Source organism: Caballeronia jiangsuensis, from assembly GCF_046030135.1.
In the GTDB taxonomy this organism is placed as follows: Bacteria; Pseudomonadota; Gammaproteobacteria; order Burkholderiales; family Burkholderiaceae; genus Caballeronia; species Caballeronia jiangsuensis.
On record NZ_JAQQDB010000033.1, the window covers coordinates 1 to 84,700 of the forward strand.

Here is an 84,700-nt window from a genome sequence, read left to right on the forward strand (position 1 = left end):
CGTCTAAGCCCGCGGTCACACGCACGTTGGCCATGCTTGCCAGCCGCCCGTGGCCCTCGCCTAAGTGTCGCCCTCGTAGGACTAACTGGGCTTGGCTCGCGCACGGTCTGTCGCCTCGTGCCGCTTCACTGACTGGTTCAGCACCAAATAGCTCCAGCCCGCTTCGCGGCCGACCGGTCAATCGGGTCTGCGTGCGCTTCTTCGACGGTTTCCCTTGCAAACCCAGCGGCAGCGCGCAGCGCTGTGCCGGAGCTGTTTCGTGCTGAACCAGCGCGCCTAAACGTCTAGCTTGTCAGACCGTGCACGAGCCAAGCCCGGTGGGGCCCTACGAGGGCGACACTTAGGCGAGGGCCATTGGCGGCTGGCAAGCGTGGCCAACGTGCGTGTGACTGCGGGCGATGAGAAGCTGCTTTCTTTGGTTACTTTCTTTGCAGCAGCAAAGAAAGTGACCCCCGCCCCGGGGAGGGGCAGTGCTAATAGACCACCGCGAAAGCAAGCTTCCACGAAACCCGAAGCACACTAAAACCAAAAACCCTCAATCCCTCGACCCACGATTCTTCAACTGATCGAGCAACACGGCAGCAAGCAAGATCGCCCCCCGCACGAGGTACTGATAGAACGCATCGATATTCAGAAGATTCATGACGTTCTCGACCGTGCCCATAATCAGCACCCCGATCACGACGCCAGAAATCGTCGCCCGCCCGCCGAGCAGCGAAACGCCCCCCAGCACGCAAGCCGAAATCACGTTCAGCTCAAAACCCTGAGCAGCATTCGGCTGCCCCGAAGTGATCCGCGAAGCGAGAATGACACCCGCCAGCGCCGTCACCGCGCCCTGAATCAAAAAGATCCAAACCCGCGTGCGCTCGACATTGATACCCGCAAGCCGCGACGCTTCAGGATTCCCGCCGATCGCCAATGTATTACGTCCATACACCGTCTGGTTGAGCAATACGCCAAAAACGATGAAGCACGCAAGCGTCACCCAGATAGGCAGGGAAATCCCGACCATCGACAAACTGCCGAGCGCGATGAACGTATCCGACGACACACCGACCGCCTGCCCATGCGACACGATGAACCCGAGCCCGCGCACGATCTCCATCGTCGCCAGCGTGGTGATCAGCGCGTTGATGCGCAGATAGGCGATCACCGCGCCGTTCACGAAGCCGATCACCGCGCCCGCCGCCACCGCCGCGACGATCGCGATCGCGGTGTTGTCGGTCGCGTTGAGCACCATCGCGCAAAGCACGCCGGCGAACGCGATCGTCGAACCGACCGACAAGTCGAAGTCGCGCGACGCGAGACAGAACATCATCGTGCACGCGACCATGCCGATCTGCGAGATCGACAACGCCAGACCGAGCATGTTCTCGATCGAGAAGAAGTGATCGACGGTCAGCGACATCGTCAGGAACATGACGACGAAGATCACAATCAGGCTGTATTCCGTGATCTGCTGCCACCACTTCTGCTTGTCGTTCTTTTGCGGGATCAGCGCGTTCGCGACGGTCTCGGTCGCCTGCCCCACGATGTTTTCTCTTGCTTCCATGATTCGCTCCTCTTGTCCTTACGCCGCTTCGGCGACGCTATCGCTCTGCGGCAGCGCGAGACTCAGCACCGCCTGTTCGTTCGCCTTGTCGCGCGGCAATTCGCCCGCGATCCGCCCCTGCCGCATCACGACGATCCGGTCGGACACGCCGAGCACTTCCGGCAACTCCGACGAAATCATCACGATCGCGCAGCCGCGCTCGGCGAGCTGATAGATCACGTTATAGATTTCATGTTTCGCACCGACGTCGATGCCGCGCGTCGGTTCGTCGAGAATCACGACCTTCAGATCCGGCTCCGCGAGCCAGCGCGAAAGAATCGCCTTCTGTTGATTGCCGCCCGACAAGAAGCGGATGCGCTGCTTGCGGCTCGGCGTCTTGATCTTCAGAAGCTGAATGAAGCGCTCGGCCGTCTGCGCCTCCTTCTTGCGATCGAGAAACAGCCCGCCGCGCAGATAGTGACGGCGGCACGAGATGTTGATGTTCTCCGCGACCGTCGCCATCGCGACGATGCCTTCTTCCTTGCGATCCTCCGGGCACAGCACGATGCCGTGACGGATCGCCTCGCCGGTGCTGCGAACCTTGATCTGCTGGCCGTCGAGCGTGATCGTGCCGTCCTTCTTCTTGTCCGCGCCGTAGACGAGATGCATCAGTTCGCTGCGGCCCGCGCCGACCAGACCGAAGAATCCGACGATCTCGCCGCGTTTCACCTCGAAGCTCACGGGCGCGCTCAATGCGTCACCCAGCACGTTCTTCACTGCAAAACGCACCTCGCCCAGCGGCCGCGCGCGATAGTCGTAGATGTCGCTGATTTCGCGGCCGACCATTTCCTGCACGAGCGTCTCGCGCGGCACTTCCGCAAGCGTCAGATGCGACGCGATCTTGCGGCCGTCGCGGAAAATCGTGCACGCGTCGCACAACTCGTAAATCTCGTCCATGCGATGCGAGATGTAAATCAACGCGCGGTTGTCCGCCTTGAGATCGCGCACGAGCTTGAACAGCACTTCCGTCTCGCGATGCGACAGCGAACTCGTCGGTTCATCCAGCGCGATCACGCGCGCGTTGCGCAGCAGCGCCTTGCAGATTTCCACCATCTGCCGCTGCGCGATCGACAGCTTGCGCAGCTTCGCGTTCGGATCGAGATCGACGCCCATCGCCGTCAGCCGCTCGCGCACGTGCGCTTTCGCCGCGCGCTTGTCGACCCAGCCGAGCCGGTTCGGCAGCGCGCCGAGCAGCAGGTTTTCGGACACGGTCAGGTCCGGCACGTACTGCAATTCCTGGTGAATCACCGCGATGCCCGACGCGATCGAAGCCGCCGCGCTCGCGAAATGTACTTCGGTTTCGTCGATGAGCACGCGCCCCGAATCGGGCTGATACTCGCCGCCGAGAATCTTGAGCAAGGTCGATTTACCCGCGCCGTTCTCGCCCATCAAGCCGTGAACTTCGCCGGCGTTGACGTCGAACGACACGCCGTCGAGCGCGCGCACGCCTGGAAACACCTTGCCGATATTGTCAAAACGCAGCGTCGCTGACACATCGCCTCCTGGTTTCTTGCGGGCCGCATCGTCGAGACGCGGCCCGCCATTGCACTTTTAGTTCGACGCCAGACCCATTTGCTGACGGACCGACGCCACGTTTTCACGCGTAGCCAGCATGCCGGTCGTGAGCGTGAGCGGCGGCGGCGCCTTGCCGTCCTTGATCCACGCGTACATCAGCTCGGACGTCTCTTCGCCGTGGCGCTTCGGGCTGATGATGACGGTGCCGTAGAAGCCCGTCGGGTTCGGCTTCTTGAACTCGTTCAACGCCGAGTCCGAACCGCCGATGCCGATGCCGATCATGTTGTCCGCCTTGAAGCCGCGCCCTTCCGCCGCGCGCACGGCGCCGAGCACGCCCTCGTCGTTGAGCGCGTAGGCAACCCAGTGCTTGTACTGCGGGTTCTTCGTGAGCGCGATGTTCGCGGCATTGAACGCGTTCTCGGTGTCGGTCTTCGCCTGCGGCGCGGCGACGATGTTCGCCTTCGGGAAGCCGGCGGCCACGAGCGCATCGGTCGCGCCGCTCGTGCGGTCATGCGCGGTCGGCAGCTGCTCGTAGGTCACGTCGATCGCGCCGACATCCTTCATGTCCCAGCCGCGCTTCTTGATTTCGGCGGCGATGCCGTCGCCGACCTGCTTGCCGATGTTGTAAGCCGAAATGCCCATGTGCGGCACAGCTTCGATCGGCTTGCCCGAACCGTCGACGAGGCGGTCATCGACCGTCATCATCTTGAGCTTGTCGGCCTTCGCCTTCGCGACGATGCCCGGCCCGAGCTTCACATCCGGCGTGCAGATGATGAAGCCCTGCGCCTTTTGCGCGGCGAGGTTGTCGATCGCGCTCATCACTTTTTCACCCGACGGCGCGCCGATCTTCACGAGCGTGAAGCCCTTCTCCTTCGCGGCCATTTCGGCGAATTTCCACTCGTCCTGGAACCACGGTTCTTCCGGCTGCTTCACGAGGAAGCCGATCTTGACGTCGTCGGCGGCCTGCGCGACGGGCGCCGCGATCATGGACGCGCTCGTGGCCGTGGCCGCGGCGATCAGCGTGAGGAACAGTCTGCGTTTCATCTTTTGTCTCCCGACTTTTTCCGTTATCTCAAAGATGCCCGTATGCGGGCGCTACGAAGGTGTGTGGCCGCGTTTTGTTGTCGTGATGTCGCACCGCGGCCAGTGCGTCATTCTTTTGTGCCTAGTCGTGATAGAGCGCGGAGCGCCCGCCATCGACCGTGATGCAACTCGCGTTGATGAACGGCGCCTCGTCAGATGCGAGGAACACCGCCGTCATCGCGACTTCCTGCGGCTGGCCGATACGCTTCATCGGCTGAAGATCGAGCGTCGCCTGGCGCGCGGCCTTCGGATCGGCTTGCGAATCCCACCAATCCAGCGTCAATTGCGTTTCGATGTAACCCGGCGCGATCGCATTCACGCGCACGTTGTTCGGCGCGTATTCGATGCCGAGTGCGCGCGTCAGTCCGATCACGCCGTGCTTCGCCACCGGATACGGAAAGCAGCCGGGAATGATCTTGAAAGCGTGCGTCGACGCGATATTCACGATGCTGCCGCGCTCGCGCGCGACCATGCCCGGCAGCACCGCGCGGCAGCCGTTCCACACGCCGTCGAGATCGACGGCGAAACAGCGACGCCAGTCGTCGTCGGTCATCGTGAGCGGATCGCAGAACACGTTGATGCCGGCGTTGTTCACGAGCACGTCGAGCGGTCCCAGCGAAGCTTCGATATGCCCGACGGCCTCTTTCACCTGCGCGCTCTGCGTGACGTCGGTCTGCACCGCGATCACACGCGCGCCGCTCACTTCCGACGAAATGCGCTCGGCCGTCGCGCGAGCCGTATCGATATCGAGTTCCGCCAGCGCCACCGACGCGCCCTCGCGCGCGAACGCCAGCGCGATCGCCGCGCCGATGCCGCGTCCCGCGCCCGTGACCATCGTCACTTTGCCGGCGAGCCGGTTCATTTGATTTCGCCTCGCGCTTTCGCGAGTCCGTCGATGAACGCCTTCGCGTGCGACGCCGTCACCTCCGCGCTCTGGCCCGGCTTGTACAGCGCGGAGCCGAGGCCGAAGCCGTTCGCGCCCGCGCTCAAAAACGGGCCCATGTTGTCCGGAGAAATGCCGCCGACCGGCACGAGCGGCACTTGCTGCGCGATGACCGCGCGCCATGCCTTCGTCACGTTCGGGCCGAGTTGTTCGGCGGGGAACATCTTCAGCACGTCCGCGCCGTTCTTCAGCGCGAGAAACGCCTCGTTCGGCGTCGCGACGCCCGGCGCGCACGCGAGACCTTGCGCCTTCGCGGCGCGCACGACATCGGCGTCGCTGTGCGGCATCACGATGAGTTCGCCGCCGGCGGCTTTCACGCTGTCGACGTAACTCGGATGCAGGACGGTCCCCGCACCGACGATCGCATCGGCGGGCAGCGCCTGACGGATCGCCGCGATGCTGTCGAACGGCTGCGGCGAATTGAGCGGCACTTCGACGATGCGAAAGCCCGCTTCGTACAGCGCGCGGCCCTGATCGGCGGCATCGGCCGGCGTCACGCCGCGCAGAATCGCGATCAGCGGGCACGCGGCGAACGCCTTCGCGAGACCGCCGTGCATGCCGTACGGCGCGGGCAGATTGATGGGAGGCTGCATTGTGTTGGCTCCTTCTCAGGCCGTGCGCACGGGCGCGGCGACGAGCCCGGCACGCGCTGCAATTCGATAAAGGCCGCGCTCGGTGGCCTGCGCGACGGTCGGTGCGTCGTGGCAACCGAAGCGCGCGAGCGCGGCGCGATAGCGGTCGCAGAGCGCGTCGTTGCCGATCAGGCGCAAGGTCTTGCCCGCGAGCGCGGATCGTTCGCGCGTGAGCACTTCGTTCAGGCCGCGCAGCTCGTGGCCGATCAACAGCCCCGACAGATAATCCGGCTGCTGCTCGCCCGTCAGCTGACCGGTGAGGCCGAGCGTGCGCGTGGTGAAGATCGTCGCGAGCACGCCTGCATGACCGGCATCGCGCGCCGTATCGACGCCGCGAATGAACGCCTGTTCGTCGTGCGACGCGCCCGGCTGCATCGTGCGGCCGAGAATCGAGTGATCGCGCAGCGCGGCGAAGGTCTCGCCCGTCATGAAGGTGTAGAAGCGCTCGATGCGCTCATCGCTCACGAACGCCCATTTCGCGTGCGTGCCCGGCAGGCCGATCAGCGCGCCGCCCGACGTTCCGAGCGACGGCTCGCTCGCCAGCGCGCCGAAAATCTGCGTCTCTTCGCCGCGCATCACGTTGGGCAACACGCCGCGCTCCAGCACGCCGGGCACGACATGCACCTCGACGCCGCGCGCCGCCTTCACCGTGACGATGCCCGCGACGAGCGCATCCGCGCCGGCCGGCGTTTCGACGTACGGCGCTTCCACCCAGCCCTGCGCGCTGCCGACCATGCCCGCCGCGATCACGGGCAACGGCGCGGCAAGCGTCGCATGCGCATCGAGCCACGCGCCGCAGGTTTCCTCGAACGCCTGATCGAAGCGGCCCGCGGGCAGATTCATGATGCCGGCCGGCGATGCGCGCGTGTCGAGCACGGCGCCGTCCGCGCCCAGCAGATAGGCGCGCAGCGATGTCGTGCCCCAGTCGAGCGCGATGAGCGCGGGCGTGGAAACAGATGCGTTCATCGCTTGATCCTGCGGGCCGCCAGCGGGGCGCGCCAGCCAAGTTCCTCGGAAATCGCGCGCGCCTCGCGCTGCACGACCGGAATCAGTTCTTCCATGCGTTCATGCGGCATATAGGGAATCGTGCTCGCCACCGACAAGGCCGCGACGATCGCGCCCGACGCATCGCGCACCGGCGCAGCGACGCAGCGGATCGATGCCTCGTTTTCTTCGAGATCGAACGTGAAGCCGCCTTGCGAATAACGCGTCATGCGCTGCAGGAAGGTGTCGAAGTCGGGGCGGTTGTCGGGCTTGAAGCTCGTTTTCGCGAGCACGCGATGCGACGCTTCGAGCAGCTTCTTCCACGTGTTCGATTCGAGGTCGAGCATCATTGCCTTGCCGATGCCCGTCGATGCGAGCGGCATGCGATGCCCGACGCGCGAGCGCATCTCCAGGCCGCGCGTGCCGGGAATCTTGTCGATGTAGAGGACGTCGTCGCCGTCGCGCACGCCGAGGTGAATGGTGTCGTGCGTGTGTTCAGCGAGCACCTGAAGGTGCGGGCGCGCGACCGCCGTGAGCGGCATCTGTTCGAGCGCGATCGTGCCCAGTTCGATGAGCTTCGGCCCGAGCAGATAGCCGCCCTGCACCTGGCGAAGATAGCGCGCCTGCACGAGCGAGCTCACGAGCCGATGCGTCGTGCTGCGCGTCGTGCCGAGCGCCGCGCCGAACGAGCGCAGATCGCGCGCGCCGTTCGCAGCGGCTTCGAGAATCGCGAGACCGCGCAGGAGCGTTTGCGTGCCGGCCTGCTGCGGCGTGACATCGACGAGCGCGCTCGGCAATGCGATCGCATCGGGATCGGGCGTGTGCTTCGTCCCGCTTGCGCCGTTGCGCTTCACGCTCGGGCCGCTCGCGTGCGCGGATTGCGCTTCGGCGGCATCGGTTTCAGGGTTCTGGAATTTGGTCATGGCGCGGTTCTCGATCACGATGCGCGTCGGCTGGCGCTAGCGGGCGCCGTGGCGCGCACTGCCGGACGAACGTGCGGATCGTGTGAAGAGGCCCGCGAGCGCGGACAGGCGATCGAGTGCATGACGTGTCTCCGTTGTTCTGGTCGTGCGCGCCGCAGAGTCTCTCCGGTCGTCGCTCGCATGTGCCGTTCAGGCTTTGGTCGGATTGTAGTTCGGGCTCTTCGAATTATTCAATATGTGATCGTCATGCTCAGATAATGGGAGAGAACGTGACCGCCGATAGCACTCCAAACACAAAAAAGCCCTGATATATCAGGGCTTTACATTGTTTAGTTTCGCAAACTGAATTTCATTGCGGCAACTCCGCCGCACCCATTCGGCGCGCGATGACGCGTGAACGCTGCGACAGATACGGCGCGTTGCGATGGTCGTCGAAATACTTGGGCCGCGGCAGCATCACGGCGAGCCGCGCGCTCTGCCCGACCGACAGATTCGCCGCCGACGTCTTGTAGTAATACTGCGCCGCCGCCTGCGCGCCGTACACGCCGTTGCCCCACTCGACCGAATTCAGATAGATCTCGAAGATGCGTTCCTTGTCCATCCAGAATTCGAGCATCCACGTGATGACGAGCTCCTCCGCCTTGCGCACATAGCTCTTCTCGCGCGACAGAAAGAGATTGCGCGCGAGTTGCTGCGAAATGGTCGAACCGCCCGCGACGATTTTTCCGCGCGCCTTGTTCTTCTCCCACGCCTGCAGAATGGCGTCGGTTTCGTAGCCGTTGTTGTTGACGAAGTTGGCATCTTCCGACGCGATGATCGCGCGCTTCAGATTGCGCGAAATCTGGTCGTACGGCACCCAGGTGCGCTGCAGCGACACGCCGGGATGCGTCTTCGCGAGCGTCCATGCATCGGAGCGCATGAAGGCCGTCGGGCCGGGATTCACGACCGTCCAGATGCCGATCTGCGCGAAGAAGTAAAGTTGCGTCGCAATGAATGCGATGCCGAGCACGGACACGCCGTACAGGATCCATCGCGCCGGGCCGAGCCGCACCGCCTTGTGCACGCGTGGCGCGCGGCTCCCGATCGGCGCGGTGGTCATATCAGGCTTTGGCTGCGAGCGTCTGGCGCAATTCGCGCAGCACCGCGCCGCCGTCCGGGCGCACGCCGCGCCAGATGAAGAACGATTCGGCGGCCTGCTCGACCAGCATGCCGAGGCCGTCCGATGCGCGCGCGCCGAGCTTCGACGCGTGCTGCATGAAGACGGTCGGTTGCGCGCCGTACATCATGTCGTAGGCGAGCGTGCCCGCGCCGAACGCGCTGTCGTCGCAATCGGGCAAGGCGGCGTCGAGGCTGCCCGCAGTGGCGTTGACGATCACGTCGTAGCGGCCCGCTTCCGCGCTGTCGGCGCCGCCGCCCGAGAAGCGCACGCCGCATTCGGCCGCGTTTTGCGCGAACTGCTCGACGAGCTGATGCGCCTTCGCCGCCGTGCGGTTGACGATCGTGAGCGCCGCCGGAGCGCGATCGAAGATCGGCAGCACGACGCCGCGTGCCGCGCCGCCCGCGCCGAGCAGCAGAATGCGCGCGCCCTTCAGGCTCACGCCGAGATTCACCTCGATGTCGCGCACGAGGCCGACGCCGTCGGTGTTGTCGCCGCGCACGCCATCGGGACCGAAGGCCAGCGTGTTGACCGCGCCCGCCGCCGCCGCGCGCGGCGACAGCGAATCCGCGAGCGCGTGCGCTTCGAGCTTGAACGGCACCGTGACGTTCATGCCGCGTCCGCCCGACGCGACGAAGTTCTTCACCTCACGCTCGAAGCCGTTGAGCGGCCCGAGAATGCGCCCGTATTCGACAGGCTCGCCGGTCTGCTCGGCGAACTTCGCGTGAATCCACGGCGATTTGCTGTGCTCGATCGGATTGCCGATCACCGCGTACTGGTCTTTCATGGCGTCGGTTCCTGCGCGTTGTCCGGCGTTTCCGGTTGTGGCTGCTCCGCCGACGCTTCCGCCTGCGCTTCGGCTTCGCTTTCGGCGGAAAGATCGTCGGTCTCGATGATTTCCTCTTCGGCTTCCTCTTCCTCGACCGGCGCGCTCGCGGACGGCGCATCGATGACATGCAGCAGACGGCAGGACGCTTCGACGGTCAGTTCATCGATCGACACGACTTCCAGCATCAGACGCGTGCCGCGCGCATGCACGCCGAGCCCCGGTACGTGCAGGATCAGCGGAATTTCCTCGAGCCGGACGAGATCATCCTTGATGACCGACGCCGGAACCTGTTTCCGGTTCTCCTGCTTCAGCCAGCGCAGACACCAGAAATACTCCATGCGGCGCTGATGATCGGCGTACGCGGTGTAGGTGTCGTCGAAGCCCTGCACGACGGCGAAGAGATCCGCGTCCTTCGGCTTGAATGGCGCGGCGAGCTTGGCCGTCACGCCATGCTGCACGCACGCGAGCAGTTGCCATTGATTGACGAGATCGACGTAGCGGCGCAGCGGCGACGTGCTCCACGCATATTGCGCGACGCCTAGCCCTTCGTGCGGCGCGGGCGTCGTCTGCATGCGCGTGCGCTTCGGACCGGGACCGCCGAAGCCGCGCTGCGAGCGATAGATGCCCGGCACGCCGTGATCGTCGAGGAATGCGCCCCACGACGAATTCGCGAGAATCGCGAGTTCCGCGACGATCAGATCGAGCGGCGAACCGCGACGGCGCGGCGTGATCGTGATGTGCTCGCCATCGACATAGAAGTTGAAGTCGTTGTTGCGCTGCACTTCGCGCTTGAGACCGTAACTCGCACGCGCCTGCTGACGCTTTTCGAAGAGCGCCTGCGCGAGCGGCCACAGCACCGCGATATCCGCCTTGTGCGCGTAATCGCCCGTGCCGGCGGCGAGGCTTTCCTCGGTGACGAACGCATCGAGATGGTTGTGGCGCAGGTTGCTCTTCACGAACACGCGTTCGGCGCGCGTTTCCGTCGCGACGATTTCCTGCGTATCGCGCTTCACGATGATGTACAGCGACAGCGCCGGACGCAGCCCGCCTTCGCCGAGCGTGAACACATCCACGACGTTGTCCGGCAGCATCGTGATCTTGTCGCCGGGCATGTAGACCGTGGAGAGACGCCCGCGCGCGATCGCATCGATCATGTCGCCGCGCGTGATGCCGAGCGCCGGCGCCGCGATGTGGATGCCCACGCGCACGCGGCCGTCGGAGAGATGCTGGACGGAGAAGGCGTCGTCGATTTCGGTCGTGGTGACGTCGTCGATGGAAAAGGCTTCGACATTCGCTTGCGGCAGATCTTCCGGCAACGGGCCCGGCTGCACCGAGGGAAAGCCGGTGCCATGCGGAAAGTACTCCGACAGAAAGCGCGCTTCGTGCAACGCGCGCGGCGACGCGATGCCGCCGCATTCGAGCATCAGCCGCGCCTGCGAAATGCCGCGCGCGGCCGCCGCTGCTTCGAGCGCCTTGTACTCGATGGAATTCTTGTCGGGCTTCGTGAGCAGGCCCAGCGCCTTGTCCTTCAGCGCGTCGGGCAACTTGCCCGCCTTCAGGTCGTCTTCGTAACCCTGCTGCACGAGCGCCTGCTGACGCTTGCGCTCCAGCCCTGCGAGCGCCATCTGCAATTGTTCCTGCGGCGCGCGCTGATACTGGCCGCGCCCCTTGCGCCGGAAATAGACCGGCGCGCCGTGCATGCGCAGGACGAGCGCCGCGCGTTCGGTCGGACCGAATTTGTCGCCGAAATAATCCGCGCCGAGCGCCGCGAACGGAAATTCGTCTTCGGGCGCGCATTCCCACAGAAAGTCGAGATCGATTTCCTGTGCGATGGCGTCGGCTTCCTGCATCAGATCGCCGGCCGCGGGTTTGTCGAATTCGATCAGCACGTCTTTCGCGCGCACCTTGGCGCGCCGCCCGCCCGGCAACTCGACCTGGAACGCGTCGCCCTGCTTGGACAACACCGATCCGGCCTTGAAACTACCCGATTCCTCGAAGAAAACGTTCACTCAATACTCTCGTAAGACGGTGGACCGGGCCGCGTGATTTGCGCCGGTGGTTGAATTGGTGTGACGCCGCGCGCTCACGCCGCCGCCGGGGCGACGAGCGGTGGCGGCGCCTGATCGCAAAACGCGATGACATCGGCGAGATAGGCCGGGAAGTCGCTGATCGCGTGATCGCCGCCCTGGATCAGCGTGGTCCGCACGCCGGGATAGTGGTCGAGCATCGTGCGGTAATCGAGCACTTCGTCGCCCGTCGCCGCGATCAGATAGTAGCGCTCCGGCCGCGTGATCGACTCGATCGCGAGCGCGCGCAGTTCGTCCAGATGACTCGGCAATACGGTGATGCTGCCGTCGCCGTGCCACAACGGCTGCTCGCCGAGATAGTGGCTCAGATCGCGATCGGGCATCACCGCCGGGTTGAGCAGCACGGCGCGCCAGCCGTGTTTCTCGGCGAGATACGTCGCGTAGTAGCCGCCGAGCGAACTGCCGACGACGATCACATCGCCCGGCTTCTCGTCCGCGACGAGCGATTCCGCCAGCGCGACGGCATCGAACGGCGACACCGGCAGCATCGGGCACTGCCATTCGCCGAGCCGCCCGAGTTCCGCGAGACGCGCGTGCATCACGCGCGCCTTGAAGGATCCGGGCGACGAGCGAAAGCCGTGCAGATAGAGAATCACGAGTGTCCTCCCGCGCCACGCGCGGATAGCGCGTCGAGCAGTTTCTGATGGACGCCGCCAAAGCCGCCGTTGCTCATCACGAGCACGTGGTCGCCGGGGCGCGCGGCGGCCGTGACCGCCTTCACCAGAGGTTCGATCTCGTTGAATGCCCGCGCCTTGTCGCCGAGCGGAGACAGCGCCTCGGCGAGATCCCAGCCGAGCTTGTCGCGGCCTTCACGCGCGCCGTAGCCGAATACCAGATCCGCGCTTGCGAGACTCGCGGGCAATTGCGCCTTCATCGTGCCGAGCTTCATCGTGTTCGAGCGCGGCTCCAGCACGGCGAGGATGCGCGCATCGCCGATTCGCGTCCTCAACCCGGCGACGGTGGTGTCGATCGCGGTCGGATGATGCGCGAAGTCGTCGTAGACGGTGACGCCGTCCACGCTGCCCTTCACTTCCATGCGCCGCTTCACGTTGCGGAAGCTAGAAAGCGCCTTGACCGATTGCGCCGCCGGCACGCCGACCGAGCGCGCCGCCGCGATCGCCGCGAGCGCGTTCATGCGGTTGTGCTCGCCCTGCACCTGCCAGTCGACGACGCCCTGCCGCTCGCCCTCCCAGTACACGGCGAAATGCTCATCGACGGTCGCGCCCTGCTCGACGGGCAACGCCTGCCAGCCGCCGTCGACGCCGAAGCGCTCGACGCCCGACCAGCAGCCGCGCGTCAGCACGCGTTCGAGCGCGATCTCGCGCCCGTTCGTGACGATGCGCCCGACGCCCGGCACGGTGCGAACGAGGTGATGGAATTGCGTTTCGATGGCGGCGAGATCGGGGAAGATATCGGCGTGATCGAATTCGAGGTTGTTGAGCACCGCCGTGCGCGGGCGATAGTGGACGAACTTCGAACGCTTGTCGAAGAACGCGGTGTCGTATTCGTCGGCTTCGATGACGAAGAAGCTCGAATCGGTCAGACGCGCCGAGATGCCAAAGTTGAGCGGCACGCCGCCGATCAGAAAGCCGGGATTCATGCCCGCGTCTTCGAGCAGCCACGCAAGCATGGAGCTCGTCGTGGTCTTGCCGTGCGTACCCGCGACGGCGAGCACCCATTTACCATTCAGCACGTGCTCGCCAAGCCACTGCGGGCCGGACGTATACGGCAGGCCGCGATCGAGAATGGCCTCCATCAGCGGATTGCCGCGCGTCACGACATTGCCGATGACGAACAAGTCAGGTTCGAGCGCGGTTTGCTCGACGCCGTAACCTTCGATCAACTCGATGCCCTGCGCTTCGAGCTGCGTGCTCATCGGCGGGTAGACGCCTGCGTCGCAGCCGGTGACCTTGTGGCCCGCCTCGCGCGCCAGAACGGCCAGTCCGCCCATGAAAGTGCCGCAGATGCCGAGGATGTGGATGTGCATAAACCGTGTCGCGCCGCGCGGGCGATTGAGATGCAAAAACAGGAACGGCGCCGTTTGTGGGCAAACCCGTGCAGAAAGGCGCCTGAAGGCGCATATTGTAACCGAGCACGCCTGGCGCTCTTCGCTGGCGCGAGCGTGCCGCACCGAGTCCGCAAAAGGGCCGTCCGAGCTTATCTAGTATCATTCCGGCATGGTTCGCAAATCACATTTCGATCCGCAGCGCGTGCGCGAGGAAATCGCGATTGCCGCCGCGAGAATGATCGCCGAGGACGGGCTCGACTACTCGACCGCCAAGCGCAAGGCTGCGCGGCAGGTCGTCGGCGAGGCGAAGATCGGCGGCGAGTTTCTGCCCGATAACGATCAGATCGAAGAGGAAATCCGCGAATATCAGGCCATTTTCCAGAGCGAGAGCCAGCCGGTCGTGCTGCGGCGCATGCGCGAAGTCGCACTCGAATGGATGGAACGCCTGAAACTCTTCGACCCGTATCTGACGGGCGCGGTGCTCAACGGCACGGCGGGCGAGCATTCCGACGTCCATCTGCAATGCTTCTGCGACAATCCGAAGGAAGTCGCGATTTACCTGCTGAACGCGAACATACAGTACGACGTATCGGAGACGCGGCATTTCGCCGGTCGCGGCTATGTCGAGACGCTGAGTTTTCTGCATCGGGTGCGCAACGAGGAGCCGACCGGCGTGCACATCGCGCTCTACGGCACCGATGATCTCCGCGGCGCCGTGCGCGCGGACGGTCGCGGACGCCTTGCGCGCGCGAACGCCGCGGCGGTGCGCACGCTGCTCGATCATCGCGATGATGCCCCGCCGCTGGAAATCGGCGGCTGATCTTTCTTCTGGACGCTCATGAAAAGCACACGCATTCTGGCGGCCCTCGTGGTCGCGGTCGCCGCGACCGTCGGCGGCTTTTACGCGGGTCACGTATTTACCGGCGGCGATAGCGTCGCCGCGACCTCGGCGAGCGGGAACGCCGTCGATCAGCTCTGGAAAGCAACGCCGCCGGGCGCTTCGGGCACGTCCGTGCCGCTCGCATCGTTCAAGGGCAAACCGGTCGTCGTCAATTTTTGGGCGTCGTGGTGCGGACCGTGCGTGAAGGAAATGCCCACACTCTCCGCCATGCAGCGCGACTACGAGAAGAAAGGCATCAAGTTCATCGGACTTGGCGTGGATAGCGAGAAGAACGTCAACGACTTCCTGAAGAAGGTGCAGGTCGCGTATCCCGTCTATGTCACCGGTTTCGGCGGCGCGGATCTTGCGCGTAGCTTCGGCAACAACGCGGGTGGCCTGCCTTTCACGGTGGTGATCGACGCCAAAGGGCAGATCCGCTCGACAAAATTGGGCGAAGTCGATCCGGCGGAGTTGAAGCACACACTCGACAGCCTGTAAAAATTCGCTGTCTGTAGGCTGCGACTTGCATTGAGTAAGCCGCAAGTTAGGGTACAGTACACCGATCTTGCGGGAAATTGAGTCGGTCATGCGGCGTGGAGCGGTAATTTGTCCCACAGTTTCGGAACGCGCCGCGCGGTAAAACTAGACAAAATTCTCTAAACGGCGATAAAGTGCGCCGAACTCCGCACAACCCGAAGCGACTATGACAACTCTGCCGGTGCCGCGTGGCCACCTCGCCGTCAAGTCCGACATCCGTGAAAACGATGACGGTCGCCGCAGGGCATCCGCAGGCGTCGTGCGCTGGCAGTTCGGGCGCGCACATCAAAGCGACCACGCCGAGGCGTTCGACATGAACGCCCGCGGTGTGCCGACCGATTCCGCCGCCGTCGTTTCCGTCGGCGCTTGCACGGGCGCGGGAGTGCGTGCGCGCGTCGGCCTGCTGGCCGCGCAGGCTCGCGGCTGAGCAGTTCAGAACACCCACAAATCAAGTCAAGCACCGGGCAACCCCGGTCTCCAAGTATTGAAAGGGGATTTTTCGATGGACCTTCGTAAACTGAAAACGCTGATCGACCTCGTCTCGGAATCCGGCATCTCGGAGCTGGAAGTGACGGAAGGCGAAGGCAAGGTTCGCATCGTCAAGAACGCCGCGCCTGTCTACATGCAGGCGCCGCAACAGTACGCGCCGCAAATGCAGGCGCCGGCCGCGCCGCACTTCGCGGGCGCGGGAGAAGGTGCGCCGGCCGCAGCGGCCGCGCCGGTGGCAGCCGTGCCGCAAGGTCACATCGTGACCTCGCCGATGGTCGGCTCGTTCTACCGCGCGCCGTCGCCGGGCGCGGACCCGTTCATCCAGGTCGGCGATACGGTGAAGGAAGGCCAGACCCTGTGCATCATCGAAGCGATGAAGCTCTTGAACGAAATCGAATCGGATAAGGCCGGCGTCGTGAAGGAAATCCTCGTCGAGAACGGACAGGCGGTCGAATACGGCCAGCCGCTCTTCGTGATCGGCGACTGAAGGCGCATCGGGCCGTGCGGCGGATGCGGTCTGCATCGCCGTCGCACAGCTTCACCGCGCCGGCGCGCAGAGCAGCATCGATCCGTCGAGAAGCGCGCCGCCGATTGGATCCCCGAGGGCCGCTCGCGCGAGCCCGTTGATGAGCCGACCCACTATGTTTGAAAAAATTCTCATTGCGAACCGCGGCGAAATCGCGCTTCGCATCCAGCGCGCGTGCCGCGAGCTGGGCGTCAAGACAGTCGTCGTCTACTCGGAAGCCGACAAGGAAGCGAAGTACGTCAGGCTGGCCGACGAAGCCGTCTGCATCGGACCGGCGCCATCCAACCTCTCGTACCTGAACATGCCGGCGCTCATCAGCGCGGCCGAAGTCACCGACGCCGAAGCCATCCATCCCGGCTACGGCTTCCTCTCCGAGAATGCCGATTTCGCCGAGCGCGTCGAACAATCGGGCTTCACGTTCATCGGTCCGCGTCCCGAGACCATCCGCCTGATGGGCGACAAGGTCACCGCCAAGCAAACGATGATCAAGACCGGCGTGCCGTGCGTGCCGGGTTCGGAAGGCGCATTGCCAGACGATCCGCGCGAGATCGTGAAGATTGCGCGCACGGTCGGCTACCCCGTCATCATCAAGGCGGCGGGCGGCGGGGGCGGGCGCGGCATGCGCGTGGTGCACACGGAAGCGGCGCTCGTCAACGCGGTCAACATGACGCGCGAGGAAGCGGGCCGCGCCTTCGGCAACCCGCAGGTGTACATGGAGAAGTTCCTCGAGAACCCGCGCCACATCGAAATTCAGGTGTTGTCGGATTCCTTCCGCAACGCGATCTGGCTCGGCGAGCGTGACTGCTCGATGCAGCGCCGTCACCAGAAAGTGATCGAGGAAGCGCCGGCGCCGGGCATCGCGCGACGTCTCATCGAGCGTATCGGCGACCGCTGCGCCGACGCCTGCAAGAAGATGGGCTATCTCGGCGCGGGCACCTTCGAGTTCCTGTACGAGAACAACGAGTTCTACTTCATCGAGATGAACACGCGCGTTCAGGTCGAGCATCCGGTGACGGAACTCATCACGAGCGTCGATATCGTCCAGGAACAGATTCGCATCGCGGCGGGCGAAAAGCTGTCGATCCGCCAGAAGGACATCCAGTTCCGCGGCCATGCGATCGAATGCCGCATCAACGCGGAAGATCCGTTCAAGTTCACGCCGTCGCCGGGACGGATCACGTCGTGGCATACACCGGGCGGCCCGGGCATCCGCGTGGATTCGCATGCGTACGCGAGCTATTTCGTTCCGCCGAACTACGATTCGATGATCGGCAAGCTGATTGCCTACGGCGCGACGCGCGAGCAGGCGATCAACCGCATGCGCATCGCGCTGTCGGAAATGGTCGTGGAAGGCATCTCGACCAACATTCCGCTGCATCGCGAGATGATGATCGACGCGAAGTTCGTCGAAGGCGGCACGAGCATCCACTATCTCGAGAACAAGCTGGCCGCGCGTCAGGCGGCGGTCGCCGAAGAGTCCTGAAGTACAGCGAAGCAAGAGAGCACGAGACACGAGCATGAGTTACCGGGAATTGATCGCCGAGCTGGATCGCGAGCACGCGGAAGCGCTGTCGGACGCGCTGCTTGACGTCGGCGCCTTGTCGGTGTCCGTCGAGGACGCCGACGCCGACACGCCCGACGAGCAGCCGCTCTTCGGCGAGCCGGGGCTCGTGCCCGAGAAGCGTGCGTGGAACCGCTCGCGCGTCGTGGCGCTGCTCGCCGAGGACGCCGATCCCGACGTGCTGCTCGCCGCGGCCGCGAACGAAATCGGCCTGGCGGCGACGCCCTCCTTTACCGTGCGCGATGTCGAGGAACAGGACTGGGTGCGTCTCACGCAGGCGCAGTTCGATCCGATTTCCATCGGCGAGCGTATCTGGGTCGTGCCCTCGTGGCACGACGCGCCCGACCCGAGCGCGCTCGTGCTCGAACTCGATCCGGGGCTCGCGTTCGGCACCGGCAGTCATCCGACCACGCGCCTGTGCATGGAATGGCTGGAGCAATCCGTGCGTCCGGGGCAATCGCTGCTCGATTACGGCTGCGGCTCCGGCATCCTCGCGATTCTCGCGAAGAAGTGCGGCGCGGACCCGGTCGTGGGCATCGACATCGATCCTCAGGCGGTCGAGTCGGCGCGTCAGAACAGCGAGCGCAATCGCGCGGACGTGACCTACGGTTTGCCCGACGCGTGCCCCGCCGGCGAATTCGATATCGTCGTCGCGAACATCCTCTCGAATCCGCTCAAGCTGATGGCGTCGATGCTCTCCGCGAAGGTGAAGCCGGGCGGCAAAATCGCGCTGTCGGGCGTGCTCGCACGGCAGGCCGACGAGGTCGCGGCGGTCTACGCCAAGTGGATCGACATCGGCGTCTGGCGCGAGCACGAAGGCTGGGTATGCCTCGCGGGAACGCGGCGCGAAAGCCTTTAGAATAGCGCCATCTTCCACGAATAGGCCGTCAGGCCAACGGCACTTCTATATGGCGCTGGCAACCCGCTGCCCTCACTGCGAAACCGTGTTCAAGCTGGACCCGCACCTGCTCGCGCCGCACGACGGCCGCGTGCGCTGCGGCCACTGCCAGGAAGTTTTCGATGCCGCGCATCATCGCTTCGAGCTTCCCGATGAACCGGCTGCGGCAGGTGTCGCTCAGCATGCCGCGATCATCGACGATGATGTCGCCGTCGGCCCCACCACCAGTTCGGGCGCCGGCCCCGCTCCCGATGTGCCGGCGCACGTGACGGCCTTGCCCGACGCTCCGCTGAAACCGCGGCCGTTCGCACCGCGCAATCTCGATCTCGGCGCAACCGGGCCGGCGAGACATGCCGCTACGCCTTCTCTGCCGGCGGGCGCCAAACCCTCCGGCGCGGATAGCGAACGCACGATCTACGGCGATTCCCCCGCGTTCGCGGGTGCCTCGGGGCAGACGCGGCCCACACCGCCGCGCACTGAGCCGGCGCAATCCGATGCCGCGAACGAGCCGTCCGCGCTGCCCGGCGAAGCGGGACGCCTGAAGCAGTTCATCCGCGTGGGCGCGCCGCATGCCGATGCCGCGAATTCCGCGCAAGGCGGCGTCGATGCGCCGCTCGGTGAGCCGCCCGTTGCGCCCGTTGCGCCGTTCGCTCCTGTCGACGATCGCGCCGAGCCGTTCATCGGACCGGTTCATGAGCAGGACACGCCGCCCGTGCAGCCGACGCCGGAACCGCCCGCGGCACCCGCATGGCGCGACGACGCGGAACCGGGCTTCGTCGGCAAGAAGCCGCCCGCGCCGGTTCGCCGTGTCAGCGCGAACGAAGCGTTTCCGGTCATCCGCGAATCGCGCGAGCAGCGAGAGTCGCGCGCGCTGGCGCGGGTCGGCTCGGGGAAAGCCATGCGCGTGGTGGGCATCATCGTCGCCGTGCTGCTGGGGTTGCTGTTGCTCGTGCAGCTCGCGTGGTGGCAACGCGAATCCGTGATGGTCTTCGTGCCCGCCTCGCATGCGCTCTATTCGGACGTCTGCGATCAGATCGGCTGCACGATCTCGCCGCCGCGCGACATCGACGGATTGCAGATCGAGAGCTCCGGTCTGCGTCAGGTCGACGGTCCGCACAAGCTCGAATTGAAGCTGTCGCTGCGCAATCGGCTGGATGTCGCGCTTGCGTATCCGGCGCTCGAACTCACACTGCTCGACGACAAGAACAACGTCGCGATCCGTCGCGTGCTCTGGCCGCAAGATTACGCGCGAGCGGGTACGATATTCGCCGTCGGCCTTCCGCCGCAAAGCGCGCAGCCGGTCGTCGTCCGGCTGGATACCGGCGACGCGGTCGCCGCGAATTACCGGGTTCAGGTCTTTTATCCGTGATCACGGCCTCGCGCCGTTCATCGCGCGCAAGGCTCCGAACCGAGTGCCACACGACGCGCGTCCCTGCCCTCACGGCTCGGCACGCGCGATTTTCCCGTCAGCATCTGACAATTCTCTGGAGCGCAACATGAGTCAAGTTACCCTCGGCGGCAATCCCATCGACGTCAGCGGCACCTTTCCGGGCGCAGGCCAGCAAGCGTCCGAATTCACGCTCGTCGGCGCCGATCTCGGCGACATCAAGCTCGCGAACTTCGCGGGCAAGCGCAAGGTGCTGAACATCGTGCCGAGCCTCGACACGCCGACCTGCGCCACCTCGACGCGCAAGTTCAACGAAGCAGCCGCCGGCCTGAACAACACGGTGGTGGTCGTCGTTTCGGGCGACCTGCCGTTCGCGGCGAAGCGTTTCTGCACGACCGAAGGCATCGAAAACGTCGTGACGGCCTCGACGTTCCGCGGCCACGAGTTCGCACAAGCCTACGGCGTCGACGTGACGAGCGGCCCGCTCAAGGGCCTGACGGCCCGCGCGGTGGTCGTTCTGGACGAGAACAACAAGGTGCTGCACTCGGAGCTCGTGCCTGAAATCAAGAACGAGCCGAATTACGACGCAGCGCTCGCCGCACTGAAGTAATTCTTTCGGCGGACCGCTCTCGACCGGAGCGGTCCGCGCATACGAGGCGCGGTGAAAAGCTCGCCGCGCCTCGTATGCGCATTTTTTTCCTCGGCACCAATTCTTAAGGACGTTCGCCTTGGCTACGCTCATCTGCGGCTCGCTCGCCTACGACAACATCATGACCTTCCAGGGCCGCTTCGGCGACCATATCCTGCCGGATCAGGTGCACATGCTGAACATCAGCTTCCTGGTGCCGACGATGCGGCGCAACTTCGGCGGCTGCGCGGGCAACATCGCGTATGCGCTGAAGCTCCTGGGCGGCGATCCGAAGATCATGGCCACGCTCGGCGCGGCGGATTCGCAGCTCTACGTCGACCGGCTCGACGCGCTCGGTCTGTCGACGGAATACGTGCGCGTGCTGCCCGATCAGCACTCGGCGCAATGCTTCATCACCACCGATCTCGCGAACAACCAGATCACCGCGTTCCACCCCGGCGCGATGATGGAATCGCACCTGAACCGCGCCGATGAAACGCGCGGCATCTCGCTCGGCATCGTCGCCCCCGACGGTGCGCGAGGCATGCGCGAACACGCCGAAGGACTGGCCCGCGCCGGCGTGCCGTTCGTGTTCGATCCGGGCCAGGGATTGCCGATTCTCGACGGTGTCGAACTTTGTCGCATGATTGAACTCGCCACCTACGTGGCGGTCAACGATTACGAAGCCAAGCTGTTGAGCAACAAGACCGGCTGGTCGATCGAAGACATCAAGAGCCGTGTCGATGCCCTCGTCGTCACACGTGGCGAACACGGCGCGCAGATCTATCATGACGATGGCGTGCTCGACGTTCCCTCCGTGAAGGCGCATCAGGTGGTCGATCCGACCGGCTGCGGAGACGCATTCCGCGGCGGCCTGCTGTACGGCATCGAGAACAAGCTTGGCTGGGAGAAAACGGGTCGTCTCGCGAGTCTGATGGGTTCGCTGAAAATCGAACATCAGGGACCGCAAACCTACGCGCCGACGCGCGCCGAAATCGAAGAACGTTTCAAACAGGCCTTCGGAAGCAGCCTGTTCTGAGTGATTGGAGTGAAGGAATGAAAACGGTAAGTCGTATCGCGCTGGCAATGGCGCTCGTCGGCTCGGTCGCGCTGACGGGCTGCGCCTACAACAGCAGTTCTTCGGACGTTTATACGGCGTCGCAGGCGCAGCGCGAGGAAACGGTGCGCATGGCCACCGTCGAAAGCGTGCGCGGCGTGAAGATCAGTTCGAACAACGGCCAGCCGACCGGCCTCGGCACGATCGGCGGCGGCGCGCTCGGCGGCGTCGCGGCGGCCAGCGCGATCGGCGGTGGCAATGGCTCGATCATCGCGGGCATCATCGGCGGGCTGGCCGGCGCTGTTGCGGGTAACGCGGTCGAGAACAGCGTCGCGATGAAGAACGGTCTGGAGATCACCGTGCGCCTCGATAACGGCGACATGCGCGCGATCACGCAGACCGCGAACGGCGAAGTCTTCCAGGCGGGCGAGCGGGTGCGTCTGTTGTCGAGCGGTGGCGTCACGCGCGTGACTCACTGAACTGAGGCGGCACTGACGTATTCGGCGGACGAATAGCCGCCGCAAGGCGAGCACGTCGCCCGGCGCGAGCGCATGTATCGAAAGATGCATGCGCTTTTTCTTTGGCCGCGCGAAACGAGCCGCAGGCGCGCGATGAAATTCGTTCGCCGAAACGAAAAACCCGCCGCCAGGTTTCCGGCGACGGGTTCAGGCCGGGTAGGCTTACCCGGACTAAGGGCACAGCGCACTGCGCCTGGGTGTCGCGTACTGCGAGAGCTTACGGACGGCTGCCCGTCGGGAACGGCCATGCCGCTGCCGGGTTCAACGCCGTCTTGACCGCAGCGGCCGGAGCCGGAGCAGGCGCCGATACGGTCGTTGCCGTCGTTGCGGGAGCAGCAGCCGTAGTCTTCTTCGCAGCAGCGGCCTTCTTGGCCGGAGCTTTTTTCGCGGGGGCCTTCTTCGCAGCGGGAGCGGCAGCAGGGGCAGGCGCAGCGGCTGCGGTCTTCGCAGCAGCCTTTTTCGCAGGAGCCTTTTTCGCAGCGGCCTTCTTCGCTGCGGCCTTCTTCGCGGGCGCCTTCTTCGCCGCGGCCTTCTTCGCAGGCGCCTTCTTGGCTGCGGCCTTCTTCGCGGCTACCTTCTTGGTAGCGACTTTCTTCGCAGCGGCTTTCTTCGCGGGCGCCTTCTTCGCCGCGACCTTCTTCGCTGCAACCTTCTTCGCCGCTACTTTCTTTGCTGCGACTTTCTTGGTTGCCACTTTCTTTGCTGCAACCTTCTTCGCCGCGACCTTCTTGGCCGCTACTTTCTTCGCTGCAACCTTCTTCACAGCGACCTTCTTGGCGGCAACCTTCTTCGCCGGTGCGGCCTTCTTTGCGGTGACTTTCTTCGCTGCAGCCTTTTTGGCGGCGGGTTTTTTCTTGGCAACTGCCATGGTTTTTCTCCTTCAGGTTTTCAGATGAGAGTCAGTTCAAACTACACCCTTCGTCAAAACCCGCTTCCCACGCGTCGCCTCTCACAGCGCACGCTACGAAGCGGATTATTCATCGGCGTACGCTGATCCCACCTGCTTACGCTAATGAATACGGCAAGGCGCGCCGTGCCCCGAGGCACCGCGCGCCAAATTGAGTCAGCACCGCATCTTCGCGGCGCCGGCCATCGCTTGATCGAGCCAGCGCGCATGCCGCTGGCATTTTCCGGGGGGAAGTTTGCCCATCCCATTGAAGGGATCGCAAAACGCCTGTCTTTCATTCGTGCCGATAATCGGCTCGCCAAGTCAGTAGGCGCACTTTGCATCGGGCGACCGTTCTCCTAAACCTTGTCGATCAGGCGCGCGTGAGCGACACGCTGCTGCCTGACCGTCCCATCGATTTCGTCTGCAACACGTCCTGGATTTTTATTATTCCCAGGTCAGCGCGCCGCCGGTTTGATACTCAATCACGCGTGTCTCGAAGAAGTTGCGTTCCTTCTTCAAGTCGATCATTTCGCTCATCCACGGGAACGGGTTTTCCTCGTTCGGGAAGAGCGGGTCAAGCCCGATCTGCTGGCAACGCCGGTTGCAGATGAAGCGCAGGTAGCTCTTGAACATCGACGCGTTCAGGCCGAGCACCCCGCGCGGCATGGTGTCTTCAGCGTAGCGATATTCGAGCTCCACCGCCTCCTTGAAGAGCTCGCGGATCTCGGCCTTGAATTCGGCGGTCCACAGTTGCGGCTCTTCGAGCTTGATCTGGTTGATGAGGTCGATGCCGAAGTTGCAGTGCATCGACTCGTCACGGAGGATGTACTGATACTGCTCCGCCGCGCCCGTCATCTTGTTCTGGCGACCCAGCGCCAGAATCTGCGTGAAGCCGACATAGAAGAACAGACCTTCCATGATGCAGGCGAACACGATCAACGACTTCAGCAATTTCTGGTCCGCTTCCAGCGTGCCGGTGGTGAATGCCGGATCGGTCAGCGTCTGGATGAACGGAATGAGGAACTCGTCCTTGTCGCGAATCGACTTGACCTCGTGATACGCGTTGAAGATCTCGCTTTCATCGAGACCCAGCGATTCGACGATGTACTGATACGCGTGCGTGTGGATCGCCTCTTCGAAGGCCTGGCGCAGCAGGAACTGGCGGCACTCCGGAGCGGTGATGTGACGGTACGTGCCGAGCACGATGTTGTTCGCGGCGAGCGAGTCCGCCGTGACGAAGAAGCCGAGGTTGCGCTTGACGACGCGACGCTCGTCGTCCGAGAGACCGTTCGGGTCTTTCCACAGGGCGATGTCGCGGGACATGTTCACTTCCTGCGGCATCCAGTGGTTCGCACAGCCGGCGAGGTACTTCTCCCACGCCCACTTGTACTTGAACGGCACGAGCTGATTGACGTCGGTCTTGCCGTTGATGATGCGCTTGTCGGCGACATTGACGCGCGCTTCGCTCTGCGCGGCGATCACGCCGGCGGACGGTGTAGCGGCTGCGGGCGGAACGAAGCCATCGGAGAAGATGTTCGTCGAGTTAGCCTGAGCAGTCTGATGGGTAGCTTGATGAGCTTGCGCGAATTGCGCCGTGCCTTGAGCGTTGCGCAACGTGTTCTGTTGCGAAGCGCTCGAGGGAGCTACGGCAGTGGTCTCGTCATCCCAGTTGAGCATAAATTCTCACCATCAATTTAGATCGGTTTGTACCATCTTTTCATGAGCGATAAAAGAGTTTGCTCATGAAAATTCTCGTTTTCATGCGATTTAGATTCGACGTTGCTACCTGCATACAACACTTGGCTCGCAGCCGTGTGTGTGAAGCTCGATGCGGCATCTGTTGAATCGTGTGTGAAGCGGTCCTGATCGAGTGACTTCGAAGGCATCGCAACGTGCTTGCGCGTGGCTTCATCGATGTCTTGAAAGCCTTGTCCCACGGTGCTTTGCGGCCGACGCACGATGCATGATGCGAAGCACGTCGTGTTTTGCTGCGAGCATGAGCTCGATGTCGAGTGTGCGATCTCGAACGCATCGAAGCGTGACTCGCTTCGCTCATCGATCGATGTCTCTCGACGACACTCGATGCGATGCAAAACATGTGTCGAGAAGCGAGCGGCTTGCTACCTTCACTCGCGCTCTTCGATGAGCTTCGATGCTGTTCATCGAACACGCGCCGCGTCACTCGAAACACCCTCGGACAAGTACGTCGAGGCGCCTGCTCTTGCCTGCCGCGTGCTTCGAATTCGTTGCCGAAGTTTAGCATTTGGCGTCTCTTGTTTCCACAATATCTTGTGCTTGCAAAACGTGTCGATACAACCTATAGCGCGTTTACGCGGCGATCCGTTTCGACGAAAAAACTCATCGGCCTCGCAACGGATCGAGCAGCGAGCGCAGGTTGTTATGGTCGATCTCATGCATCAACGCGAGCAGCTTGCCGAGCTTGCCCTCTGGAAAACCCTCACGCGCGAACCACGCGAGATAGTGACCGGGCAGATCCGCGATGAGCCGATCCTTGTACTTGCCATAGCGCATCGTCTGCGTGACGAGCCGTTGCAGATCCAGCGGGTCCATCGTTTCTTCACTCCTCGTTCAATGTTCATCGCAGCACGCAACGCGCTTCGATCGCTCAGCGACTGCTCCATATCGGTGCCATAATCGCCGCTCTTGCCGCCAAGAGTTGATCGCGATTCACCATGCCGCTTGCCGTCAAAGCTTTCATTGCCCCTCTCATCGTCGCGTGCGCGATGTTCATGGAAAGCGTCGACGCCAATGTGATCGTCACCGCGATTCCTGAAATGGCGCGTGCTTTCGGACGCGATCCCGTCACATTGAAAGTCGCCGTCACGAGCTATGTGCTCGGGCTCGGCGTCTTCATACCGATCTGCGGCTGGGTCGCTGACCGCTTCGGCGCACGCGCCGTGTTCCGCACGGCCATCGGCGTGTTCGTCGTCGGCTCGCTGCTCTGCGCGGCCTCCACGTCGCTCGGCCCCTTCACCGTCGCGCGCTTCATCCAGGGCGTCGGCGGCGCGATGATGGTGCCCGTCGGCCGCATCATCATCTTCCGCTCGGTGCGCCGCTCGGAGTTCATTCGCGCGATGAACTACCTCTCGGTGCCCGCAATGCTCGGACCCGCGGTCGGTCCGTTGCTCGGCGGCTTCATCACCACCTATCTGCACTGGCGCCTGATCTTCTTCATCAACATTCCGATCGGCATCGCCGGAATCTATCTGACCAACCGCTACATCGCCAACTCGCACGAGGACCATCCGGGCCGGCTCGACTGGTTCGGCTTCTTCCTCTCCGCGAGCGCGGGCGTGTTGCTGTTGCTCGGGCTCTCGCTCGTCGGCGGCGAACTGATTCCGCAACGCACGGCATTCGCGATGTGCGTAGCCGGCGCGCTGATGGTCGTCCTGTACTGCATCCACGCGCGCCGCTCGGAGAAGCCTTTGCTCGACTTGCGCTTCTTCCGCGTGCCGACGTTTCAGGCGAGCGTACTCGGCGGTTCGATGTTTCGCATCGGGCTCGGCGCCGTGCCGTTTCTTCTGCCGCTCGCGCTGCAGGAAGGTCTCGGCATGACCGCGTTCAAGTCCGGCGCGATCACCTGCGCGTCGGCGTTTGGCGGCATGTTCATGCGCTCGCTCGCGTCGCGCGTGCTGCATCGCTTCGGCTTCCGTCAGACGCTCTTCTATAACGCGGCGCTGTCGGGCATCGCCATCGCGGCGTGCGGCACGTTCTTCCCCGGCACGCCGACCTGGGTGATCTGGGCCGTCGTGCTGCTCGGCGGCTTCTTCCCTGCGTTGCAGTTCACGAGCCTCAACTCGCTCGCGTATGCGGAGATCGAAACGCGCGATGTCGGGCGCGCGACCAGCCTTGCCAGCTTCGTGCAACAGGTGTCGCTTGGTCTTGGCGTGACCATCGCGGGGATCACGCTCGAACTCTCGCAATATCTGAACGGTCATGCGAGCGTGCAATGGTCCGACTTCTGGCCTGCGTTCGTTGTCGTCGGGTTGTTCTCGTTTCTTTCGATGCCGATTACCGCGCGGCTCGCGCATGATGCAGGGACGGAGATTTCGCGTGGCACGCGGGGGTGAGGTTGTTGCTTCTGTTGTCCTGCTTCTTCCGTTATCTCGCCGCTTGTTCAGTAGCCGCCTCCCCGGCGGAGGGGTCACTTTCTTTGCTGCTGCAAAGAAAGTAACCAAAGAAAGCAGCTATCCCCAGCCTAAGCACTTCACACCGGCCGCGGCACAGGCGATTGGCCTAATGGCCCGGCTGTAGCGAGTGCCCCCACAAGCAGATAAGGGCTTGGACCGCGCACGGTCTGACTCATCGCGCCGCTTGCTTCACTGGTTCAGCACCAAATAGCTCCGGCCCGCTACGCGGCCGACCGGTTAATCGGGTCCGCGTGCGCTTCTTCTCGACGGTTTCCCTCGCATACCCAACGGCAGCGCGAAGCGCTGTGCCGAAGCTATTTGGTGCTGAACCAGCGCCCTGATACGTCTCGGGCGGCAGACCGTGCGCGATCCAAGCCCGGTTGGTCCTTCGAGGGCGACACTTAGGCGAGTGCCGCGGGCGGCTGGCAAGCAGGGCCAACGTGCGTGTGACCGCGGGCCTGAACGAGCTGCTTTCTTTGGTTACTTTCTTTGCAGCAGCAAAGAAAGTGACTGCCGCCCCGCACAGGGGCAGTGCCAATAGACCGACACGAAACCGGGATCCGGCGAAAACAACAGCGAAAACAACACCGAAACCAACGGCGAAAAAAAACCGGCACCGACGACTCCCTTCACGAAGAAGAAAGCACCCGGCACCGGTCCTCAGAGACCGCTTCAACCCAAGCTTATTGGCAAGCCTCGCACTCGTCGAAGCCAGCATCCCCCGGACGCATCATGCAGACGGGACCATCGGCTTCGGCAGCCGGCGCTGCCTCCACTGCAGCGGCATTGAAGCCACCCGCGTTCGACGCACCACCCGACACGCCACCGAACCCGCCTTGCGCACCCGATGCGCCCGACCCGCCATCGCCCGACGGCACGGCATTCAGCGCACCGTGCGCCACCGTCGACTTCTCGACGTGCGTCGCCGCCATCGTACGGAGGTAATACGTGGTCTTGAGGCCGCGAATCCACGCGAGCTTGTAGACCTCGTCGAGCTTCTTGCCCGACGCGCCCGCCATGTAGATGTTCAGCGACTGCGCCTGATCGATCCACTTCTGACGGCGCGACGCCGCTTCGACCAGCCACTTCGGATCGACTTCGAACGCCGTCGCGTAGATCGCGCGGAGATCCGCCGGAATGCGGTCGATGCGCGAGAGCGTGCCGTCGAAGTACTTCAGATCCGACACCATCACTTCGTCCCACAGCCCACGCGCCTTCAGGTCACGCACGAGGTAGTCGTTCACGACCGTGAATTCGCCCGACAGATTCGACTTCACGTACAGGTTCTGGAATGTCGGCTCGATGCACGCCGACACGCCGATGATGTTGGAGATCGTCGCCGTCGGCGCGATCGCCACGCAGTTCGAGTTGCGCATGCCGTAGGTCGAGATGCGCGAACGCAGTTGCGCCCAGTCCATCGACTCCGACGAATCCACTTCGACGTAGCCGCCGCGCGCGTCCGCCAGCAGCTTCAGCGAATCCTGCGGAAGAATGCCGCGATCCCACAGCGAGCCGCGATACGTCGCGTAACGGCCGCGCTCTTCCGCCAGTTCCGTCGACGCGTAGTACGCGTAGTAGCAGACGGCTTCCATCGAACGATCCGCGAACTCGACCGCTTCGCCCGACGCATACGGCGTGCGCAGCAGATGCAGGCAGTCCTGGAAGCCCATGATGCCCATGCCGACCGGACGATGCTTCAGGTTCGAGTTACGCGCCTTCGGCACCGCGTAGTAGTTGATGTCGATGACGTTGTCGAGCATGCGCATCGCCACGCTGATCGTGCGCTTCAACTTCGCGTGATCCAGCGCGTAGCTGCCGTCGGCCTGCTTCACCATGTGCGCGACGAGGTTCACCGAGCCGAGGTTGCAGACGGCGATTTCCGTCTCGCTCGTGTTCAGCGTGATTTCCGTGCACAGGTTCGACGAATGCACGACGCCGACGTGCTGTTGCGGCGAGCGCACGTTGCACGGATCCTTAAATGTGATCCACGGATGGCCCGTCTCGAACAGCATGCCGAGCATCTTGCGCCACAGTTGCGCGGCCGGCAGCTTCTTGAACAGCTTGATCTCGCCGCGCGCGGCTTTCTCTTCGTAAGCCACATAGGCCTTCTCGAAGTCCGCGCCGAACAGATCGTGCAGGTCCGGGCAGGTCGACGGCGAGAACAGCGTCCAGTCGCCGCCTTCGACGACGCGCTTCATGAACAGATCGGGAATCCAGTTCGCCGTGTTCATGTCGTGCGTGCGGCGACGGTCATCGCCCGTGTTCTTGCGCAGCTCCAGGAACTCCTCGATGTCGAGGTGCCACGACTCCAGGTACGCGCACACCGCGCCCTTGCGCTTGCCGCCCTGATTCACCGCGACGGCCGTGTCGTTCACGACCTTCAGGAACGGCACGACGCCCTGCGACTTGCCGTTCGTGCCCTTGATATGCGAGCCGAGTGCGCGCACGCGCGTCCAGTCGTTGCCGAGGCCGCCCGCGAACTTCGAGAGCAGCGCGTTTTCCTTCAGCGCTTCGTAGATGCCGTCGAGATCGTCGGCGACGGTCGTCAGATAGCACGACGACAACTGCGAGCGATGCGTGCCCGAGTTGAACAGCGTCGGCGTCGACGACATGAAGTCGAACGACGAGAGTACGTTGTAGAACTCGATCGCACGCGCTTCGCGGTCGATTTCGTTGAGCGACAGGCCCATCGCGACACGCATGAAGAATGCCTGCGGCAGTTCGATGCGCGTGCCTTCGACGTGCAGGAAGTAGCGGTCGTAGAGCGTCTGCAGGCCGAGGTAGCCGAATTGCAGATCGCGGTTCGCGTCGAGTGCGGCGCCGAGGCGCTTCAGGTCGAATTGCTGGAGCTTGTCGTCGAGCAGGCCGGCTTCCACGCCGCGCTTGATGAAGAGCGGGAAGTACTCGGCGTAGCGCTCGCCCATTTCGGCTTGCGTTACTTCATCGACGAGAATTTCGCGGCGAATCGTGTGCAGCAGGATGCGCGCGGTGACCTGGCTGTACGCCGGATCCTTTTCGATCATCGTGCGCGCAGCGAGGATGGCCGAGTCGTACACCTGGCTCATCGGCACGCCGTCGTACAGGTTCTTCACCGTTTCCGCGACGATCGGCTCGGCGGACACCGCGTCGCCGAGGTTCGCGCACGCGGAGACGATCAGCGCCTTCAGCGCGTCGAGATCGAGCGGGCGCGTGACGCCGTTGTCCGTCACGTTGATCGCGCCTTCGTGCGACTGCGCGTTCTGCGCTTCTGAGCGCTCTTGCGAACGCTGCTGCGTGCGCTTCTCGCGATACAGCACGTACGCCCGCGCGACGTTGTGCTCACCGCCGCGCATCAGCGCGAGCTCGACCTGATCCTGAATGTCTTCGATATGGAACGTGCCGCCATGCGGACGGCTGCGCACGAGCGCGCGCACGACGGCTTGCGTCAGTTGCTCGACGAGTTCGCGCACGCGCGCCGAAGCCGCGCCCTGGCCGCCGTTCACGGCGATGAACGCCTTCGTCACGGCGATCGCGATTTTCGTCGGCTCGAACGACACCACGCTTCCGTTGCGACGGATGACCTTGTAGTCGGCATACGTCGTGTTCGGCGCGAGCGCTTGTGCTGCGCCCGTGGCCTGCGCACCGCCCATCGGCTGTGCGGATGCGCCTTCGAATGAAGTCGTGGCGTTGTCGGTGGTTTGCATGTGCAAAACTCCTGGTGTTCGAATGGTGCGGATGATCCGCGGATTTATCACTTATGCCGCGCGCGTCACGAGTTCGTCATGAAGGTCACGCGGTGTTTTGGCGGTAAGCCAGGCTGTGAATACAGCAGGCTGGAAACACGAATCGCGGCGCTTACGGCCCGCATTGTTATTGGCGTCTCATGCGGTGCCCGCGTTGGCGCGCGGTGTCGGTCGACGCAATTCGCGCTTGCTTGCATGCCTTCTCCACGGTGCTGCTTGCTGGCGCCCGATGCGCCCGACGCCTCTCTCCTCGCAAAGAGAAACCGTCTCGCGCATCGCCCCGGGCCAGCCAAACTTCTCCACGCCGGAAAGCTGGCGGCGCCGGCTCATGGGAGCGGGCGCCGCTTCAACAACACAAGATATAGTGCAAAGTACGTCTTTCGGCACCAAGTATAGTGGACATCCGCGCAGTCTCAAAAAGGTTTATTTGCCTCTGGTCCGGCGTTGCGGGGTTGACTTTTGCTAGCGCAAAGCACGGCAAGGCATCGCGCGCGACCCTGCTGCGCCGCAACGAGAAAGACCTTACGCAGCGCTCAGATGTTGGACTGAAACGGGAAGAATGAAGGCGGCAGCGCGCTGTCGTGGCGCAGGCGCGGCCAGTCGAAGTGCGGACCGGGGTCCGTCTTGCGGCCCGGCGCGATGTCGGAATGTCCGGCCAGCGCGTCGATCGGATAACGCTTCACGACAATGCGCACGAGCGCGACGAGCGCGTCGTATTGCGCATCCTCGAACGGCATGCGATCGCTGCCTTCGAGCTCGATGCCGATCGAAAAATCATTGCAGCGCTCGCGTCCGCAGAACGACGAAACGCCCGCATGCCACGCGCGTTCGTCGCAGGAGACGAACTGCTCGATCGCGCCGTCGCGACGGATCACGAAGTGCGCCGACACCCGCATGCCGCGCAGATGATCGAAGTACGGATGCGCATCGTGATCGAGCTTGTTGAGGAAGAAATCGGCGATCGAGTTGGTCGTGAAATCGTCGGGCGGCAGGCTGATGTTGTGCACGACGATGAGCGTCGGCACCGCGTCGCCGGGACGCGCCTCGAAGTTCGGCGACGGCAGCTGCGTCGCGCTCGTCAGCCAGCCTTGCGCGTCGATATGCGGATCGCCTTTCCTGACGACGTGCATGTTCATCGCGCGTCGCGGCCGGTCGGACGGCTCGCGTAATGACGCGCGTGATCGGCGCAGCAGAAGCGCTCGCCCGCGACGACGATCGATTCGCTGCGCGGCGTGTGCACGCCGCATTGCGCGCAACGGATGAGCGGATCGGCAAGTTGCGGCGCGCTCGCGGCCGCGCCATTGCCGGTGCCGTTGCCGTTGCCATTGCGCGCCCGATGCGCGCCGCTGGCGCCGCCCGCGGTCGCGCCGCCGGCCTGCGCCTCGCCCTGTTGCGCGCGCTCGTTGGCGCGGCGCAGCTTCTTCAGGAGCCACTGGCTCACGAAGAAGAGGACGATCAGAAAGAAGAAATTTCGCATCGAATGAATGCCGTTAAAGAGTGCGTCCGTTCAGACCTTCAGGGCTCAGACGACCGCGCGATGCAGCAGCACTTCGAACACGAAGCGGCTGCCCACATACGCGAGCAGCAGCGCGGCGAACGAGGCCAGCACCCAGCGCAATGCCGCGCGTCCGCGCCATCCCGAGATGCGGCGCGCGGTGAGCAACGCGCCGAACATCAGCCAGGAGACGAAGGCGAACACGGTCTTGTGATCGAAGCGCAGCGCGCGATCGACCAGTTGCTCGTTGAACGCGATACCCGACACGAGCGTGAGCGTGAGCAGCACGAAGCCGGCCGCGATCAGGCGGAACAGCAGCTTTTCGAGCGTCAGGAGCGGCGGCAGCGTATCGAGCCAGCTCGTGAGCCAGCCGTTGCCCGTATGACGCGTCGCCATGCCGCGCATGCGCTGCAGACGGCGTTCGAGCATCAGCATGAGCACGGCATGAAGCGCAGCGATCGCGAAGAGTCCGTACGCGATGTTCGCGATCAGGAAGTGCAGCTTGAACATCGGCGCGGCGGAGTACGACAGCACGCGCACGCCCCCGAAGACGAGCGGCAGCAGCGACGCCACGCACGCGAGCGGCAGCACGAGCAGCCGCAGGCCGTCGAGCGGAAAGAAAAAGCTTTCGATCCAGTAGATGCCCGCGCCGAGCCAGAACATCGCGGAGAGCGCGAACGCGAAGCCGAAGACCATCGCGTTCTGGGGAAAGATCGTCGTGTGCAGCAAGAGGCCGTGCACGAGCAACGCTACTAATAATAGAGCGCGGCCCAGTCCACCCATGTCCGGCGACATTTTCGGCGCCGACGCCATGCCCGAAGGCACGCCCGCCAGCGCCGGCTCCACGGCCGTGTGGCGATGCGCGCGCCACCCCGCTACGGCAAGTCCGCCGTAGAGAAGCGCAGTGAGGGCATACAGTACAATATCCATGTTCGAAGTTTACACTAGGCCCTTGAATCGCGACGTTTTCCCCCTTGCGGCGACGCGGGGCGCAGAGTCGTTTTGCGCTGAAAAAGGGCCGCATTCTCTACCTTTCCCCCATGCTCGATAATCTCACTCAACGGATGGCGCGCGTCGTCAAGACGCTGCGCGGCGAGGCCCGGCTCACCGAGGCCAATACGCAAGAGATGTTGCGGGAAGTGCGGCTCGCGCTGCTCGAAGCGGACGTGGCGCTGCCGGTCGTGCGCGAGTTCATCGCGAAGGTGAAGGAAAAGGCGCTCGGCGAAGAAGTCGTGTCGAGCCTCTCGCCGGGTCAGGCGCTCGTCGGCGTCGTCCAGAAGGAACTGACCGCGGTAATCGGCGGCGATTATGAAGGCAAGGCCGCCGAACTGAATCTCGCCGTCGCGCCGCCCGCCGTCATCCTGATGGCCGGTTTGCAGGGCGCGGGCAAGACCACCACGACCGGCAAGCTCGCCAAGCTTCTGCGCGAGAAGAGCAAGAAGAAGGTGCTCACCGTTTCCGTCGACGTGTATCGCCCCGCCGCTATCCGTCAGTTGCAGACGGTGACCGAGCAGGTCGGCGCGGACTTCTTCCCGTCGGAGCCGGATCAGAAACCTGCCGACATCGCGCGCGCGGCGATCGACTGGGCGAAGCGCCACTATCACGACGTCGTGATCGTCGATACGGCCGGCCGCCTCGGTATCGACGAAGCGATGATGAACGAGATCAGCGAGCTGCACGCGCTGCTCAAGCCCGCTGAGACGCTCTTCGTCGTCGATGCCATGCTCGGTCAGGACGCGGTCAACACCGCGAAGGCGTTCAACGACGCGCTGCCGCTCACCGGCGTCGTGCTCACGAAGCTCGACGGCGATTCGCGCGGCGGCGCGGCGCTCTCCGTGCGGCACGTCACCGGCAAGCCGATCAAGTTCGTCGGCGTCGCGGAAAAGCTCGACGGGCTCGAAGTCTTCCATCCGGATCGCATGGCGAACCGGATTCTCGGCATGGGCGACATTCTCGCGCTCGTCGAGGAAGCGCAACGCGGCGTCGACAGTCAGGCGGCGCAAAAGCTCGCCGACAAGGTCAAGAAAGGCGGCGACTTCGACCTGAACGACTTCAAGGCACAACTCTCGCAGATGAAGAAGATGGGCGGCCTCTCGTCGCTCATGGACAAACTGCCCGCGCAGTTTCAGCAAGCCGCGCAAGGCGCGGACATGAACAACGCGGAAAAGCAGATGCGCCGCATGGAAGGCATCATCAACTCCATGACGCTCCAGGAGCGCGCGAAGCCGGAACTCATCAAGGCCGCGCGCAAGCGCCGCATCGCCGCGGGCGCGGGCGTGCACGTTCAGGAAGTCAACCGCATGCTCAATCAGTACGAACAGATGCGCGGCATGATGAAGAAGCTCAAGGGCGGCAATCTGCAGAAGATGATGCGCGGCATGAAGGGCATGTTGCCTGGCATGCGCTGATCGTAGTACCTCGGAACCCGCGTTTTCGCGCGTCGCCCGACGCGAAGGAAGCGCGGGTTTATCATATGGCGCACGCCGCCGTTTTTTTCCACACTAAGAAGTCAGCCTCTCCCCCGCTTTCCCTATGAATCGCGAAGAAGCTCTCCATATTTTCAGCCACTCCGAAGAGATCGTGACGGCTGACGAAGTCAACGCATCGATCGGCAAGATGGCTACGGCCATCAAGTCGGCGACGCAAGACGACTTCCCGCTCGTGCTCTCGGTCATGGGAGGCGCGGCCGTGTTCACCGGCATGCTGCTGCCGCATCTCGACTTCCCGCTCGAGTTCGATTACATCCACCTGACGCGCTATCGCAACGCCATCAAGGGCGGCAGCGAGATGCAATGGCGCGTGGCGCCGGCGGAATCGGTGAAGGACCGCGTCGTGCTCGTGCTCGACGACATCCTCGACGAAGGCGAAACGATGGCCGCGATCCGCGACCGCATCATGGCGATGGGCGCGAAGACGTTCCTGTCCGCGGTGCTGTGCGAAAAGATCATCCCGAAGGCGAAGCCGCTGCGCCCGGATTTCTGCGGATTCGAGGTGCCGGATCGCTACGTGTTCGGATGCGGGATGGATGCGAAGGGTTACTGGCGGAATTTGCCGACGATTCGCGCGCTGACGGAAGGCGCGTAATCGCTCTTCGAAGCGACGTAAAAAAAGCGGCCTCGGCCGCTTTTTTCATAGCTGATGCACGAAAGTGCGTATTCCCGTGAGAATCATCTCGACGGAAATCGCCACGAGCACGAGTCCCATCAACCGCTCGAACGCCGTGACCGCACGCTCGCCGAGCCACTGCTGAATCTTCTCCGCGAGGATCAGCACGATCGCGCAGACGATCATCGTCACCGTCAGCGCGCCGATCCATTCGAGCATCTTGCCGGGCGCCTGCGAAGTCAGCAGCATCACGGTCGCGAGCGCGGACGGACCCGCCAGCGCCGGAATCGCGAGCGGCACGATCAGCGGCTCGCCGCCGCGCGAATCGCCGCCCATCGGGCCATCGGGATGCGGAAAGATCATCCGCAGCGCGATGAGAAACAGCACGATCCCGCCGCCGATGCGCAACGACAAATCCGTGAGGTTCATCGCGCGCAGAAAGCGATCGCCCGCCAGCATGAACACCAGCAGGATCACGAACGCGATCGCGACTTCCCGCAGGATCACGACGCGGCGCCGCTCTTTGGCGACGCCGCGCAGCGCGTTGATGAAGATCGGAATGTTGCCGAGCGGATCGGTGATCAGCAGCAGAAGGATCGTCGCCGACAGGAAGTTGTACTGCATTACTTCCCGAGCGCGGCCCGCACTTTGGCCATCACGACGTCAGCCGCTTCATCGACGGGCAGCAGCGTGGCTTCGGTATCGCGACGGCTCTGATACTCGAGCTTGCCTTCCTTCAGCCCGCGATCGCCGATCACGATGCGATGCGGCACGCCGATCAGTTCCCAGTCCGCGAACATCACGCCAGGACGCTCGCCGCGATCGTCGAGGATCACGTCGATGCCCGCTTGCTGCAACGTCGCGTAGAGCTTGTCGGCCTGCTCGCGCACGGCGTCGCTGCGGTCATAGCCCATCGGGCAGATCACGACTTCGAACGGCGCGATGGCTTCCGGCCAGATGATGCCCTTGTCGTCGAAGTTCTGTTCGATCGCCGCGCCCAGTACGCGCGTCACGCCGATGCCGTAGCAGCCCATCTGCATCGGCGCGGGCTTGCCGTTTTCGTCGAGGAACGTCGCGCCCATCGAATCCGAATACTTCGTGCCGAGCTGAAACACGTGGCCCACTTCGATGCCACGGCAGATTTCGAGCGTGCCCTTGCCGTCCGGCGACGGATCGCCCGCGACGACGTTGCGAATATCCGCCACTTCCGGCTCCGGCAGATCGCGGCCCCAGTTCACGCCGGTCGTGTGGTAATCGACCTCGTTCGTGCCGACAACGAAATCGCTCATGTTCGCGACCGTGCGATCCGCGATCACGCGCACCGGCTTCTTCGTGCCGATCGGACCGAGATAGCCCGGCGGCGTGCCGAACCATTCGATAATCTCGGCTTCCGTCGCGAAGCGATAGCCCGCGAGGCCGGGCAGCTTGCCCGTCTTGATGTCGTTGAGCGAATGATCACCGCGCAACATCAGCAGCCAGATCGTGGGCTCGGCGCCTTCGTTGTCGGTTGCGAGAACGATCGACTTGATGGTCTTTTCGAGCGGAATGTTCAGAAGCTGCGCGACCGCCTCGCATTTCGCGGCGCCGGGCGTCGGCGTCTTCTTCAGTTCTTCCGTGGGCGCGGCGCGCTGCGCGATGAGCGGCAACGCATCCGCGGCTTCGACGTTCGCCGCGAAGTCCGAGCTCGGGCAATAGGCGATGTCGTCCTCGCCCGTGTCCGCGATCACGTGGAACTCGTGCGAGCCGCTGCCGCCGATCGAGCCGTTGTCCGCCGCCACCGCGCGGAACTCCAGACCGATGCGCGTGAAGATGCGGACATAGGCTTCGTACATCTTGCGATACGACTCGGCGAGACCGTCGCGGTCCTTATCGAAGGAATAGGCGTCCTTCATGATGAACTCGCGGCCGCGCATCACGCCGAAGCGCGGGCGGATCTCGTCGCGGAACTTCGTTTGAATCTGATAGAAGTTCACCGGCAACTGGCGATAGCTCTTGATCTCGCGGCGCGCGATATCGGTGACGACTTCCTCGTGCGTCGGGCCCATCACGAAATCGCGCTCGTGGCGATCCTTGAAGCGCAGCAGTTCGGGACCGTACTGCTCCCAGCGGCCCGACTCCTGCCACAGTTCGGCGGGCTGCACGGCGGGCATCAGCAGTTCGAGCGCGCCCGCGCGGTTCATCTCTTCACGCACGATGGCTTCGACCTTGCGCACCGAGCGCAGCCCGATAGGCATGTAATCGTAGATGCCGCCCGCGACACGGCGGATCATGCCGGCGCGCATCATCAGCTTGTGGCTGACGATCTCGGCGTCGGCGGGAGCTTCTTTCAGGGTGCCGATGAAGAAACGGGATGCTTTCATTCAAATTTTCCAAATGCGGCGCGCGCTTCGGAGCCGTTGCGGCGCCGGAGCGGGCGAAACGAGGGTGAACGACGGAAACGGTCGACGGCTCTTGCAAGGAAGAAGATTTTGCCGTCTTCCTCGTGGCCTGGCAAAGCGCCTTGCACCCTGCTCGGGAAACGTGCCCCGAATTCGGGTTCGTGCCGGTGCGCGGGGTCCGTTAACTGTTTATAATCAAAGCAATTTTAAAGGATTTGAAGGTGGCTGTATGCTGGATCGTGAAGGCTTTCGCCCGAACGTCGGCATCATCCTCTTGAACGCGCGCAACGAAGTGTTTTGGGGCAAGCGGCTGCGTGAACATTCCTGGCAGTTTCCGCAAGGGGGCATCAAATACGGTGAGACCCCTGTGCAAGCGATGTATCGGGAGTTACACGAAGAAACCGGCCTGTTACCGGAGCATGTGAAAGTTGTCGGTCGCACGCGCGACTGGCTGCGTTATGAGGTGCCGGACAAGTTCATCAAGCGCGAGGTGCGCGGACACTATCGCGGTCAGAAACAGATCTGGTTTCTGCTGCGCATGGTGGGACGCGATTGCGACATCTGCCTGCGTGCGACGGACCATCCGGAATTCGATGCCTGGCGCTGGAACGAGTATTGGGTGCCGCTGGACGCGGTCATCGAGTTCAAGCGCGACGTTTATCAAATGGCTCTCACCGAGCTGTCCCGCTTTCTGCGGCGAACCAACTCCCGCGGCGAACGCGGCGAGCGAGCCGCGCATCATGGGCCGCGCTATCCACGCGTGCTCCAGACGATGACCATCGAAGCACCTGCCGTTACTGCCTCCGGCGCGGCGGTTCAGGCAGAATGCACGGTCAGCGAAGAAGTGCATCTGATCGTGCAGCGCTCATCGTGAAACCGGGCGTACGACTGATCGCTGCGGTTCATCGCGCACTTTGACACTCAGCACGACTTCGATCGATGGCACGGCGAACTTCTCGCCGTGCCGTCTCGCTTTGTTCCGCCGGGCGGGCGCTTCGCGTCCCGCGCGCATGTTTCCGGGAAGACCCAATTGAAAGTGAATGCCTCACTCGCGGTAATCGCGGCATCCGCGGCAGCGCTTGCCGTGCTCGCCGGCTGCTCCAGCAACAAGAGCCCGTCCACGCAGGACGACGGCGTCTTCACCTATCTCCTCGACCGCAAGTCGACTTGGGCCGAAGATAAGATCGACACGATGCCGCCTCTGCCGCAAACGTCGAATCTGATCGCGTTCAACGTATCGCAGAACACGCCGCTCACGTTCGCCGTCGACAAGACGACGCTCACGGTCGGCAAGGATGGCGTCGTGCGTTATGTGATCGTCGCGACGAGTCCGGCGGGCGCGCGAAACGTCAACTACGAAGGCATTCGTTGCGACACCTACGAATGGCGCCGCTACGCGAGCATCAACGACGATCAGAACGGTTGGGATCAGGGTTCCGCGTTCGACTTCAAGCGCATCGAGAACGGCGAGCTGAACGCGTATCAGGCGGCGCTCTATCAGGACTACTTCTGCGCAAGCAAGCTGCCCGCCGGCGATGCGAAGCAGATCGTCAACAACATCCAGTACAAGCGCACGCAGACCTCGATCAATCTGCGCTGATTTCAGGTCGCGCCAGAATGCAAAAGCCCGCTGGATCAGCGGGCTTTTTTGTATCAGACGAGCACCAGGTTGTCGCGATGGATCAGCTCGGGCTCCAGCATATACCCGAGCACCGTTTCGATCTCGCCGCTCGGCCGCCGATGAATCAGCCGCGCCTCCGAGCTGCTGTAATTCGTGATGCCGCGCGCGACTTCCTGCCCTTGATCGTTGACGCAGGCGATCACCTCGCCGCGATCGAACGCGCCCTTCACGTCGATCACGCCGATCGGCAGAAGGCTCTTGCCGTCGGCGGTGAGCTTCTGCACCGCGCCGTTGTCGATCACGACGTGGCCGCGCACCTGCAAGTGATCCGCCATCCACTGCTTGCGCGCCGCGATGCGAGCCGTGCGCGCGATGAGCTGCGTGCCGATCATCTCCCCCGATGCGAGGCGCGTGAGCACATCGGCTTCGCGACCGCTCGCGATCACCGTGTTCGCGCCGCTGTGCGCCGCGCGCTTCGCCGCGAGAATCTTGGTCAGCATGCCGCCACGTCCGAGGCTCGAACCCGCGCCGCCGGCCATCTGCTCGAGCTCGGGCGTGCCGGCATCGGCCTGCTCGACGAGCGTCGCGTTCGGGTCCTTGCGCGGATCGGCGGTGAAGAGACCGCGCTGATCGGTGAGGATGACGAGCGCATCGCCTTCGATCAGATTCGCGACGAGCGCGCCGAGCGTGTCGTTGTCGCCGAACTTGATTTCGTCGGTGATGACCGTGTCGTTCTCGTTGATGATCGGCACCGCGCCCAGACGCAGCAGCGTGAGCAGCGTCGAGCGCGCGTTAAGGTAGCGTTCGCGATCGGCGAGATCGGCGTGCGTCAGCAGAATCTGCGCGGTGCGGATGCCGTGCGCGCCGAAGCTGCTTTCGTAGACCTGCGCAAGGCCCATTTGTCCGACGGCGGCCGCGGCCTGCAATTCGTCGATTTCACGCGGCCGTTTGGTCCAGCCGAGCCGATGAATGCCTTCCGCGATCGCGCCCGAACTCACGAGCACGACTTCCTTGCCCTGCTCGCGCAGCGCCGCGATCTGCGACGCCCAGCGCGAGATGGCCGCATGGTCGAGTCCGCGTCCGTCGTTGGTGACGAGGCTGGACCCTACTTTCACTACGATTCGCTTCGCAGCGGCGATGACGGAACGCATCGTGCGCTTTCTCCTCGTGGTTGCTTTTATTCCTTCGCTGCGTCGTCGCGGAAGCGCACGTCGGCGGCGAGATCTTCCGCTTCCGCCGCACGCGATGCGTCCGAATGCTGCGAGATGTAGTCGTAGATCGCGTACGTAAGCGCCTCGCAGCCCTGGCCCGTCAGCGCCGAAATCTCGTAGACCGGACCGTCCCACTCGAAGCGCTCGACGAAATCGGCGATGCGCGCTTCGCGCTCATCCTCCGGCACCATGTCGAGCTTGTTCAGCACGAGCCAGCGCGGCTTCTCGTAGAGCGCCTCGTCGTACTTGCGCAGTTCGTTGACGATGGCCTTCGCTTCCGCGACCGGATCGACGTTTTCATCGAACGGCGCCATGTCGACGAGATGCAGCAGCACGCCGGTGCGCTGCAGGTGACGCAGGAAACGATGCCCGAGCCCCGCGCCCTCCGCCGCGCCTTCGATCAGGCCGGGGATGTCCGCGATCACGAAGCTCTTGCTCGGCCCGACGCGCACCACGCCGAGATTCGGCGCGAGCGTCGTGAACGGATAATCCGCGATCTTCGGCCGCGCGTTCGACACCGACGAGATGAACGTGGATTTTCCCGCGTTCGGCATGCCGAGCAGGCCGACGTCGGCGAGCACTTTCAGTTCGAGCCTGAGCATGCGGCGCTCGCCCGGCTTGCCGTCGGTCTTCTGACGCGGCGCGCGGTTCGTGCTCGACTTGAAATGCAGGTTGCCGAGGCCGCCCGCGCCGCCCTGCGCGATCAGCACTTGCTGATTGTGCTCGGTCAGATCGGCGATGATTTCGCCCGTTTCCTGATCCGAAATGATGGTGCCGACCGGCATGCGCAGCGTGATGTCGTCGCCGCCCTTGCCGTAGCAATCCGCGCCGCGGCCGTTTTCGCCGTTACGCGCCTGATGCTTCTTGGAAAACCGATAGTCGATCAGCGTATTGATATTGCGATCGGCGACCGCGTAGACGCTGCCGCCGCGGCCGCCGTCGCCGCCGTCCGGCCCGCCGAACGGGACGAACTTTTCGCGGCGCATCGACGCGCTGCCATCTCCTCCGTCGCCGGCGATGACTTCAATCCTCGCTTCGTCAATGAACTTCATGCGTTGCTCCGTCCCGTGTATTGCAGCTATTTTGCCGTGACCTGACGTTGCCGGTCACCGATATCCTTGAATTCACCCGATGCGCTGCCTTTCAGTGCATCAAATGAAAAAGGCCCCGCGAACTTCGCGGGGCCTTTTTTCGGTCCTGAAGCCCGTGCGTAAAATTTACGCTGCCGGGACGACGACGACCGTGTGCTTCTTCGCAGCGCCCTTGGTCACGAACTTGACGTGACCGTCGGCGAGCGCGAACAGCGTGTGATCCTTGCCGATGCCGACATTCTCACCCGGATGCATGCGCGTGCCGCGCTGGCGAACGATGATGCCGCCCGCGTTGATTGCCTGGCCGCCGTACACCTTCACGCCGAGGCGTTTCGACTCGGAGTCGCGGCCGTTGCGGGAAGACCCGCCTGCTTTTTTGTGTGCCATTTCATTAGCTCCTTAACCGATATCTGTGCGAACCCGATCACGCCTTAGGCGTTGATCGCGTCGATGCGCAGTTCGGTGTAGTTCTGGCGATGGCCAGCGTGCTTTTGATAGTGCTTCCGGCGACGCATCTTGAAGATGGTCACTTTCTTGTGACGACCTTGCGACACGACGGTAGCCTTGACGGAAGCCCCACCCACCAGCGGCGTACCGAACTTAATCGATTCGCCTTCGCCTACTGCGAGAACCTGGTCGAGCGTGATTTCAGCGTCAATGTCTGCCGGTATCTGTTCTACTTTCAATTTTTCGCCAACGGCAACCTTATACTGCTTGCCGCCGGTTTTTATGACCGCGTACATTGAGAACCTCACTCAAAATTCTTTTTCCACGCACCACGCGGGGAAAACACGCGATTATACATAGGGTTACGCTCGACGTCAAAGTCCTGTGACGTCTCCCGCGCGCGGGGAGCGGCGCGCGATCCGGATCCCAACCTCGGCGAAAACGAAGCGAATCGTGTCCGAATTCCGCCGACGTCGCGCGAATCGACACAGCCGAGTCCCGTCGTCTGTCGGATTCGCCTTATAATCCGCCGGATTACCTTTACTGCCGATCATGTCGTCCACCGCCACTTCCTCCCCCAACGCCGCCGCGCTGCTCGCCCCGATTGCCGAGGACATGCAGCACGTCAATCGCGTCATCCGGCAGCGCCTGGCATCAGAAGTGATGCTGATCAACCAGATTTCGGAGTACATCATCGGCGCGGGCGGCAAGCGGCTGCGTCCGGCGCTGCTGCTCCTGGTTTCCGGCGCGCTGGGCGACACGACCGGACATCGCCACGAACTGGCCGCCGTGGTGGAGTTCATCCATACGGCGACGCTGCTGCACGACGACGTCGTCGACGAATCCGATCTGCGCCGCGGCCGCAAGACGGCGAACGCGCTGTTCGGCAACGCGGCGAGCGTGCTGGTCGGCGACTTCCTGTACTCGCGCTCGTTCGAAATGATGGTGAGCGTCGGCAAGATGCGCGTGATGGAAATTCTCTCCGTCGCGACCAACATCATTTCCGAGGGCGAAGTCCTGCAGTTGCTCAACATGCACGATCCGGACGTCGACGAAGCGCGCTACATGCAGGTGATCCGCTACAAGACGGCGAAGCTGTTCGAAGCGGCCGCGCAGCTCGGCGCGGTGCTCTCGGGCGCGGATGCGCGTACCGAAGCGGCGGCGGCGGAATTCGGCCGACGCATCGGCACCGCGTTCCAGATCATGGACGACTGGCTCGACTACACCGGCACGCCCGAATCGATGGGAAAAAACGCCGGCGACGACCTGCGCGAAGGCAAACCCACTTTGCCGCTCATCTATCTGATGGAGCACGGTACGCCGGAACAGGCGGCGCTCGCGCGCGAGGCGATCGAACAGGGCGGCACGGATCGCTTCGAGACGATCTTCGACGCGATCACCACGTCCGGCGCGCTCGACCACACGCTGGAACGCGCGCGAAAGGAAGCCGAGGCAGCGGCGAACGCGATTTCTCTATTTCCCTCTTCCATCTATAAAGAGAGCCTGCTAGAATTATGTTCTTACTCGACGTCGAGGCAGTCTTAAACGAGACTGAAACAACGTGAGAGTCCAAGTTGGTCGAATTCGGGGTGTAGCTTAGCCTGGTAGAGCGCTACGTTCGGGACGTAGAGGCCGGAGGTTCGAATCCTCTCACCCCGACCAGAATTGCAAAAACCCGCATGGTCCGCCATGCGGGTTTTTTATTTCCGGCAGCGAAACCGCGTACGCTTGCCGAACGGCCAGAGCGGGCTTTCCTGCCCCGTCTGATATATTGCCTCCCATCTCCGCCCCTACTCGATCACCGCGTGGACAACCTTCCCTTATGGGCGCAAATTTGCGCCATTTTTCTGCTTCTCTTCCTTTCCGGCTTCTTCTCGATTTCCGAAACGTCGATGATGGCGCTCAATCGCCATCGCTTGAAATATCTTGCGAGCCAAGGATCGCTGCGCGCGCGCACGACACAGGGGCTGCTCGCAAAAACCGACCAGCTTCTCTCCGTGATCCTGATCGGCAACAACCTGATCAACACGATCATCCCGGTGCTCACGACATCGATCGCGCTGCGCACCTTCGGTCATAACAACCTCGTCCTGTCGATCACGACGGGCGTCATCGCGTTTCTGATCATCGTGTTCGCTGAAATCGCGCCGAAGATCGTCGGCGCAACGTATCCCGAGAAAGTGGCGCTTCCCGCGAGCCTCGTGCTCGCGCCGCTCATGCGCATCGGGCGGCCGCTGATCTGGTTCGTCAACCTGTTCGCCAACGCGATTCTGGCCGCGCTCCACATCAACACGAAAAACAAGCGCGATCAGCGGATTTCGCCCGAAGAACTGCGCACCATCGTGCTGGAAACCGGCAGTTTCATGCCGACCAAGCACCGCAGCATCCTGCTCAATCTGTTCGATCTGGAGAACATCACCGTCGACGACGTGATGATCCCGCGCCGGCGCATCGAAGCGCTCGATTTCGACGCGCCCTTCGAGCAGATCCTGCATCAGCTCGAGACGTGCTATCACAACAAGCTCGTCGTCTTTCAGGGCGATATCGACCGGGTGCTCGGCATCCTGCATGTGCGCAAGACGCTGTCGGCGCTGCATAACCAGGAGCTCGAGCGCGATACGCTGCGCGAACTGCTCACCGAGCCTTATTTCGTGCCGGCCGGCACGCCGGTGTTCCAGCAACTGCAGTACTTTCAGGAAAGCGGCCACCGCATCGCGATCGTGGTCGACGAGTACGGCGAGTTGCAGGGGCTCGTGACGCCCGAGGACATCATCGAGGAACTGATCGGCGAGTTCACGACGACGATTCCGCGTGGCGCCGGTTCGCGCGGCGGCTGGGATGAGAATGGCGAGTGCATCGTCGCGGGCAGCATGCCGCTGCGGGAACTGAACCGCTGGCTGCATCTGACGCTGCCGACGGACGGCCCGAAGACGCTCAACGGCCTTATTCTCGAAACGCTCGAAGATATTCCGGACGGCGACGTGTCGGTGCGCATCGCGGACGTGACCGTCGAAGTCATGCGCAGCGACGATCAGGCGATCCGCACCGTCAAGATTTTCAAGCCGCTCGGGCCGCCGAAACGCGCGCTGCGTTAGCCATTCGGACGACTGGGCGCGAGCGATCGCGGGCGGGATAATCGGATCATCTCGACTCCGACGTCCCGACGCCCATGACTGCCCCTTCCCGCGACGCTTTCGACACCTTCGCACGCCCGGCCCGTGCGGCCGAATCCGCACGCGACAATGCATCCGATCAAGAAACGCCCGCCGTTTCGCTGCTCGCCGAAACCTTGCGTGAAGCCGCCGAGCGCGGCGCATCCGATATCCACGTCGAGCCATCGGAGCACGATTGGCGCATCCGGCTGCGCGTCGATGGCGCGCTGCATGTGTTGAAGCGTCCGCCGCCGCACTTGCGCGACGCGTTCATCACGCGCATCAAGGTGCTGGCGCGCATGGACATCGCCGAGCGGCGCGTGCCGCAGGACGGCCGGCTGCGTCTGAAACTTCCGGGCGGGCGCATCGGCGACTATCGCGTCAACTCGCTGCCGACGCTCTTCGGCGAAAAGCTCGTGCTGCGGCGGCTCGACGCGCTGCCGCCCGACTTGTCGCTCGCCGCGCTCGGTCTCGACGATGCGCAAAGCGGCGCGGTCGAATCGGCGATTCGCGCGCCGCACGGTCTCATCCTCGTGACCGGACCGACCGGCAGCGGCAAGACTCTTTCGCTCTACTGCTTCCTTCAGATGCTCAATGCCGAAGCGCGCAACGTGTGCTCCGTCGAAGATCCCGTCGAGATTCAGCTCGCGGGCATCAATCAGGTGAGCGTGCGCGAAAAAGCGGGGCTGACGTTTGCCGTGGCGCTGCGCGCGTTCATGCGTCAGGATCCGGACGTCATCATGGTCGGCGAAATTCGCGACGCTGAAACCGCCGATGTCGCGGTGAAGGCGGCGCAGACGGGGCACCTCGTGCTCTCGACCTTGCACACCAACGACGCTCCGGCCGCGATCGCGCGGCTCATCGATATCGGCGTGGCTCCCTACAACCTCGCGTCCGCGCTGAGGCTCGTGACCGCCCAACGGCTCGTGCGCAAGCTGTGCGAGATTTGCCGCGCGCCGTCGGCGTTGCCGCTCGCGGGCGGGTTTCATCCGTTCGAAGCGCGCGGCTGCGCGGCGTGTCATGGCATCGGCTATCGCGGGCGCGTCGGCGTGCATCAGGTGATGCCGGTATCCGATGAACTACGCGAACTGATCGTTTCGCGCGCGGCAACGCATGCAATCTCGCGAGCGGCGCAGGCGCGTGGCATGCCCTCATTGCGCGATGCAGCCTTCGCCCGCGTGCGCGAGGGCGTGACGAGCGTCGCCGAGGCAGCCGAAGCAACGGAGATCGAATGATGAGTCATGCGCTCGAATTGCGATTCGCCTGGCGCGGAATGGACGCCGAAGGCCGGCCGAAGCAGGGAAAGATCATCGCCGCCGATGCGCTTTCGGCCCGCGCCTCGCTGCGTCGGGAAGGCGTAATCGTCACCGGACTCGAAACGCTCGGCGCCGCGCCATTGCCGAAAGCGAAGACCGCCGATGTAACCGTCTTCTCACGGCAACTCGCCGGGCTGCTGCGAGCGGGCCTGCCACTCGCGGGCGCGCTCGAATTGCTGGCTGGCAGCGCGACAGGCGGCGGACTGCCGCGCATCGTGCGCGCGCTCGCCCGCGACATCACGCGCGGCGTGTCGTTTTCAGCCGCACTCGCGCAGCATCCGGCGGCATTCGGGGCGCTGTACTGCCAGTTGGTTTCGGTCGGTGAAGTGGCGGGCGCACTGCCGGCCGTGCTCGCCCGCCTCGCCGACGATCGCGAGCGCGCCGCGTCGCAACGTGCCCGACTGCGCGCCGCCCTCACCTATCCCGTCATGGTGCTGCTGCTTTCGCTCGCGATCACCGCGGGTTTGCTGATCGGCGTCGTGCCGACCTTCAAGACGATCTTCGATGGCTTCGGCGCCGCGCTGCCCGCGCCGACGCGCTTCGTCCTCGCGCTGTCGGACGGCGTCGCGCATGCCAGCGTGCCGTTCGTCATCGCATGTGCGTGTGCGGTGATCGTCGTGTCGCGCTGGATGAAGCGCTCGCCCGATGCCCGCGAGTCCGCCGATCGCGCCGCGTTGCGCATGCCGCTCGCAGGCAAGCTGCTGCGCTCCCTCGCTGTCGCCCGATGGAGCCGCGCGCTCGGCACGCTGCTCTCGGCAGGCACGTCGCTGTCGGATGCCTTCGACTCGCTCACGCACGCGACGGGCAATCGCGTCTTCGACCGCGCCACGGTCGACATCGCCGCGCGGCTGCGCAACGGCGAGCGCCTCGCGGTCGCCATGCGCGCCGCCGGCTGCTTTCCGCAAGACGTCGTGCAGCCGATTGCGGTCGCCGAAGAATCGGGCTCGCTCGATGCGATGCTCCTCGATCTCGCCACACTGGCCGATCGTCAGGTGGACGAGCGCATCGGCGTGTTCGCGAGCCTCTGCGAGCCGATCGTCATCGCGGTGCTGGGCGCACTCGTGGGCGGGCTCGTCATCGCGATGTATCTTCCTATCATTCAGCTCGGCAACGTGGTGTAGCATCGCGGGCCAAAGCAACCGTTCGTCCATCATGCAGCCTTCGTTCGATCCGTCCGCCGCGCACTTCGCGAGCCGCTATCTGGCGGCGTTCGCCGCGCTTCCCGTCGCCGTGCAGTACGGGTTCGCCGTCGTGTTCGGTCTCGTGATCGGCAGTTTTCTCACCGTCGTCGTGCATCGCCTGCCTGTCATGCTCGAACGCGCGTGGCGCGCGGAAGTCGATTCGGCCATGCCCGAAGCGTCGAAACCTTCCGCCGATCCGTACCCCGAACGCTTCAATCTCGCCGTGCCGCGCAGCGCGTGTCCGCATTGCAAGCATGTGCTGCGCGCGTGGGAAAACATTCCCGTCATCAGTTATCTCGCGTTGCGCGGGCGATGTTCGGCGTGCGGCGCGCGCGTGAGCCCGCGCTATCCGCTGGTGGAACTCGCGAGCGGTGCGCTCGCGGCGCTCTCGCTGTACGCCTACGGTCCCACCTGGCCCGCGCTGGCGGCGTTCGGACTGTGCGCGACCTTGCTGACTGCCGGTCTCATCGACTACGACACGCGCTATCTTCCCGATGTGCTGACGCTGCCGCTGCTGTGGGCGGGGCTGATCGTGAATTTCGGCGAAGGCGGATTCGCGACGCTGCACGACGCCGTGACAGGCGCGATCGTCGGCTATCTCTTTCTGTGGTGCGTGTACTGGCTCTTCAAGCTCGTGCGCGGCGTGGAAGGCATGGGCTACGGCGACTTCAAATTGCTCGCCGCGATCGGCGCGTGGCTCGGCTGGTCATCGCTCGCGCAAGTGGTCCTGATCGCGGCCGTCGCGGGCGCGGCGTTCGGCATCGTAGCGACGTGGCGCAAGCGCATGCGTTTCGAGGAGCCGTTGCCGTTCGGGCCGTTTCTCGCGGCGGGCGGCGCGATCACGCTCTTCGTCGGCACACCGCTTTATTCTTTGTTGGGATGATCGAAGGGAGCAACGGATGTTCAGCATTGGTCTCACCGGCGGCATCGGCAGCGGCAAAAGCACGGTCGCCGATCTGTTCGCGGCGCGCGGCGTGCCGCTGATCGACACGGACCTGATCGCGCACCGGATCACCGCGCCGGGCGGCGTCGCGATGCCGCTCATCGCAAGCGAATTCGGTGACGATTTCATCGCTGCGGACGGCTCGCTCGATCGCGCGAAGATGCGCGCGCTAGTCTTCGCCGACGACACCGCGAAAGCGCGCCTCGAACGCATCGTGCATCCGTTGATTCGCGCCGAAACGGAGCGCCAGCGGCTTGCGGCGCAAGGCGCGTATCACATCGTGGTCGTGCCGCTGCTGGTCGAGTCGGGCGAGTGGGCCGCGCGCGTGGCACGCGTGCTCGTGGTGGATTGTCCTGTCGAGACGCAGATCGCGCGCGTCATGCGGCGCAACGGTTTCATGCGCGAACAGGTGCTCGCGATCATCGCGAAGCAGGCGTCCCGCGAAGCGCGGCTTGCGGCAGCGGACGATATCGTCATTAACGACGAAACCGCCACGCACGACGCCCTCGCGCAGCAAGTCGACGCGTTGCACGCCCGTTATCTGTCGCTGTCATCCGTATGAAAAGGCTTGACCGCCTGAGTTGGCCAAATCGTCGAAAAGTTCCCTGATTTGCACCGAAACAAGCAGTTTGGCGAGCGATTATGCCGCGATTTGCTAGGGTGAGGATGCGGCATTAGAATGTGCTCACTTCCGCTCATGGAAGCAACCGACCCACGCTGAGGCGAGCGCGCTTGATCCTTTACGAGTATCCCTTCAACGAGCGAATCCGGACGCTGTTGCGCCTCGAAGACCTGTTCGAGCGCTTCACGTTCTTTCTGACTCAGGAAGACGCGCGAGAACACCACGTCGCGCTCACGACGCTCTTTGAGATCGCCGAAGTCGCAGGCCGCACGGATCTCAAGGCCGACCTCATGAAGGAACTGGAGCGGCAGCGTCAGACGCTCGCGCCGTTCCGTGGCAATCCGGGAATCGAACAGGAAGCCCTCGAAGCCGTGCTCGGTGAAATCGAGCAGACGCTCGGCGGCCTCACCGACATGCACGGCAAGACCGGTCAGCATCTCGCCGACAACGAATGGCTCGCGAGCATCCGCAGCCGCACGATCATTCCGGGCGGCACGTGCAAGTTCGATCTGCCGTCGTATTACGCCTGGCAGCAGTTGCCGGTGGAAGAACGGCGGCAGGACATCGCGAAATGGGTCATGCCGATGCTCGCTTTGCGCGACGCGGCGGCCATCGTGTTGCGGCTCGCGCGTGAATCAGGTCAGGCATCGAAAGTGATGGCCATGCAGGGCAGCTATCAGCAGATGTTGTCCGGCCGCACCTATCAACTGATGCAGGTGCGCGTGTCACCGGACACCCGCGTGATTCCCGAAGCGAGCGCGAACAAGTACATGCTGTGGGTACGCTTCACGGTGCAGGACGGCGATCTGAAGCCGCGCGCCGTCGATGTGGACGTTCCGTTTCATCTGACGCTTTGCAGCCTTTGAATAGAATCAGCCGGCCCAATATGGACCAGATGTTGATCAACGCCGGCGCGATTCGCCACGTCTTACCGTCATGACCACTGTCGTCAAATGCCCGACCTGCGGCAAGGATGTCCGCTGGGTTCCGGAAAACCGCTTTCGCCCGTTCTGCTCCGAACGCTGCAAGCAGATCGATCTCGGCGCGTGGGCGGCCGAGAAGTACAAGATTTCGGGTAATTCACAGGAAACGCCGCCGGACGACGATTCACACGGCGGCCTGAACTGACCTTCACTCGCGCTTATTCGCGCTCTTCCTCTTCGAGCCATTCGAGGATCGGAATCGCCGCGGGCAGCAGCGGAGCGACGTCGACGGGAAGTGTCTGCCAGGCAATCGCCTGACCTTCACGCCCGAGCGGCGTGCCCTTCCACTCCGTCACCTTGCAGAAAAAGAGACGCACGTACGCGTGCGGGTAATCGTGTTCGAGCGTGCGCCAAAGCTGACACGCGGTGACGTCGATACCCAGTTCTTCGTGCAATTCGCGCCCGAGCGCCGCCTCGATGCTTTCGCCCGGCTCGAGCTTGCCGCCGGGAAACTCCCAGTAACCTTCGTACGGTTTGCCAGCGGGCCGCTGCGCGAGCAGATAGCGCCCGTCGTGCTGCACCATCACGCCGACGGCCACTTCCGTCACCTTGCGGCCATCGGGCGCGATGTCGGTTTGCGATTCGCTCATTGCTTGCGTCCCGACCAGTCGCGCGCGAATTGCCACGCGACGCGTCCGGACCGCGACCCGCGTTCCAGCGCCCACACGAGCGCATCGCCGCGCGCGCTTTCGACTTCCGCTTCATCGCAGCCGAAGTGCTTCAGCCAATGCCCGACGATCGACAGATAGTCGTCCTGCTTGAACGGATAGAAGCTGACCCACAGGCCGAAGCGCTCGGACAGCGAGATCTTTTCCTCGACCACTTCGCCGGGGTGAATCTCGCCATCGGACGTGTGCTTGTACGTCTCGTTGTCGCTCATGTACTCAGGCAACAAATGACGGCGGTTCGACGTCGCGTAGATCAATACGTTGTCCGATTGCGCCGCGACCGAACCATCGAGCGCGACCTTCAGCGCCTTGTAGCCCGACTCGCCTTCCTCGAAGGAAAGGTCGTCGCAGAACACGAGGAAGCGCTCCGGCCGCGTCGAAATCAGATCGACGATATCGCCGAGATCGTGCAGATCGTCCTTGTCGACTTCGATGAGACGCAGACCGTCCTTCGAATATGCGTTCAGACACGCCTTGATCAGCGACGACTTGCCCGTGCCACGCGCGCCCGTCAGCAAAACATTGTTTGCGGGCAACTTGTTCACGAACTGCTGCGTGTTCTGCTGTATCAGGCCTTTTTGACGGTCGATGTTCCGAAGGTCGTCGAGCGAGATTGGCGAGATCGCCGGCACGGGTTGCAGGAAACCGCGCCCCTGACGCTTGCGCCAGCGAAACGCCACCGCGGATTCCCAGTCGATATCGGGCGCCGCCGGCGGCAACATGCCTTCGATGCGCGCGAGCACTGCCTCGGCGCGCGTGAGAAATTGTTCGAGCTTGTCCATATTCGTATCGATGCGCGCCGCTTTTACGAGCGATAGTCGGCGTTGATGCTCACGTAGTCGTGCGAGAGATCGCAGGTCCAGATCGTCGCGTTCGCGTTGCCGCGTCCGAGCAGCACGCGGATCGCGATTTCGCTCTTCTTCATCACACGCTGGCCGTCTTCTTCCTTGTACTCGGGATTGCGTCCGCCCGCCTTCGCGACGAGCACGTCATCGAGATAAAGATCGATCTTGCCGACGTCGAGATCCGTCACGCCCGCATAGCCGATCGCGGCGAGAATGCGGCCGAGGTTCGGATCGGATGCATAGAACGCCGTCTTCACGAGCGGCGAATGGCCGATCGCGTACGCGATCTGGCGGCATTCCGCCGCGTCCTTGCCGCCTTCGACCGTAATCGTCATGAACTTGGTCGCGCCCTCGCCGTCGCGCACGATGAGCTGCGCGAGTTCCTGCGCCACGTCGGTCACCGCGTCGCGCAGTGCGGCGTACGCGGGCGAATCCGTCGACGTGATCGCAGGCAGGCTCGATTTGCCCGACGCGATCAGGATGAACGAATCGTTGGTGGACGTATCGCCGTCGATGGTGATGCAGTTAAACGAACGATCCGCGACATGCTTCACGAGCTGGTCCAGCACCGGCTGCGCGACCTTGGCATCGAAAGCGAGGAAGCCGAGCATCGTCGCCATGTTCGGCTTGATCATGCCCGCGCCCTTGCTGATGCCCGACAACGTGACGACGTGACCGTCGATGGTCACCTGACGCGACGCCGCCTTCGGCAGCGTGTCCGTCGTCATGATGGCTTGCGCCGCGTCGAACCAGTGCGCGGCCTGCTGATTCGCGAGCGCGGCGGGCAGGCCGGCCTTCAGACGATCGATCGGCAGCGGCTCGAGAATCACGCCCGTCGAGAACGGCAGAATCTGTTGCGCATCGAGACCTTCGAGGCGCGCGAGCTCCGCGCACGTCTCGCGCGCGTGCGCCATGCCCGGCTCGCCCGTGCCGGCGTTCGCGTTGCCGGTGTTCACGACGAGCGCGCGAATGCCCTTGCCGCCCTTGCCCACAGCCGCGAGATGCTCGCGGCACACGGTGACGGGCGCGGCGCAGAAGCGATTCTGCGTGAACACGCCCGCGACGCTCGCGCCTTCATCGACGCGAATGACGAGCACGTCCTTGCGATTGGGCTTGCGGATATTCGCCTCGGCCCAGCCAAGCGTGACGCCGGCGACGGGATGAAGCGCTGCGGGATCGATCGAAGGGAAGTTGACGGCCATGTTCGCGTCTCGCTGAAGGTGGCGAGTGCCGGTTTTCGAACCGGCACGCTTTGAAAGACTGACGCCGCTTTCGCTGAGCGAGACCGGCGCCGTGAAAAGTTGAGACCTGCAAAGACAAACGACGCATCGCTGCGTCGCCTGTTCATCTGTCAGTAGCCGATTAAGCCAGCTTGCCGTGACAGTTTTTGTACTTCTTGCCGCTGCCGCACGGGCACGGATCGTTGCGGCCGACCTTCGGCACGTCGTCCGAGGGGCGCGTGGCGACGCTGATATCGTCGCCGGCGGCCATCGCCTGGCTGACCATCTGTGCCGTGGCGCTCGCCGCCGCGGTGGCGGGCGTCGGCTCCGCGGCCGGCGCGTTGAAGTCTGCGTGCGTGAACGACACGTTCTCGAGATGGCTGCCCTTTTCTTCGTACTGCTCGGCGGCTTCCTCGAGTTGTTCGGGCGACTGGATCTGCACGTTCATCACGACGCGCGTGACTTCCTGCTTGACGGCATCGAGCATCGCGGCGAAAAGTTCGAACGCCTCGCGCTTGTATTCCTGCTTCGGGTTCTTCTGCGCATAGCCGCGCAGATGGATGCCCTGACGCAGGTGATCGAGCGCGGCGAGGTGCTCGCGCCAGCGGCTGTCGAGCGTCTGCAGCATGATCGAGCGTTCGAACGCGCTGAACGACTCGCGACCCACGAGCGTGACCTTCGCTTCGTACGCTTCGTCGGCGGCGGCGAGCACGGCTTCGCAGATCTCTTCGGCGTCGATCGAGTTCGACTCGTTGATCATCTCCTGAACGGCGAGATCGAGCGACCAGTCGTTGCGCAACACTTCTTCCAGTTCCGGCGCTTCCCACTGCTCTTCGATGCTGCCTGCCGGCACAAACGTGCGCACGACGTCGCCGATCACGCTCTGGCGCATCGCGGCGATGGTTTCCTGCACGTCGTTCGCTTCGAGCAGTTCGTTACGCTGCTGGTAGATCACCTTGCGCTGATCGTTGGCGACGTCGTCGTATTCGAGCAGTTGCTTGCGGATATCGAAGTTGCGCGCTTCGACCTTGCGCTGCGCGCCTTCGATCGAACGCGTGACCATGCCCGCTTCGATCGGCTCGCCTTCCGGCATCTTCAGGCGATCCATGATCGCGCGCACGCGGTCGCCCGCGAAAATGCGCAGGAGCGGATCATCCAGCGACAGATAGAAGCGCGACGAACCCGGATCGCCCTGACGGCCCGCGCGGCCGCGCAACTGGTTGTCGATACGGCGCGACTCGTGACGCTCGGTGCCGATGATATGCAGACCGCCCGCGGCCTTCACGTGATCGTGCAGCGTCTGCCATTCGTCGTGCAGTTTCTGGATGCGCGTGGCTTTCTCGTCTTCGGGGATCGACAGATCCGCCTCGATGAACGACGCCTGCTTTTCGACATTGCCGCCGAGCACGATGTCCGTACCGCGGCCGGCCATGTTCGTCGCGATCGTGACGACGCCCGGACGGCCCGCTTCGGCGACGATCGCCGCTTCGCGCGCGTGCTGCTTCGCGTTGAGCACTTCGTGCTTCACGCCCGCCTGACCGAGCAGGCCGGACAGCAGTTCGGACGCTTCGATCGACGTCGTGCCGACGAGCGTCGGCTGACCGCGCTCGACGCAATCGCGGATGTCACGAATCACCGCGTCATAGCGTTCCTTCGACGTCTTGTAGATCTGGTCCTGCTTGTCGACGCGCTTCGGCGGACGGTTGGTCGGGATCACGACCGTTTCGAGGCCGTAGATCTCGTTGAATTCATACGCTTCCGTGTCCGCGGTGCCGGTCATGCCGGACAGCTTCGCGTACATGCGAAAGTAGTTCTGCAGCGTGATGGACGCGAGCGTCTGGTTCTCGGCCTGAATCTGGACGTGTTCCTTCGCCTCGACGGCCTGATGCAGACCGTCCGACCAGCGCCGGCCGTTCATCATGCGGCCCGTGAATTCGTCGACGATCACGACTTCGCCGTTCTGCACCACGTAGTGCTGATCGCGCAGGAAGAGCGTATGCGCGCGCAACGCGGCATAGATGTGGTGCATCAGCGTGATGTTCTGCGGCGCGTAAAGGCTCTCGCCTTCGCCGATCAGGCCCCACTCGGCGAGCAGGCGCTCGGCCTTCTCGTGGCCCGATTCAGTCAGGAACACCTGGCGCGCCTTTTCGTCGAGCGTGTAGTCGCCCGGCTTCTCGACGCCCGTGCCGTCCGCCTTTTCCTCGCCGATCTGCTGTTCGAGCAGCGGCGGCAGCGCGTTCATACGCACGTAGAGGTCGGTGTGATCTTCGGCCTGGCCGGAGATGATGAGCGGTGTACGCGCCTCGTCGATGAGAATCGAGTCCACTTCATCGACGATCGCGAAATTGAGCGGCCGCTGCACGCGCGCGGTGGTCTCGTAGACCATGTTGTCGCGCAGATAGTCGAAGCCGAACTCGTTGTTCGTGCCGTAGGTGATGTCCGCCGCGTACGCTTCCTGTTTCTGCGAGTGCTCCATCTGCGACAGATTCACGCCGCACGAGAGCCCGAGGAAGTTGTAGAGACGCGCCATCCATTCGGCGTCGCGCTGGGCGAGGTAGTCGTTCACCGTGACGACGTGCACGCCACGGCCCGACAGCGCGTTCAGATACGCGGCGAGCGTCGCGACGAGCGTCTTGCCCTCGCCGGTGCGCATTTCGGCGATCTTGCCGTAGTGCAGGACCATGCCGCCGATGAGCTGGACGTCGAAGTGGCGCATCTTCAGGACGCGCTTACTCGCTTCGCGGCAGACGGCGAACGCCTCGGGCAGGATCACGTCGAGCGATTCACCGCCCGCGACACGTTGGCGGAACTCGTCGGTCTTGGCGCGCAGCTGGTCGTCCGAGTACTTCTCGACGGTCGGCTCAAGGGCATTGATCGCCACAACGGTCTTTTGATACTGCTTGACCAGCCGCTGATTGCGGCTGCCAAAAATCTTCTGAAGGAAACCGGTCGTCATCGGATCAGTGTCTGCGTCGCGGCTTCGGACGGGCGCATGTGCAAGCTGCGTCCGGGCTCGGAGAACCTCGGCGACTTAAGTCCATAAGGTGAAATTCGAATCGGGAATTTTAGCACGCGAGTTTGGCAGACCTTGCGTTGGCGTGCCCGCGCGGGCGTCGGCGCGGCGCGACAGTCAACGGGGTGAAAGCTTTTCGGCAAACATCGCCCGAAACGGCCAACGACCGGGCACTGCGGGTCTCCTCGCGTACAATCGAGCCGTTCCATCGGGCGTCCGCCTAGGCAAAAATGAGCCGCTTTTCTACAAATTCAAGGTCGCGTTTCGATCCACGCAAGCCGCAAGCCGTCGCCGACGTGCTCGATCGCACCGATGCGTTTCGCGCGCTGCGTGCCGGGGTCGAGCAGGTGGCGGCGCTGCAGCGCGATTTGAGCTCGCTCCTGCCGGATTATCTGGCGTCGAACGTGGAACCGGGATTCATCAAGGACGGCGTACTCGCGCTCTTTGCGGCGCATAACGCGCTGGCCGCGCGTTTGCGGCATCTGGAGCCGCGTCTGCTTTCGGATCTTCAGCAGCGCGGCTGGGCCGTCAACGCGCTGAAAATTCGCGTGCGTCCCCAATCGATGAAAGAGCCCGTGCCGCCCAAACAGGCGCGCATGTCGGCGGCGGGCGCTTCCGCGCTACAGGAACTGGCCGAAGCGCTCGAGCCGTCGCCGCTGCAGGAAGCGCTCGCGCGAATGGCTTCGCGTCATCAGGGGCGCGCGCAAAAAAAATGAGCGGCGCTTTCGCTGCCGCTCATCTCTGACTGCCGAATAATTGCGTTAAGTCAGGCAAATGCCGTCTGCGTATCGAATGCGAAACCGCGCGGCGCCTTTTGCGTGTCCTCGAACGTGACGATTTCATACGCGTCTTCGTTCGCGAGCAATTCACGCAGCAGCATGTTGTTCATCGCGTGGCCGCCCTTGTACGCCTTGTACGACGCCAGCAACGGATGGCCGACCACGTAAAGGTCGCCGATCGCGTCGAGCATCTTGTGCTTCACGAACTCGTCGTCGTAACGCAGGCCGTCGTTGTTCAGGATGCGGTATTCGTCCAGCACGATCGCGTTGTCCATGCTGCCGCCGCGCGCGAGTCCGAGTTCGCGCATCATCTCGACTTCGTGCGCAAAGCCGAACGTGCGGGCGCGGGCGATCTCGCGCACGTAGGAAGTCGTCGCGAAGTCCACTTCGAGCGCCTGACCGGTCTTGTCGACGGCCGGATGGCGGAAATCGATAGTAAAGCTCAACTTGAAACCGAAGTACGGTTCGAGACGCGCGAACTTGTCGCCGTCGCGCACTTCGACAGGCTTCGTCACCTTGATGAATTGCTTCGGTGCGTTCTGCTCTTCGATACCCGCCGACTGGATCAGAAACACGAACGAAGCCGCGCTGCCGTCCATGATCGGAATTTCTTCGGCGGTCACGTCGACGTATAGGTTGTCGATGCCAAGACCCGCGCACGCCGACATCAGGTGCTCGATGGTCGACACGCGCGCGCCGTCCTTCTGCAGCACGGACGCGAGACGCGTATCTCCGATCGCCATTGCGGACGCCGGAATGTCGACGGGTTCGGGCAGGTCGACGCGCGAAAATACGATGCCCGTGCCAATGGGTGCGGGGCGCAGAGTCAGATTGACCTTGCTACCGGAGTGGAGCCCGATCCCCACGGTTTTGACGACGGTCTTGATTGTTCGCTGCTTCAACATGATGTTCTTTCCGATTTATGTTCCCTATAAAGAGAATCAATCGTGCGTTAAATTCTAATAGCTCGAAGTATACTCCATTCGTCGCGCATCGTCCTGATCCAGGTGGTATCAACTGTTTCCCTGTGTTACGTCGCGGCGGCCAGATTATGAAGTAGAACGGGCCGATGCCCGGAATGGAGGCATTTCCGGTCATCGGCCCCAAAGCTGCAACTCAATGCGAGGGCGCTTCAGGCGTTGCGCGAAGGCAACGCCGCGCCGCTGCAATCAGCGCAACGTCGCCAGGATGCTTTGAGCGTCGCTGACTTCGAACTTGCCAGGCGCTTCGACTGACAACGTCTTGACCACGCCGTCGCCGACCACCATCGCGTAGCGCTGGGAACGAATTCCCATGCCACGCTCCGACAAATCCTGATCCAGTCCGAGTGCCTGAGTGAAACGCGCACTGCCGTCCGCGATCATCTTCACCTTGCCCGAGGCTTGAAGATCGCGTCCCCACGCGCTCATGACGAACGCGTCGTTGACGGAAACGCACCAGATTTCGTCGATTCCCGCGGCGGACAGATCCGCAGCGGCTTCGACGTAGCCAGGCACGTGTCTGGCGGAGCATGTCGGCGTAAACGCGCCCGGCAATCCGAAGATCACCACGCGCTTGCCGGCGCACCGCTCGCGCACCGGGAACGCATTCGGTCCCACGGCGCAGCCCTCGGTGGCCTCCTCGATGAACTCGAAGAGACGCACGTCGGGCAACGTATCACCCACTTTGATCATGCTCGGTCCTTCCCTCATCAGTGCTCGCGGACATCCTCGCGATTGCATCGTCCCGCAACCGTGCCGAACATCATTGCGGCAATTTCGGCTTCAATCTGCCTTCCTCGACGTCAGGGGCAGAATCGTGGGGGTCGGCTGGCCACGGCCCGGCGTCCATTGTGCATCCAGGACGCGGCCTTGGACAGTCGCCCCACGCGAAGCCTGCATCATCCGCACGACATGTTCAGCGCGTGCACGCGGTGTGCCGCGTCGTCATACCTCACTCGGCAGCAAATAACGTGCGCCTGCTCAGTCCGCTTGCTTGCGCAGGAACGCCGGAATGTCATACGTATCGACGCCCTTTTCCTGCAGCGCCTGCACGTGCGATGCCGCAGTTTCGCGCGTCGAACGCCACACGGCCGGGGTGTCGAGCTGACCGTAATCCGTCGTCGATTGCCCATGCTGCGCGCCGTACGTGTTGTGCGAAGGCTGATGGCCGTGCGCGATCGGCTGATTGTCGGTGCCCGTGCGCAGCAGGGTCATCGGCGCTTGCTGCTGCTTCTTCGCCGCGCGGCCCAGACCAGTTGCCACCACCGTCACGCGCAGTGCATCGCCCATTGCGTCGTCGTACACGGCGCCGAAGATCACCGTTGCGTCATCGGCTGCGTAGCTCTTGATGGTGTTCATCACTTCACGCGTTTCCGACAGACGCAGCGAACGGCTCGACGTGATGTTCACCAGCACGCCACGCGCGCCCGACAGATCCACGCCTTCCAGCAGCGGGCTTGCGACAGCCTGCTCGGCGGCGAGTCGCGCGCGATCGACGCCGGCGACCGTCGCCGTGCCCATCATCGCCTTGCCCTGCTCGCCCATCACCGTTTTCACGTCTTCGAAGTCGACGTTCACGAGACCATCGACGTTGATTATTTCCGCGATCCCGGCCACTGCGTTGTTCAGCACGTCGTCCGCGCACTGGAAGCACTTGTCCATCTCGGCGTCATCGCCCATCACCTCGAACAGCTTGTCGTTGAGCACGACGATCAGCGAGTCGACGTGATCCTCCAGTTGCTGCGAGCCGGCTTCCGCGACGCGCATGCGGCGGCCACCTTCGAACTCGAACGGCTTGCTCACCACGCCGACGGTCAGAATGCCCATTTCCTTGGCGATCTGCGCGACCACCGGCGCGGCGCCCGTGCCCGTGCCGCCGCCCATGCCCGCGGTGATGAACACCATGTGCGCGCCGCGCAGTGCATCGGCGATACGCTCGCGCGCGTCTTCCGCGGCTTCCTTGCCCTTATCCGGTTTCGCACCTGCGCCCAGACCGGTCATGCCGAGTTGCAGAACTGCCGGCGCGCGGGAACGCGCGAGCGCCTGAGCGTCGGTGTTCATCACGATGAAGTCGACGCCCTGCACACCACGGTTGATCATGTGCTGAACCGCGTTGCCGCCAGCACCACCAACGCCCACGACCTTGATGATCGTTCCGTTGGTTTCCGTTTCCAGCATTTCGAAATCCATGTTGCCTCCGTCAAGAATGAAGATCGGCGTTATTCGATGAAAGATCGGGCAACCTTTCGTCGCGCGCCAGCCGCCGGTACCAGCGCGTAATTCTTTTTATTGCCTGTTGCTTAAAAGTTTCCGAGGAACCAGTCCTTCATCCGCGAGAAGACTTGTCCCATCGAACCGTTTTGCACTGCGACCTTGCGGCCGCGCATGCGTTGCGAGCGTCCTTCGGCGAGCAAGCCCATTGCCGTCGAGTAGCGCGGATTGCGCACCACGTCGGCGAGACCGCCCGCGTATTCCGGCACGCCGATGCGCACCGGCTTCAGGAAGATGTCTTCGCCGAGCTCGACCATGCCGGGCATCATCGCCGCGCCGCCGGTCAGCACGACGCCGCTCGACAGCAGCTCTTCGTAGCCCGACTCGCGCACGACCTGCTGCACCAGCGAGAACAGCTCTTCGACGCGCGGCTCCACGACCGCCGCCAGCGCCTGACGCGACAGCGTGCGCGGACCGCGCTCGCCGAGGCCCGGCACTTCGATCATTTCGTCCGGATCGGCGAGCGCCTGCTTCGCGATGCCGTAGCTCACCTTGATGTCTTCCGCGTCGGGCGTCGGCGTGCGCAGCGCCATCGCGACGTCGCTCGTGATCTGGTCGCCAGCGATCGGAATCACGGCCGTATGACGGATCGCGCCTTCGCTGAAGATGGCGATGTCGGTCGTGCCGCCGCCGATATCGACCAGCACCACGCCGAGTTCCTTTTCGTCCTCGGTCAGCACCGCGAGCGACGACGCCAGCGGTTGCAGGATCAGGTCGTTCACTTCGAGCCCGCAGCGGCGCACGCACTTCACGATGTTCTGCGCCGCGCTCACCGCGCCCGTCACGATGTGCACCTTCACTTCGAGGCGGATGCCGCTCATGCCGATCGGCTCGCGCACGTCTTCCTGGCCGTCGATGATGAATTCCTGCGTCAGGATGTGCAGCACCTGCTGATCGGTCGGGATGTTGATCGCCTTGGCCGTCTCGATCACGCGCGCGACGTCCGCCTGCGTGACTTCCTTGTCCTTGATCGCGACCATGCCGCTCGAATTGAAGCTGCGGATATGGCTGCCCGCGATCCCGGTGAAGACGTTCGTGATCTTGCAATCGGCCATGAGTTCGGCCTCCTCCAGCGCGCGCTGGATGGACTGCACCGTGGCCTCGATGTTGACCACGACGCCCTTCTTCAACCCCTTCGAGTCGCTCTGACCGAGTCCGATCACCTCGTAGTGGCCTTCGCCCTTCAGTTCGGCGACGATCGCGACCACCTTCGACGTTCCGATGTCGAGGGAAACCAGCAGGTCTTTGTAGTCTTTGCTCATAGCGTGCTCATGCCTGTGATGTCTGCTTACTTCTTGGCCTTATCGGTGTCGTTGATGAAGCGCATGTTCGCGGCTCGTATGGCGAAGCCGTTCGGGTACCGCAAATCCGCATATTCGATGTCTTTCCCCCATCGTCCCGTAACGGACGTCCACGACGCGACAAAACGCTTGCAACGGTCATTCAGCGTGTCCGGATTGCGCTCGCGGCCGAGTTCGATCTGCGTGCCGTTCGAGAGCTTGACCGTCCACGCGAAACGCGGCGAGAGCGTCACTTCCTCCGGCTTCGCATCCAGCGGCGCGAACCACTTCTGAAAATCGCGATACCGCGCGACCACTTCCTTCGCCGTGCCCTCGGGACCATCGAACGCCGGCAGATCGTCGTCGAGTTCGCCCTGATTCGCCGTGAAGAGATCGCCGTCGACGCTCACCAGTTGATCGTTGCCCCACGTGCCGAGCGGCTTGTATTCCTCCAGCGTCACCGCGAGCGCGTTCGGCCACACGCGCCGCACGCTCGCGTGGCGCACCCACGGCACCTGCTCGAACGCGGCGCGCGCCGCATCGAGATCGACGGTGAAGAAGTTGCCCTTCAGATGACCAACCACGCTCGCGCGCACGACCGGCGAACTGACGTGCGTGGTGTCTCCGTCGATCTGAATTTCGCGCAGGCGAAACTCGGGACGCTGGATCGCCCAGTAACCCGCGGCGCCCAGAAGCAGCAGCACGAGCACGACGTGCAGCGCATTGGCGGCGAGGTTGAGTTGGCGAACGTTGTTCCACATGGTTTCGCTTCTTCGTGTCCTGTGTGTGATCGACCTAATTCTTCAGCGTGAGCGACAGCACCTTCACGACGAGATCCTTGTAGCTGATGCCGACCGCGCGCGCGGCCTTCGGCGGCAGCGAGTGATCGGTCATGCCGGGCGCCGTGTTCACTTCGAGGAAATACGGGTTGCCGTCCGAGTCGAGCATGAAGTCGGCGCGGCCCCAGTCGGTGCAGCCGAGAATCTCGAAAGCGCGCTTGGTCAGTTGCTTCATGCGCGCTTCTTCGGCTTCGGTCAGGCCGCACGGAATCAGGTACTGCGTGTCGTCGGCGACGTACTTCGCGTGATAGTCGTAGAACTCGCCCGCCGGAACGATCTTGATGACGGGCAAGTCGAGATCGCCCGCGATGCAGCACGTGAACTCGCCGCCGCCTTCGATGCTTTTCTCGACGATCACGATCTTGTCGAAGTTCGCCGCTTCGGCGAGCGCGGGCACGAGCGTTTCCGCGCTCTTCACCTTGATGACCGCGACACTCGATCCTTCGCTTGCCGGCTTCACGAAGAGCGGCAGCCCGAGCTTCGCGATGATGTCCTGCGCACGCGCCGCGTAGTCTTCGCCGCGGAACACGGTTTCGAACGGCGGCGTCGGAATGCCGGTCTGCTGCCACACGAGCTTCGTGCGCAGCTTGTCCATGCCGAGCGCCGAGCCGAGCACGCCGCTGCCCGTATAACGGATGCCGTAGAAATCCAGCGCGCCTTGCAGTTGCCCGTTCTCGCCGTAGCCGCCATGCAGCGCGATGAACGCGCGCACGAAGCCTTGCGCCTTCAGATCCGAAAGCGGATGCCGGGCCGGATCGAAGGGATGCGCGTCGATGCCTGCGTCGCGCAGACCTTCGAGCACGAGGCGCCCGGAATTGAGCGAGACCTCGCGTTCGGCGGAATTTCCACCGAGCAGCACCGCGACTTTGCCGAACACGGCCGGATCGATTTGATTCACTTGATTGCTCGTTACGTCTGTCATTTCAGTTCTGGCCGTTGGCCACATTGGCCAGCTTTCCGCACACACCGCCGATGGAACCCGCGCCCATTGTGATCACCACATCGCCGTTGCGCGCGATCGTCGTCACCGCGTCGGGCACTTCGTCGATCGTTTCGACGAACACCGGCTCCACCTTGCCCGCGACGCGAATCGCGCGCGCCAATGCCCGGCCGTCCGCCGCGACGATGGGCGCTTCGCCTGCCGCGTAGACATCGGTGAGCACGAGCGCATCGACCGTGGACAGCACTCTCACGAAATCCTCGAAGCAATCGCGCGTACGCGTATAGCGATGCGGCTGGAACGCGAGAACGAGACGGCGATCGGGAAAGGCGCCGCGCGCCGCCGCGATCGTCGCAGCCATTTCGACCGGGTGATGACCGTAATCGTCGATCAGCGTGTACGCGCCTTCGCCGGTGCTCGCGTTCACTTCGCCGTAACGCTGGAAGCGCCGGCCCACGCCGTTGAATTCGGCGAGCGCACGCTGGATATCGGCATCGGCGACTTCGAGTTCAGTTGCGATTGCAATGGCCGCGAGCGCGTTCTGCACGTTGTGCGTGCCCGGAAGATTCAGCACGATGTCGAGCGACGGCGCATCCGCGCGCAGCGTCGTGAAATGCATGCGGCCATCGCGCGCCTCGACGTTCACCGCGCGCACTTCGGCTTCAGCGCCGAGGCCGTAGCGAATGATCGGCTTCGACACGAACGGCAGAATCTCGCGCACGTTCGGATCGTCGACGCACAACACCGCTATGCCATAGAACGGCAGACGATGCGTGAACTCGATGAACGCCTGCTTCAGCCGCGCGAAATCGTGGCCGTAGGTGTCCATGTGATCGGCGTCGATGTTCGTGATGACTTCGATCACCGGGAAGAGATTCAGGAACGATGCGTCCGATTCATCCGCTTCCGCGACGATGAAATCGCCCGTGCCGAGACGCGCGTTCGCGCCCGCGCTGTTCAGGCGGCCGCCGATCACGAAGGTCGGATCGAGCCCGCCCGCGGCGAGCACGCTTGCGACGAGCGAAGTCGTCGTGGTCTTGCCGTGCGTACCGGCGATCGCGATGCCCTGCTTCAGACGCATCAGCTCCGCGAGCATCACGGCGCGCGGCACGATCGGCACGCGGCGATGGCGCGCGGCGAGCACTTCGGGATTGTCGGAACGCACGGCCGTCGACACGACGACAGCATTGGCGCCTTCGATGTTCTGCTCGTGATGGCCGATCTCGACACGCGCGCCGAGCGCACGCAGCCGCTCGGTCACGGCGCCGTTCGCGAGATCCGAACCGCTCACGTGATAGCCGAGATTGAGGAGCACCTCGGCGATGCCGCTCATGCCAGCGCCGCCAATCCCGACGAAGTGAATATGCTTGACGATATGTTTCATTTAATGTGCCTCCCGAGCTTGCGCGTTCACACGCGCGCCGGCCACGTCGGCGCATATGCTCGCGACCTTCTCGGTCGCGTCCGGTTTCGCGAGTGCGCGCGAGCGCTCGGCCATTTGCTCGAGCGATGCGCGCGACTGTGCGCGTAGCCAGTCGGCGAGCTTCTGCGCCGACAAATCGCGTTGTTGTATCAATTCAGCCGCGCCGTTCTTCGCGAGAAAGGCGCCGTTGGTCGTCTGGTGATCGTCGACGGCGAACGGGAACGGCACGAAGAGCGCGGCAACGCCGACCGCGGCGATCTCCGACACCGTCATTGCGCCCGAGCGGCAGATGACGAGATCCGCCGATGCGTACGCGAGCGCCATGTCCTCGATGAACGGCACGAGTTGCAGGTCTTCACCGCGTGTGAGACCTGCCGCCGCGTAGTTCGCTTCCAGTGCTTCGATATGCTTCGCGCCCGCCTGATGAACGACGCGCGGACGCTCTTCCGGAGAGAGCATCGCGAGCGCCTTCGGCACGGTTTCGTTCAATGCGGCCGCGCCGAGACTGCCGCCGACGACGAGCACATTCAGACGCCCGGAACGCGCGGCGTAGCGTACTTTGGGTGGCAACGCGCTCGTTAGTTCCGCGCGGATCGGATTGCCGGTCCATTCGGCATTCGGCAGAGCATTCGGGAACGCGACGAGCACGCGTTTGGCGAGATGCGCGAGCACCTTGTTCGCGAGTCCCGCGATCGAATTTTGTTCGTGCAGCACGAGCGGGCAGCCCGCGAGCTTCGTCATGATGCCCGCCGGAAACGTGATGTAGCCGCCCATGCCGAGCACGACGTCCGGCTTCACGCGACGCAGCGCGGCGAGACTCTGCGAGCACGCGCGCAGCAGATTCACCGGCAGCATCAGCTTCGTCTTGATGCCTTTGCCCCGCACGCCGCCGAAGCGCACGTATTCCATCGGAATGCCATGCTTCGGCACGAGCGTCGCTTCCATGCCGTTCGCATTGCCGAGCCACACCACGCGCCAGCCGTGCGCCTGCATCCAGTGCGCGACCGCGAGCCCCGGGAACACGTGGCCCCCGGTGCCGCCTGCCATCACCATCAAGGTGCGGTCGCGTTGCGCGGTCATACTTTTCCTCCGCGCATGAGCACCCGGTTCTCGTAATCCACGCGCAGCAAAACAGCCAGCGCCACGCAGTTCAGCAAAATGCCCGAGCCGCCGTAGCTGACGAGCGGCAGCGTGAGACCTTTGGTCGGCAGGAGGCCGAGATTCACGCCCATGTTGATGAACGTCTGCGCGCCGAACCAGATGCCGACGCCCTTCGCCATCAGACCGGCGAACGTGCGATCGAGCGCGAGCGCCTGGCGGCCGATCTCGAACGCGCGGCGCACGATCCAGTAAAACAGCAGGATCACGCAGATCACGCCGACGAATCCGAGCTCCTCGCCGATCACCGCGAGGATGAAGTCGGTATGCGCTTCCGGAAGATAGTTGAGCTTTTCGACGCTCCCGCCGAGGCCGACGCCGAGCCACTCGCCGCGTCCGAACGCGATCAGCGAGTGCGTCAACTGGTACGCCTTGCCTTGCGCATAACGGTCGTCCCACGGATCGAGGTAAGCGAAGATCCGCTCGCGGCGCCACGGCGATGCCCACACGAGCAGCGTGAACGTGCCGACCGCCGTCGCCACCAGTCCGCCGAACAGCTTGCCGTTGACGCCGCCGAGGAACAGCACGCCCATCGCGATGGCGGCGATCACCATGAACGCGCCCATGTCGGGTTCGAGCAGCAGCAACGCGCCGACCGCGCCGACCGCGACGGCCATCGGCAGAAAGCCCTTGCCGAAGCTGTGCATGAATTCCTGCTTGCGCACGGTGTAGTTCGCGGCGTAGATCGTCACCGCGAGCTTCATGATTTCCGACGGCTGCATGTTCGTGATGCCGAGCGGAATCCAGCGGCGCGCGCCGTTTACGCCTTTACCGACGTGCGGAATCAGCACGATGACGAGCAGCACCAGCGCGAAGAGAAACAGCTTCGGCGCGTACTTCTCCCAGGTCTTGATCGGAATCTTGAACGCGATGATCGCGCCGACGAGCGCCGTCGTGATCGAGACCAGGTGGCGCACGAGGAAGTGATAGTCCCGATAGCTCGCGTACTTCGGAGAATCCGGCATTGCGATCGACGCCGAATACACCATCACGATGCCGAGGCCGAGCAGCGAGATCATCACCCACAGCAGCGAATAGTCGTAGTCGAGCATGCGCGAGCGCGCGGGGCGCACGCCGTTCACCGCGCTCGAAATGCCGCCTCGCGTGCCGGAGCCGGAATTCGAGCGGCCCGCGAGCGAGTCGCCCGGCATAGCGTTGCGCTGGCCCGTGAGTTTCGATCCGAAGCGGTCCGACCAGCTCATAGCATCACTCCCCGCGCGGCGGCGATTTCTTCGACCGCGCCGCGAAACACATCGGCGCGGTGTGCGTAGTTCCTGAACATGTCGAGGCTCGCGCACGCGGGCGAGAGCAGCACGGCGTCGCCGGCTTCCGCGATGCGCGCGGCGGCGTTCGTCGCGGCTTCGAGCGTCGCGTGGTCTTCGAGCACGACACCTGTAGACGCGAGCGTTTCGCGGATGCGCGGCGCGTCGCGACCGATCAGCATGACCGCGCGCGCCCAGCGTGCGACAGGCGCTTCGAGCGGCGAAAAGTCCTGACCCTTGCCGTCGCCGCCGGCGATCAGCACGATGCGTTGCGCGAGGCCATCGAGCGCTGCAACCGTCGCGCCGACGTTGGTGCCCTTGCTGTCGTCGACGTAATCGACGCCATCGATCTGAGCGATCACTTCCACGCGATGCGGCTCGCCGCGATACTCGCGCAAGCCGTGCAACAGCGCGGCGAGCGGCAGATCGATCGCACGCGCGAGCGCGAGCGCCGCAAGCGCGTTCGCCGCGTTATGAAGACCGCGGATACGCAGTGCATCGACCGGCATCAGCCGCTTCGAGACGACGTTCGGCTCGCTGAATTCCTGCTTGCGGCGGCGCGACGGCGCGGGTTCGTCGGCGGCATCTCGATCGACACCGATGACGAGCCACGTCATGCCGTTGTCGCGCAGCAAACCATAATCGCCGACATGACACGGCTCGTTCAGCCCGAACGTCACGACGCGGTCCTGCGCGATGTTTTTCGCGAGCGCCATCGTGCGGGCGTCGTCACGGTTCAGCACACGCGTCGTGCGCAGACCGAAGATGCGTCCCTTGGCGGCGGCATACGCGTCCAGGCCGCCGTGCCAGTCGAGATGATCCTGCGTGATGTTGAGCACCGCGGCCGCGTGCGGAGCGAAGGTATGCGAGGTTTCCAGCTGGAAGCTCGACAGTTCGAGCACCCAGACATCCGGGAGCGCGGTTTGATCGATGGCTTCGGTCAGCTTGTCGAGCATCGACGGGCTGATGTTGCCCGCAACCGCGACCGACTTGCCCGCACGCTCGCACAAAAGGCCGGTGAGCGCGGTGGTCGTGGTCTTGCCGTTCGTGCCGGTGATCGCGATGACCTTCGGCGCGTAACCGTTCAGGCTCAATCCGGCGAGCGCCTGCGCGAAGAGTTCGAGTTCGCCCCACACGGGAATGCCGCGTTCGTTCGCTGCGGCGATCAACGGCGCGAGATCGGGCGCGAGCGGCGAAAGCCCCGGACTGATCGCGACGAGTTCGATGCCGCCATCGAGCAAAGCGGGCGTGAACGCGCCGCCGATGAAATCCGCGTCGATCTTGTGGATCGCGAGCTCGGAAAGATTCGGCGGCGTTTCGCGCGTGTCGGCGATCTTCAGGCGGCAACCGTGCCTGGCGCACCAGCGCGCCATCGCCAGACCGGATTCACCGAGTCCCAGCACGAGCACCATCGGACTTTGCCGACCGACAAACTTCTCGCCAAACATCGCTTTACCTTTCCCAAGAACCTGAAACCGCGAAAACGCAAAAAGATCAACGCAACTTGAGCGTCGACAAACCGAAGAGACACAGCATCAACGTGATGATCCAGAAGCGCACGACCACTTGCGTCTCGGTCCAGCCGGACAACTCGTAGTGGTGATGCAGCGGCGCCATCTTGAAGAAGCGTCGGCCTTCGCCGTAGCGGCGCTTCGTGAACTTGAACCAAAAGACTTGCAGCATCACGGAGAGCGTTTCCGCGACGAAAATGCCGCCCATGATGAAGAGCACGATCTCCTGACGGACGATCACCGCGATCGTCCCGAGCGCGCCGCCGAGCGCGAGCGCGCCGACATCGCCCATGAAGACTTGCGCGGGGTGCGTGTTGTACCAGAGAAACGCGAGACCCGCGCCTCCCATTGCGGAACAAAAGATCAAAAGTTCGCCTGCGCCGGGAATGTGCGGGAACAACAGATATTTGGAGTAGACCGAGCTGCCCATCACGTACGCGAACGCGCCGAGCGACGCACCCACGAGCACGACGGGCATGATGACGAGGCCGTCGAGGCCATCGGTGAGATTCACCGCGTTGCTCGAACCGACGATCACGAAATACGTCATCGCGATGAAGCCCCACACGCCGAGCGGATAGGTGATCGACTTGAGGAACGGCAGCATCAGGTCCGCGCGCGCGGGCAGGCCCATCGACAGGCCGCTCTTCACCCACGCCATGAAGAGATCGAACACGCGCGCGTTGTTCGCCTCCGAGACGCTGAACGCGAGATACACGGCCGCGAAAATGCCGATCACCGATTGCCAGAAATACTTCTCGCGCGATGACATGCCGCGCGGGTCCTTGTGCACGACCTTGCGATAGTCATCCACCCAGCCGATCACGCCGTAGCCGAAAGTGACGAGCATCACGATCCACACGAAGCGGTTCGTGAGATCGGCCCAAAGCAGCGTCGATACCGCGATGCCGATGAGAATCAGCACGCCGCCCATCGTCGGCGTGCCGGATTTAACGAGGTGCGTCTGCGGGCCATCTTTGCGCACGGCCTGGCCGACCTTGAGCGAGGTCAGCTTGCGGATGACCCACGGGCCGCAAACGAGGCCGATCAAAAGCGCCGTCGCCGTGGCTCCCACGGCGCGGAACGTGATGTAGGTAAACACGCGCATGAAGCTGGCGTCATTCTGAAGCCATTGCGCGAGTGCGAGTAGCATACGGGTCCTTCTCTTTCAGTGAATCAATGTGCCGCGGGCGCATTGCCCGCAGCGGGTTGTTGTGGAATCGTCAAGGCGTCCACCACGCGCTCCATCTTCATAAAGCGCGAGCCTTTGGCGAGATACGTTGCGTTGTTGCCGTAACCTGCGCGTTCGAGCGCTGCGACCATTGCGGTGACGTCACCGAAATGCTGCGCGGTTTGCTTCGATGCTTGCGCGTTGAATGCGTTCACCGAATCGACACTGGCGGCGCCGAGCGCGAAGAGCGCATCGATGCCGCGCTCGGCTGCATACGCACCGACTTCCCGATGAAACGCCGGACCTTCTTCGCCGACCTCGCCCATGTCGCCCATCACGAGCACGCGGGGCGCTGCCTGCGATGCGAGCACGTCGATCGCGGCGCGCATCGAATCGGGATTCGAGTTGTACGTGTCGTCGATGACGGTCGCGCCCGCGAGCGCGCCGAGGATCGCGCGCTTCACCTGCAGGCGGCCCTTCACCGGCTGGAACGATTCGAGGCCGCGCTTGATCGCATCGAGCCAGACGCCCGCGGCGAGCGCGGCAGCGGTCGCGGCCATCGCATTGCGCGCGTTGTGTTCGCCGAGCACGTTCAACGCGACGTCGAGCGCGCCTTGCGGCGTCTGCATGCGCACCGTCGTGCCTTCGAGCGTGCCGGTGACGGCTGCTTTCGACGCGTCGTCCGTCAGCGCGAAGTCGATGATTGCGTTGTCCGTCGCGGCCGTGCGCCAGAAGACGGCGTATTGATCGTCGGCGGGGAACACGGCGGTACCTGTTTCGCCGAGCGCGTGAATCACCGATGCATGCTCGAGCGCGACCGCTTCGACCGTCGCCATGAACTCCTGATGCTCGCGCTGCGCATTGTTGACGACGGCGACGTCCGGCGCGGCGATCTTGCCGAGCGCTTCCGTTTCGCCCGGATGATTCATGCCGAGTTCGACCACCGCTAGCTTGTGCGACGCATTCAGACGGAACAGCGTGAGCGGCAAGCCGATGTCGTTATTGAAGTTGCCAGCCGTCGCGAGACGCGATTCCTCGCCGACCGCAGCCGCGAAGATCGAGGCGATCATCTCCTTGACTGTCGTCTTGCCGTTGCTGCCCGTGACGGCGACGAGCGGCATCGTGAAGCGCTTGCGCCAGCCGTGCGCCAGCGCACCGAGTGCGGCGCGCGTGTCCTTTACCTTGATGACAGGAAGCGGCCAGGCATCGACGTTGCTCGGGTCGCGTGACACGAGCGCCGCAGCCGCGCCGCTCTTCGCTACCTGATTCAGGAAATCATGCGCATCGAAGCGATCGCCCCGCACCGCGACGAACAGGTCTCCGGCCTGAACACCGCGACTGTCCGTGACGATGCGCTCGATGGCCACGTTTTCTTCGCTCTTCAGGACGGCGCCGGGAATCATCGCGGCGGCTTCGCGCAAGGTGAACATCGTCATTCGCCACCTCCGCGCTGTTGCGTGGCGCGTGCGGCAAGTGCGAGCCTCGCGTGATCCTGATCCGAGAACGCGCGCTTCTTACCCATGATTTCCTGCGTCGCTTCGTGTCCTTTTCCCGCGAGCACGACGACATCCTCGCGCGCCGCCGAGCGGATCGCCTGCAGGATCGCGCTCGCGCGGTCTTCGATGCGGCGTGCCTTGGCGGCATCGGTCATGCCGATTGCGATCTGATCGATGATGGCTTGCGGGTCTTCGCTGCGCGGGTTGTCGCTCGTGATGACGACCTGATCAGCGAGGCGCTCGGCGATCGCGCCCATCAACGGGCGCTTGGTCGCATCGCGATCGCCGCCGCAGCCGAACATGCAGACGAGCTCGCCGCCGCGCGCCTGAGCGATCGGGCGCAGCGCGCTGAGCGTTTTGTCGAGTGCATCGGGCGTGTGCGCGTAGTCGATCACGACGAGCGGTTCATCGCTCTGAACGCGTCCGCCGAGACGCTCCATACGGCCGTTGACGGATTCGAGCTTCTCGATGCGCGCGACGGCGGCGGCGAACGGTACGCCGACTTCGAGCAGCACGCCGAGCACGGAAAGCAGGTTGCTCACGTTGAACGTGCCGAGCGTGCCCACTTCGACATCGGCCTCGCCCCAGTCGGACGACAGATGAAACGCGGTGCCCGTCGCGGTCGCGCGGACTGGCGTCGCGAGCAGCATCGCGTCGGCGCTCGGCGCGGCATCGGCGGGCATTTCGACGCCGTAGGCAATCGTGCGCACGTTGCCGCGCAGCGATTCGATCAGACGCCGGCCCGCCGCATCGTCGCGATTGACGATCGCCGTCTTGAGCGACGGCCACGAGAAGAGACGCGCCTTCGCGGCTTCATAAGCGTCGAAGGTGACGTGATAGTCGAGATGATCCTGCGTGAGATTCGTGAAAATGGCGATGTCGAAATCGACGCCATTCACGCGCCCCTGATGCAGCGCGTGCGACGACACTTCCATCGCGACGCCTTCCGCGCCCTGCACCTTCAGTTGCGCGAGATTGCGCTGCAATTGCGGCGCGTCGGGCGTAGTGAACCCGCTATGCACGAGCTTGCCCGGCATGCCGATGCCGAGCGTTCCGACGATCGCGCACGGACGGCCGAGCGCCGTCAACGCCGTGGCGATCCACTGACTGCACGAGGTCTTTCCGTTCGTACCCGTCACGCCAACGGTCAGCATCGATGCCGTCGGCTCGCCGTACCACGCGGACGCGATCGGGCCCGCGAGCTCGTTCAGCGCCTTCACGGCAAGCGTCTTCGATGCATCGGGCTTGCCCGCGAACTTCTCCGGCTGATACAGCGCCGCAGCCGCGCCCGCGGCGAGCGCGGCGTCGAGATACGGGCGGTTGTCCGCACCGTCGACCGCATAGGCGAGGAACACGTCGCCGCTTTTGAGCGAGCGCGTGTCGGCGTGCAGTTGCGCCTCGGGCTGCGCGTGCGCGCGCAGCCATTGAACGGCATGTGATACGTCCTTTTGCATCTTGCTCTGTCGGGCCTGCGCGCTCATCGCACGACTCCCGGGTGCGTCTTCGTGTTGCTCGACACCGCGACTTTCTTCGCGGTGTTCGCGTTGTTTCTGTTCGCCGGCTGCTGGGCGGCCGGTTGTGCGGCGGAGTTCGAGTCGTCCGTCACGACCATCTGCTTGACCGGCATGTCGGGCGGCACGTTGAGCGCGCGCAAGGTATCGCCGACGATGCCCGAGAACACCGGACCCGACACCTGACCGCCGAAGTGGCTGCCGACCGTCGGTTCGTCGACCGATACCGCCACGACGATGCGCGGATTCGGCATCGGCCCCATGCCGACGAACGATGCGCGGTACTTCGAATGGTCGTAGCCGTGACCGCCGTGCTTGTACGCCGTGCCCGACTTGCCGCCGACGCGATAACCGGGCACAGCCGCATCCGGCGACGTGCCGCCCTTCGCCGTCACGGTTTCGAGCATCGCGCGCACTTGTCGTGCAGTTGTGGGCGCGAAAACCTGCTGACCGATTGGCGGCTGATCGCCGGGCGTGCGGAAAATCGAAACCGGCAGGATGGTGCCGTCGTTAGCGATCGCCGTGTACGCGCGCGCGAGCTGGAACAGCGACGCCGACAAGCCGTAACCGTAGGACATCGTCGCCTGCTCGATACGCCTCCAGCTTTTCCACGGCCGCAAACGCCCCGTCACCGCGCCCGGGAAACCGACCTTCGGCGCCTGACCGAGCCCGATGCTCGTGTACATGTTCCACATTTCTTCGGGGCGCAATTGCATCGCAATTTTGGTCGCGCCGATATTGCTCGACTTCTGAATCACGCCGCCGACCGTGAGCGTGCCGAACCCGGAATCGTCCGTGATACGCGCACCGTCGAGCACGAACACGCCGCCGCCCGTTTCCACGAGCGTATTCGGCGTCACCCGATGCAGATCGAGCGCGAGCGAAACGGTGAACGGCTTCATGATCGAGCCCGGCTCGAATGTGTCCGTGAGAATGCGGTTGCGCAACTGCTCGCCCGTCATGCGCGCGCGGTCGTTCGGGTTGTAAGTGGGATAGTTGACGAGCGCGAGCACCTCGCCCGTTTTCACGTCGATCACGATCGCCGCGCCTGCCTTCGCCTTCGACTTCTCAACGGCCGCCTTCAGGTTCGTGTACGCGATGTACTGAATCTTGCTGTCGATCGAGAGTTCGACATCCGTGCCGTTGTGCGGCACGACCTGCTCGTCGACGTCCTCGACGATGTGGCCCATGCGGTCCTTGATGACGCGACGCATGCCCGGCGTGCCGGCGAGGACGTTCTGGTCGCCGAGTTCGACGCCTTCCTGGCCCTTGTCTTCAATATTAGTAAAGCCAATCAGGTGCGCGGTGATTTCGCCTTCCGGATAGAAGCGCTTGTATTCGCCGCGCGAATAAATGCCGGGAATATCGAGCGCGGCGACTTTCTGCGCGACTTCGAGCGACACCTGGCGCTTCACGTAGACGAAGGTCTTGTCCATCGAGAGCTTCGCGCGCAGCTCTTTTTCCGGCATTTCGAGCAGTTTGGACAATTGCGCGAACTTGTCCGCGCCGAGATCGTTCGGCACGGCTTCGGGAATCGCCCAGATGGCCTTCACCGGCAGGCTCGTCGCGAGCACGAGGCCGTTGCGGTCGCGGATCTGGCCGCGCGTCGCCGGCATTTCGAGCGTGCGCTGATAGCGGCTCTCGCCCTGCTTTTTGAAGAACGCGTTGCCCGGACCCTGAATCCAGAACGCGCGTGCGGCGAGCGCGACGAACGCCATGAAGAGCAGGAACACGACGAACTTCGAGCGCCACATCGGCAGGCGCACGGCGAGAAGCGGGTTCGGCGTATGAGCGATGTCTTTCTGCTTCGCGGATTTTTTCATCGCTTGGCTCCGCGGGCAGGCGGCGCCGACGCCGGCAGCGGCGGCGGCATGGGTGCGTCGGCGGCCTTGCCGGTCGCCGTGTCGTAGGTGAGATATTGCGTGCGGCCGGTCGTCACGGGCTGCATTTTCAGTGAGTTAGTGGCCAACTGCTCGATGCGCGACGTCTTCGAAAGCGCGCTCTGCTGATACTGCAATTGCGCGTAATCCTGCTGAAGCTGACGCTCCTGCGACTGCGCGCGCTGCAGGTCGATGAATATCTCCCGCTGCTGATTGGTGGAGCTGACGACCGACAGCGCGCACCCGAGCACAATGATCAGCAAGAAGATATTGAGTCGGTTCATGGCGCGATCCGCTCAGCGATACGCATCACAGCGGACCGCGCGCGCGGATTGTCGGCGACTTCGGCATCACTCGGAAACACGCGTCCCACCACGCGCAGCGGCGGGCTGGGAAGATCGACCGCACGGATCGGCAATCGACGATCCACCGCCGGCGCGTTCGCGTGCGCCTGCATGAACCGCTTGACGATCCGGTCTTCGAGTGAATGAAAGCTGATCACGACCAGCCGCCCCCCTTGCTCCAACAATGCCAGTGCCGACTCAAGTACTACCTGCAGCTCCGCAAGCTCTTGATTGACGTGAATCCGTATAGCCTGAAAGGTGCGAGTTGCCGGGTCCTTGCCCTTTTCACGGGTTTTGACGACGTGACCCACGATTTCGGCAAGCTCGCTCGTGCTGTCGAAAGGCCCAAGACGGTCGGACTCTGCCCGGCGAGCAACAAGCGCCTTTGCAATCTGAAAAGCAAACCGTTCTTCCCCATAATCTCTGATGACCTCCGTGATTTCCTGCACCGTGGCCCGTGCGAGCCACTCAGCCGCCGACTCGCCGCGAGTCGGATCCATCCTCATGTCGAGCGGACCTTCTGCGCGGAAGCTGAAGCCGCGCTCCGGGTCGTCCACCTGCGGCGACGACACGCCAAGATCCAGCAACACGCCCGACACCCGCCCGATCCCACGCTCGCTCGCCGCATCGCGCAACGCCGCGAAGCTGTCGTGCACGATCGAAAAACGCGAGTCTTGAATCTGTTGCGCCGTGGCGATTGCAAGAGGATCCTTGTCGAAGGCGATGAGCTGCCCCGCTTCCCCCAACTGCTGCAAGATCGCCCGACTATGACCGCCGCGCCCGAACGTGCCATCTATATAGATGCCGTCCGTGCGCGTGATCAGCCCATCCACCGCTTCGTTCAGCAACACCGTCCGGTGCTGCAGCTCATTTCCCGACTTCGCCATGTTCTTCAGCGCCGCGTCAGAAAGTGAAATTCTTCAGCGCGTCGGGCATGCCCTGCGCCATCGCCGCTGCTTCCTTCGCCGCGTATGTCTGCGAATCCCACAACTCGAAGTGCGCGCCCATGCCGAGCAAGGTCACTTCTTTTTCCAGCGACGCGGCAGCGCGCAGCTCGGGCGAGACCAGCACGCGCCCGGCGCTGTCGAGTTCGACATCCATTGCATTACCGAGAAAGATGCGCCGCCACCACATGGCTTCCATTGGAAGCGCGGCGACCTTGGCGCGAAAGACTTCCCACTCCGGGCGAGGAAAGAGCAACAGGCATCCATCCGGGCTCTTCGTGAGCGTCACCCGGCCTTCTGCCTGCCCTTGCAGCGCTTCCCGATAGCGAGACGGCACCGACATCCGTCCTTTCGCATCGAGCGTCAGCGCCGACGCCCCTTGGAACACTCACCCTCTCCCCGTTTCGGACGCCCACCCTGACGCCCGTCCCACCCAGTTTTGCTCGAAAATGGCTTCTGAATCACACAAAAGACCACTTTCTCACACTGTCTCCCACTTTAGAGGAACGCATTTCCTCGGTCAAGACGCGTAACTTTTTTTCGAGTGCTTTTTATTCGCTAGAACAAGGACTTAGCGCGGGAGCTTGAAGTGACGGTGAAAGAGAAAACCGTTATGAATTAGAGAGCTAGTGCGGGATGTGAAGGTAGTACGTGAAATGAGCAGGCGAAATGAGGGAAATGTAACGGTTCTTCGGGCCGTTTCGTGGTCTGCTGTCGGGTTCCAGCGGGATGCGCCTCGGGCCGACCGGCTGCGCGATCGGTCGAGGCGTTCAATGCTCTATATGTAGTAGGCCGTGCCGGTCATCACTTTGGAAGCCGCACGCATCAGCGCGCGAACCGGAAACGGCACTTCGCTTCCACCCGCGCCGATCGCCGCGGCGGCGTGCGCACTTTCATCGAGACGCATCTGCTCGACGATCGCGCGCGACGCGTGATCGTTCGCCGGCAGCGTCTTCATGTGGCCATCGAGATGCTGCTCGACCTGGCGCTCGGTTTCAGCCATGAAGCCGAGACTCGCACGATCGCCAAAGCGGCCCGCGACGAAACCGATCGCGAGCGCGCCCGCGTACCACAACGGGTTCAGCAAGCTTGGCCGCGACTCCAGATCCTTCAGCCGCGTCGACGTCCACGCGAGATGATCTTCTTCCTCGCGAGCCGCTCGCTCGAAGCCCGCCTTGAGCTCGGGCGAATTCGTCGCGAGCTTTTGCGCCTGATACAGCGCCTGTGCGCAGACTTCCCCCACGTGGTTCACACGCATCAAGCCGGCCGAATGAGCGCGCTCTTTCTCGGTGAGTTGCGATTCTTCGGAGAGATCTCCGCCTTGCAGGTCGGAGCCGGAGATCGTCGATTCGGGAATCGGCCGCGACATGCGACTTACACCGGTCATGGAGCGCAAGCCTCGATCGAACTCGCTGATGACTTCATCGAGCGTCATGTTGTCACCTCTCTTCATAGTCCGTTGTCACGGCATTTGCACGTTGCGGCAAACCGTAGTCGCAGGCTCGTCGGAACTGATTTCGTGCTGCGACCAATGGCCGAGCGAGCATGCGAGGGAAAACGCGGATTCTAGCGCACATCGACAGGCCGCGACGCCGCGCGGGCTTGCCAGAACGGGCTTGCGGCAGTCCGGAGAGCGTGCAGGTTCTTCCATGGAAACCGTTGCGAATGCATCGCGATTTTGCGTGCCGACAAATTTTGACGAAGCACTTTCCGCCCACGCAACTGCACCCAAATCGCCCCTTCGCAAGCACCAGTTTTGGTAATTAGGGCAAACACGAGTCGCAAAACTCCTGCAAAACCAACATTTTAGCGCTGTTGCGTAAACGTCACATTAGTCCGGCGGATCACCCCCTTTTCCTTTGTCCGCCAAAGTCTCTTTGTTACATTACGTCTCAACTTCAATTTAGAAGCCCGGCAGGGACCGTCAACACACTGGCGCTAGAACAGTGACCTTGCCACAAAGTCGCAAACACTCCCTGGAGATCTATTCAATGAAAAAGTCGCTTCTCGCTCTCGCCGCATTGGGCGCATTCGCAGGCGCCGCACATGCGCAGAGCAGCGTGACGCTGTACGGCATCATCGACGCAGGCTTCGCCTACAACAACAACAGCAACGGCCAGAAGCTGTATGCAATGAACAGCGGCAACCTGCAAGGTAGCCGTTGGGGCCTGCGCGGCACGGAAGACCTCGGTGGCGGTCTGAAGGCCATCTTCGTGTTGGAAAACGGCTTCAACGTGTTCAACGGTCAGCTGGGCCAGGGCGGCGACATGTTCGGCCGTCAGGCTTATGTCGGTCTGTCGACGGCGCAATTCGGCACGGTCACCCTGGGTCGCCAGTACGACTCCGTGGTTGACTACACCGGCGCATTCGAAGTCGGTAGCCAGTGGGCGTCGTACTTCGGCGCGCACCCGGGCGACCTTGACAACATGAACAACTCGAATCGCGTGAACAACGCGGTCAAGTACACGAGCGCAAACTACGCCGGCTTCACGTTCGGCGGCCTGTATAGCCTCGGCGGCCAGGCTGGTCAGTTCAACCGCAACCAGATCTGGTCGGTTGGTCTCGGCTACTCGCAAGGTCCCCTGCAATTGGGCGCGGGCTACTTGAACGTCAAGGATCCGAACTACTCGTTCTTCGGCAACAACGCGACGAGCCGCAACGCAGCCACGACGCCTACGGCTTCGAACATGACGAGCCGCGTGTACTCGGGCTTCGCATCTGCCAAGACGCAGCAAGTCATCTCGGCTGGCGGTGCTTACACGTTCGGCGCAGCGACCATCGGCGCAACGTATAGCAACACGCAGTTCAAGGACGTCAACAACGAAGCAGGCGCTGGCCTGAACCCGGCTGGCTTCACGGGCGGCTCGGGCAAGTTCCACAACGCCGAAATCAACTTCAAGTATCAGCTGACCCCGGCCCTGCTGCTCGGCGTGGCATACGACTACACGAAGGGTTACGGCCTGACCGATGCCAAGTACCATCAAGGCATGCTCGGCGCCGACTACTTCCTGTCGAAGCGCACGGACGTGTACATCGACGGTATCTACCAGCACGCGAGCGGCACGGACTCGACGAACCGCACCGCGGTTGCGAACATCAACGGCCTGTCGCCGTCGTCGACGTCGAACCAGGTTGCCGCTGTTGTCGGTATCCGTCACAAGTTCTAATAAGTCGTAACAAAGCGGTATCCTCTGAAAGGCGCCTTCGGGCGCCTTTTTTTCGTTCGCGACCGGGACATTGCGCATCAACGCGTCGCGCGTGCCCAACAAAAAAGCCATCGCGTCTCACGACACGATGGCTTTTTCGCTTCGGACGATGCGAACGCTACGCGCGGCCGTCGCGCAATTCGCGTCGCAGAATCTTGCCGACATTGCTCTTCGGCAACTCGTCGCGGAATTCGATCATGCGCGGGCGTTTGTAGCCGGTGAGCCGCTCCTTGCAAAAGGCGATGACGTCGGCTTCCGTCAGGCTCAGATCCTTGCGCACGATGAATAGCTTCACCGCCTCGCCGGACGCCTGGTCCTTCACCCCGACCGCGGCGACTTCGAACACGCCCGGCAACATGGCGACGACATCCTCGACTTCGTTCGGATACACGTTGAATCCCGACACGAGGATCATGTCCTTCTTGCGGTCGACGATCTTCACGTAGCCGCGCTCGTCCAGCACGCCCACGTCGCCCGAGCGGAAAAAGCCGTCGTGCGTCATCACCTTCGCCGTTTCGTCGGGACGGTTCCAGTAGCCCGCCATCACCTGCGGCCCGCGAATGCAGATTTCACCGGGTTGGCCGAGCGCCACTTCGCGATTGTCATCGTCGCGGATGGAGACTTCCGTCGATGGAAGCGGCAAGCCGATCGTGCCCGTATATTCGGTCGCGGTCACCGGATTGCAGGTCACGCACGGCGACGTCTCGGACAGGCCGTAACCCTCGATGATCGGCACACCGGTCGCGGCAAACCAGCGTTTTGCGACGGCCTCCTGAACCGCCATGCCGCCGCCGTTCGCCGCGATGAGTTTGGAGAAATCGAGCTTGCCGAAATCGGGATGATTCAGCAGCGCGTTGTAGAGCGTGTTCACCGCCGGGAACGTGTTGATGGGAATGCCCTTCAATTCCTTGATGGTCCCGGCGATGTCGCGCGGATTCGGAATCAGCACGCCCAGTCCACCGGTCCGGATCGTCAACATCCCGCACACCGTCAGCGCGAAGATGTGATACAGCGGCAGCGCGACCACGCAAACGAACTGGCCGATATCGGGGCGGCGCTTGCGGGCCGGATCGAGCCAGACTTCAGACTGCAGCGTGTTCGCGATGATATTGCGATGCGTAAGCGTCGCGCCCTTTGCGACGCCCGTCGTGCCGCCTGTGTACTGCAGGAACGCGACGTCGTCAGGGCTCTGGGCGACAGGCTGGAGCGCGATGCGGCCGCCCTCGTCGATCGCATCGTTGAAGCGAATGCTTCCGGGCAGGCTCCACTCGGGCACCATCTTCTTCACGCGACGCACGACGAAGTTGACCAACAGCCCCTTCAAGCCCATGAGATCGCCCATCGACGCGACGACGACATGTTTGATTGCGGTGTTCTTGACGACGGCCTGCAGCGTGCCGGCGAAGTTCTCCAGAATGACGATCGCTTCCGCGCCGCTGTCCTTGAGTTGATGCTCGAGCTCGCGCGGCGTGTAAAGCGGATTCACGTTGACGACGATGTAGCCGGCGCGCAGCACGGCCGCAATCGCGACGGGATATTGCAGGACGTTCGGCATCATCAGCGCGACGCGTGCGCCGGGCTTCATCCCCCGCTGCTGGAACCACGCGGCCAGCTTTCTCGACATTGCGTCGAGCTCGGCGTATGTAATCGCCTGGCCCATGCACACGAACGCGCGGCGATCGCGATTCTTGCGAAAACTATCCTCGAGCAACTCGGAAACCGACCGATACGCGGAGGCATCGATGGACGCAGGCACGCCGGCCGGGTAAGACTGCAACCAGGGTTTCTCCATACGGCGTCTCCTTTATATGATTTTAGAATGGTCGTGCGGAAGCGAGATCGTAGCTTTTCGCCAAGCCTCCGACAACTGGGTTAGACGCCATACACCAGACCCGTTCGAGTTTGCTCGTCCGATGCACGTCAATCCAACTGCTCGACTTCGACGAGGCAATCGTAAAACGTCGCGGAGCCTCCGAGGTCGGTCAACGCCTGACTTGTCACCTGATTCGCGTTGCAGCCATCCGGCGACAACTTCTTCCACCAGATCGACAACCCGACGACGACGCCTTCGCGCGCGCGGTCCGTCACGCGCGCGCGGGCCTGCATCGAGCCGCGATCGTTGAAGATGCGCACCAGCGCGCCATCGAGGACGCCTCGCGCTTCGGCATCGACAGGATGAATATCAAGATGAGGTTCGCGTTCCGCCGCGCGCAGGCTCTCGATGTTCACGAAACTGCTGTTCAGGAAGTTGCGGGCGGGCGGAGAGATCATCGCGAGCGGATAACGAGCCGCCAGTTCCGGCGAGCCGTCCGCGGATTCGTACGGAGGCAGGTAGTCCGGCAGAGGATCGAGCCCTTCGAGTTTCAGACGTTCGCTGTAGAACTCGCATTTTCCGGACGGCGTGCGGAACGCGCCGTCGGCCAGTGGCGCGTCGGCGATGTCGAGCTTCAGCCAGCCGGACGCCTTCAGCTTGTCCCAGCTCTGGCCTTCGAGCGTCCTGTCGTCCCAGCGGAAAGCCTTCGACGCGATCTGCTCATCGGCTTCGAAAAGCGCGGGTTCGGTGAGATCCATCGCGCGCGCGAGGCCACGGAATATTTCAGTATTCGGACGCGCTTCGCCGACGGGTTGAATCGCCGGAAGATTGGCCATCACGTGGGTGTGGCCGTACGACTTGTGGACGTCCAGATGTTCGAGTTGCGTCGTCGCGGGGAAGATCAGATCGGCGTAATCGGCGGTATCGGTCTGAAAGTGTTCGAGCACGATCGTGAACAAATCCTCGCGCGCGAAGCCCGCCTCGACCTTCGCCGAGTCGGGCGCCACCGCGACAGGATTCGAGTTGTACACGATCAGCGCTTCGATCTTGGGACCGAAATTCTCGTCACCAGGATGGAGCAGCGCATCGCCGATCGCATTCATGTTGACCGCACGGGGCAATTTCGAAGGCCAACCGGGCAGCAAATCGGGACGCTCCAGCGCACTGCCGTTGACCGGCGTCCAGCCTGACGAAGAAAGCAGCAAGCCTCCGGCGCGTTCGCGCCACGCGCCGGTCAATGAGGGCAAGCAGGCAATTGCGCGGACCGCGTTGCCGCCACCGCGCACGCGCTGCATGCCGTAGTTGAGCCGGATCGCAGCCTTTTTCGTCGATCCGAAAGCGCGAGCGAGTTCCACGACGACGTTCTCTTCGATGCCGCATATCTGTGCAACCCGCGAAGGCGGATACTGCGCCGCGCGCGCGGCAAGCTCTTCGAAGCCGACCGTATGCGCGCTTACATATTCATGGTCGATGAAATTCTGGCGGATCAGCACGTCGATCATGCCGAGAGCGAGCGCGGCATCGGTGCCCGGGCGCAGCGCGACGTGCTGATGGCACTTTTCCGCTGTGAGCGACTTGTAGGGATCGATCGCGATCAGCTTTGCGCCGCGACGCTTCGCTTCTTGAGCCCGCGTCCAGAAATGCAGGCTCGACGCGATCGGATTCGCTCCCCAAATCAGGATAAGTTCGCTCTCTTCGTAGAACTCTGCGTGCATGCCGAGGCTGGCGCCGTACGTGTAGCGCAGGCCGGCCGCACCCGCGGCGGCGCAGATGGTGCGTTCGAGTCGTGAGGCGCCTAGTACGTTGAAAAATCGAGCAGCGATGCTTTCTCCCTGCACCAGACCCATCGTTCCAGCGTAACTGTATGGAACGATGGCTTCGGGCGCACGCTGCGCGATCGGCTTCAGGCGTTCGGCGGCGAGTTGCAGTGCCTCATCCCACGTGATCGGCTCAAAGCGGCCCTCGCCCTTCTTACCGATTCGCCGCAGCGGCGTCAGAAGCCGATCTTTGTGATGTGTACGCTCGGCATATCGGGCGACCTTCGTGCAAAGAACGCCCTGCGTCGGAGGATGATCCGGATCGCCGCTGATTTTGACTGCTTTGCCGTCTCTGACCGTTACGCGCATCGCGCAGGTATCGGGGCAATCGTGTGGGCATACGGCTCGGGCGAACTCGGCTGGAGCGTTCATTGGAAGTCCGGTAAATCAGAACGAAAGGCGGCAGATGACGGAATTCTATTACGGCCGCTATGCGATCGACCGTCCGATGCCGCAAATAGTGGCGGCGTAGAATGGAGCGACTAACGCGTTCAATAAGCGCGATCCGAATTCAAACGTGAGAGCGGTTCAAATGAATCTGATCCCAGAAATCGAAGCATCACACGACGAAATCAAAACGCTCCGACGAACGATCCATGCCCATCCCGAATTGCGTTATGAAGAGGTCGGCACCGCGAAACTAGTGGCCGAGAGCCTCGAACGTTGGGGAATCGAGGTGCATCGGGGATTGGGAAAGACGGGCGTCGTCGGAGTACTGAAGCGCGGCACTGGCGGCGCATCGATCGGGCTGCGCGCGGACATGGATGCGTTGCCCATTCAGGAGCTCAATACGTTCGGACATCGATCGACGAACGAGGGCCGCATGCATGCATGCGGTCACGATGGTCACACCGCGATGCTGCTCGGCGCCGCGAAACATCTCGCCGAGCACAGCAAGTTCGATGGAACCGTCGTTTTCATTTTTCAGCCGGCTGAAGAAGGCGGTGCGGGCGCGAAGGCAATGATCGAGGATGGTCTCTTCAAGCGATTTCCAGTCGATGCCGTGTTCGGCATTCACAACTGGCCCGGCATGGCCGCCGGCAGTTTCGGCGTGGTCGAAGGGCCGATCATGGCCTCTAGCAACGAGTTTCGCATCACGGTTCTCGGAACTGGTTCACACGCAGCCTTGCCGCATAACGGACGCGATCCGGTCTTTACGGCGGTTCAGATTGCGAACGGACTTCAGAGCATCATTACGCGAAACAAAAAGCCGATCGATACCGCGGTGCTTTCCATCACCCAGATTCATGCTGGGGAAGCAGCGAACGTGGTGCCCGATCAGGCCTGGCTCGGCGGTACTGTCCGAACCTTCACCGTTGCAACACTCGATCTGATCGAAGAGCGCATGCGCAAAATCGTCGAAGCAACTGCTGCGGCGTACGATTGCGAGGTGGAATTGCACTTCAACAGAAACTATCCACCGACGATCAACGCGGCTGAAGAGACGAGATTCGCGGCGGAAGTCATGGCTGAAGTCGTAGGAAAAGATAAGGTCGACAACGCCGTTGAACCGACGATGGGCGCGGAAGATTTCTCGTTCATGCTTCTCGAGAGGCCCGGATGCTACGCGTTCTTGGGTAATGGCGATGGTGGACATCGCGAGAGAGGACATGGCGCTGGCCCATGTATGCTGCACAACGCCAGTTATGACTTCAACGATGATCTGCTGTCCGTCGGATCGTCGTATTGGGTGCGTTTGGTAGAGCGATTCATGGCTCGTTGATGAGCTGCGGCGGCGAATAGCCATCGCTCTTCGCGTTGGAGCGTCGCGCTGCCAAATTTGCCACGCC

General features: G+C 63.3%; 75 protein-coding genes, 1 tRNA gene and 1 pseudogene. 27 read left to right on the forward strand and 50 right to left on the reverse strand.

Going from position 1 to position 84,700, the window contains the following annotated elements; all coding sequences use genetic code 11:
* Positions 1 to 535 precede the first annotated feature (535 nt).
* From araH to mpl, 12 genes are all read right to left on the reverse strand, one after another.
* Complete coding sequence (gene araH, locus PQR08_RS28080) at positions 536 to 1,552, reverse strand: L-arabinose ABC transporter permease AraH (RefSeq protein WP_187606063.1); 1,017 nt, start codon at positions 1,550 to 1,552, stop codon at positions 536 to 538.
* Between the two features lie 18 nt (positions 1,553 to 1,570).
* The gene (gene araG / locus PQR08_RS28085; RefSeq protein ID WP_250484138.1) at positions 1,571 to 3,085 is read right to left on the reverse strand and encodes an L-arabinose ABC transporter ATP-binding protein AraG; all 1,515 of its coding nucleotides are present in this window, start codon (positions 3,083 to 3,085) and stop codon (positions 1,571 to 1,573) included.
* Between the two features lie 57 nt (positions 3,086 to 3,142).
* Complete coding sequence (locus PQR08_RS28090; protein ID WP_035507702.1) at positions 3,143 to 4,150, reverse strand: arabinose ABC transporter substrate-binding protein; 1,008 nt, start codon at positions 4,148 to 4,150, stop codon at positions 3,143 to 3,145.
* A gap of 121 nt (positions 4,151 to 4,271) precedes the next feature.
* A complete protein-coding gene (locus PQR08_RS28095; RefSeq protein ID WP_238288285.1) occupies positions 4,272 to 5,051 on the reverse strand; it encodes an SDR family oxidoreductase in 780 nt (259 codons plus the stop codon).
* Positions 5,048 to 5,725, reverse strand: coding sequence for a 2-dehydro-3-deoxy-6-phosphogalactonate aldolase (locus PQR08_RS28100; protein WP_187606066.1), 678 nt, complete (start codon positions 5,723 to 5,725; stop codon positions 5,048 to 5,050). Before PQR08_RS28100 ends, PQR08_RS28095 begins: the two co-directional genes overlap by 4 nt.
* A 15-nt stretch (positions 5,726 to 5,740) precedes the next feature.
* Positions 5,741 to 6,730 carry a 2-dehydro-3-deoxygalactonokinase gene (locus tag PQR08_RS28105; protein ID WP_238212793.1) on the reverse strand — a complete coding sequence of 330 codons (990 nt, stop codon included), beginning with the start codon at positions 6,728 to 6,730 and terminating at the stop codon, positions 5,741 to 5,743.
* A complete protein-coding gene (locus tag PQR08_RS28110) occupies positions 6,727 to 7,671 on the reverse strand; it encodes an IclR family transcriptional regulator (protein WP_250484141.1) in 945 nt (314 codons plus the stop codon). The genes PQR08_RS28105 and PQR08_RS28110 overlap by 4 nt, the downstream gene beginning before the upstream one ends.
* A gap of 349 nt (positions 7,672 to 8,020) precedes the next feature.
* Positions 8,021 to 8,770 (reverse strand): monofunctional biosynthetic peptidoglycan transglycosylase, encoded by a 750-nt coding sequence (gene mtgA, locus PQR08_RS28115; protein ID WP_187606069.1) that lies wholly within the window; start codon positions 8,768 to 8,770, stop codon positions 8,021 to 8,023.
* Position 8,771: 1 nt separating this feature from the next.
* Positions 8,772 to 9,614: a shikimate dehydrogenase gene (gene aroE / locus PQR08_RS28120; protein ID WP_250484142.1), complete on the reverse strand. Its 843-nt coding sequence runs from the start codon at positions 9,612 to 9,614 to the stop codon at positions 8,772 to 8,774.
* The gene (locus PQR08_RS28125; protein ID WP_408163028.1) at positions 9,611 to 11,665 is read right to left on the reverse strand and encodes a ribonuclease catalytic domain-containing protein; all 2,055 of its coding nucleotides are present in this window, start codon (positions 11,663 to 11,665) and stop codon (positions 9,611 to 9,613) included. Before PQR08_RS28125 ends, aroE begins: the two co-directional genes overlap by 4 nt.
* A 74-nt stretch (positions 11,666 to 11,739) precedes the next feature.
* The gene (locus PQR08_RS28130) at positions 11,740 to 12,339 is read right to left on the reverse strand and encodes a YqiA/YcfP family alpha/beta fold hydrolase (protein WP_408163029.1); all 600 of its coding nucleotides are present in this window, start codon (positions 12,337 to 12,339) and stop codon (positions 11,740 to 11,742) included.
* On the reverse strand, positions 12,336 to 13,730 hold the full coding sequence (mpl, locus tag PQR08_RS28135; protein WP_408163031.1) for a UDP-N-acetylmuramate:L-alanyl-gamma-D-glutamyl-meso-diaminopimelate ligase: 1,395 nt from the start codon (positions 13,728 to 13,730) through the stop codon (positions 12,336 to 12,338). The genes PQR08_RS28130 and mpl overlap by 4 nt, the downstream gene beginning before the upstream one ends.
* A gap of 190 nt (positions 13,731 to 13,920) precedes the next feature.
* On the opposite strand from mpl, the gene PQR08_RS28140 reads away from it, so the two are divergent.
* The 10 genes from PQR08_RS28140 to PQR08_RS28185 all read left to right on the forward strand — a co-directional run bounded on the left by PQR08_RS28140 (position 13,921) and on the right by PQR08_RS28185 (position 22,193).
* Positions 13,921 to 14,571 (forward strand): UDP-N-acetylmuramate--alanine ligase, encoded by a 651-nt coding sequence (locus PQR08_RS28140; RefSeq protein ID WP_408163033.1) that lies wholly within the window; start codon positions 13,921 to 13,923, stop codon positions 14,569 to 14,571.
* 18 nt (positions 14,572 to 14,589) lie between these two features.
* Positions 14,590 to 15,129 carry a TlpA family protein disulfide reductase gene (locus PQR08_RS28145; protein WP_408163035.1) on the forward strand — a complete coding sequence of 180 codons (540 nt, stop codon included), beginning with the start codon at positions 14,590 to 14,592 and terminating at the stop codon, positions 15,127 to 15,129.
* A 205-nt stretch (positions 15,130 to 15,334) separates the two neighbouring features.
* Entirely contained in the window at positions 15,335 to 15,595 is a 261-nt protein-coding gene (locus PQR08_RS28150) for a hypothetical protein (RefSeq protein WP_250484147.1), read from the forward strand.
* Positions 15,596 to 15,670: 75 nt separating this feature from the next.
* The gene (gene accB / locus PQR08_RS28155) at positions 15,671 to 16,144 is read left to right on the forward strand and encodes an acetyl-CoA carboxylase biotin carboxyl carrier protein (protein ID WP_187606077.1); all 474 of its coding nucleotides are present in this window, start codon (positions 15,671 to 15,673) and stop codon (positions 16,142 to 16,144) included.
* Positions 16,145 to 16,298: 154 nt separating this feature from the next.
* Complete coding sequence (gene accC / locus PQR08_RS28160; protein WP_035507740.1) at positions 16,299 to 17,666, forward strand: acetyl-CoA carboxylase biotin carboxylase subunit; 1,368 nt, start codon at positions 16,299 to 16,301, stop codon at positions 17,664 to 17,666.
* A gap of 34 nt (positions 17,667 to 17,700) precedes the next feature.
* Entirely contained in the window at positions 17,701 to 18,603 is a 903-nt protein-coding gene (prmA, locus tag PQR08_RS28165; RefSeq protein ID WP_250484148.1) for a 50S ribosomal protein L11 methyltransferase, read from the forward strand.
* Between the two features lie 49 nt (positions 18,604 to 18,652).
* Complete coding sequence (locus PQR08_RS28170) at positions 18,653 to 20,011, forward strand: zinc-ribbon and DUF3426 domain-containing protein (RefSeq protein WP_250484149.1); 1,359 nt, start codon at positions 18,653 to 18,655, stop codon at positions 20,009 to 20,011.
* 127 nt (positions 20,012 to 20,138) lie between these two features.
* Positions 20,139 to 20,639, forward strand: coding sequence for a thiol peroxidase (tpx, locus tag PQR08_RS28175; protein WP_035507749.1), 501 nt, complete (start codon positions 20,139 to 20,141; stop codon positions 20,637 to 20,639).
* Positions 20,640 to 20,757: 118 nt separating this feature from the next.
* Positions 20,758 to 21,696 carry a carbohydrate kinase family protein gene (locus tag PQR08_RS28180; protein WP_250484150.1) on the forward strand — a complete coding sequence of 313 codons (939 nt, stop codon included), beginning with the start codon at positions 20,758 to 20,760 and terminating at the stop codon, positions 21,694 to 21,696.
* Between the two features lie 17 nt (positions 21,697 to 21,713).
* Positions 21,714 to 22,193, forward strand: a complete 480-nt coding sequence (locus tag PQR08_RS28185) for an outer membrane lipoprotein (protein WP_035507755.1) — start codon at positions 21,714 to 21,716, stop codon at positions 22,191 to 22,193.
* Between the two features lie 256 nt (positions 22,194 to 22,449).
* On the opposite strand, the gene PQR08_RS28190 is transcribed toward PQR08_RS28185, so the two are convergent.
* The 4 genes and pseudogenes from PQR08_RS28190 to PQR08_RS28205 all read right to left on the reverse strand — a co-directional run bounded on the left by PQR08_RS28190 (position 22,450) and on the right by PQR08_RS28205 (position 25,692).
* Complete coding sequence (locus tag PQR08_RS28190) at positions 22,450 to 23,100, reverse strand: histone H1-like DNA-binding protein (RefSeq protein ID WP_035507757.1); 651 nt, start codon at positions 23,098 to 23,100, stop codon at positions 22,450 to 22,452.
* Between the two features lie 31 nt (positions 23,101 to 23,131).
* Positions 23,132 to 23,462: pseudogene (locus PQR08_RS28195) on the reverse strand (hypothetical protein).
* A 103-nt stretch (positions 23,463 to 23,565) separates the two neighbouring features.
* Positions 23,566 to 24,798 carry a ribonucleotide-diphosphate reductase subunit beta gene (locus PQR08_RS28200; RefSeq protein ID WP_187606080.1) on the reverse strand — a complete coding sequence of 411 codons (1,233 nt, stop codon included), beginning with the start codon at positions 24,796 to 24,798 and terminating at the stop codon, positions 23,566 to 23,568.
* A gap of 681 nt (positions 24,799 to 25,479) precedes the next feature.
* Positions 25,480 to 25,692 (reverse strand): DUF3820 family protein, encoded by a 213-nt coding sequence (locus PQR08_RS28205; RefSeq protein WP_408163037.1) that lies wholly within the window; start codon positions 25,690 to 25,692, stop codon positions 25,480 to 25,482.
* A gap of 122 nt (positions 25,693 to 25,814) precedes the next feature.
* Here PQR08_RS28205 and PQR08_RS28210 point away from each other — a divergent pair, with 122 nt between their 5' ends.
* Entirely contained in the window at positions 25,815 to 27,212 is a 1,398-nt protein-coding gene (locus PQR08_RS28210; protein WP_035507765.1) for an MFS transporter, read from the forward strand.
* 743 nt (positions 27,213 to 27,955) lie between these two features.
* Here PQR08_RS28210 and PQR08_RS28215 read toward each other — a convergent pair.
* From PQR08_RS28215 to PQR08_RS28230, 4 genes are all read right to left on the reverse strand, one after another.
* Positions 27,956 to 30,955: a ribonucleoside-diphosphate reductase subunit alpha gene (locus PQR08_RS28215; RefSeq protein ID WP_408163039.1), complete on the reverse strand. Its 3,000-nt coding sequence runs from the start codon at positions 30,953 to 30,955 to the stop codon at positions 27,956 to 27,958.
* Positions 30,956 to 31,527: 572 nt separating this feature from the next.
* Positions 31,528 to 32,130 (reverse strand): 1,6-anhydro-N-acetylmuramyl-L-alanine amidase AmpD, encoded by a 603-nt coding sequence (ampD, locus tag PQR08_RS28220; protein ID WP_408163041.1) that lies wholly within the window; start codon positions 32,128 to 32,130, stop codon positions 31,528 to 31,530.
* Positions 32,127 to 32,471, reverse strand: a complete 345-nt coding sequence (locus PQR08_RS28225) for a PP0621 family protein (RefSeq protein ID WP_408163043.1) — start codon at positions 32,469 to 32,471, stop codon at positions 32,127 to 32,129. The genes ampD and PQR08_RS28225 overlap by 4 nt, the downstream gene beginning before the upstream one ends.
* Positions 32,472 to 32,516: 45 nt before the next feature.
* On the reverse strand, positions 32,517 to 33,419 hold the full coding sequence (locus tag PQR08_RS28230; protein ID WP_408163045.1) for a cytochrome C assembly family protein: 903 nt from the start codon (positions 33,417 to 33,419) through the stop codon (positions 32,517 to 32,519).
* A gap of 110 nt (positions 33,420 to 33,529) precedes the next feature.
* Between PQR08_RS28230 and ffh the strand changes: the two genes are divergently transcribed.
* Together ffh and PQR08_RS28240 are read left to right on the forward strand one after the other, a co-directional pair.
* Entirely contained in the window at positions 33,530 to 34,897 is a 1,368-nt protein-coding gene (gene ffh / locus PQR08_RS28235) for a signal recognition particle protein (RefSeq protein ID WP_035511281.1), read from the forward strand.
* Between the two features lie 124 nt (positions 34,898 to 35,021).
* Entirely contained in the window at positions 35,022 to 35,573 is a 552-nt protein-coding gene (locus tag PQR08_RS28240) for a hypoxanthine-guanine phosphoribosyltransferase (protein WP_035511284.1), read from the forward strand.
* 45 nt (positions 35,574 to 35,618) lie between these two features.
* Here PQR08_RS28240 and PQR08_RS28245 read toward each other — a convergent pair whose 3' ends face one another.
* Together PQR08_RS28245 and PQR08_RS28250 are read right to left on the reverse strand one after the other, a co-directional pair.
* Positions 35,619 to 36,218: a MarC family protein gene (locus PQR08_RS28245; protein WP_187606086.1), complete on the reverse strand. Its 600-nt coding sequence runs from the start codon at positions 36,216 to 36,218 to the stop codon at positions 35,619 to 35,621.
* Positions 36,218 to 37,954 carry a proline--tRNA ligase gene (locus PQR08_RS28250; RefSeq protein ID WP_408163047.1) on the reverse strand — a complete coding sequence of 579 codons (1,737 nt, stop codon included), beginning with the start codon at positions 37,952 to 37,954 and terminating at the stop codon, positions 36,218 to 36,220. The genes PQR08_RS28245 and PQR08_RS28250 overlap by 1 nt, the downstream gene beginning before the upstream one ends.
* A gap of 247 nt (positions 37,955 to 38,201) precedes the next feature.
* Here PQR08_RS28250 and PQR08_RS28255 point away from each other — a divergent pair, with 247 nt between their 5' ends.
* Together PQR08_RS28255 and PQR08_RS28260 are read left to right on the forward strand one after the other, a co-directional pair.
* The gene (locus PQR08_RS28255; protein WP_035511291.1) at positions 38,202 to 38,846 is read left to right on the forward strand and encodes an RNA pyrophosphohydrolase; all 645 of its coding nucleotides are present in this window, start codon (positions 38,202 to 38,204) and stop codon (positions 38,844 to 38,846) included.
* A gap of 162 nt (positions 38,847 to 39,008) precedes the next feature.
* Complete coding sequence (locus PQR08_RS28260) at positions 39,009 to 39,572, forward strand: CNP1-like family protein (protein ID WP_187606142.1); 564 nt, start codon at positions 39,009 to 39,011, stop codon at positions 39,570 to 39,572.
* Between the two features lie 53 nt (positions 39,573 to 39,625).
* On the opposite strand, the gene proB is transcribed toward PQR08_RS28260, so the two are convergent.
* The 4 genes from proB to rplU form a co-directional block, all read right to left on the reverse strand.
* Positions 39,626 to 40,744 carry a glutamate 5-kinase gene (gene proB / locus PQR08_RS28265; protein ID WP_187606088.1) on the reverse strand — a complete coding sequence of 373 codons (1,119 nt, stop codon included), beginning with the start codon at positions 40,742 to 40,744 and terminating at the stop codon, positions 39,626 to 39,628.
* A 26-nt stretch (positions 40,745 to 40,770) separates the two neighbouring features.
* Positions 40,771 to 41,856, reverse strand: a complete 1,086-nt coding sequence (gene cgtA, locus PQR08_RS28270) for an Obg family GTPase CgtA (RefSeq protein WP_035511296.1) — start codon at positions 41,854 to 41,856, stop codon at positions 40,771 to 40,773.
* Positions 41,857 to 42,021: 165 nt separating this feature from the next.
* Positions 42,022 to 42,282, reverse strand: coding sequence for a 50S ribosomal protein L27 (gene rpmA / locus PQR08_RS28275; protein ID WP_008342952.1), 261 nt, complete (start codon positions 42,280 to 42,282; stop codon positions 42,022 to 42,024).
* Positions 42,283 to 42,326: 44 nt separating this feature from the next.
* Positions 42,327 to 42,638 carry a 50S ribosomal protein L21 gene (gene rplU, locus PQR08_RS28280; RefSeq protein ID WP_035511298.1) on the reverse strand — a complete coding sequence of 104 codons (312 nt, stop codon included), beginning with the start codon at positions 42,636 to 42,638 and terminating at the stop codon, positions 42,327 to 42,329.
* 256 nt (positions 42,639 to 42,894) lie between these two features.
* Between rplU and PQR08_RS28285 the strand changes: the two genes are divergently transcribed.
* From PQR08_RS28285 to yacG, 9 genes are all read left to right on the forward strand, one after another.
* The gene (locus tag PQR08_RS28285; RefSeq protein WP_238212815.1) at positions 42,895 to 43,887 is read left to right on the forward strand and encodes a polyprenyl synthetase family protein; all 993 of its coding nucleotides are present in this window, start codon (positions 42,895 to 42,897) and stop codon (positions 43,885 to 43,887) included.
* A gap of 40 nt (positions 43,888 to 43,927) precedes the next feature.
* Positions 43,928 to 44,004, forward strand: a tRNA-Pro gene (locus tag PQR08_RS28290).
* Positions 44,005 to 44,147: 143 nt separating this feature from the next.
* Positions 44,148 to 45,437, forward strand: coding sequence for an HlyC/CorC family transporter (locus PQR08_RS28295; protein WP_035511302.1), 1,290 nt, complete (start codon positions 44,148 to 44,150; stop codon positions 45,435 to 45,437).
* A 74-nt stretch (positions 45,438 to 45,511) separates the two neighbouring features.
* Positions 45,512 to 46,729: a GspE/PulE family protein gene (locus PQR08_RS28300; protein ID WP_408163052.1), complete on the forward strand. Its 1,218-nt coding sequence runs from the start codon at positions 45,512 to 45,514 to the stop codon at positions 46,727 to 46,729.
* Complete coding sequence (locus PQR08_RS28305; protein ID WP_408163054.1) at positions 46,726 to 47,931, forward strand: type II secretion system F family protein; 1,206 nt, start codon at positions 46,726 to 46,728, stop codon at positions 47,929 to 47,931. Before PQR08_RS28300 ends, PQR08_RS28305 begins: the two co-directional genes overlap by 4 nt.
* A 31-nt stretch (positions 47,932 to 47,962) precedes the next feature.
* A complete protein-coding gene (locus PQR08_RS28310; protein WP_250484157.1) occupies positions 47,963 to 48,874 on the forward strand; it encodes a prepilin peptidase in 912 nt (303 codons plus the stop codon).
* Positions 48,875 to 48,890: 16 nt separating this feature from the next.
* The gene (gene coaE, locus PQR08_RS28315) at positions 48,891 to 49,496 is read left to right on the forward strand and encodes a dephospho-CoA kinase (protein ID WP_408163056.1); all 606 of its coding nucleotides are present in this window, start codon (positions 48,891 to 48,893) and stop codon (positions 49,494 to 49,496) included.
* A gap of 170 nt (positions 49,497 to 49,666) precedes the next feature.
* The gene (gene zapD, locus PQR08_RS28320) at positions 49,667 to 50,422 is read left to right on the forward strand and encodes a cell division protein ZapD (protein ID WP_035510226.1); all 756 of its coding nucleotides are present in this window, start codon (positions 49,667 to 49,669) and stop codon (positions 50,420 to 50,422) included.
* 70 nt (positions 50,423 to 50,492) lie between these two features.
* Positions 50,493 to 50,684: a DNA gyrase inhibitor YacG gene (gene yacG, locus PQR08_RS28325; protein WP_187606093.1), complete on the forward strand. Its 192-nt coding sequence runs from the start codon at positions 50,493 to 50,495 to the stop codon at positions 50,682 to 50,684.
* Between the two features lie 13 nt (positions 50,685 to 50,697).
* Here yacG and PQR08_RS28330 read toward each other — a convergent pair whose 3' ends face one another.
* The 4 genes from PQR08_RS28330 to secA all read right to left on the reverse strand — a co-directional run bounded on the left by PQR08_RS28330 (position 50,698) and on the right by secA (position 56,228).
* Positions 50,698 to 51,129 carry an NUDIX domain-containing protein gene (locus PQR08_RS28330; protein ID WP_238212824.1) on the reverse strand — a complete coding sequence of 144 codons (432 nt, stop codon included), beginning with the start codon at positions 51,127 to 51,129 and terminating at the stop codon, positions 50,698 to 50,700.
* Entirely contained in the window at positions 51,126 to 51,989 is an 864-nt protein-coding gene (locus tag PQR08_RS28335; protein WP_187606095.1) for an ATP-binding protein, read from the reverse strand. The genes PQR08_RS28330 and PQR08_RS28335 overlap by 4 nt, the downstream gene beginning before the upstream one ends.
* Positions 51,990 to 52,012: 23 nt before the next feature.
* Positions 52,013 to 53,254 (reverse strand): bifunctional glutamate N-acetyltransferase/amino-acid acetyltransferase ArgJ, encoded by a 1,242-nt coding sequence (gene argJ, locus PQR08_RS28340; protein ID WP_408163059.1) that lies wholly within the window; start codon positions 53,252 to 53,254, stop codon positions 52,013 to 52,015.
* 160 nt (positions 53,255 to 53,414) lie between these two features.
* Positions 53,415 to 56,228, reverse strand: coding sequence for a preprotein translocase subunit SecA (secA, locus tag PQR08_RS28345; protein WP_187606097.1), 2,814 nt, complete (start codon positions 56,226 to 56,228; stop codon positions 53,415 to 53,417).
* A 287-nt stretch (positions 56,229 to 56,515) separates the two neighbouring features.
* Between secA and PQR08_RS28350 the strand changes: the two genes are divergently transcribed.
* The gene (locus PQR08_RS28350) at positions 56,516 to 57,001 is read left to right on the forward strand and encodes a DciA family protein (RefSeq protein ID WP_408163061.1); all 486 of its coding nucleotides are present in this window, start codon (positions 56,516 to 56,518) and stop codon (positions 56,999 to 57,001) included.
* 50 nt (positions 57,002 to 57,051) lie between these two features.
* Here the strand turns inward: PQR08_RS28350 and lpxC are convergent, their stop codons facing one another.
* From lpxC to coq7, 18 genes are all read right to left on the reverse strand, one after another.
* A complete protein-coding gene (gene lpxC, locus PQR08_RS28355) occupies positions 57,052 to 57,969 on the reverse strand; it encodes a UDP-3-O-acyl-N-acetylglucosamine deacetylase (RefSeq protein ID WP_187606099.1) in 918 nt (305 codons plus the stop codon).
* Positions 57,970 to 58,233: 264 nt separating this feature from the next.
* Positions 58,234 to 58,737 (reverse strand): peroxiredoxin, encoded by a 504-nt coding sequence (locus tag PQR08_RS28360; protein ID WP_408163063.1) that lies wholly within the window; start codon positions 58,735 to 58,737, stop codon positions 58,234 to 58,236.
* A 288-nt stretch (positions 58,738 to 59,025) separates the two neighbouring features.
* Entirely contained in the window at positions 59,026 to 60,234 is a 1,209-nt protein-coding gene (gene ftsZ / locus PQR08_RS28365; protein ID WP_035510206.1) for a cell division protein FtsZ, read from the reverse strand.
* Between the two features lie 110 nt (positions 60,235 to 60,344).
* Positions 60,345 to 61,577: a cell division protein FtsA gene (ftsA, locus tag PQR08_RS28370; protein ID WP_008342980.1), complete on the reverse strand. Its 1,233-nt coding sequence runs from the start codon at positions 61,575 to 61,577 to the stop codon at positions 60,345 to 60,347.
* A 26-nt stretch (positions 61,578 to 61,603) separates the two neighbouring features.
* On the reverse strand, positions 61,604 to 62,356 hold the full coding sequence (locus PQR08_RS28375) for a cell division protein FtsQ/DivIB (RefSeq protein WP_035510203.1): 753 nt from the start codon (positions 62,354 to 62,356) through the stop codon (positions 61,604 to 61,606).
* Between the two features lie 34 nt (positions 62,357 to 62,390).
* Positions 62,391 to 63,332: a D-alanine--D-alanine ligase gene (locus PQR08_RS28380; protein ID WP_035510201.1), complete on the reverse strand. Its 942-nt coding sequence runs from the start codon at positions 63,330 to 63,332 to the stop codon at positions 62,391 to 62,393.
* A 25-nt stretch (positions 63,333 to 63,357) separates the two neighbouring features.
* Positions 63,358 to 64,758, reverse strand: coding sequence for a UDP-N-acetylmuramate--L-alanine ligase (gene murC, locus PQR08_RS28385; protein ID WP_187606100.1), 1,401 nt, complete (start codon positions 64,756 to 64,758; stop codon positions 63,358 to 63,360).
* Positions 64,759 to 65,877 (reverse strand): undecaprenyldiphospho-muramoylpentapeptide beta-N-acetylglucosaminyltransferase, encoded by a 1,119-nt coding sequence (gene murG, locus PQR08_RS28390; protein WP_371880566.1) that lies wholly within the window; start codon positions 65,875 to 65,877, stop codon positions 64,759 to 64,761.
* Entirely contained in the window at positions 65,874 to 67,157 is a 1,284-nt protein-coding gene (ftsW, locus tag PQR08_RS28395; RefSeq protein WP_187606102.1) for a putative lipid II flippase FtsW, read from the reverse strand. The genes murG and ftsW overlap by 4 nt, the downstream gene beginning before the upstream one ends.
* Complete coding sequence (gene murD, locus PQR08_RS28400) at positions 67,154 to 68,665, reverse strand: UDP-N-acetylmuramoyl-L-alanine--D-glutamate ligase (RefSeq protein ID WP_408163067.1); 1,512 nt, start codon at positions 68,663 to 68,665, stop codon at positions 67,154 to 67,156. Before murD ends, ftsW begins: the two co-directional genes overlap by 4 nt.
* Positions 68,666 to 68,711: 46 nt before the next feature.
* Positions 68,712 to 69,881 carry a phospho-N-acetylmuramoyl-pentapeptide-transferase gene (gene mraY, locus PQR08_RS28405; protein WP_187606104.1) on the reverse strand — a complete coding sequence of 390 codons (1,170 nt, stop codon included), beginning with the start codon at positions 69,879 to 69,881 and terminating at the stop codon, positions 68,712 to 68,714.
* A gap of 23 nt (positions 69,882 to 69,904) precedes the next feature.
* A complete protein-coding gene (locus PQR08_RS28410) occupies positions 69,905 to 71,335 on the reverse strand; it encodes a UDP-N-acetylmuramoyl-tripeptide--D-alanyl-D-alanine ligase (protein ID WP_408163070.1) in 1,431 nt (476 codons plus the stop codon).
* Positions 71,332 to 72,876: a UDP-N-acetylmuramoyl-L-alanyl-D-glutamate--2,6-diaminopimelate ligase gene (locus PQR08_RS28415; RefSeq protein WP_408163071.1), complete on the reverse strand. Its 1,545-nt coding sequence runs from the start codon at positions 72,874 to 72,876 to the stop codon at positions 71,332 to 71,334. Before PQR08_RS28415 ends, PQR08_RS28410 begins: the two co-directional genes overlap by 4 nt.
* Positions 72,873 to 74,729 (reverse strand): peptidoglycan D,D-transpeptidase FtsI family protein, encoded by a 1,857-nt coding sequence (locus tag PQR08_RS28420; RefSeq protein ID WP_238212841.1) that lies wholly within the window; start codon positions 74,727 to 74,729, stop codon positions 72,873 to 72,875. Before PQR08_RS28420 ends, PQR08_RS28415 begins: the two co-directional genes overlap by 4 nt.
* The gene (gene ftsL / locus PQR08_RS28425) at positions 74,726 to 75,070 is read right to left on the reverse strand and encodes a cell division protein FtsL (protein ID WP_035510177.1); all 345 of its coding nucleotides are present in this window, start codon (positions 75,068 to 75,070) and stop codon (positions 74,726 to 74,728) included. The genes PQR08_RS28420 and ftsL overlap by 4 nt, the downstream gene beginning before the upstream one ends.
* Entirely contained in the window at positions 75,067 to 76,017 is a 951-nt protein-coding gene (rsmH, locus tag PQR08_RS28430; protein ID WP_408163073.1) for a 16S rRNA (cytosine(1402)-N(4))-methyltransferase RsmH, read from the reverse strand. The genes ftsL and rsmH overlap by 4 nt, the downstream gene beginning before the upstream one ends.
* A gap of 16 nt (positions 76,018 to 76,033) precedes the next feature.
* The gene (gene mraZ / locus PQR08_RS28435; RefSeq protein ID WP_035510172.1) at positions 76,034 to 76,462 is read right to left on the reverse strand and encodes a division/cell wall cluster transcriptional repressor MraZ; all 429 of its coding nucleotides are present in this window, start codon (positions 76,460 to 76,462) and stop codon (positions 76,034 to 76,036) included.
* A 390-nt stretch (positions 76,463 to 76,852) separates the two neighbouring features.
* Entirely contained in the window at positions 76,853 to 77,509 is a 657-nt protein-coding gene (coq7, locus tag PQR08_RS28440; protein ID WP_238212843.1) for a 2-polyprenyl-3-methyl-6-methoxy-1,4-benzoquinone monooxygenase, read from the reverse strand.
* A 556-nt stretch (positions 77,510 to 78,065) separates the two neighbouring features.
* On the opposite strand from coq7, the gene PQR08_RS28445 reads away from it, so the two are divergent.
* Positions 78,066 to 79,241: a porin gene (locus tag PQR08_RS28445; RefSeq protein WP_187606110.1), complete on the forward strand. Its 1,176-nt coding sequence runs from the start codon at positions 78,066 to 78,068 to the stop codon at positions 79,239 to 79,241.
* Positions 79,242 to 79,398: 157 nt separating this feature from the next.
* Here the strand turns inward: PQR08_RS28445 and PQR08_RS28450 are convergent, their stop codons facing one another.
* Positions 79,399 to 81,072 carry a long-chain fatty acid--CoA ligase gene (locus PQR08_RS28450; protein WP_408163076.1) on the reverse strand — a complete coding sequence of 558 codons (1,674 nt, stop codon included), beginning with the start codon at positions 81,070 to 81,072 and terminating at the stop codon, positions 79,399 to 79,401.
* A 128-nt stretch (positions 81,073 to 81,200) separates the two neighbouring features.
* Positions 81,201 to 83,282 carry a molybdopterin-containing oxidoreductase family protein gene (locus PQR08_RS28455; RefSeq protein ID WP_408163077.1) on the reverse strand — a complete coding sequence of 694 codons (2,082 nt, stop codon included), beginning with the start codon at positions 83,280 to 83,282 and terminating at the stop codon, positions 81,201 to 81,203.
* Positions 83,283 to 83,442: 160 nt separating this feature from the next.
* Between PQR08_RS28455 and PQR08_RS28460 the strand changes: the two genes are divergently transcribed.
* Positions 83,443 to 84,633, forward strand: a complete 1,191-nt coding sequence (locus PQR08_RS28460) for a M20 aminoacylase family protein (RefSeq protein WP_238212847.1) — start codon at positions 83,443 to 83,445, stop codon at positions 84,631 to 84,633.
* Positions 84,634 to 84,700 lie beyond the last annotated feature (67 nt).

Coding starts and splice junctions, on each gene's coding strand:
- PQR08_RS28330 (WP_238212824.1), bottom strand. CDS start 51,129: ATGAGCGAATCGCAAACCGACATCGCGCCCGATGGCCGCAAGGTGACG.
- PQR08_RS28450 (WP_408163076.1), bottom strand. CDS start 81,072: ATGGAGAAACCCTGGTTGCAGTCTTACCCGGCCGGCGTGCCTGCGTCC.
- PQR08_RS28190 (WP_035507757.1), bottom strand. CDS start 23,100: ATGGCAGTTGCCAAGAAAAAACCCGCCGCCAAAAAGGCTGCAGCGAAG.
- PQR08_RS28285 (WP_238212815.1), top strand. CDS start 42,895: ATGTCGTCCACCGCCACTTCCTCCCCCAACGCCGCCGCGCTGCTCGCC.
- PQR08_RS28205 (WP_408163037.1), bottom strand. CDS start 25,692: ATGGACCCGCTGGATCTGCAACGGCTCGTCACGCAGACGATGCGCTAT.
- PQR08_RS28375 (WP_035510203.1), bottom strand. CDS start 62,356: ATGTGGAACAACGTTCGCCAACTCAACCTCGCCGCCAATGCGCTGCAC.
- PQR08_RS28140 (WP_408163033.1), top strand. CDS start 13,921: ATGGTTCGCAAATCACATTTCGATCCGCAGCGCGTGCGCGAGGAAATC.
- PQR08_RS28215 (WP_408163039.1), bottom strand. CDS start 30,955: ATGCAAACCACCGACAACGCCACGACTTCATTCGAAGGCGCATCCGCA.
- proB (WP_187606088.1), bottom strand. CDS start 40,744: ATGCGTTCCGTCATCGCCGCTGCGAAGCGAATCGTAGTGAAAGTAGGG.
- mraY (WP_187606104.1), bottom strand. CDS start 69,881: ATGCTACTCGCACTCGCGCAATGGCTTCAGAATGACGCCAGCTTCATG.
- ftsW (WP_187606102.1), bottom strand. CDS start 67,157: ATGAGCTGGTCGGACCGCTTCGGATCGAAACTCACGGGCCAGCGCAAC.
- PQR08_RS28230 (WP_408163045.1), bottom strand. CDS start 33,419: ATGGATATTGTACTGTATGCCCTCACTGCGCTTCTCTACGGCGGACTT.
- coq7 (WP_238212843.1), bottom strand. CDS start 77,509: ATGACGCTCGATGAAGTCATCAGCGAGTTCGATCGAGGCTTGCGCTCC.
- accC (WP_035507740.1), top strand. CDS start 16,299: ATGTTTGAAAAAATTCTCATTGCGAACCGCGGCGAAATCGCGCTTCGC.
- PQR08_RS28410 (WP_408163070.1), bottom strand. CDS start 71,335: ATGACGATGTTCACCTTGCGCGAAGCCGCCGCGATGATTCCCGGCGCC.
- PQR08_RS28185 (WP_035507755.1), top strand. CDS start 21,714: ATGAAAACGGTAAGTCGTATCGCGCTGGCAATGGCGCTCGTCGGCTCG.
- mtgA (WP_187606069.1), bottom strand. CDS start 8,770: ATGACCACCGCGCCGATCGGGAGCCGCGCGCCACGCGTGCACAAGGCG.
- murC (WP_187606100.1), bottom strand. CDS start 64,758: ATGAAACATATCGTCAAGCATATTCACTTCGTCGGGATTGGCGGCGCT.
- PQR08_RS28090 (WP_035507702.1), bottom strand. CDS start 4,150: ATGAAACGCAGACTGTTCCTCACGCTGATCGCCGCGGCCACGGCCACG.
- PQR08_RS28105 (WP_238212793.1), bottom strand. CDS start 6,730: ATGAACGCATCTGTTTCCACGCCCGCGCTCATCGCGCTCGACTGGGGC.
- PQR08_RS28255 (WP_035511291.1), top strand. CDS start 38,202: ATGCTGGATCGTGAAGGCTTTCGCCCGAACGTCGGCATCATCCTCTTG.
- lpxC (WP_187606099.1), bottom strand. CDS start 57,969: ATGTTGAAGCAGCGAACAATCAAGACCGTCGTCAAAACCGTGGGGATC.
- secA (WP_187606097.1), bottom strand. CDS start 56,228: ATGACGACCGGTTTCCTTCAGAAGATTTTTGGCAGCCGCAATCAGCGG.
- PQR08_RS28445 (WP_187606110.1), top strand. CDS start 78,066: ATGAAAAAGTCGCTTCTCGCTCTCGCCGCATTGGGCGCATTCGCAGGC.
- PQR08_RS28170 (WP_250484149.1), top strand. CDS start 18,653: ATGGCGCTGGCAACCCGCTGCCCTCACTGCGAAACCGTGTTCAAGCTG.
- prmA (WP_250484148.1), top strand. CDS start 17,701: ATGAGTTACCGGGAATTGATCGCCGAGCTGGATCGCGAGCACGCGGAA.
- murG (WP_371880566.1), bottom strand. CDS start 65,877: ATGACCGCGCAACGCGACCGCACCTTGATGGTGATGGCAGGCGGCACC.
- PQR08_RS28310 (WP_250484157.1), top strand. CDS start 47,963: ATGCAGCCTTCGTTCGATCCGTCCGCCGCGCACTTCGCGAGCCGCTAT.
- PQR08_RS28145 (WP_408163035.1), top strand. CDS start 14,590: ATGAAAAGCACACGCATTCTGGCGGCCCTCGTGGTCGCGGTCGCCGCG.
- argJ (WP_408163059.1), bottom strand. CDS start 53,254: ATGGCCGTCAACTTCCCTTCGATCGATCCCGCAGCGCTTCATCCCGTC.
- rsmH (WP_408163073.1), bottom strand. CDS start 76,017: ATGGCGAAGTCGGGAAATGAGCTGCAGCACCGGACGGTGTTGCTGAAC.
- PQR08_RS28240 (WP_035511284.1), top strand. CDS start 35,022: ATGAATCGCGAAGAAGCTCTCCATATTTTCAGCCACTCCGAAGAGATC.
- accB (WP_187606077.1), top strand. CDS start 15,671: ATGGACCTTCGTAAACTGAAAACGCTGATCGACCTCGTCTCGGAATCC.
- tpx (WP_035507749.1), top strand. CDS start 20,139: ATGAGTCAAGTTACCCTCGGCGGCAATCCCATCGACGTCAGCGGCACC.
- ffh (WP_035511281.1), top strand. CDS start 33,530: ATGCTCGATAATCTCACTCAACGGATGGCGCGCGTCGTCAAGACGCTG.
- ftsZ (WP_035510206.1), bottom strand. CDS start 60,234: ATGGATTTCGAAATGCTGGAAACGGAAACCAACGGAACGATCATCAAG.
- PQR08_RS28360 (WP_408163063.1), bottom strand. CDS start 58,737: ATGATCAAAGTGGGTGATACGTTGCCCGACGTGCGTCTCTTCGAGTTC.
- PQR08_RS28335 (WP_187606095.1), bottom strand. CDS start 51,989: ATGGACAAGCTCGAACAATTTCTCACGCGCGCCGAGGCAGTGCTCGCG.
- PQR08_RS28210 (WP_035507765.1), top strand. CDS start 25,815: ATGCCGCTTGCCGTCAAAGCTTTCATTGCCCCTCTCATCGTCGCGTGC.
- PQR08_RS28350 (WP_408163061.1), top strand. CDS start 56,516: ATGAGCCGCTTTTCTACAAATTCAAGGTCGCGTTTCGATCCACGCAAG.
- PQR08_RS28110 (WP_250484141.1), bottom strand. CDS start 7,671: ATGACCAAATTCCAGAACCCTGAAACCGATGCCGCCGAAGCGCAATCC.
- PQR08_RS28245 (WP_187606086.1), bottom strand. CDS start 36,218: ATGCAGTACAACTTCCTGTCGGCGACGATCCTTCTGCTGCTGATCACC.
- PQR08_RS28300 (WP_408163052.1), top strand. CDS start 45,512: ATGACTGCCCCTTCCCGCGACGCTTTCGACACCTTCGCACGCCCGGCC.
- murD (WP_408163067.1), bottom strand. CDS start 68,665: ATGTTTGGCGAGAAGTTTGTCGGTCGGCAAAGTCCGATGGTGCTCGTG.
- PQR08_RS28250 (WP_408163047.1), bottom strand. CDS start 37,954: ATGAAAGCATCCCGTTTCTTCATCGGCACCCTGAAAGAAGCTCCCGCC.
- rplU (WP_035511298.1), bottom strand. CDS start 42,638: ATGTACGCGGTCATAAAAACCGGCGGCAAGCAGTATAAGGTTGCCGTT.
- ftsA (WP_008342980.1), bottom strand. CDS start 61,577: ATGAGCAAAGACTACAAAGACCTGCTGGTTTCCCTCGACATCGGAACG.
- rpmA (WP_008342952.1), bottom strand. CDS start 42,282: ATGGCACACAAAAAAGCAGGCGGGTCTTCCCGCAACGGCCGCGACTCC.
- PQR08_RS28200 (WP_187606080.1), bottom strand. CDS start 24,798: ATGCTCAACTGGGATGACGAGACCACTGCCGTAGCTCCCTCGAGCGCT.
- PQR08_RS28455 (WP_408163077.1), bottom strand. CDS start 83,282: ATGAACGCTCCAGCCGAGTTCGCCCGAGCCGTATGCCCACACGATTGC.
- coaE (WP_408163056.1), top strand. CDS start 48,891: ATGTTCAGCATTGGTCTCACCGGCGGCATCGGCAGCGGCAAAAGCACG.
- ftsL (WP_035510177.1), bottom strand. CDS start 75,070: ATGAACCGACTCAATATCTTCTTGCTGATCATTGTGCTCGGGTGCGCG.
- PQR08_RS28225 (WP_408163043.1), bottom strand. CDS start 32,471: ATGCGAAATTTCTTCTTTCTGATCGTCCTCTTCTTCGTGAGCCAGTGG.
- aroE (WP_250484142.1), bottom strand. CDS start 9,614: ATGAAAGACCAGTACGCGGTGATCGGCAATCCGATCGAGCACAGCAAA.
- mpl (WP_408163031.1), bottom strand. CDS start 13,730: ATGCACATCCACATCCTCGGCATCTGCGGCACTTTCATGGGCGGACTG.
- PQR08_RS28100 (WP_187606066.1), bottom strand. CDS start 5,725: ATGCAGCCTCCCATCAATCTGCCCGCGCCGTACGGCATGCACGGCGGT.
- PQR08_RS28460 (WP_238212847.1), top strand. CDS start 83,443: ATGAATCTGATCCCAGAAATCGAAGCATCACACGACGAAATCAAAACG.
- cgtA (WP_035511296.1), bottom strand. CDS start 41,856: ATGAAGTTCATTGACGAAGCGAGGATTGAAGTCATCGCCGGCGACGGA.
- yacG (WP_187606093.1), top strand. CDS start 50,493: ATGACCACTGTCGTCAAATGCCCGACCTGCGGCAAGGATGTCCGCTGG.
- PQR08_RS28305 (WP_408163054.1), top strand. CDS start 46,726: ATGATGAGTCATGCGCTCGAATTGCGATTCGCCTGGCGCGGAATGGAC.
- araH (WP_187606063.1), bottom strand. CDS start 1,552: ATGGAAGCAAGAGAAAACATCGTGGGGCAGGCGACCGAGACCGTCGCG.
- PQR08_RS28415 (WP_408163071.1), bottom strand. CDS start 72,876: ATGAGCGCGCAGGCCCGACAGAGCAAGATGCAAAAGGACGTATCACAT.
- ampD (WP_408163041.1), bottom strand. CDS start 32,130: ATGAACATGCACGTCGTCAGGAAAGGCGATCCGCATATCGACGCGCAA.
- PQR08_RS28150 (WP_250484147.1), top strand. CDS start 15,335: ATGACAACTCTGCCGGTGCCGCGTGGCCACCTCGCCGTCAAGTCCGAC.
- PQR08_RS28420 (WP_238212841.1), bottom strand. CDS start 74,729: ATGAAAAAATCCGCGAAGCAGAAAGACATCGCTCATACGCCGAACCCG.
- PQR08_RS28095 (WP_238288285.1), bottom strand. CDS start 5,051: ATGAACCGGCTCGCCGGCAAAGTGACGATGGTCACGGGCGCGGGACGC.